Below are 100,901 nucleotides of genomic sequence, written 5' to 3' on the forward strand. Positions count from 1 at the left end.
TCGATCATTCGATCGAAGCCCCTCCAGTTATTTCTTAACAACCTAACTCGTTGAATTTCAAGGAGTTTGTCGTTCCGATGTCGCTGGAAGTGGGGCGCATTATAAGGGGATTCGAAATCCCGTCAACCTTTAATTTCAAGAAACTTTAATATCGCTGAAAAACAAAGCGGGGAGGCCTGCCGGCCTCCCCGCCTGATCTCATTCGTTACAAGCTAGGGAATGCAAACTGCGATGCCTCATGGCTGGCACGCTGCGGCCAACGCTGCGTGATCGCCTTGCGACGGGTATAGAAGCGCACACCATCCGGGCCATAGGCATGCAGGTCACCGAACAGCGAACGCTTCCAGCCACCGAAGCTGTGGTAGGCAACCGGTACCGGCAGCGGCACGTTGACACCCACCATGCCTACTTCGATCTCGTCACAGAACAAGCGCGCCGCTTCACCGTCACGGGTAAAGATGCAGGTACCGTTGCCATACTCATGATCGTTGATCAGCTGCATGGCCTGCTCCAGGCTGTTCACGCGCACCACGCACAGCACCGGGCCGAAGATCTCTTCTTTATAGATGCGCATCTGCGGGGTTACATGGTCGAACAGTGTGCCACCCACGAAGTAGCCATCTTCATTACCTGCCACACGCAAGCCCCGGCCATCCACCACCAGCTTGGCGCCTGCAGCAACACCATCGTCAATGTAGCCAATAACCTTGTCACGGGACGCAGCAGTCACCAGCGGGCCCATGTCCAGGCCGCACGAAGTGCCAGCGCCAATCTTCAGCGCCTTGATCTGCGGCTCCAGCTTGGCGATCAGTGCATCGGCAACCTGATCACCCACGCACACCGCCACCGAGATAGCCATGCAACGCTCGCCGCACGAACCGTAGGCTGCGCCCATTAGCGCGCTGACCGCGTTGTCCAGGTCGGCATCAGGCATCAGCACCGCGTGGTTCTTCGCACCACCCAGCGCCTGCACGCGCTTGCCACGCTTGGTGCCTTCTGCATAGATGTACTCGGCAATCGGGGTCGAACCGACAAAGCTCAGGGCCTTTACTTCCGGCGCTTCGATCAGCGCGTCCACCGCTTCCTTGTCACCGTGCACCACGTTGAGGATGCCCTTCGGCAGGCCAGCCTCCAGCAGAAGCTGGGCGATGAACAGGGTGGAGCTCGGGTCACGCTCGGATGGCTTGAGGATGAAGGCGTTACCGCAAGCGATGGCCAGCGGGTACATCCAAAGCGGCACCATGGCCGGGAAGTTGAACGGCGTGATGCCAGCGACCACGCCCAACGGCTGGAAGTCGGACCAGGCGTCGATGTTCGGGCCGACGTTGCGGCTGTACTCGCCCTTCAGCACTTCCGGCGCTGCGCAGGCGAACTCGACGTTCTCGATGCCGCGCTTCAGCTCACCGGCAGCGTCTTCCAAGGTCTTGCCGTGCTCTTCGCTGATCATTTGCGAGATACGGGCTTCGTTCTGCTCCAGCAGTTGCTTGAAGCGGAACATCACTTGGGCGCGCTTTGCCGGTGGGGTATTGCGCCAGGCCGGGAAGGCGGCCTTGGCCGAATCGATGGCTTCCTGCACGGTCGCGCGGCTGGCCAGTTCGACCTTGCGTACCGCCTGGCCGGTGGACGGGTTGAAGACATCGGCGGTGCGCTCACCCTTGGAAACCAGTTCGCCGTGGATCAGGTGCTGAACAATGCTCATGCAAAACTCCAGATAAAGAAGGCTGATGCAGGCACGTGATAGGTTCACGCGCCCTACGTCAAAAGCGGAAAGATCAGTCGATCTGGTTCAGGGCTTCACCGACCGCGTCGAACAGGCGGTCCAGTTCCTGCGGCTGGGTATTGAAGGTTGGGCCGAACTGCAGGGTGTCGCCACCGAAGCGCACATAGAAGCCGGCCTGCCACAGTTTCATCGCCGCTTCGTAAGGACGTACGATGGCATCACCGTCGCGGGCAGCGATCTGGATCGCGCCGGCCAGGCCATAGTTACGAATGTCGACGATATTCTTGGTGCCCTTGACACCATGCAGCAGCTTCTCGAAGTGCGGCGCCAGTTCGGCAGCCGACTGCACCAGGCTTTCCTTCTGCAACAGGTCGAGCGCGGCGAGACCGGCGGCGCAGGCTACTGGGTGAGCCGAATAGGTGTAGCCGTGGGGGAATTCCACCGCATACTCCGGGGTCGGCTGGTTCATGAAGGTCTGGTAGATCTCGCTGGTGGCGATGACCGCCCCCATCGGGATGGCACCGTTGGTGACCTGCTTGGCGATGCACATCAGGTCAGGGGTAACCCCAAAGGCTTCGGAACCGGTCATGGCCCCCATACGGCCGAAGCCGGTAATCACTTCGTCGAAGATGAGCAGGATGTTGTGCTGGGTGCAGATTTCACGCAGACGCTTCAAGTATCCCTTCGGCGGCGGCAGTACACCGGCGGAGCCGGCCAGCGGCTCGACGATCACCGCGGCAATGTTCGAGGCATCGTGCAACTCGATCAGCTTGAGCATTTCATCTGCCAGGGCGATACCGCCCTCTTCCGGCATGCCTTTGGAGAAAGCGTTCACCGGCAGCACGGTGTGAGGCAGGTGGTCGACGTCCAACAGCTGGCCGAACATCTTGCGGTTGCCGTTGACGCCACCCAGGCTGGTACCGGCAATGTTTACCCCGTGGTAACCACGGGCACGGCCGATGATCTTGGTCTTGGTGGCCTGGCCTTTCAAGCGCCAGTAGGCACGCACCATCTTCAGCGCGGTGTCGCAGCACTCGGAACCGGAGTTGGTATAGAAGACGTGATTCAGATCACCCGGGGTCAGCTCGGCGATTTTCTCCGCCAGCTGGAACGACAGCGGGTGTCCGAACTGGAACGCCGGGGAGTAATCGAGCGTGCCGAGCTGGCGTGCGACCGCTTCAGTGATTTCCTTGCGGGTATGCCCGGCGCCACAGGTCCACAGGCCAGAGAGGGCGTCGAAAATCTTGCGTCCCTTGTCATCGACCAGGTAGTTGCCTTGGGCCGCCACGATCAACCGCGGGTCGCGGTGGAAGTTACGGTTGGCGGTATAGGGCATCCAGTGGGCATCCAGCTTCAGCTGGCTGGCGATACCGGCGGAAGCGGTTTCGGGCATGTTCATCGGCGGTTCCTCGGAAGACGATTAGGCAACGATGGATGTTGTTGCAGCTAAATTCGCACGGGGATAAAGTCTGAAAAAGCCTACATTTCTAATCTTCAGGTAGCGCAAGACTAAACTTATGAGCCGACGCCCCGACCCTCTCGCACAAGTCAGCGATTTCGACATCCGCCTGCTGAAAATCTACCGCAGCGTTGTTGAATGCGGCGGTTTTTCGGCTGCGGAGAATGTGCTGGGCATTGGCCGCTCGGCTATCAGCCAGCAGATGAACGACCTCGAACAACGCCTGGGTTTGCGCCTGTGCCAGCGCGGTCGTGCCGGTTTCTCGTTGACCGAAGAAGGCCGCGAGGTCTATCACTCGGCGCTGCAGTTGCTCAGTGCGCTGGAAACCTTCCGTACCGAGGTCAACGGCCTGCACCAGCACTTGCGCGGCGAGCTCAACATTGGCCTGACCGACAACCTGGTCACCCTGCCGCACATGCGCATCACCCACGCCCTGGCCGAGCTCAAGGACCGCGGTCCGGATGTGCGCATCCAGATCCGCATGATCGCCCCCAGCCAGGTCGAGCAAGGGGTACTGGACGGCAGCCTGCACGTCGGAGTCGTTCCGCAGACCAGCCCGCTATCCGGTCTGGAATACCAACCGCTGTACAGCGAACGCTCTCAGCTCTACTGCGCGGTTGGCCATCCGTTGTTCTACGCCGACAATCAGCAGATCGACGATGATCGTCTCAACAGCCAGGAAGCGATCGCGCCGACGTTCCGACTGCCCGCCGAAATCCAGGCGCATTACCAGGCGCTCAATTGCACCGCCAGTGCCTCAGACCGCGAAGGCATGGCATTCCTGATCCTCACCGGGCGCTACATCGGCTACCTGCCCGACCATTACGCGACCTTCTGGGTCCAGCAAGGTCGCCTGCGTGCACTCAAGCCGGCGCAACGCTTTTACGACCTTAGCCTGAGCTGGGTTACCCGCAAGGGGCGGCGACCGAACCTGGTACTGGAAAGCTTCCTGGAAAGCCTGGCTGCGACACGCTGATGCCTGCTTCTGACGCTAAGGCTTGTCACGCCAGCACAGGCAGGTAATCTTGTCCGACATTCGTTGCCACAGACCTGTCCGGAATCGTCCATGACCCTAGAAGTCCCTGCGCATCGCCTCGCCGCCTCGGGCAAGCCCGCCGGCCGCATCCGCCAGAAGAACGAACAGGCCATCATCCAGGCCGCCGAAGACGAATTCGCCCGCCATGGGTTCAAAGGCACCAGCATGAACACCATCGCGCTGAAGGCAGGCTTGCCCAAGGCCAACCTGCATTACTACTTTACCAACAAGCTCGGCCTGTACATCGCCGTGCTGAGCAACATCATCGAGCTGTGGGACAGCACCTTCAATGCCCTGAGCGTCGAGGACGACCCGGCTGAAGCGCTGAGCCAGTACATCCGGACCAAGATGGAGTTCTCCCGGCGCAACCCGCAGGCCTCGCGCATCTTCGCGATGGAAGTGATCAGCGGTGGCACCTGCCTGACCGAGTACTTCAGCGCCGACTACCGCGAATGGTTCCGCGGCCGGGCCGCCGTATTCCAGGCCTGGATGGAAGCCGGCAAGATGGACCAGGTCGACCCGGTGCACCTGATCTTCCTGCTCTGGGGCAGCACCCAGCACTATGCCGACTTCGCCACCCAGATCTGCCAGGTCACCGGCCGCAGCCGGCTGACCAAGCAAGACATGGAAGATGCCAGCAACAACCTTATCCACATCATTCTCAAGGGGTGCGGCATAAAGCCGAGTGCCTGACGTTCATCTATGCCTTCTACCCTGCTCGACCTCTGCGAATTTCGCGAGGAAATCCGCAAGAGCCGCTTCATCACCCTCGCTGGCCCGATCAACAGTGCCGCCGAGGCGATGAGCTTCATCGAACGCCACAGCGACCTGACCGCCACCCACAACTGCTGGGCGTGGAAAATCGGCGGGCAATACCGCAGCAATGACGACGGCGAGCCGGGCGGTACCGCCGGACGACCCATCCTGGCGGCCATCGAAGCACAGGACTGCGACCAGGTGGTGGTGCTGGTGATCCGCTGGTACGGCGGCATACAGCTGGGCACTGGCGGACTTGCGCGTGCCTATGGCGGTGGCGCCAACAAGTGCCTGCAGCAAGCGCCCAAGCGCCTGCTGGTTCAGCGCAGCGAATACACCTGCAGTTGTACCTTCAGCGAATTGGCCCTGGTGAAGCTGCGCCTGGCCGATGTGGATGGCCTGGTGCTGGACGAGCAATTCACCGCCAATGGCGTCGATCTGCAGATTGCCGTGGGTGAAGCTCACTTTTCCACATTGCAACAGCAACTGGCCGACTTGAGCCGCGGCCGGATCATCCTCGAAGCGTGCTGAGGTTTGCCCACAACTACTGTGGGCTGGCCTGTGGATAAGCTTGGGGCACTCCGTTACAGCCCAATAAAAGCAAGGCCTTCAGAGCATTGATCATATTTTGATCACCATTTGATGACAGCCCTAAGCGCTTGACGCTTGGTGACTTATCCCCAGTGTGTCAGACGTATTACACAGCCCCTGACGTTGCGCTTGCTCACATTTACTGTGGATCATGCTGTGGATAACCCGTTAACCAACGGGCAAAGTCCCCGCTCGCTCACGCCCACAACCCATTGATCATTTTTTGTGCAGAATTCAGAAACGGCAGACGCGGGCCGTCTGCATTATGCTCAAAGCCCTTCACTTCAACCGAACAAGGAGCGCTCACATGGCTAGCTCAAGAACCGCCCTCATCATCGGCGCATCCCGAGGCCTTGGCCTGGGCTTGGTACAACGCCTGCAGGAAGATGGCTGGAACATCACTGCGACCGTGCGCAACCCACAACAGCCGGGCGCCCTTGCCGGTGTGCCCGGCGTGCGCATCGAACAGCTTGAAATGAACGACACCGCCCAACTCGACGGGCTCAAGCAGCGCTTGCAAGGTGAAGTGTTCGACCTGGTGTTCGTCAATGCCGGCGTCATGGGCCCCTTGCCACAAGACCTGGAAACCGTAGATACCCAGGCCATTGGCGACCTGTTCATGACCAACGCCGTGGCCCCGATCCGCGTCGCCCGACGCCTGGCCGGCCAAGTGCGCGAAGGCAGCGGGGTGTTGGCATTCATGAGCTCGATCCTGGGCAGCGTGACCATTCCCGACGGTGGCGAGATCTGCCTGTACAAGGCCAGCAAGGCCGCGCTCAATTCGATGATCAACAGCTTCGTGGTCGAACTGCAGCGCCCCGACCTGTGCGTGCTGGCCATGCACCCGGGCTGGGTAAGGACCGATATGGGTGGCGAAAACGCCGAAATCGACGTGCTCACCAGCACCCGTGGCATGCTCGACCAGATAAATGCACAAAGTGGCCACGGTGGCCTGCGCTTCATCAACTACAAAGGCGAATCACTCACCTGGTGAAGTGAATACCGACCGGCCGGGCGCAATGCCCGGCCAGGCCCTGTAGAATGGCGGCAACCGTACCTGATTCGAGACATCCCTCCTATGTATGACTGGCTCAATGCCCTGCCCAAGGCAGAACTGCACCTGCACCTTGAAGGTTCACTGGAACCTGAACTGCTGTTCGCCCTGGCCGAGCGCAACAAGATCGCCCTGCCGTGGAACGACGTGGAAGCCCTGCGCAGCGCCTACGCCTTCAACAACCTGCAGGAATTCCTCGACCTGTATTACCAAGGCGCGGACGTGCTGCGCACCGAGCAGGACTTCTACGACCTGACCTGGGCCTACCTGCAGCGCTGCAAGGCGCAGAATGTGATCCACACCGAACCGTTCTTTGATCCGCAGACCCACACCGACCGCGGCATCCCGTTCGAAGTCGTGCTCAATGGCATCAACCAGGCCCTGAAGGACGGCCGCGAGCAACTGGGCATCAGCAGCGGCCTGATCCTCAGCTTCCTGCGCCACCTCAGCGAAGACGAAGCGCAGAAGACCCTCGACCAGGCCCTGCCCTTCCGTGACGCCTTCATTGCCGTCGGCCTGGACAGCTCGGAAATGGGCCACCCGCCGAGCAAGTTCCAGCGCGTGTTCGACCGTGCCCGCAGCGAAGGCTTCGTGGCCGTGGCCCACGCTGGCGAGGAAGGCCCACCCGAGTACATCTGGGAAGCCCTCGACCTGCTGCAGATCAAGCGCATCGACCACGGCGTACGCGCCATCGAAGACGAACGCCTGATGCAACGCATCATCGACGAGCAGATTCCGCTCACCGTCTGCCCGCTGTCGAACACCAAGCTTTGCGTGTTCGACCACATGAGCCAGCACAACATCCTCGACATGCTCGAGCGTGGCGTGAAGGTGACGGTGAACTCGGACGACCCGGCCTACTTCGGCGGTTACGTCACCGAGAACTTCCATGCCCTGCACACTCACTTGGGCATGACCGAAGACCAGGCCCGCCGCCTGGCGCAGAACAGCCTGGATGCTCGCCTGGTCTGACGCCGTCAGCCGACCTGCAAGGTGGTCACGCGGGCTATGCGGTTGATCTGCTGCACACCTTCGGCAGAAATCTGCAATACCCGCGTGCCTTCAGGCTCGCGAATCCAGCCGGACTGCAGAAACAGTTTAAGCAATGCCTGACCAAGGCTGCCGCCCAGGTGCGGCCCTTGGTCGCTCCACTCAGTGCAATGGCAGATCACGCAGCCGCGCTGCTGCCGTGTCGCCAGTGCATCTATGTAGACTCCTATGGCAGCCAGCTGGGTGCGCCCCTCCTCGCTGACCATCAGCTGCCGATCACTCCCTTCCAGCCAGCCCGCCACCACCAGCCGGTGATACAACTCGCCCGCAAGCTCCCCACCCAGGTGATCACCACAGCGACGCGCCCTGCGCATTGACATCGGCAACTGCAGCACCTCCGTGCGCGATCTCTTTTCCGACACCAGCTGGACGCTGGCCAGCGCTTCGACAGCAACGCCCACCTGAGGTGTCGCGAGCCTGAAGTAACGCTTGCGCCCACGTGCCTCGAGCCTGAGCAGGCCGGCCGAAGACAGCAACGAAAGGTGGGCACAGGCCGACGACGCAGTCAGCCCGGCCATCATCGCCAGTTCATCGGTCGGCCGCGGTGTGCCATCGATTAGCGCCCACAACATCGCGCTACGCTTGGGGTCGGCCATCAGGCCGGCAATCTGACTGATACTGCTGACTGCATTCATGTCCCTGTATCTCCCCGCATGATCACGTCTGGTTTCCAGAGGCTAGCCCCCATGAAAGCTGCCCAGCCGCCAGTATAAGCCGCACCCGCGCCCCTCCCGGCAGCCCCGCGCATGCTGCGGCAGGCTCAAACGGCACTGGGTACGGCAACCCTCGAAGGCGCCAACACGGTGTTGAAAATCAACTCAACGTGAAGAAGGAAGGAAAATACAGGGCATGAGGAAGAGTCACCCCGAGCGAGCAACGACTCGACTGACAGCGCGCTTCCTCAAATAGCTCAAATGAAAGCGAAGCTTCCACAGCAATTCAGGTATTACCCCGGGAAACGTCAGACAAGCCATTGGGAAAGTACCCTGACCGCCAGTCAGAACACCGGGCACCCAGTGTCCGCAGCGCTACACTTGAGCCGCTCCCCCCTCAATCGGAGGTATGCCGCGATGAAGATTGTCGTCAGTGCGTCGAACCGCAACCCCAACTGCCCTTGGCAGGTGAGGCTCGACCAGCATGTGGTGAGTTTCCGCAGCGAGGCCGAAGCACGGGCCTTCGTCGCGACCTTGGAAACCCGCCTGCAGGCACCTCACCCACTCATGCTGGACGCCTGGCCTGCAAACGCTGGGTCAACAGCGCGACACTGACCACCAGTGCACCGCACAGGCTGATCACCAAGGTCATGGGCACTGCAGTGCCGTCATGCAGCACACCGACCAGCGACGCCGCACCGGCCGCGACGCTGAACTGCACGCAGCCCATCAGCGCAGACGCGCTGCCCGCACGCGCGCCCTGGCCACTCATGGCGCAGGCCGAGGCGTTGGGGATGATGCAACCCAGGCTGGCAATACAGACGAACAGCGGCACCAGCAATGGCCACAACTGCGCTGGGCGCAGGGCGGCGACCGCCAGTAGTGCCAGGCCTGCGGCGAGGTACAGCCAGACTGCGCGCACCAGCAAGAATGCCGGGCCGCGCTTGGCCAGCAGGCGCGCATTGACCTGGGCCACGAGAATGAAACCCGCCGCGTTGGTACCGAACAGCCAGCCATAGTGTTCTGCGGGCACGCCATAGAGCTTGATGAATACGAAAGGCGAACCGGCGATGTAGGCAAACATCCCGGCAATGGCGATACCGCCAGTCAAGGCGTGGCCAATGAACACACGATCGGCCAACAAGCGCAGGTATTGGCGCAATGCACCTGACAGCGGCTGGCGCGGCATATGCGCCGGCAGGCTCTCTGGCAATCCCAGGCTGACCGCCAGCAGGCTGGCAGCGCTGAACAGGCTCAGCGCCAGGAAGATCGACTGCCAACCGGCCACGTTCACCAGGACTCCGCCCAGCATCGGCGCAAGGATCGGTGCCAGGCCCATTACCAGCATCAACTGCGAGAACACCTTGGCCGAAGCCACCGGGTCGCACTTGTCACTGACAATGGCCCGCGACAGCACCATGCCGGCGCAACCGCCCAATGCCTGGACAAAGCGCGCCACAATCAAGGTGTCGAGGTTAGGTGCGTAGGCACAACCCAGCGAGGCCAAGGTGAACAGCGCCACGCCGAACAGCAACGGCTTGCGTCGACCAAAACGGTCCGCCACCGGCCCGTAGGCCAGCTGGCCGATCGACAGGCCGAGGAAATAGGCCGCCAGGGTGGCCTGTATGTGTTTTTCATCGGTGGCGAACGCCTGCGCCATGGCCGGGAAGGCGGGCAGGTAAAAATCGATCGCCAAGGGCCCGAACGCACTCAATGCGCCCAGAATCAGCACCATTCGCAGGTTCATCAGGAATCCATAGCAGGCTAAGCAAGCCGCTAAGTCTACCTGCAGTGGCCACCCTCAGCATGAAAACATTTGAAACAAAAACTGGGCCGCAGTGCGACCCATCGGTTCAGGCCACCTCGGCCTGGTAACCTTCTTCACGAATGGCGGCCACCACCTGCTCGGCAGCCAGCGCGCTTTGCACATGCACTTTCTTGCCCGCCAGATCGACTTCCACCACGGCTTGAGCATCCTGCTCCTGTACCGCGCGAGTCACTGCTTTGACACAGTGGCCACAGGTCATGCCTTGAACGTTGAACACTTGCATGGGTACTGCCTCCTTCAGGGGTTTTGCGCAGTTTCAAGCTTGCCATCGGGGCAAGGTCAAGTTCTGCGCGCAACGGCCGGGCTGGAAATCCGCGCAGTCCTCAGCCAAGCTGCGCCTTTGACGATTTGTGCAAGCAGGAGATTCATCATGTTCAGGACAGCAGTGGGCGTTGTCGGGCTGTTGGCCGCACTGGCCGCCGTGCCGCCGGCCAGCGCCGAGGGCAACTCGGACTACAGCGTACTGATCATTTCCCGGGAACGCCTGGAAGTGGCCACCAGCTGCGAAATCGGCGTGTACCTCAACGATCAGCTCTCCGGCCGCGTGTTCCAGGAACAGTCCACGTCCTTCAACCTGCCGCCCGGCCCGGTCGACGTGCGCCTGCGCCTGCTGCCCGGACAGATGCCTGGCTGTGCCCCCGGCATCGAGGACCAACGCAGCACGCGACTCAACCTGCAAGCGGGCCAGATCAGCAAGTACCGCATCGCCATGGGCCACAATGGCCTTGAGCTGAAGCGAGCCAACCTGGGCTATTGACCTTCCCTGCGTGGCAAGGTTGATGCTGATGCTGAAGCCCTGCCAAGGAGGAGAGCCATGCCCGCATCTACCACATTCGACCTGCCGATCTCCGGCATGACCTGCGCCAGCTGTGCTGGCCGTGTCGAGCGCGCCCTGCGCAAGGTCAGCGGCGCTGATCAGGTCAGCGTCAACCTCGCCACCGAACTCGCCAGGGTCCAGGCCCCCGCCGACAGCCTGCCAGCCCTGGTCGAGGCCGTGCGCGGCGCTGGCTATGGCGTGCCGACCCGGACTGTGGAATTGCAGATCGGCGGCATGACCTGCGCCAGCTGCGTCGGCCGTGTCGAGCGCGCGCTTGGCAAGTTGCCGGGGGTTGAACAGGTCAGCGTCAACCTGGCCAGTGAGCGTGCTCACCTTGAAGTGCTGCAGGCGTTCGATGACGCACTGCTGATCGCCGCTGTCGAAAAAGCCGGCTACAGCGCCAACCTGCCGAACGCCGCCAAGGACGATCAGGAAAATGCCCAACGGCGCCTGCGCAACGAGCGCCTGGCCGTCGCTGCCGCGCTGTTGCTGGCGCTGCCCTTGGTGGTGCCAATGCTGGTGCAGCCATTCGGCCTGCACTGGATGCTCCCCGCCTGGGCGCAGTTCGCGCTGGCCACCCCGGTGCAGTTCATTCTTGGCGCACGCTTCTACAAAGCCGCCTACAAAGCCGTGCGCGCCGGCGCCGGCAACATGGACCTGCTGGTCGCCCTGGGCACCACCGCGGGCTATGGCCTGAGCCTGTATCAATGGGCCAAGGCACCGGCTGGCATGGCACCCCACCTTTATTTCGAGGCTTCGGCAGTGGTCATTGCCCTCGTACTGCTGGGCAAGTACCTCGAAAGCCGGGCCAAGCGCCAGACCGCCAGCGCCATCCGTGCCCTCGAAGCACTACGCCCAGAACGTGCCGTACGCGTGATCGACGGCCGCGAAGAGGACGTGGCGATCGCCCAGTTGCGCCTTGGCGACCTAGTACTGGTCAAACCTGGCGAGCGCTTCCCGGTCGACGGCGCAGTAGAAGAAGGCAGCAGCCACGCTGACGAAGCACTGATCAGCGGCGAGAGCCTGCCAGTACCCAAGCACCCCGGCGACAGCGTCACCGGCGGTGCCATCAACGGCGAAGGTCGGCTGCTGGTGCGTACCCAGGCGCTGGGCACCGAGACCGTGCTGGCCCGCATCATCCGCCTGGTCGAAGACGCACAAGCGGCCAAGGCGCCCATCCAGAAACTGGTCGACCGGGTCAGCCAGGTCTTTGTGCCCGCCGTGCTGGTGCTGGCCTTGCTCACCTTGTTTGGCTGGTGGCTGACCGGTGCGCCGCTGGAGACTGCGCTGATCAATGCCGTCGCCGTGCTGGTGATCGCCTGCCCCTGCGCCTTGGGCCTGGCCACGCCAGCGGCGATCATGGCCGGCACGGGTGTCGCCGCCCGCCACGGTATCCTGATCAAGGACGCCGAAGCGCTGGAGCGCGCCCATGCGGTCAATCGCGTGGTGTTCGACAAGACCGGCACCCTTACCTCCGGTAGCCCGCGCGTGGTCCACAGCCAGGCAGTGGCCGCTGACAGCGCCGACCTGCATCGCCTCGCCGGTGCGCTGCAGCGCGGCAGCGAACACCCATTGGCCAAGGCGGTGCTGGATGCCTGCGCCGAGCAAGGCCTGGAGGTACCCGCCGTCACAGACAGCCAATCACTTACCGGCCGCGGCATTGCCGGGCGCGTGGAAGGCCGCGAGCTGGCATTGGGCAACCGCCGCCTGCTCGACGAAAGCCATCTGCAACCCGGCGAACTGGCCGGCAAGGCTCAAGCCTGGGAAGCTGAAGGCCGCACCCTGTCGTGGCTCATCGAACGTGGCGCGGCGCCTCGCGTGCTCGGTCTGTTCGCCTTCGGTGACAGCCTGAAACCAGGCGCCGAGCAGGCCATCGCCGCCCTGCACGCCCGCCACATCAGCAGCCACCTGCTGACCGGCGACAACCGCGGCAGCGCCAAGGTGGTGGCCGATGCCCTCGGTATCGACGACGTGCACGCCGAAGTGTTGCCGGCTGACAAGGCCGCCACCGTGGCCGCTCTGAAAAAGGAGGGTGTGGTGGCGATGGTCGGCGACGGCATCAACGACGCCCCGGCCCTGGCCGCCGCCGACATCGGCATCGCCATGGGCGGTGGCACCGACGTGGCCATGCAGGCTGCCGGCATTACCCTGATGCGCGGCGACCCGCGGCTGGTGCCCGCCGCGCTGGAAATCAGCCGCAAGACCTACGCGAAAATCCGCCAGAATCTGTTCTGGGCCTTCATCTATAACCTGATCGGCATTCCCCTGGCCGCACTGGGCTATCTCAACCCGGTGCTGGCCGGCGCCGCCATGGCGCTGTCCAGCGTCAGCGTGGTCAGCAATGCCCTGTGGCTGAAGACTTGGAAACCCACCAGCCCCTCGCAGGAGGCCCGATGAACATTGGCCAGGCAGCCCGCCGCAGCGGGCTCAGCACCAAGATGATCCGCTATTACGAATCCATCGGCCTGCTCAAGCCGGCCACGCGCAGTGACAGCGGCTACCGTTTGTACCAGGCCGAAGACCTGCACAGCCTGGCCTTCATCAAACGCTCCCGTGACCTTGGATTTTCGCTGGATGAGGTGGGCAAGCTGTTGACCCTGTGGCAGGACCGCGGACGTGCCAGCGCCGACGTCAAGGCACTGGCCATGCAGCATATTGACGAGCTGAACCGACGCATCGAAGAACTGGTGAGTTTGCGTGACACGCTGGGTGATCTGGTTGCCCACTGCCAAGGGGACGACCGCCCCGATTGCCCGATTCTGAAAGACCTGGCCAATGGCGCAGGGTGCTGCCATTGAAATGCTTGTGGCGTGCTGGCATCAGCACGCCACATCACTTTGGTATGCCATATTAGCCTAAAGCCGACCGAATAGTCGCCAAATGCGACTTCGCCCAATAAACACGGGCGCTTCTGCTAAAAAAAACCCGGACGCTGCCGATGTAGTTACTACCTGCCTCGCGTGCCAAAAAATAAATTCCGGGAGCTTCGATGAACATCAAACAGAAACTGACCTGGGCGTTCGCGATCATCGCGGGCTTGCCTATCGTCCTCGTGGCCACCTTGGTGGTGATCAACCTGCGTGGCGAAGCCCGCGATGGCTTCCTCGACAGCAGCAGCCGGGAAATCCGCCAGGTCAGTAACGCGATGAACATCTTCTTCCAGGGCATCGACCAGAACGTCGCCTACCTGGCCTCGCAACCGATGGTGGCGGCAACCGGTAGCAACCTGAACAAGTTCATGAGCGCCTCCCCGTCCTACGAGCTGGGCGATCAGGACAAGCAACTGCTCGAATTCTTCACCCGCCTGGCCGAATCCCACCCTGGCTATGCCTATGTGTCCTACGGTGTGAGCGATGGCGGCTACGTTGGCTGGCCGGCCGGGCAGAAGTTCGTCAACTATGACCCGCGCCCCCGTCCGTGGTACCAACTGGCCATGGCCAACCCCGGCAAAACCGTGCGCACTGGCGCCTATTACTGGGCTGCCGACGATGCCGTGCTGGTCAGCACCGTGCGCGCGGTGGCCAACCAGCTTGGCAACCCGGGCGGTGTGGTCAACATCGACGTGTCGCTCAAGGGCCTGACCGAGATCATCAAGCAGATCAAGCTGGGCGAAAGCGGCTACCTGATGCTGGTGGAAAACAACGGCAACGTGATGGTCGATCCACGCGATGCCAGCCACAACTTCAAGCAGCTGGCCAGCTTCGGTGATGGCTATGCCGAACTGGCCAAGGCCGGCAAAGGCCTGGTCGAGGTCGAGATCAACGGTGAGCGCTACATGGCCAACGTCTACCCGGACGAGCAGTTGGGCTGGACCTTCATCGGCCTGACCCAGCAAGGCGAAGTGATGCAGACCACTACCCGCCTGACCTGGCTGATCGGCGCCATCGCGCTGGTGCTGGCGGCACTGTTCGCCGTGGTGGGTACAGCCTTCGCCAAACTCATCGTGCGCCCGATCAACAGCGTCACCAGCGGCCTGGAAGACATTGCCCAGGGCGAAGGCGACCTGACCCGGAACCTTGACGTGCGCGGGCGCGACGAAACCGCACAACTGGCCAACTGGTTCAACCAGTTCCTGGGCGCCATCCGCAGCCTGATCCAGCACATCGGCTCGGCCGCCAGCAAGATCCTCAGCACCTCCACCAGCTCCACCCGGGTTTCCGGCGACATGGCCGAGGCGGCCGGGCGCCAGCGTGAGGCCGTGGACATGGTCTCCACCGCCTTCCACGAAATGGTCGCCACGGCCAACGAAGTTGCCCGCTCCTGCAGCCAGGCCGCGCAATCGGCCGACAGCGGCCAGCAACAGGCGCGCGAAGGCCAGCAACAGATCGACGCGGCGGTCAGCAGCGTCGACCGCCTGAGCCAGGAGATCGAGCAGTCGGCCCAGTCAATCCAGCAACTGGAGCGTGACAGCAACGCCATCCAGTCTATCCTCGGCACCATCCGCTCGATTGCCGAGCAGACCAACCTGCTGGCTCTCAACGCAGCCATCGAAGCGGCCCGGGCCGGCGAACAAGGCCGTGGCTTTGCCGTGGTAGCCGACGAGGTACGCGCCCTGGCCAAGCGCACCGCCGACTCCACTGCCGAGATCGATGGTTTGCTGGGCAACCTGGCCAGCCGCACCGCCGAAGTGGCCGAGCAAATGCACGCCAGCCTGGAAGTGTCGCAACAGTCGGTCAGCCGCATCGGCTTGGCCCGTGACAGCTTCGGGCAGATTCGAGAGTCGGTGGACATCATCCGTGACATGAACACGCAGATCGCCACGGCGGCGGAAGAACAGCATCAGGTGGCCGAAGACATCAACCGCCATATCAGTCAGATTCACGGCGATGCGCAGTTGGTGGCCGAGCTGGCCCAGGCGGCGCGTCAGGACTCCGAGAGCCTGGCCGGGCTGTCCAATGAACTGGATTCGCTGGTGCGTCGCTTCCGCACCTGAGTACTCCTGCACTGCCCTCTTCGCGGGCACGCCCGCTCCCACAGGGATCTCACTGCCTTCAGGCTGTGTGCTGTCCCTGTAGGAGCGGGCGTGCCCGCGAAGAGGCCGGCGCAGGTAACATCAAAGCTTCAGTTCTCCGGGTGTCGACCCGAACAACTGCTTGAAGGCCGCAATGTAAGCCGAAGTCGAATCATAGCCACAGCCCAGCGCCGCCTCGGTCACACTCTCCCCCGCCTCCAGCAACGCCAGCGACGACAACAGCCGCATGCGCTGGCGCCAGTTGCGAAAACTCAACCCGGTCTCCCGCTGGAACAAGCGCATCAAGGTCTTTTCCGAACAGCCCAACTGCACCGCCCATTGCTGCAGGGTCTGCACCTGATCTGGCGCAGCGATCAGGCCATTGCACAGTGCCAGCAAGCCGGGATGGCGCGGCAGCGGCAGCGAGAACCCCACCTGGGGCAAGGTACGTAACTGATCGAGCAACACCGCCACCAGTCGCCCTTCGACGCTGTCGCCTTCCGTGTATTCAGCTGGCAACAAGCAGAACTGCTTGATCAGCTCCCGCGCCAACGGCGTCACTTCAAGCACCCGGCATTGCGCCGGCGCCCAAAGGCAGGCATCACGTCGGATATACAAGCTGCGCATTTCAGCTTGCCCGGAGGTCACCACTTCATGTTCAGCATCGGCCGGTATCCATACACCCCACTGCGGTGGGGCGAAGTAGCTGCCATCGTCGGTATACACCCCCAATACACCGCTGATGGCGTAGGAAAACTGCACCCAGTCGTGGCTGTGGCGAGTCGTCCAGGAGCCGGCGCCGAGACTTTCGGCGCGGGCATAGAGCGGCCTGGGCAACTGGTCCAGGGCAGGAATGGCGCGGGGATGTCCGATCGTCTGCATAGTGAATTCTTGTTGTTCTGAGCAGACAAGCCTAACAGAGATCGCTACCGCCCTTCGTTCAGCGCTCGACGATCACCGTGACCCCTTGCCCTCCCGCAGCGCAGATGGATATCAAGCCACGTCCTTTCCCCGCCTTGGCCAGCAACTTCGCCAGGTTGGCCAATATCCGCCCTCCGGTAGCCGCGAACGGGTGGCCTGCCGCCAACGAGCTGCCTTTGACGTTGAGCTTGCTGCGATCGATGGCACCCAGTGGTGCTTCAAGCCCCAGCTTGTCGCGACAATATTCGGCATCCTCCCATGCCTTGAGCGTGCACAACACTTGCGCCGCGAAGGCTTCGTGGACTTCGTAATAATCGAAGTCCTGCAAGGTCAGGCCATTGCGCGCCAGCAGGCGCGGCACGGCGTAGACCGGCGCCATCAGCAACCCTTCGCGCCCGGTGACGAAATCCACCGCAGCGGTTTCGCCATCGACCAGGTAGGCCAGCACCGGCAAGCCCTGCTCCTGTGCCCACTGTTCGCTGCCAAGCAGCACCAGCGAGGCACCATCGGTCAACGGCGTGGAATTACCCGGCGTCAACGTGCCCAGCCCGCTGCGGTCGAATGACGGCTTGAGCCTGGCCAGTTGCTCCAAGGTCAGATCAGTGCGCAGGTTGTTGTCACGGGTCAGGCCCAGGAAGGGTGTCAGCAGGTCATTCTGCCAGCCTTCGCTGTACGAGGCTGCCAGTTGCTGATGGCTGCGCAGCGCCAGCGCGTCTTGCTCGGCGCGGTCGATGCCCCAGGTTTGCGCCATGCGTTCGCAATGCTCGCCCATCGACAACCCGGTGCGGGGCTCGCCATTGCGCGGCAGTTCGGGTTTCAGGTGGCTGGGGCGCAATTGCAGGAACGGCTTGAGCCGCTCTGCCAATGTCTTGCCGCGGTTGGCCTGCAAGAGGATACGCCGCAGCCCCTCGTTGACGCCGATAGGGGCATCGGACGTGGTGTCCACGCCACCGGCGATGCCACAGTCGATCTGCCCGAGGGCAATCTTGTTGGCCACCAGCAGGGCGGCTTCCAGGCCCGTGCCGCAGGCCTGCTGGATGTCGTAGGCCGGCGTCTGTGGCGACAGGCGCGAGCCGAGCACGCATTCGCGGGTCAGGTTCATGTCCCGCGAGTGCTTAAGCACCGCCCCTGCCACCACTTCACCCAGGCACAACCCGTGCAGGCGATAGCGCTCGATCAAGCCTTCCAGGGCTACGGTCAGCATCGCCTGGTTGCTGGCGCTGGCGTAGGCGCCGTTGGAGCGGGCGAAGGGGATACGGTTGCCGCCCAGGATCGCGACCCGGCGAGTTGAACGCATGCGTGTGTTCCTCCTGAAACAAATTGATCCGTACAGCCTAGGTGTTTTTGCCGCATTCGAACGACCTTGCCATAAACTTGGTCCACACTTGCAAGCTTGCCTTCAGGGAGACCCGCACATGAGCGATCGCTATCTCGGCTTTGCCAACTCCAACCTCGGGCGCCGCCTGGTCGATGCCCTTGGCCTGCCGCGCCCGGCGCCGCTGGAGCGCTGGCAGGCCGGCCGCCTGCGCCCGGTAGAGGGCGCGCTGGTGCTGGGGGGCGGGCCACTGGCGAACCAGGTCGAGGCTATTGCCCCGCGCCTGACCGACGCGCTGTACAGCTTCAACGGCGACGGCCTGCAGGCGCCTGCCTGGGTTGCCGGCCTCGGGCCGAAGCTCAAGGCCGTAGTGTTCGACGCCAGCCATCTGTCCGACAGCGACCAGCTGAAGCAGTTGCGCGAATTCTTTCAGCCCCTGCTGCGTAGCCTCGCGCCTTGTGCCCATGTGGTGATCCTTGGGCGTGCGCCGGAATCCCTCGGAGACCCGCTGGCCAGCGTCGCCCAGCGCGCCCTTGAAGGCTTCAGCCGTTCGCTGGCCAAAGAGCTGCGCAATGGCGCAACAGCGCAGCTGCTGTATGTGGCAACGGGCGCGGACACTCAGCTCGAAGGTGCCTTGCGCTTCTTCCTGTCGCCCAAGAGTGCCTTTGTTTCCGGCCAGGTCCTGCGCCTGCAGGCCTGCGCGACCCCAGTCGAAGATTGGACCCGCCCGCTCGGTGGCCGTCGCGCCCTGGTCACCGGCGCCGCACGCGGAATTGGCGCCGCCATTGCCGAAACCCTGGCGCGTGATGGCGCCGAGGTGCTGCTGCTCGACGTACCCCAGGCCCAGCAGGAACTCGATGCCCTCGCCGCACGCCTCGGTGGCAAGGCCTTGGGCCTGGATATCTGCGCCAGCGACGCCCCGGCCAGGCTGTTCGAAGCATTACCCGAAGGCATCGACATCGTCGTGCACAACGCCGGCATCACCCGCGACAAGACCCTGGCCAACATGACCCCCGAATACTGGGACGCGGTGTTGGCAGTCAACCTCAAGGCTCCGCAGGTGCTGACCCAGGCCTTGTATGATGGCGGTGTCCTCGGCGACAACGCACGTATTACCCTGCTGGCGTCGGTCAGCGGCATTGCCGGCAACCGCGGCCAGGCCAACTATGCCGCGAGCAAGGCCGGCCTGATCGGCTTCGCCGAGGCCTGGGCGGCGAAGCTCGCCGAGCGCGGCGCCAGCATCAATGCCGTGGCGCCCGGGTTCATAGAAACGCACATGACCGCCGCCATGCCCATCGGCCTGCGCGAGGCCGGGCGACGCCTGAGTTCGCTGGGCCAGGGCGGGCACCCGCAGGATGTCGCCGAAGCCATCGCCTGGCTCAGCCAACCTGGCTCCGGGGCAGTGAACGGCCAGGTGCTGCGCGTCTGCGGCCAGGCCCTGATGGGGGCTTGAACATGAGCCGCCAATGGCAATACCTGCACAGCCCGGACTCACGCGCCAGCCTCTACCTGCGCGCCGCCAGCAAACGCAAGATCAGCGGCGATTCCCTGCCCGCCCACGGCTTGCGCAGTTTCATTCGCGTGCAGCCCGACACTCTGGCAGCCTACCGCCGGCTCTGCCATTTCACCGACGATGGTCGCCTGCCCGGCACCTACCCACATGTGATGGCCTTCACCCTGCAGCTTCAGCTGCTGACCTCCCACGACTTCCCTTTCCCGTTGCTCGGGCTGGTGCACCTGCACAATCGCATCGACGTGCTGCGCCCGCTAGGCGGCATCGACGGGCTGCGCTTTGCGGTGTACGCCGACAATCTGCAGGCGCATGCCAAGGGCGGCACCTTTGACCTGGTCACCGAAGCCGAGGATGGTCTGGGCCTGCTCTGGCGTGAAACCAGCCGCATGCTGGTACGCGGCCTGAAGCTGGATGGGCAGCTGGACGGTAGCGAAGAGAGCGAGCCTGCAGTCCTGCCGGAAGTCACCCGCTGGTACGCCGACGGTGATATCGGCCGGCGCTACGCCAAGGTCTGTGGCGACTACAACCCGATTCACCTGAGTGCCGTCAGCGCACGCCTGTTCGGCTTCCCCAAGGCCATCGCCCACGGCATGTGGAGCAATGCCATGGCATTGGCGGCCTTGCGTACGCACATACCGAACAGTGGCTATCGCTTCGAAGCGGGCTTTCGCAAACCGGTGCGTTTGCCGTCCGAGGTTGTCCTCAGTGCCAGCGAAGCAGGGCCGGCGGGCGAATTACGGTTGGACGGTCACGGTGGGGTGCTGCACATGGTCGGGCGTTGGGCAGTGCTCTAGCGCCCTGATTGCACTTGCTTTGCATCGGGCCTGCGCAGAAGCTATGCAGCATTAGGAGAGCCCGATGAACCTGCAAGAAATCACCCAACGCCTGCACCAGATCCGCGACAACAACGACTGGCGCGGCTTCCACAGCCCAAAGAACCTGGCCATGGCCGCCAGCGTCGAAATGGCCGAGCTGGTGGAAATCTTCCAGTGGCTGAGCGAAGACCAATCGCGCCAGCTGCCCGCCGATCAGCTGGCCCATGCCGGCCAGGAAGTTGGCGATGTGGTCCTCTACCTGTTGCTGCTGTGCAGCGAACTGGGCTTGGACATGGAGCAGGTGGTGCGTGCCAAGCTGGCCGACAGCGAGAGGCGTTTCGCACGATGAACGACCGTCACTTCGATGAACTGGCCACACGCTTTGCCGAGAAGATCTACGGCGGCGCCAAGGGCGCGATACGCCTGGCCGTGCTCCAGGCCGACCTGGCCGATGTTCTGCCCGATCGGCCGCTGCGGGTGCTCGACATCGGCGCCGGCCTCGGCCACATGGCCTTGTGGCTGGCCCAGCGCGGGCACGAGGTAACCCTGGCCGAGCCCGCCGCACCGATGTTAGAAGGTGCCCAGGCGCGCTTTGCAGAAGCGGGCCAAGCGGCCACTTTCATCCAGGCGCCTTGGCAAGACCTGCTGGGCCAGCTCACCGAGCCGTATGACCTTGTGCTGTGCCACGCCGTGCTGGAATGGCTGGCCGAACCGCAAAGCATTCTGCCAGTCCTGCATCAGCTGACGGCCCCCGGTGGCTGGCTGTCGCTGGCGTTCTACAACCGCGACGCGCTGGTCTACCGCAACCTGCTCAAGGGTCATTTCCGCAAGCTGCGCAGCAACCGCCTGGAAGGCGAAAAACAGAGCCTGACCCCGCAGAAACCGCTTGATCCACGGGAGCTCAAGGCGCAACTTGAAGTCATGTGGCAAGTCGAAAGCGAAAGTGGCGTGCGCGTCTTCCACGACTACATGCCCAAGGAATTCCAGGACAAGGCCGAGCTGCTCGACCTGCTGGAAATGGAATTGGCCCACCGCCGTCATCCAAGCTTCGCCGGGCTCGGCCGCTACCTGCACTGGATGTGCCGCCCCCACTGACTGCGCCCCTCCAGGAGGGATACATGCCGTACCGTCTGTTGTGCCTGGCACTGCTGCCGCTCACCCTGGCCGCCTGCCAGGCCAGCAACCCTTACGTGGCCAGCAGCCGCCCGCTGCCGCCGGCCCCTGCGCAAGCGGCCAATACCTTCGACGCCAGTGCCTACCCGGCACCGCCGCGCGATTATGGGCACTACCGCAGCTGGAGCTGGCGTAACGGCGAACTGCCCAGCGGCAATGTTGACGCCGACCCGGGGCTGATTGCCGACGCTGTCAGCGGCGCCTTGGACCAACATGGCCTGCGCCCGGCCCGGGGCGCGACTGGCGACCTGCTGGTGAGCGCCGACCTGCGCCTGGAGCGGCGCCTGCGCCAGGTGCGTGACTATGACTACGACCCCTACTACGGCCCGTACCCTTACGGCGGTGTCGGCTTTGGCGGCTACCGCAATGGTTATGGCGCCTACGGCAGCGTGCCGATCGTACGCACCTACGAGGTGGAAGTGATGGTGGTGCGCATCGACCTGTTCGATGCCCGCAACGGCCAGCCGGTGTGGAGCGCCAGTGCTGAAAGCGGCAGCGACAAAGGCTTGCCGCGCGATCGCGAAACCGCCTTGCGCGAATCGGTTCACAAGGCGCTCAGCGGCTATCCTCCCAGTTAATGCCTAACGGAGAACCATCATGTTGCGCCGCCTCGTTCTACTGTCATTCGCGTTGTTGCTCACTGCCTGCTCGAGCAACAACGTTCAGCAGGATTTCGACGCCAGTCGCGATTTTGCTGCGTATCGCAGCTGGGCATGGCAGGAACCGGGCCTGCAATATCGCCCGGATGACCCACGCATCAAGAGCGACCTGACCGAGCAGCGCATTCGCGCGGCAGTCGCCGACCAGCTCGACCAGCGCGGCCTGCGCCCTGCCCAAGGCAATGCCAGGCCTGATGTCACCGTCCGCGCCTACCTGATCGTCGAACAGCGCCAGCAACAGATCACCACCAACTATGGCGGCGCCTGGGGCGGCTACTGGAATGGCTACTGGGGCGGGCCGATGTACAACGAAACCCGCAGTGTCGACTACAAGGTGGCAACCATCCAGATCGACATGTTCGATGGCCATGACGGCAAGCTGGTCTGGCGCGGCAGTGCCGAACAGATCATGAACAACTACCCGCCTAGCCCCGACGAGCGTAACAGCGCGATCCAGAAGACCATTGCCCAGGTGCTTGGCAATTACCCTCCGGGCCGGGTGAAGTAAAGTCATCGATGAGGGCCGCTTTGCGGCCCTCTTTGCGACACAAGGCTGCTCCCACAACGACCTTTTTACCGCCCTGCACTGCCCGTTCGTCAGATCGCGTCTACCCTGATTAGGAAACCTGACTGAACGGGTAGAAGTGTTCAACGACTGGGAAAGGCGGCCTGCCGATGCAAAGCATTGTTCTCCTGATGTGGCTTGCCTTGTGCACTGAACAAGATATCCGCGAGCGCCAGATCGCCAACATGCTGACCCTCGGGTTCGCCTCAGGCGCCTTGGCCTGGCTGTTCGCCACGGGTCACACCTGGATCGGCGCCGATGCCAGCGACGCTGGCTGGGCCCTGGCCATCGTCATGCTGCTGACGCTGCCCGGCTATATGCTGGGCCGTTTCGGCGCCGACGACGTCAAGCTGATGGGCGCGCTGGCCCTGGCGACCAGCCCGCAATACGTGCTCGGAACCTTTATTGGTGCTGGCGTCAGTGTGCTGCTCTGGCTGCTTTCCCGAAGGCGCCTGTGGACGTTGCTCAACCCAAAAGTGAAGAAGCGCCTTACCGCCCTGACCGAAGAGATGGGCGACAAGCAGGCCTTCGTCCCCTATGTGTTGGCGGGCTTTCTGCTCACGGCTGTATGGATCCAATGACCAACCCTGCTGTCCGATCCCTTGTACAAACCTTGTACAAAGTCGTAAGCAGCGTCTATTTTTAAGCTGCCAGAGCGTCTGGCCCGGGAGCAGGGCCAACTACGAACAGGGAGTTGATCGTGGATAAGTCATTCAGTGAGGTGAAGGTTCTGGTCGTCGACGACCAGCCTCTGATTGTTGAACAGTTATGCGTTTTCCTGGAAACCCAGGGCTACCACTGCGTGGGGGCCCATGCTACCGACGAAGCCATCGAACGCTTCATAGCTGACGCATCCATTGGCTTGGTGTTGTGCGACCTGCACATGCCCGATCGTGATGGCATAGAACTGATGCGGGCTCTGAAAGACATTGCCGGGAAGCAGCGCATGTTCGAAGCGATCATGCTCACCGGTCGCGCCGACAAGCAGGACGTGATCCGCGCCTTGCGCGAGGGTTTCGCCGATTACTACCAGAAACCCATGGACCTCGACGAGCTGATCGAGGGCGTGCGCCGCCAGGAACAAGTGCTACTTGAGCGCAAGGCCAACCTCCAGGACCTGGGCAATCTCAACCAGCGCCTGCAGGACCTGGCGGGCTCCATCGACGATCTCTATCAAGACCTGGAAAAGGCCCGCGGCCAGGGCGTACACCGCCGCGCCAGCGACGTCGTAGAAGAGACGGAAAGCGAACTGCCGGCGGCGTTCGAAAAACTGTCACCGCGGCAGCTGGAAGTTGCCCGGCTGGTGAGCAAGGGCAAGACCAACTACCAGATTGCCTGTGAACTGGGCATCACCGAAAACACCGTGAAACTGTATGTGTCGCAGGTGTTGCGATTGACCCACATGCACAACCGCACACAGCTGGCGCTGGCGTTGACGCCGAGTTCCTCACCTGTACACCAGCGATTTACAACTCATTAGACATTACCCACCGGTTACTCAGATCAACACCGTGTAGTCACGCAGGGCATTTGCCGTCATGGGCAAGCCCTGTCTGAGTATGCATTCGACGAACTCCACTGCAGTGAACCGTGAACGTTTCAGGCTGCGCCGCATATCCGCTGCGGCCTCAAGGACGCCAGCCCGGTCCTGGCGCCAAAGCTCCATAATGAATTCGTCAGGATGCAGGGCTGTTACTGAGAAACCCTGAAGTACCGATAAAGGGAAGTCTCTCAAGTTGAATGTGACGATGACCTGCGCATTGCAAGCGATCGCAGCTGCAAGCACATGCACATCATCAGGGTCTGGCAGCTCCAGCGATTCTCGAAAGTATTCATAGCCGGATACCAAAGCGTCCGGAATCGCGGCTTCCATCAGCTTAGAGAGTCGATCCAGTTGATCACGTGTCAGGTCCTTTCGATTGCAAAGCAGGTTGCGTTTCCACTCTTCATCAATCTCGCGCGTCCACTTGGCCCGGTACAGGCCCTTTCCTCCCAGCCTCAGCAATAGGTCGCGAAGCGGAGCCGGGTAAAGTACGCAAGCATCACAGATGGCAGTGAACGCGACTTCCCGCATCAGTAGCCCTGCCCCAGTTCCTCCGAGTACGCTGCAAGCTCATCCAGCGCCTTGTGGCTGGCCGCATCACGCCGTTGCTTGTACTCCATCAGGTCGGAAAACAGTACCCGGCGATGTCGCCCTGCCTTGTGAAAGGGCAGAGCCCCCTCCTCCAACAACTTGACTAGGTGTGGTCGAGAAACATTGATGATGTCAGCTGCTTCCTGGGTAGTCAGCTCAGCATGTACAGGCACTACACGCACTGAGTTCCCTTGCGCCAGCTCACCCAGAATATCGACCAGCAAGCGCAATGCACTGGTTGGCAGTTCCACCGTATGCGCCTGGCTGGAGGCGTCATAGATCTGGATTCGCTGCATATCTGCCTGCGTGCACAGATAAGCAGCCAGGTCTCTCTGCCCCTGCAGCGCCGCCGCAACCTCACGGGCTTCTGGAAAATCGGTTTTTGAAGAAATGCTCATGATCACGCTCTCATGTGTCATGCGGGTCACCCTCGATGCTAATCGAAATAAACGAAAACTCAAGCATGTGCATCACGCAGAGAGCTCTTTCACATTTGCCCAGAAGGTTAGGGTGGTAGCCGTTCCAGAGACAATCAGACGCCAGCCGCTGTAGTTCGTAGGACTTTTCCCAAAACTTGCGTCACCAGCGAAAAAGGGCTTTATAACCGTAGGCTCAAATTGATGACCAAGCGCGCTTCACGACTCATGCTATCAAGCGCCAGATCTGCCAGAGGTTTGGCCACTTCCAATGCCACAATGCCGTATCGACCATCGCCAAGCCGCACACCCAATGCGGCCGAACGCATCCTGGCATCTTCGAAAGGCCCAGCGTTGTACCAGGCCTGCGCAGCATCCAGCAGCGCATAAGGCTGCACTAGCCTGATCCAGCCAGCACCGGGCTGGATGCTGTAGTTCAACTCGTACGCCACACCCCAGCCCTTGTCCCCCGCCGCCTGGTCCTGCGGGTAGCCATGGCCGAAGTTCTGCCCGCCGAATACCGCATGTTCACTGTCGGGCAGCCGGTCATCCGTCCAGTACAAGGCGCCTGACAGCACGCCCTGCCAGCGCTGCAACAGCTGGTCGCTCTGCAACCCGGCCACGCGAAAACGCAGGAAGTCCATGTCGTAGTCGGCATCGCTGCGTGCGCCCAGATAATCCAGCCCCTGATACACCCCGGCGCTGACCATGCGCAGCCGCCCGGGCTCGACCTTGCGCCAGTCACCTTCGAACGACAGCGCGCGTACGTAGGTGTCATTACGCCCCAGATCGCCAGAAAGGTCGTCGTTATGCTCGGTGACCGAATAGACATGCCCTGTGACCGCCAGCCATTCATCTGCGGTGACGATCACTGGCTGGCCAAGCCCGATCGCATAGCGCTCGCTTTCGATTCTCTGGAGCAACGGCGAGCCATGCTCCAGGCGCGCCGGTGTGCGCGGCTCGCTACGGTAGCGAGCGGCCGACAGCAGCAGCTGACTGCCCTGCGCATCGAGGTGCTGGCTGTAATCCAGGCGCTGGTACTCGGTGTGGTCATCGCCCGGCGGCAGCAGCACGCTGGCCGTCAGCTGCTCGGCAGAGCGGGTCTGGGCATTGCTGGCAACCTTGAACAGTCCCTGCAGGCCTTCGCGGCTGCCATCGCTGAGCGTCATTGCCGCATCGAAGGGCTTGCGCAAGGCATCGATTGTAAGCCGCGCGGCGCCCTCGCTGCGCTCGACCTGGGTCAGATGCGCCTGCAGCGTCACGCCGGGGATGCGCTGGGCCAGGCCGATGAAGCGGTCGAGCGTCGCCTGGGTCAGCGGGCGTTCAGCCTTCAAGCGTTCCTGCAACTGGTCGAGGTAAGCGCCAGCGGGCCCAATGTTCCCTTCACGCCGAACGTCGTGGACATACCCCTCGACCAGCACGACATGCACGCGACCATCGGCAAAATCCTGGTCTGGCAGATACGCCTGCGATAGCAGGTAGCCGTCGCGCTGGTAGCGCTGGGTCAGGCGTTCGGTGAACTGCAGCAGCTCGCCAACACTCACTTCGCGGCCAATCAATGGCTGGTAATGATCGCGCAACTCGCTCAACGGGTAGACCGTACCGCCCTCGAAGCGCACTTTGTGCAACACCAAGCGAGTCTCCAGGGGCAGCGTGTCAGCCGCGGCCCTGGGCGGCTCCAGGTACAGGCTCGGGGCAAATGGACGGTAGGCTTCGATCGGCAGGTTCGGGCCGGGCAGGCGGCGCTCGTATTCATGGCCATCGAGAAACACTGGCAAGGCCTCGGCAATCACCAGACTGGCCCAGGGCAACAGCAGCAGGAGCATCAGCAGAAGACGCATAGGACGCTCCACAATCCCCTGGGTAGCAGGGCGTCGGCCGGCCTCACCCGTCATTTGCAAGCGTAGGTGTTGCCCCGGTAAACGTCTAACCCCTAATCGTTGACCTGAAACGCTACCCGCGCCGTCTCTCCGCTTTCGTCCAAGGCACTGAGTTCGAACTGCCCGGTCTGTTCGAAACGTACCAGCACACTGTCCTGCCCCTCGCTTTCGCCCAGCGGCTGACCGTTGAGGAACCACCAGCGACGCCCGCCACCGCCGAGGGCAGAGACGTGCAGCTGCAAGGGTTCGCTGCTGGTGGCCGGGCGCCGCAGGTTGTCGCCGGGGCGTACGCCGACGATGGACAGCGGCGGCGCGCTGGCCGGTACTTGGGGCGGGCAGCTCGGGTCCACCGCCGGCAGCCGTGCCGCACGCCGCTCGACACGTGGCAGCCAAGGCTCCAGTGGTGCCGGCCACAAGGCGAGGTCGAGCGCCTTGGCGCCTGGGCAACTGCCGTCCACGCGCAGGCCTTGGGCATTGACCCAGATGCTCTCGCGCAGCCCAAGACCGAGGGGCTGGTCGGCGGCCTGCAACGTGGGAGGTGTGGTGCCATCGAGGGTCCAGGCAAAGCGCTGGCGTCGGCAGTTCGGGTCCTGCCGGTTCATGGGCTGACCCAGCGGCCAGCAGATGGCCGCCACGCCAACGCTCGCGGGCACGCGCTCCACCGGTACGCGGATGCCCCGCTGGCTATCGCGGTTGCTCAGCAAGTCATGCACCTGCAACATCAGCGGGGCCGCCGAGGCCAGGCCGAACTGCCCGGGCACCGGCGTGCCATCGGGGCGGCCAATCCACACCCCGATCAAGTAGCGCGGCCCTACGCCGATCGACCAGGCATCACGAAAGCCATAGCTGGTACCGGTCTTCCAGGCCAGTTGCGGGCGCTGCACCAGCTCGGCATGCGGGTCGCGGTCGGGCCTCGCCTGGCCACTGAGGATGCGCCGGATGATCCAGGCCGCACCCGGTGACATCAGCCGCCGCTCCAGCAGCGGATCTTGCGGTTGCAGGCGAACGTGCGCGCTGTTGCCGCCCCGGGCCAGTGCCGCGTAGCCGCCGACCAAGTCCTCCAGACGGCTACCGGCACCGCCCAGAATCAACGCCAGGTTGGGTTCGGCCAGCGGCGGCAGCGCCAGCGGCATGCCAGCCATGCGCAGTTGCGCGGCGAAGCGCTTGGGCCCATAGGCTTCGAGCAACTGCACTGCTGGCAGGTTGAGCGACAGCGCCAGCGCCGAACTGGCCGACACCGGGCCGCTGAAGCCCATCGAGAAATTACCGGGGCGGTAGTCGCCGTACCGACGCGGCACATCCTGCAGCAGCGACTCGGAGTGGATCAGGCCGTCATCCATGGCCAAGCCGTAAAGAAAGGGCTTGAGCGTCGAGCCTGGCGAACGCAACGAGCGGACCATGTCGACATGGCCAAAACGGCGCTCGTCGCTCAGGTCGATCGAGCCGAGGTAGGCGCGTACCGCCATGGTCTGTGCCTCGACCACCAGGATTGCCGCAGAGGTGCGCTCCGGCAGCCGCGCCCGCCAACCCAGCAGCAGGTCCTCCAGGCGCCGTTGCAGCGAGGCGTCGAGGGTGGTGCGAATCAACGTCGGGCTGTCAGCGGTGTTCAGCCGGCGCGCCAGCAAGGGGGCCAGCGCGGGTTCCTGACGCGGGGCCAGCAGCAGAGGTTCTTCGATAGCTTCCTTGATCTGTTGCGCCGGCCACACCTGATACTCCTGCAGACGCTGCAGCACTTTGTCGCGTGCATGCTGGGCGCGTGCGGGATGGCGGTCCGGACGCAAGCGGCTCGGTGCCTGCGGCAACACCGCCAGCAATGCGGCCTCGGCGGGCGTGAGGTGCTGCGGGGACTTGCCCAGGTAAGCCCAACTGGCCGCTGCCACGCCCTGCAAACTGCCGCCGAACGGGGCACGGTTCAGGTAGATCTGCAGGATCTCGCGCTTGGACAGGTGCCACTCCAGCTGCGCCGTGCGCCAAAGCTGCCGCAGCTTGCCGGCCAGGGTACGGTCGTGCGGGTCGAGCAGGCGCGCTACCTGCATCGACAAGGTACTGCCGCCAGACACCACCCGCCCGCCACGCAGGTTGAGCCAGGCCGCGCGCGCCAAGGCCAGCGGGTTGACCCCAGGGTGGCGATAGAACCAGCGGTCCTCGTAGGTCAGCAGGGCCTGCAGGTACAGCGGCGAAACGTCCTCGGGGCTGACCGGGTAGCGCCACACGCCGTCAGCATCGGCAAAGCGCCACAGCGGCGTGCCGTCCTCGGCCAACACCACCCGCGCCAGGTCATTGCCCGGCATCGGCAACGGCCAGATGCGGTCGGCCAGCCATAACAGGCCGAGCAGCAACAGCACACCGATCACGGTTGCGCGCACAAGCCTTGCCGCTCGGGTACGTGGCCGGGCTAAGCTTGGCATCGGGAACCGACCTGGCCAGGTAATGGCCAAAGGCTTGGGAACGGCAAACGTGCCGATTCGTTCATCAGGAAGCAACTATGCATGTAGAAGGTTTTTTCGAGTGGCTTGGCCAGGCACTGGGCTCGTTGATCCGCTTTATCGTCGACGTGATGAGTGGCCTGTTCAACCTGCTGGCCAACGCGGGGGGTAATTTCATCGATGGCCTGGCACGCACGTTGGGCATGGACACCTCGCTGGTCAGCATCCTCGCCCTGATCATCGGCTTGATGCTGCTGTACTCGGCGATCCGCGCCTTCATGCGTGCCTCGATCATCCTTGGGATCATCTGGCTGGTGCTGGGGCTGTGGGTGATGAGCTGGGTCATTCACTGATTGTAGGAGCGGCCTTGTGTCGCGAATGGGTGCGAAGCGCCCCCTGATCTCCAGCCAGACAGCTGAAATTGCCGGGGCCGCTTCGCGGCCCGTTCGCGACACGAGGCCGCTCCTACAGGATCCGCGAAGCCTTAGCGCGCTTTTACCGTCATCTCTGCTTGCCCATCCCCTACTGCCTGCAGGTTCGGCCGGTACATCGACTCCACCTGCGGCGGTGGCACCCGGTAGGTGCCCGGGGTCACCGCCCGCGCCAGGTACAACAGGTGCGTGGTGCCATAACCGTCGAGCTTGAGCGCTGCCACGTAGCGGTCATCACGGTACTCCTGGTGCACCACGCTGGCGTTCTGCATCGACTCGCGCCACTGCTTCACCGCGCTGCTGGCGTTGTCCAGGCTGGCGGCGCTCTGGGCCAGGTTCTGGTTTTCCAGTTCCAGGCCCGCCGGCAGCAGGTCGACCACCAGGGCATCCGGCACGCGATCGGTGGCCTTGAGTGCCAGGTGCACCAATACCAGATCACCGCTACGCACGTTGTGCAGGTCCAGTGCCTGGCCGTTCATGCCCAGGTACTCACGACGGATCTCCATGCCATTGCCACCGGCGGCAGGCGCCTGACGTGGGTAACCCGACAGGGTCAATTGCTGATAGAGCGTTTCATTGCCTTCGTTCTGCACGCTCAGCGGCGAGGCCAGCAACGCCCCTTCGAGCTTCATGCCCGCTTCGACGTTATTGAACTCACGCACTTCACCGGCACTGTCCAGGCGTGCCTTCCACGCTGCTTCCGGCTTGCCCAGCAGACCACGGCCCGCCAGGTACAGGGCGTTGCGTTCCTGGGTCGACAACCAGCGGTTGGCCGCCAACTCGTCCGACAGGGCAAACAGCCGCTGGTCGACCTGGTTGCTGGCCAGTTTGCTCTCCTGCAACAGCGCCAGGATCAGCGCCTGGTCGCGCAGGCTGCTGCCGTAGTCGGCCATCCAGCCCTTGCTGCGGCTGATACCCAGCCCTGCCTGTAGAGCCTGTTCGGCGCGCGGCTTGTCGCCCATCGTATCCAGCGCCACCGCCAGTTGTACCAGCGGCAGGCCGGAGCGGGCATCGGCGCGGCGCTCGAACAGGCTGCGCAGGGCACCCAGCGGTGCCTGCTGGCTGCGCGACAGCACCAGTGCGGCATAGGCCTGCACGGCAAAGCGGGTGTGCTCGGCGTTCTCGCTGTAGTCGACTTCGATCAGGTTGCGTTCCTGCAGGTAGCGCAGCAGGCGCTCGTTGGCCTTCTTCAAGGCCTCGGCTGGCACACCGTAGCCTTGGTCGCGGGCACGCAGCAGGAAGTCGGTGACATAGGCGGTCAGCCAGTATTCCTCTTCACTGTCCGAGCTCCACAGGCCGAAGCTGCCGTTGTAGCGTTGCATGCCCAGCAAGTGCTCGATGCCCATCTCGATCTTGCGCTTGCGCACCTCGGCCGGTTCACCCTTGATGCCCAAGCGTTTGAGGCTTTCGGCATCGGCGTACAACGACGGATACAGACCGCTGGTGGTCTGCTCCAGGCAGCCATAAGGGTAGGCTTCGAGGGCGCGGATCTGCTCGGCCAGGTTCAGCGGTGGCCGGCTCGACAGCGCCAGGCTGGCTTCCAGGCCGGCTGGCTCGAAGGCGGCCAGGTCACTTTCCGGAAGGGTCCATGGCTGGTCCTTGAGGGCCACGCGGTAATGCTTGAGCATCGCCGGGTAAGCTGGGCGCACGCCCAAGGTCCATTCGCGCTCGAAGGCGTTTGCCGGTTCGCCCGGCAGTTGCAAGCCTGTTACCCGCACATGCACCTTGCCCTGGCCCAGGCCGCCCTGGGCCTGCACCGGAATCAGCAAGGTCTGGCGCTGGCCCTTGGCCAGGGCGACGCTCTGCTGAGCGCTGGCCGTCAGGTTCAGCTGGCCTTCGGTGGTGATTTCGACGTTCAGTTGCTGGGCGCTACCGGACAGGTTGGCCAGGTCCAGTGCCAGGCTGGTACGGTCACCGCCCGCCAGGAAGCGCGGTGCCGACAATTCGGCAATCAGCGGCGCGGCCACAACCGTCTTGCCCTCGGCCATGCCGAAGTGCTCGTCGGTCCAGGCCTGGGCCATCAGCCGCAGCTCGCCATTGAAGTCGGGAATATCGACCGTCGCCTCACCCTCACCCTGGTCATTCAGGGTCACCGGCAGGCTTTGCTGGGCAACGATGGTCACCGTGGTGTTGGGGCGCTTGCCGCCTTTGGCCATCGCCGCGTCACCGCCGAAGGCCAGGCTGGCCAGGCGGCCCTGACCGGCTTCGATCAGCTGGCCGTAGATGTCCAGCTGGTCGGCGCCGTAGGCCTTGCGACCGAACAGGCTAGCGAACGGGTCGGGGGTCTTGAAGTCGGTGATGTTGAGGATGCCCACGTCGACTGCAGACAGCAGCACATGCACCTGCTTCGGCACGCTGCCATCGGCATCGGCAGCCTTGATCTTCACTGTCAGCGGCTGCTTGGGCCGCATTTTCTCCGGCGCCTGCAGGGTAACCGCGAGCTTGCGCTCAGCACGCGCCAACGGCAGGTGCAGCACGCCGACGGCGCGCTTGGGCGTGGCGTTGGCCTTGCGCTCACCCGGGCGGATCACCAGCGCGCTGATGTACAGGTCGTGGCGCGCCCATTTCTGATCCAGCTGCACATCGAAGGTCTTGCCCTCGGCGGGCACCTCGATTTCCTGCCACCACAGCGGGCCATCGCTGGACTCGATCATCAGGTAGCCGCTGCCGGCCGCAGGCGGGGTCACGGTGACCTTGGCGGTGGCGCCATCGGCATAGGCCGGCTTGTCCAGCGCCAGCTTCACCTGGTCCGGGCGCACCGCGCCGCCTTCGGCGTTGTCCTGGGCGCGGTAACCGGCCCAGAAGCGCTCGCTGGAAACCAGACCGGTCTCGGGGTCTTCCACCTCGACCCGGTATGGGCCCCATTCCACCTGGAAGCTCAACTTGGCGGTGGAGCCTGCCTTGACGCTGATGGTTTCCTCGCTCTGGGTGAGGAATTTCTCGTTGTAGTTGTAGCTCCAGCCATCGCTCTGCGAGTAGTTCCAGTAGTAGTCGCGGCGCTCGCGAATCAGGCGCACCTTCAGGTCGTTGGCGGCGAGCTTGTTGCCCGCGCGGTCGGCCACCAGGAATTCGAATTCCACAGGGCCATCACTGTCGGTTTCCTCACCATCGAACAGGCCGCGCAGGCCAGGCAGGCGCTCGGCAGGCCAGATCGGTTGCTCGAGGCGGCGAGTGATCGGCCGGCCGCCGGACTCCTGCAGGCTGGCCTGCACGGTCAGTTGCAGCGGAGAACGTGCTGCGGCCCACTGGCTCTCGATATCGACCACTGCCTTGCCGGCCTGGTCGAGGGTGACTTCGTCAAGCTCCAGGTCCTGAGTCAGTTCGGTTTCGGTAACCGAGCCAAACTGGTAGCCCGGCAGCGCCGGCACCGCTTCGCGCAGTGGGCGCACATAGGCTTGGCCACTCAGGCGATTGCCGGCAGCCGGAGCACCGTAGAGGTAGCGGCCATTGACCTGGATGCGCGCATCTTCCTCGGGTGACAGGGGTGTGTCGCTGCCCTTGAGCTCCAGCGCCAAGCGCTCGGGGAGGAAGTCTTCGACCAGGAATTCGTAAACCTGCTTGCGCCCACCGCCGAGGTCGAGCAGCAGTTGCCAGCGGCCAGTCGGCGCCTCCGTGGCCAGTTGCAGCTGGTATTGATACAGGCCATTGGCGTCGGCTTCCCAGACGAACTTGCGGCTGACCTGCTCATCCGGGCGACGCACTTCCACGCTGACGGGTTGAGCCTTGACCGGCTTGCCGTCCTGGTCGCGCAGCAGGCCGTTGAGCAGCACCGTTTCACCCGGGCGGTAGAGGTCGCGCGGGCCGAAGATGAAGAACTGCAGCGGGTTGGCCTGGGGGCCGGTGATGTCGAACTCGGCCAGGTCCAGGGCTGCGGTGTTCAGGCGCAGCAGGGTGGTGTGCACGCCTTGGGTAGCAATCAGGGTGTCGGCCTTGGCCGTGATCGGCAGCTGGGCATGGCCGGCGCCATCGGTCTTGGCCTGAGCCAGCAGCTTGCCCTTGTCGTCATGCAGTTCGAGGTTGACGTCCTTGAGCGCCTTGCCGCCTTCCAGGGCCTGGGCGAAGACGTCCAGACGGTCGCGGTAGCGGTGGGCAGACACGCCAATGTCACTGAGGGTGAACAGCGTCGCCGGCTGCGAATAGTCGTAGGTACCCGAGGCACGCATCACGGCCAGGTACACACCAGGCTCCTGCAGCGGCTTGATCCCGGCGATCGGCAACAACACGGTCTCACGGGTGTTGCGCGCAGGGTTGAGGTCGAAGCGGCCGCTGTAGACCAGGTCGGCCATGTCCAAGGTTTCCTTGGACTGGTAGTAATACAGGCTGCTGTTGCGCCCCCAGCTGGCCAGGAAGGTCGAGAGCATCTCGGGCTTGACCCGGAAGAACTCGACATCGACCTTGGGTACGTTCAGCGCGATCACCGGCAGGCCTTCGGCCAGGCGCGTGGGCAGCAACGAGCCGCGGCTGGCGAAGCCGACGGTGGCTTGCATGTCGCGGGTTTCCAGGCGGCTCACCGATTCACTTTCAAGCTTGTTGCCGTTGACGGCCAGCAGGCCCTTGTCGACGGTCAACACCAGCTTGCGCTGCGGCTCCAGGTGGCGCAGGCGCAGTTCCATCTGATTGTCGGAGAGTTCCCAGGCGCCATCGACCTTGCCATTGACCGTATCGACCAGGTGCACCTTGTCGGCGAAGTCCTGCTTGGCGTCCAACGGTGCCGAGAAGCTGATCGACAGGGTGCTGGCGCCGTCGAGCTGCACCTCCGAGACGTCCAGCACGCTGAGCTCGCGCCCTTCGTAGCGTTTGGCAAGGACGGCAGGGTCCTCGCGCTTGGGCATCGGGGCCTCGACCGCAGCGCTCGCGGCGGTCTTTTCGGCGGGCGTGGGTTTGTTTGGTGTCGAGGAATCACAGGCACTGAGCAAGGCCAGCGCGCAGGCCAGCAACAATCCTTTGTTGAACATGGAGTGGGAACTCTTTGGTAGCGTGTACGTGAGGGCAGCAACTATAGCGCAACGGCGCGTGCAGCACGTTCATCGATGCGGCAAGTGAGACCGTGTTCGCGCGGATTGGTTGCCGGGTCGTTACACTGACGCCATTCGTTGAAGCGGGGCCGCAGAGCGGCCCCCTGGTTTCCAGGAATTGCAATGTCGCAACTGACCACCGACTGGCAGCACCGTCCCACCCATCGCAAGGTCTGGGCGCTGGCCGCGCCGATGATCCTCTCCAACATTTCGGTGCCACTGGTGGCCCTGGTCGACAGCACTGTGATCGGCCACCTGCCCCACGCCCACCAGCTTGGTGCGGTGGCCGTGGGCGCCACACTGTTCACTTTCATGGTCGGCCTCATGGGCTTCCTGCGCATGGGTTCCACTGGTTTCGCCGCCCAGGCTGCCGGGCGTGCCGATGGCGCTGCGCTGCGCCAGGTGCTGGTGCAAGGCCTGCTGCTCGCTGCGGCCTTCGCCCTGCTCATCGGCTTGCTTGCCCTGCCCTTCAGCCAGCTGGCACTGCACGCCATGCAACCGAGCGAGGCATTGCAGCAATCCACCGAGGACTTCTTCCACACCCGGCTGCTCGGCCTGCCGGCGGCGCTGGCCAGCTATGCGCTGGTCGGCTGGTTCCTCGGTACGCAGAACGCACGGGCGCCGTTGGCGATTCTGCTGACCACCAACCTGCTGAACATTGCCCTCAACCTTTGGTTCGTGCTGGGCCTGAACTGGGGCGTGCTGGGTTCGGCACGGGCCTCGGTGATCGCCGAATGGAGCGCCGCGTTGCTCGGCCTCGCCCTGACCCGCCCGGCCCTGCGCGCCTACCCTGGGCATATCGCCTGGGCCGCGCTCAAGCGCTGGCAGGCCTGGCGGCCATTGCTGGCGGTAAACCGCGACATTTTCCTGCGCAGCCTGGCGCTGCAACTGGTGTTCCTGCTGATCACCGTGCAGGGCGCTCGCCTGGGTGAAGCCACGGTGGCGGCCAACGCCCTGCTGCTCAACGGGCTGTTGCTCACTGCCTATGCCCTCGATGGCCTGGCGCATGCCGTGGAGGCGCTGTGCGGGCATGCCATTGGGGCGCGGGACCGGGATACCTTGCGCCGTTCGCTGGTGGTGGCCTGCGGCTGGTCGCTGATTACCAGCGTGGGGTTTGCCGGTTTGTTCCTGCTGGGCGGGCACCTGTTCATCGACCTGCAGACCGATATTGATAGCGTGCGGGCGGCGGCTTATCCGTACCTGCCGTATCTGGCGCTGCTGCCGTTGATTGCAGTGTGGAGCTACTTGCTCGACGGGCTGTTCATCGGCGCAACCCGGGCGCGGGAGATGCGCAATGCGATGTTGCTGTCGGTGGTGATTGCGCTGCCTTTCGGGGTGGTCATGAGCGGGTTTGGCAACCATGGATTGTGGCTGGCCTTTCTCGGGTTCATGGCGTTGCGGGCAGTGACGTTGGGGTGGGTTGGGTGGAGACTGCATGAACGAGGGCGTTGGATTCAATAGCGCCGGGGCCGCTTTGCGGCCCTTTCGCGACGCAAGGCCGCTCCTACACAAGCAACGCGGACGCTTGTAGGAGCGGCCTTGTGTCGCGAATTGAGGGCGAAGCCCTCACCTGCTGACTCAAAGCCACACACAATCCCAATGCGGGTAATCACCTGCACGTTCTACCAAACCAGCTCGAACAGGATTTGCAATGATGTATCGCGCTGCCGCTTTAACATCCTCGTCCCTGCGCAATGCCCTGTCGTAGAAACCAGGTTGCCAGACGTGTTGTCGCTCAGCCCCTGCACGATACAGAGCACAACTGCTCCGGGACTTGAAGGCGCACATCAGGTTTCCCAGGTTCGCCGAACGGAGCTCGATCAACCAGTGCAAATGATCTGGCATCAAGACCCAAGCCAAAGCTCGACAGCTACCCTCCTCTTCTGCCTGTCGCAATTGCCGGATGACAGCTCGGGCGAACAAAAGCTTATTGAAGAGTGGATTGCGTTTGCGGGTTACGGTGGTGAGCAGGTAGAGCCTGCCTGGCTCTGAGTAGCGCCCTTGGCGCAAGCGGTGATTGCCTTGACCATCCATGTCGTACTTCCTTTGAACATTGCATTCAAAGGTAGATCAGGTGCATCAAAGATCGCGCCGGGATCATTGCGAGGTGTGACTCAGTTGAGGGCTTCGCCCTCATTTCGCGACACAAGGCCGCTCCTACAAGAAACGGGTAAGAGCGGCCTCGGTGATCACGAGGAAAGGTACGAAGAACGCGTCAGACCAAGGCGCAGCGCATCCAGGAACTGGGTCCGCTCACGCGCACTGATCTTGGCGCTGGCCACCTTGTCGCGGTAGTGGGTCATCAACTCCTCCGGCGACAGGTGCACGTAACGCAGCATGTCTTCGATGGTGTCGTGGGTCTCGATACCGGCGTGGTACACGCTGCCATCGGCGTTCTGGTAGATGTTCACCGAGTCGGTGTCACCGAACAGGTTGTGCATGTCACCGAGAATTTCCTGGTAGGCACCGACCAGGAACACGCCCAGCAGGTAGTCCTCGCCTTCGTTGACCGCATGCACTGGCATGCTGGTCTCGATGCTCTGCTCGTCGACGTACTGGTTGATCTTGCCGTCGGAGTCACAGGTCAAGTCCTGCAGCACTGCACGACGCATCGGCTCTTCGTCCAGGCGGTGCAGGGGGATGATCGGCAGTACCTGGCCGATGGCCCAGGTGTCCGGCAGGCTCTGGAACACCGAGAAGTTGCAGATGTACTTGTCGGCCAGCTTGTCGTTGAGCTCGTCCAGCACCTGGCGGTGCGAGCGCTGGCGGGCTTTCAGCGAGTTGTGCAGGCGGCGGCACACGGCGAAGTAGCACTGCTCGGCCAAGGCCTTTTCAGCCAGGCTGAGCTTGCCATCGGCATACTGCGCCGCGACGTCACCCATGTAGTGGGTGGCACGCCAGTAGGTCTCGGTGACCATCTCGATGTCGGTCGGGCCCAGCAGGTCGACCAGCCACTGCACGGTTTCCGGCAGGGCTTCCTTGTTCTCGATGGTCGGCACGTCGTCGTTGTGCTTCTCGACATCGGTGACCTGGATCACCAGCATGGCGTGGTGCGCGGTCAGCGAGCGGCCGCTCTCGGAGAAGATGTGCGGGTGCGGCAGGCCCTGCGCGTCGCAGAACTCCTTGAGCATGCCCACCACCACGCCGGCGTAATCGTCCATGTCGTAGTTGATGGAGCTGGCGTTGCGCGAGTGGGTACCGTCGTAGTCCACGCCCAGGCCACCGCCGACGTCGATATGGTCGACCGGCAGGCCCAGAGCACGCAGTTCGCCGTAGTAGCGGATGGCTTCCTTGAAGCCGTGCTGGTAGTCGGCCAGGTTGGCGATCTGCGAGCCCATGTGGAAGTGCAGCAGGCGGATGCCCTGGTCCAGGCCGGCATCGCGGAAGCGCTGCACCACCGAGATCAGCTGAGCGGCAGACAAGCCGAACTTGGACTTCTCGCCCCCGGTATCGGCCCACTTGCTCGATGCCAGCGACGACAGGCGCACGCGCAGGCCGACCTGTGGCTTGACCTTGAGCTCGGCGGCCTCGTCGATCACCAGGGCCACTTCCGACTCTTTCTCGATGACGATGAACACGTTGTGACCGAGCTTCTGGCCCATCAGCGCCAGGCGGATGAACTCGCGGTCCTTGTAGCCGTTGCAGACAATGGTGCCGCCTTTCGGCGCCAGCGCCAGCACGGCCAGCAGCTCAGGCTTGGAGCCGGCTTCCAGGCCGATCGAGACGTTCTGCGTGGCGATGATGTTTTCCACCACCGCTTCCTGCTGGTTGACCTTGATCGGGTACAGCGCGGTGTACTGGCTCTGGTATTCCAGGCGCGCGATGTTGGCATCGAAGGCGCCGGTCAGCTGGCGTACGCGGTCTTGCAGGATATCGGGGAAGCGCACCAGCAGCGGCAACGACAGGCCGCTCTGACGCAGCTCGTCGACCTGTTCGAACAGGTCGATCGGCGCGCTGCTGGGGCCGTTGGGGCGCACTTCGACGCGCCCGGCTTCATTGATGGCGAAATAACCAGCGCCCCAATGGCGGATGCCGTAAACACTGCGGCTGTCGGCCACGGTCCATTGGCTACCATCGTCTTTGCGTGTGCGTCGTACGGACATTCAAGTCCCCTATAGATAAGTCGAAGACACTGCCCCGCAAGGAGGCGGGCGCAGTGTAAAAGCCAAAAGTGACGATTCGTCCGTGCCCTGGGGTAGACCCTGGTCACGGGAACGAGTTTAGAAAGCGATGGGCAAAAAATCGCGTGGGCGTATCAGCCGCCGGACTTTTTCGCCTTGAAGCCCTGTTTGATCAGCTCGGCGATCAGCAGCTCGACATGGTCGCCTTGGATCTCGATGACCCCATCCTTCAGTGCACCGCCGGTACCGCAGCGACGCTTGAGGGTGGTGGCCAGCTCCTTGAGCTGATCGAGCGGCAGCGGCACGCCGGTGACGGTCGTCACGGTCTTGCCGCCACGGCCTTTGCTTTCACGGCGCACACGGGCGATGCCGTCACCTTCGGGGATGACTGGCTGCTTGCAGGTGCAGGCGTCCACCGGCTGGCCACAGTCGGGGCAGTGCCGACCGGCATCGGTGGAGTAAACGAGACCGCCTAGGGCGGCGAAGGAAGAAGCTTTCTTGGCCACTTTTGTTCCTCTGTGCTGAGGACAAAAACTGGTCGGCCCCTGGGGTTGGGCCCGACCGCGAAGCCCCACTCTGGCAGGGGCGGCGCTACTGCTGCAAGATCCTGCGGCAGCCCGAAAAGGGCGCGCAGTGTAACGATAAATCAGGCCCTTGCTAAGTACTGGAATGCGCCATTTTGCGAATGTTTTGCGACGCCGCTCAACACTGGGGCTGCCAGGCAGCCCCAGCTTCAGGCAAGGGAGGCCTTGTAGCGCTGCAACGCAGCCAGCGAGTCCGGGCAATACGGCTTGGTCAGGCTTTCCTGCTCGGCCTGCTCAAGGCTGATGAATGTTGCCTCGATCACCTCTTCCGGCTGCAGCCGCAACGGCGCATCCGACACCACCGAATACACCGCGCACCAAAGATGGTTGTCCGGCATATCGAAATAGAAGCGCTCGTGGAAGCGCAGATCGACGCCTTCGATGCCCAGCTCCTCGGCCAGCTCGCGGGCAGCCGAGTCGTCATACGCCTCCCCTGCCGTCACCATGCCACCGGCCGCCACATCCCAATACCCCGGGTACAGCGCCTTGCTCAGGGCCCGACGGTGCACGCACAGCTCACCGGCACTGTTGAACAACAGAATGAACGTGCAGCGGCCGATCAGGCCACGCTCGCGCAATTCGGCCCTGGGCAGCGCGCCGAGCACCTGGTCGGCTTCGTCCACCCAGGCGACCAGCTCACGGTCGGAGGCCGCCCGGTGGGCGGCCTCGTTGGCGCTGATGGCCATGCTCAACCCTGCGACAGCAGTTGACGCAGGTCGATGACCGCAGCGTTGGCCCGGGAAATGTAGTTGGCCATGACCAGCGAGTGGTTGGCCCACATGCCGAAGCCGCTGCCGTTGAGCACCATCGGGCTCCACAGCGGTTCCTGCGAGGCTTCCAGCTCACGAATGATCTGGCGCACGCTGACGGTGGCGTTCTTCTTCGCCAGCACGTCGGCGAAGTCGACCTCAATGGCGCGCAGCAGGTGCGACAGCGCCCAGGCCTGGCCACGGGCTTCGTAGAACACGTTGTCGATCTGCAGCCACGGGGTTTCCACCAGCTCTTCATCCACCTGTGGCGCCTGGCCGGCGACCACCGACTCGGTCTTCAGGGTGGTGTTGAGCTTGACCCGGCCAACACTGGCCGACAGGCGCTGGGACAGCGAACCCAGGCGGGTGGCCACGTCACCCAGCCAGTTGTTCAGGTTGTCGGCGCGGGTATAGAAGATCGCACCCTTGTCGCCAGCGGCCAGCCGGGTCTGGTAGCGGCTCAGCGACTTGATGCCATCTTCGAATTCCGACTCGCTCGAAGGCAGGATCCAGCTCTTGTTGTCGAAGTTGAAGCGCGGCTCGGCTTTGGCCAGGTCGGCATCTTCGGTAGATTGCGACTGCGAACGGGCGAAGTCCTTGCGTAGGGCTCGGGACAGGTCACGCACCTGCACCAGCACGCCATACTCCCAGCTCGGCATGTTGTCCATCCACAGGCCAGGCGGGAAGCGGTCGTTGGAAATGTACCCGCCCGGCTTGTTCAGCAAGGTGCCGGCCACGGTCTTGAGGGTCTCGATGGTGGTATAGCCGACGACCATCTGCTGGCCGCCGCGCTCAGCGGCTGCCTGGGCATTCTGCTGTACCGGGAACAGCTTCGGCTCTTCGCTCCAGTACCAGCCCAGGCCAATGCACACCAGCAAGTACAACCCGATCAGGGTTCCAAGGGCTCGGCTCCAAAGCCCGCCAAGGTAGCTACGGGCTGCGGCACCGCGGCCATCCACACGCTCGCGGGGCTCGGCTTTGGCCTCGCGGTTTTTCCAGTCCAGCATGGCATTGTCCTTAATCAGTCACGACGGTTCAGGGGCTTGGACCTCAGGCATGCGCCAGGGTGCCACGGCAAGCCCGCGTCACAGCACTATAAAGCAGACACCGCCTTACGCATAAGCGACCAATGAGTCAGTAACTGAATATTCGTTCGTAAGCCTTTGTTGACGCGGGGCACGTGCGAGTGGAAAAAGAAGTGCTAGCATAGAGCCATCATCGAACCTGCATAGCACATTAATAAGTAGCCAGGACATGACTCAAGCCGCAGAGCCGAGCCCGGAGCGCCTTTCACAGGCGCTCGAACAGCTGTTGCAGCGCCTGTCGCGCACGCGCCTGCGCCACGGCGACCAGCCCGATAAGCTGGAGTTGCCGCCTGCGCGCAAACCGGTCTATCTGCTGCTCAACGACCATGAGCGCGCCGAGCGCCTCGCCCAGCAGCTGGAGTTCTTTGGCCTGAGCGCGCAACCGCAGCCTTGCGCCCGTGCATTTCTGGCATCGCTGGCCGAGCAGCCTCCTGCCGCCATCGTCATGGATGTCGATTTCGCCGGCCCCGGTGCGGGCCTGCCGTTGGCGGCGTTGGCGCAGCGGGGGCAGGCGCAGCCCATACCGCTGCTGTTCTTCAGCCTGCACGAAGCCGAGACGACCACCCGCCTGGCCGCCGTGCGCGCCGGCGGCCAGGCGTTTCTGACCGGTACGCTGGAGGCTTCCAGCTTGCTGGAAAAACTTGAAGTCATCACCAGCAGCGCCCAGCAAGACCCGTTGCGCGTACTGATCGTCGACGACTCACGCGCCCAGGCCCTGCATACCGAGCGGGTACTGGCCAGTGCCGGGATGCTGACCCGCAGCCTGAACGACCCGATCCGCGCCATGGTCGAGCTTGCCGACTTCCAGCCCGACCTGATCATCCTCGACCTGTACATGCCGACGTGTTCGGGCCCGGAACTGGCCAAGGTGATCCGCCACAACGACCGTTACGTCAGCGTGCCGATCATCTATCTGTCCGCCGAGGACGACCTGGACAAGCAGCTCGATGCAATGAGCGAAGGTGGCGACGACTTCCTGACCAAGCCGATCCGCTCGCGGCACCTGATCACCACCGTGCGCAACCGCGCAGCCCGCGCCCGCCACCTAAAGGCGCGCATGGTCCGCGACAGCCTGACCGGGCTGTACAACCACACGCACATCCTGCAACTGCTCGAAGACTGCAGCTACCGCGCCCGCCGCGAACGGCAACCGCTGAGCTTCGCCATGCTCGACATCGACCACTTCAAGAAAATCAACGACCGCCACGGCCACCCTATGGGCGACCGTGTGATCAAGAGCCTGGCGCTGTTCCTCAAGCAACGCCTGCGCAAGACCGACTTCATCGGCCGCTATGGTGGCGAGGAGTTTGCCATCGTCATGCCCAATACCTCGCTGGAGGCCGCGCATAAGGTGCTGGACGACATTCGCCGGCGCTTTGCCGAGATTCTTTACCCGGCGCAGCCGGAAGATCTGCGGTGCACCTTCAGTGCCGGGGTGGTGCAGCTGATTGACGGGCTGGATGCGCTGAGCATGGCCAGCACGGCGGACGAGGCGCTGTACCGGGCCAAGCATGCGGGGCGCAACTGTGTGGTCAGGGTCGATCTGTAACGGCCTCGCGCAATAGCTCAAAGCCATCATCGTCATCACCTGGTAACAAATTCGCCATAAATTCAAGCACCTATCTCTCGACTCCCCCGCAGGAAGTTCGCGGCTATGCGCCTGAAGTGGCTGACCAATCTCAACACCCTGTTGCTGGTGACCGTGTGTATCGCCCTGGGTGCGACCTTGTGGTGGTCGCAACGCGCCCTGGAGCGGCCCTATCAGTTGATGGAGCGCTACCTGGGCCTGTCGCAGCAGTTCCAGAACCAGACAGCGCGCAACATCCAGGCTTACCTGGGCAGTGGCGATGCCTTGCGCCACGCCGCAGCCGTCGAAGCCAACAAGCAGCTCGAAGCCTCACTGACCGATTGGCCACCCGAACTGGCCAACAAGCTGCGCCCAAGCCTGGACACCCTGCAGGCCTTCACCACCAACGAACTGCTCGCCGCGGGCAAGCTGGCCGGCGACCCGCAGGCCCTGCTGCAGCAGGCCGAACGCGAACTGGGGACCAACTTCGAACAACTGACCGCCTATGCCCGCGACAGCGGCAGCAGCGAAGCCAACCGCTACCTCTTGCCACTGCTCGATGCCACGGTGCACCTGGGCCGCTTGTCGCTGGCCCGGGACAAACTGGTCAGCAGCGGTCGCGCGGAGCTGGCCGATGAAGTCGAGCGCGAGCTGCAACTGATCCGCAACCAGGCCCAGGTCATCGACGGCCTGCCGCTATTGGGCGTAACCCGTGCCGCCGAATCCAACGCCGACGACTTCGCCGCCCTGATGGGCCTGGAGTCCCAGGCCAGCGAGCAACAGGAGGACGTAGCAGTCAGCCTCAAGCGCGAGCTGCAAAGCCTGCTCAGCCGCTACCCCGCCGAGCTGCAGCGCACCCGCGAGCAGATCGAACGCCGCACCGCCCTGGCCGCGAGCACCAACCAGCGCCTGGAAGCCGTGCAACAGGCCATCGCCGGCCTCGAGCCGGAAGTGCGCGGGCAGCACGGCAAGATTGCCGGTGAAGTGCGCCTCATGCAGGGGCTGATGATCGGCCTGATCCTGCTGATCGCCCTGCTCATCGACACCTTGCAGCGCCGCCTGGCGCGCACCCTTACCAGCCTGGCGCCGGCCCTGTCGCGCTGGGCCGAGGGTGACTTTGCCGCGCCAATCGCGCTGGGCAAGACCAACCGCGAGCTGCACGACATCCAGGAATCGCTCAACCGCCTGCGCCAGTATCTGGTGGCGCTGGTCGGCACCATCCGCCACAACGCCGAGCAGGTCGCGGGCAGCAGCCACGCCCTGGCTGGCATGAGCGCCGCCCTGCACGAGGGCGCCGAGCGCCAGGCCGGCGACACCGGGCAGATTCGCGATGCGCTCGGCGAGCTGGAAGCGACTATCCAGCAAGTGGCCGGTGATGCCAGCTCCGCCGCCGATGCCAGCCGCAATGCCGGCCGTGCAGTGGAACAGGGCCAGACGGTGATCGGCCAGAGCCTTTCGGGGCTGCGAGCGCTGGTCGACGAGGTGCAGGGCAATGCGCGCATGATCGAACAGCTGGCCGAAGAGTCGGCCACCATCGGCGGGGTGCTGACGGTGATTCGCGCCATCGCCGAACAGACCAACCTGCTGGCACTGAATGCAGCCATCGAGGCCGCCCGTGCCGGCGAGATGGGCCGTGGTTTCGCGGTGGTGGCCGACGAGGTGCGCTCACTGGCGCAGCGCACCACCGGGGCAACCGGTGAAATCCAGGCATTGATCGACCGCCTGCAGCAGGCGGCGCGGGAGTCGGTGGCCGGCATGCGTACCCAGCTCGAACATGCCGAAGCCACCGCAAACCAGGCCCAGGCCGCCGATGGCGCACTGGATGAAATCGTCAGCGCGATTCGCACGATTGCCGATACGGCAGTGCGCATTGCCGATGTCACGGCGCAGCAGACTGGCGCGGTCAGTGAGATTCGCGATCACAGTGAGCGGATTCACGAATTGGGTGAAGACAACCTGCAGCGCATTGGTGAAGGGCGTGAGCAGGGTGAGCAACTGCTCAACCTGGGTGGGGAGCTGAGCAAGGCAGTGCGGGCCTTCAGGGTCTGAGGTCGCCTGTGCCGGCCCTTTCGCGGCTAAAGCCGCGAAAGGGCCGGCACAGGCAATACACAACGGGAGCCATGTGTCGCGGTCGCTTTCAACCAGCGCCAACTCCGTTATCATGCGGGCACGTTCCACCTCGCGAGTCCGCCATGCGCCGCCTGTTTTTCCTGCTGTTCCTGCTGCTGGCCAGCCCTGCCTTCGCCTCGGGCCTGCTCGACAACCGCCCCAGCGCCACCCTCGGCGCCGCTTCGCTGTCCGCCAATGCCGACTTCCTGCCGGTGCACGAAGCCTTCAAACTCAGCCTGGTGCAAGCCGACGCCCAAACCCTCAAGTTGCGGTTCGTTGCCACCGACGGTTACTACCTGTACCGCCACCGCTTCCAATTCCGCACGGAACCGGCAGACATCGCCCTGGGCGCGCCAAACATCCCCAAGGGTGAAGCCAAGCACGACGAATTCTTTGGCGACGTCGAGGTGTACCACGGCGTGCTCGACATCGAGATCCCGCGCACCGACGCCCGTGCCTTCACCCTGCTGGTGGGCTACCAGGGCTGCGCTGACAAAGGCCTTTGCTACCCGCCAGAAACCGAACGCCTGAGCATCGATGGCGTGGCCGGCGCAGCGCAATCGGCGACTGACGAGGGCGGCTGGAACTGGAAGTCGCTGCTGCTGTTCTTCCTCGCCGGGGTCGGCCTGACCTTCACGCCTTGCGTGCTGCCGATGCTGCCGATCCTCTCCGGCGTGGTCCTGCGCGGCCAGGTGGGCGGCCTGCGTGGCCTGGCCCTGTCGCTGGCCTACGTGCTGCCGATGGCCGCCAGCTTCGCCGTGCTCGGCGCGCTGATGGGCCTGTTCGGCGCCGGCCTGAACCTGCAGGCACGCCTGCAATCGGCCTGGGTGCTGGTGCCATTCGCGCTGTTCTTCGTGGTGTTCGCCCTGGCCATGTTCGGCCTGTTCGAGCTCAAGCTGCCGCAAGCCCTCAGCAACCGTCTGAACAACGTCGCCAACCACACCCGGGGTGGCTCGCTGCTCGGTGCAGCGGTGCTCGGCGTGCTCTCCAGCCTGCTGGTCTCGCCCTGCGTCTCGGCGCCGCTGGCCGGCGCCTTGCTGTACATCAGCGCCAGCGGCGATGCCGTGGGCGGCGCACTAAAGCTGTTCGCACTGGGCCTTGGCATGGGCGCACCCTTGCTGCTGATTGCCACCGGTGGGGCAACCTGGCTGCCGAAGAGCGGCCCTTGGCTGAACACCGTGAAAAACGCCATCGGCGTGCTGCTGCTGGGCCTGGCCATCGGGCTGCTCAGCCGCGTGCTGCCGGGGCCAGCGACCTTGCTGCTGGTCGGCTTCCTGGCGGCTGGCGTGGCGCTGTTCCTCGGCGCCCTGGAGTTCGTGGTCAAAACGCCACGCCAGCGTTTGGCACAACTGTTGGGGCTGGCGCTGCTGGTGTATGCGCTGGCCTGCTGGTACGGCGCGCTCAGTGGCCAGGGTGACCCGCTGCGTCCACTGCCGCCCCCCGCCGCTGCCACCGCCAGCGGTGTCGTGGCCAAGGCAGATGCCTGGCAAACCGTCACCACCCCGGCCGCACTGGACGCTGCCCTGGCCGAAGCCAAAGCCGCTGGCCAACCCGTGCTGCTGGACTGGTACGCCGACTGGTGCATCAGCTGCAAGGTGATCGAGCACGAAGTGCTCAATGCACCGCAGGTCCAAGGGCAATTGACCGGCTTCAAGCTGCTGCGCTTCGACATCACCGAGAGCAGCGCCGAACAGCGCACGTTGCTCGACCGCTATCAGCTGTTCGGGCCGCCGGCGCTGTTGTTCTTTGCCGCGAACGGCAGCGAAATGACTCCCGATCGGGTCGTTGGCGAGATAAACGCCGGGGATTTTGCGCAAATTCTGACGCGCGTACGCGGCAAACTCGGTCTATAACTTCCCGCGTGCCGGGAAATTTATCCCAATGAGTGACCAGATTTAATTATCCGGTCACATACTTCGCGCGAACCTCGGGCAACGTGCTGGCTATTGCCGGGAACTGGACACTTGCCGTCGCTTTGCGGCACACTCGCCGCGCTGTGTCGAATTGCCCTACAAATCCAAGGAAACCGCAGATGGCAACCCTACTGGTGCTTCACGGCCCCAACCTGAACCTGCTCGGGACTCGCGAACCGGGCCACTACGGCGCCGTGACCCTGGCCCAGATCAACCAGGACCTGGAGCAGCGCGCCCGTGCCGCTGGCCACCATTTGCAGTACCTGCAGAGCAATGCCGAGTACGAACTCATCGAACGTATTCACGCTGCACGCAACGAGGGTGTGGACTTCATCCTGATCAATCCGGCTGCTTTCACCCACACAAGCGTCGCATTACGTGACGCATTGCTCGCGGTGAGCATCCCATTCATCGAAGTGCATCTGTCCAACGTGCACAAACGCGAACCGTTCCGTCACCACTCCTACTTTTCCGATGTTGCAGTAGGCGTGATCTGCGGCCTGGGCGCCAGCGGTTACCGCCTGGCCCTGGAATCCGCACTGGAACAACTGGCTGCCAACGCACAGCCCTGATAACGAAAACCCTGGCCTCAGTGGGCCGGGGTTACAGAGAAACGTTCAGATACGTTTTTAAATTTCGCCCCCTGACCGAACCTTTGGGAGTTGATGATTAATGGATATCCGTAAAGTCAAGAAACTGATCGAGCTGCTGGAAGAGTCTGGCATCGACGAGCTGGAGATCAAGGAAGGCGAAGAGTCGGTCCGTATCAGCCGCCACAGCAAGACCCCGGCCGCCCAGCAGTTCTACGCACCTGCACCCATGGCTGCCGCCCCTGCCGCCGCGCCTGCGCCTGCCGCTGCTGCTGCCCCAGCCGCCGAAGCTGCCGCCCCTGCCCTGAAAGGCAACGTGGTTCGCTCGCCAATGGTCGGCACCTTCTACCGCAAGCCGTCGCCGACCTCGCCTAACTTCGCTGAAGTTGGCCAGAGCGTGAAGAAGGGCGACACCCTGTGCATCGTTGAAGCGATGAAGATGATGAACCACATCGAAGCCGAGTTTGGCGGTGTCATCGACGCCATCCTGGTAGAAGACGGCCAGCCGGTTGAGTTCGACCAGCCGCTGTTCACCATCGTTTGAATCGCGGAGAGCCAACGATGTCTGCGAAGCTCGAAAAAGTCCTGATCGCCAACCGCGGGGAAATTGCCCTGCGGATCCTGCGTGCCTGCAAAGAGCTGGGCATCAAGACCGTCGCCGTGCACTCCACTGCCGACCGTGAACTGATGCACCTGGGCCTGGCAGACGAATCGGTCTGCATCGGTCCCGCGCCATCCAAGGATTCGTACCTGAAGATCCCGGCGATCATCGCCGCTGCCGAAGTGACTGGCGCCACCGCGATCCACCCTGGCTATGGCTTCCTGGCAGAAAACGCCGATTTCGCCGAGCAGGTGGAAAAATCCGGTTTCGCCTTCATCGGCCCGAAAGCCGACACCATTCGCCTGATGGGCGACAAGGTTTCGGCCAAGGACGCGATGATCAAGTCGGGCGTTCCGACCGTACCGGGCTCCGATGGCCCGCTGCCGGAAGACGAAGAGGTCGCCCTGGCGATCGCCCGTGAGGTCGGCTACCCGGTGATCATCAAGGCCGCCGGCGGCGGTGGTGGTCGCGGCATGCGCGTGGTGCACAAGGAAGAGGACCTGATTGCCTCGGCCAAGCTCACCCGTACCGAAGCCGGTGCTGCCTTCGGCAACCCGATGGTCTACCTGGAGAAGTTCCTGACCAACCCACGTCACGTGGAAGTTCAGGTGCTGTCCGACGGCCAGGGCAACGCCATCCACCTGGGTGACCGTGACTGCTCGCTGCAGCGCCGCCACCAGAAGGTGCTGGAAGAAGCTCCGGCCCCGGGCATCGACGAGAAGGCCCGTCAGGAAGTCTACAAGCGTTGCGTCGATGCGTGCATCGAGATCGGCTACCGCGGTGCCGGTACCTTCGAGTTCCTGTACGAGAACGGCCGTTTCTACTTCATCGAGATGAACACCCGTGTGCAGGTTGAGCACCCGGTGTCTGAGATGGTCACCGGTATCGACATCGTCAAGGAGATGCTGAGCATCGCCGCTGGCAACAAGCTGTCGTTCCGCCAGGAAGACGTGGTTATCCGTGGCCACTCGCTGGAGTGCCGGATCAACGCCGAAGACCCGAAGAAGTTCATTCCGAGCCCAGGCAAGGTCAAACACTTCCACGCCCCGGGCGGCAACGGCGTCCGCGTCGATTCGCACCTGTACAGCGGTTACTCGGTTCCGCCGAACTACGACTCGCTGATCGGCAAGCTGATCACCTACGGCAAGGACCGCGACGAAGCCATGGCGCGCATGCGCAATGCCCTGGACGAGATCGTCGTCGACGGCATCAAGACCAACATCCCACTGCACCGCGACCTGGTGCGTGATGAAGGTTTCTGCAAAGGCGGCGTGAACATCCACTACCTCGAGCACAAACTGGCCAGCCAGGAGTGATCGCGTTAGCGTGATGCACCAAAACCCCGGCCCAGTGCCGGGGTTTTTTTTGCCTGCCAGGCCCTACCCCTTCATCCGCGGCATTTCGATCCGGTGCTCATGCACCCGCCGATACAAGGTCGCCCGTGATATCCCTAACGCCCGCGCCGCTTCCGCCGGTTTCCAGCGATGCCGGATCAAGGCATCGAGCAGCAACTGCCGAGCCGGGCTCGATACCTCGGCATCAACAGCTGGCACGGCATCACCCCGCACCTCCAGCGGCAGACTTTCGAGGCTCACCTGCCCGCCCTCGCTGACCGCACAGGCATAGCGCAGCACCTGCCGCAGCTGGCGCAAATTCCCTGGCCAGCGGTACACCAGCAGCGCCTGTAGCGCATCGTCGGCCAGCATCACCTCAACCCCGCAAGCCTCGGCCTCCTCAGCCAGCAACTGATGAATCAGGCCCAATCGGTCCTCCCGATCCCTTAGCGGCGGCAACTCGAAGCGGGCATTGGCCAAGCGAAAATACAGGTCTTCACGAAATCGCCCTTCACTCACCATCGCCGCCAGGTCGCGGTGCGTCGCGCAGATCACTTGAATATCCACCCGCTCCCGTCGCGCAGCCCCCAGCGGCGCCACCTCGCCTTCGGCCAGCACCCGCAGCAGCCGGGTCTGCAGGCTGAGCGGCATGTCGCCGATCTCGTCGAGGAACAAGGTGCCGCCATCGGCCTGCTGCAGCAGCCCCTGCATGCCTTTGCTCGAGGCACCGGTAAACGCCCCGGCGACGTAACCGAACAGCTCGCTCTCGATCAGGCTCTCGGGGATGGCAGCACAGTTCAGCGTGACGAACGGCCCATCGCGGCGCTGACTCTGCTGGTGCAACTGACGCGCGAAGACCTCCTTGCCGGCACCGGTCTCGCCCTGCACCAGCACCGCCAGGTTGCAATCCTTGACCCGCGTGGCCAACCGCAAGTGCTGTTCGATACGCGCATCCTGCGCTTGCTGCAAGGGTTGCGTCCGACCACGCCGCTGGGGGGCGCTGACCCGTCCGTACAGCCCGCCCCAACCTGGAAGGCGCTGGGCCGAGGCCTCGTTGGCGCGGCGCAACTGGTCCATGTCGAACAGCTCGCCGATGTGCTCAGGCAAGCGCCCATGCCGCGCCAGCAAACGCTCGCGTGCCAGGCTGTTGATCGCCTGCAGGCGGCCGTCGGCATCCCAGGCCAGCAAGTAGTCCGGCTGGCTTTCCACATAACCCGGCGTGCCGTGGGCGCGCATCACCCAGTGGCCCTGAGCGCTGTGCATGAAAAAGGCGTTCTCGATCTCCCGTGCAGTCTGTTCCACCAGTTGCAGGATCAGGTGCTGGCTGCGCCGGTCGTCCGGGGATTGCAGGGCCGACACATCCACCACGCCAAGCAGCTCGCCCTGCGGGTCGAATACCGGTGCAGCGGTGCAGGTCAGGCCGATGAAGGCGGCGCGAAAGTGATCGCGCTTGTGCACCGTGACCGGCGCCTTGCTGGTCAGCACCGCCGCCACGCCACACGTGCCCTCCTCGCCCTCCGACCAGCACGTGCCCAGGGACAGGCCGGCCTTGCGGCAGTCGTTGCGGATGGCCGACTCGACCCGGTAGTCGATGGTGCGCCCCAACGCATCGGTCAGCAGCACGCAATAGTCGGCGCCACGTACTCGTGCATGCAGACGCGCCACGGCATCGCTGGCAATGCGCAGGAACAGTTCGGCGCGTTCGCGGCATTCGTTGAGCAGGCTTTGGGAAAGGATGCGCGGCCCCTGCTGGGACCCGGGGTCGAGGCGGTAGAGCTCCATGGAACGGCGCCATGAGTCGAGAATCAGCGGCGGTACCGGCGCCTGGGGCAGGCGGTCGGCATTCTTCAGCACCCGGCTGACGCAATCGACATGGGCTCGGGAGTTCGCGGCAAGCATGAGGCCTCCGGTTCCTGTTTGTTCTTGTCGTTGTGCGGCCATTAAGCGCCTGCCGGCATGTCCCGACAAGCGCTGAGTGATTACCGGCGGGCTTGAGACGCAGCGTCTCAGCAGCCAGGCCCCGGGCCTGCAATGCTGGCACGCAGCGTCTCAGGCAAGGGCCACTGCTGCCGGGCCGAGTAGCGCCCAAAGCGCTCTGCGACAGCCCTTGCAGGGCAAGTGAAGAAAGCTGGCACCCGCCTTGCTCAAGCTTAGGCAAACAAGAACACGAGGTGTGCCATGCCGCAGCCCGCCCCGACCCTCGGGATCATTGCCAACCCTGCCTCAGGCCGCGACCTGCGTCGCCTGACCAGCAATGCCGGGCTCTATTCCAGTACCGACAAGGCCTCGGTTATCCAGCGCCTGCTCGCCGCCTTCGGTGCTACCGGCGTCGCCGATGTGCTGCTGCCCACTGACATGACCGGTATCGCCGCCGCCGTGCTCAAGGCCAGCCTTGGCCCCGTGGCGCGGGACCAGCACTGGCCGCGCCTGGAACTGCTCGACCTGCCCTTGACCCAGACCGTCAGCGACACCCGCCTGGCCACCCGACAGATGGTCGAGCGCGGCGTGGCGATGATCGCCGTGCTGGGCGGCGACGGCACGCACAAGGCGGTGGCAGCTGAGGCCGGGAATACTCCCCTGCTTACCCTGTCCACCGGCACCAACAACGCCTTCCCGGAGCTGCGCGAAGCCACCAGCGCCGGGCTGGCCGGTGGTTTGCTGGCGTGCGGCCGGGTACCCGCCAGCATCGGCCTGCGCCGCAACAAGCGGCTGCTGGTGAAGGTGCCAGAGCAACAGCTGTGCGAATGGGCGCTGGTCGAAGTGGCGGTGTCGCCGCAACGCTTCATCGGCGCCCGCGCGCTGAGCCGCAGCGAAGACCTCAGCGAAATCTTCGCCTGCTTCGCCGAGCCCCACGCCATCGGCCTGTCCGCGCTCTGCGGGCTGTGGCAACCGGTGGCCCGCCATGAACCCCACGGTGCCTGGGTAAGGCTCAACCCCGGGGCCGAGCAGGCCCTGCTTGCCCCGCTGGCCCCCGGTTTGCTGCAAGGCTGCGGCATCACCGCCAGCGGCACGCTCAGCCCCGGCGTAGCGCATCGCCTGAGCCTGGCTGCCGGCACCCTGGCCCTGGATGGGGAACGCGAGATCGAATTTGCCGAACACGACACCCCAACCATCACCCTCGACTTGCAAGGCCCGTTGACCATTGACGTCGAGGCCGTGCTGGCACATGCCGCCCGTCACCACCTGCTGGCCGTCCCGCGCGGCCATCGGCTGCACCCTGCAACCCCGTGTTGAGACAACCCTGGAGAACAACAAGATGTCCACTCACCTCAGTACAGAGCAATTGCTGCATGCCTATGAAGTGATGCGCACCATCCGCGCCTTCGAAGAACGCCTGCACGTGGAGTTCGCCACCGGCGAGATCCCCGGTTTCGTCCACCTGTATGCCGGCGAAGAAGCCTCCGCTGCCGGCGTCATGGCACACCTGCGCGACAGCGACTGCATTGCCTCGACCCACCGCGGCCATGGCCACTGCATCGCCAAGGGCGTCGATGTGTACGGCATGATGGCCGAGATCTACGGCAAGAAAACCGGCGTGTGCGGCGGCAAGGGCGGCTCGATGCATATCGCCGACCTGGAAAAAGGCATGCTCGGTGCCAACGGCATCGTCGGTGCCGGTGCGCCACTGGTGGCCGGTGCCGCCCTGGCGGCCAAGATCAAGGGCAATGACAACGTGGCCGTGGCCTTTTTCGGTGACGGGGCCTCCAACGAAGGCGCGGTGTTCGAAGCGATGAACCTGGCCTCGATCATGAACCTGCCGTGCATCTTCGTTGCCGAGAACAACGGCTACGCCGAAGCCACCGCCTCGACCTGGTCGGTGGCTTGCGACCACATCGCCGACCGCGCCGCCGGCTTCGGCATGCCAGGGGTGACCATCGACGGCTTCGACTTCTTTGCCGTTCACGAGGCTGCCGGCGCCGCCATCGAGCGCGCCCGCGCCGGGCAGGGGCCATCGCTGATCGAGGTCAAGCTCAGCCGCTACTACGGCCACTTCGAAGGCGACGCACAGACCTACCGCGCCCCTGACGAGGTGAAAAACCTGCGCGAGTCCCGCGACTGCCTGCTGCAATTGCGCAACAAGACCCTCCGCGCAGGCCTGCTGCAGGCCGCGCAACTGGACGCTATCGACGCCCGGGTCGACGACCTGATCGAAGACGCGGTGCGCCGCGCCAAGGCCGACCCCAAGCCACAGCCCGCCGACCTGCTCACCGACGTCTACGTCAGCTACCCCTGAGCCCGGACAACAAGAACAACAGGAGAATCACCATGGCTAGAAAAATCAGCTACCAACAGGCCATCAACGAAGCCCTGGCGCAGGAAATGCGCCGCGACAGCAGTGTGTTTATCATCGGCGAAGACGTTGCCGGTGGTGCCGGTGCCCCAGGTGAGGATGACGCCTGGGGTGGCGTGCTTGGCGTCACCAAGGGCCTGTACCACCAGTTCCCAGGCCGCGTGCTCGATGCACCGCTCTCGGAAATCGGCTACGTCGGCGCCGCCGTGGGGGCCGCCACCCAAGGCCTGCGCCCGGTGTGCGAGCTGATGTTCGTCGACTTCGCCGGCTGCTGCCTGGACCAGATCCTCAACCAGGCGGCCAAGTTCCGCTACATGTTCGGCGGCAAGGCGGTCACCCCGCTGGTGATGCGCACCATGTACGGCGCCGGCCTGCGCGCCGCCGCCCAGCACTCGCAGATGCTCACCTCGCTATGGACCCACATCCCCGGCCTGAAGGTGGTCTGCCCGTCCTCGCCCTACGACGCCAAGGGCCTGCTGATCCAGGCGATCCGCGACAATGACCCGGTGATCTTCTGCGAGCACAAGTTGCTCTACAGCCTGCAGGGCGAGGTGCCGGAAGAGGTCTACACCGTACCGTTCGGCGAGGCCAACTTCCTGCGCGACGGCGACGACGTGACCTTGGTGACCTACGGGCGCATGGTCCACGTGGCCATGGAAGCCGCCAACAATCTGGCCCGCCAGGGCATCGACTGCGAAGTGCTGGACCTGCGCACCACCAGCCCGCTGGACGAGGACAGCATTCTCGAAAGCGTGGAAAAGACCGGCCGCCTGGTGGTGATCGACGAAGCCAACCCGCGCTGCTCGATGGCCACCGACATCAGCGCACTGGTCGCGCAAAAAGCTTTCGCCGCGCTCAAGGGCCCGATCGAGATGGTCACCGCGCCGCACACCCCGGTGCCGTTCTCTGACGCCCTGGAAGACCTGTACATCCCTGACGCGGCGAAGATCGAAGCGGCCGTGCGCAAAGTGATCGAAGCTGCGAGGAGTGCCGCATGAGCCAGATCCATACCCTGACCATGCCCAAGTGGGGCCTGTCGATGACCGAGGGCCGGGTCGACGCCTGGCTCAAGCAGGAGGGGGACGAAATCAGCAAGGGCGACGAAGTGCTGGATGTCGAAACCGACAAGATCAGCAGCAGCGTCGAGGCGCCATTCAGCGGCGTGCTGCGCCGCCAGGTGGCCCGGCCCGACGAAACCCTGCCGGTCGGTGCGCTGCTGGCGGTGGTGGTGGAAGGTGAAGCCGAAGAATCGGAAATTGATGCCGTTGTGCAACGCTTCCAGGCCGAGTTCGTCGCCGAGGGCGGCACCGACCAGGCCCAGGGGCCGGCACCGCAGAAGGCCGAGGTGGCCGGGCGCCTGCTGCGCTGGTTCGAGCTGGGCGAAGGTGGCACGCCGCTGGTACTGGTGCACGGCTTTGGCGGCGACCTCAACAACTGGCTGTTCAACCACCCGGCACTGGCGGCCGAACGGCGGGTCATCGCCCTGGACCTGCCGGGGCATGGTGAATCGGCCAAGGCCTTGCAAAAAGGTGACCTGGATGAACTGAGCGAAACCGTGCTGGCCCTGCTCGATCATCTGGACATTGCCAAGGTCCACTTGGCCGGGCATTCCATGGGCGGCGCGGTCAGCCTGAATGTGGCGCGGCTGGCGCCGCAGCGGGTGGCGAGCCTGAGCCTGGTGGCCAGTGCCGGGCTGGGTGAGACGATCAATGGCCAGTACCTGCAAGGTTTCGTCGCCGCCGCCAACCGCAACGCACTGAAGCCGCAGATGGTGCAGCTGTTCGCCGACCCGGGGCTGGTGACCCGCCAGATGCTCGAAGACATGCTCAAGTTCAAGCGGCTAGAAGGCGTGGACGAGGCGTTACGGCAACTGGCGGCGGCGCTGGCTGACGGCGATCGTCAGCGGCATGACCTGCGAAGCGTGCTCGGGCAGCACCCGGCGCTGGTGATCTGGGGGGCCGAGGACGCGATCATTCCGGCGGCGCATGCCGACGGGGTCGAGGCCGAGGTGCTGGTGGTGCCTGGGGTTGGGCACATGGTGCAGATGGAGGCGGCGGAGCAGGTCAATCAAAAGATGGCCGAATTCCTCGCCAGGCATTGAGATTGCCGGGGCCGCTTCGCGGCCCATCGCCAGCAAGCGCGGCTCCCACAAGTTACAGCGCGACGCGGTCTGCCGCCCTGCTCTACAAACCCCCCGCACTCGCGTAAACTGCCAGCCTTCGCGCAGCCTCGGGCTGCCCCTGTCAGATTTACCAAAGGTGCCCGCCATGCCTTGGCTGCAAGTACGCCTGGCCATCAGCCCGGAACAAGCCGAAACCTACGAAGACGCCCTGCTCGAAGTCGGCGCCGTATCGGTCACGTTCATGGACGCTGAAGACCAGCCGATCTTCGAACCCGACCTCAACACCACTCCGCTGTGGTCGCACACTCACTTGCTGGCCCTGTTCGAAGCCGACGCCGAGCCTGAAGCGGTGTTCGCCCACCTGCAACTGCTGACCGGCGCCGAGCTGCCCGAGCACCAGGCCGAGGTGATCGAGGACCAGGACTGGGAGCGCAGCTGGATGGACGGTTTCCAGCCGATGCGCTTCGGCCAGCGCCTGTGGATCGTGCCGAGCTGGCACGAGGCCCCGGAAAAGGACGCGGTCAACCTGCTGCTCGACCCGGGCCTGGCCTTCGGTACCGGCACCCACCCGACCACCGCGCTGTGCCTGGAATGGCTCGACGGCCAGCAGCTGCAAGATACCCAGGTGCTGGACTTCGGTTGCGGCTCGGGCATCCTCGCCATCGCCGCCCTGCTGCTCGGCGCGCGTGAAGCGGTCGGTACCGACATCGACGTGCAGGCCATCGAAGCCTCGCGCGATAATGCCCAGCGCAACGGCATCGCCGACGAGAAGCTGGCGCTGTACCTGCCCGAGCACATGCCGGCCATGCAGGCCGACGTGCTGGTCGCCAACATCCTCGCTGGCCCGCTGGTCTCGCTGGCGCCGCAGCTGTCCGGCCTGGTCCGCCCAGGTGGCCTGCTGGCGCTGTCGGGCATCCTTGCCGAACAGGGTGAAGAAGTGGCCGCCGCGTACGCCGCCGATTTCGATCTGGACCCGATCGTCGTGCGCGACGGCTGGGTGCGCATCAGTGGTCGGCGCCGCTAAGCGGGCCTAGAATAGTTCTCTGCATAGCTCCCGGATTGCCGCATGACCGACAGTTTCGTCACCCAGTGCCCGCATTGCCAGACCAGCTTTCGCGTCACCCATCACCAGTTGAGCGTGGCTCGCGGCGTCGTGCGCTGCGGTCACTGCCTGCAGGTGTTCAATGCGGCCAAGCAGTTGCTGGAGCAAAACCGCGCCGCAGCCAGCCCTGCGCCCGTTGTTGCACCGCCTGCGGTGGTCGAGCCAGTCGCTGCGCCTGAACCGGCAGTCAGCGAGCCGCCGCCGGTAAGTAAAGAAGACTGGGCCATGACCGCCCAGGCCCTGGATGAACTGGACCTTGACCAGGAGCTGGCGCGCCTTGAACGCCGTGGCGAGCCGACCGAACCGCATGCGGACATCAAGGCCAATGCCTTGCAAGCCCGCCGCGACGAGCCGGCGGCCGACGAGCATGGCGACGAACTGTTCGGCACCGCTACCGACGAACCGTATGAGCCTCATGAGCCTCCTGAAGACCATGCCTCGACCCCGGTGCTGCTGGATGAACAGCCGCTGGAGCCTGAACCCGGTGATCGCCACGAGCCGACCCTTGGCGGCAACCTGGACCTCGACCTCGACGAGGAACCGTCAACGCAGCGCGTAGCTGAACCTGAACCGGTTGAGCACTTCGAAGAACATGACGATATCGTTCACGAAAAAGGCCTCAGCGCCCGTGATGACGACGACACCGACCTCCACCTGTCGGCCCGTGACGACGACCCGCTCGAGCCATTGCCCGGCGAACGCCTGGAACCTGGCTTCGCCGCCAGGCCTGAGCGCCCGTCGCGCAAGGAACCGCTGGTCGACGTGGTCGACGACCCGCTGCAATTGGGCTGGGAAAAACCCCGGCCCAACTGGGGCAAGCGCCTGCTGTGGGGTTTCCTGACCCTGTTGGCTGCTGGCCTGTTGGCCTTCCAGTACGTGTGGTTCCACTTCGACGAACTGGCCCGCCAGGACCAGTACCGGCCAATCTTCCAGCAACTGTGCCCGGTGCTCGGCTGCCAGGTGCCGACCCGCGTCGATATCGGCCGGATCAAGAGCAGCAACCTGGTGGTGCGCAGCCACCCGGACTTCAAGGGCGCGCTGATCGTCGATGCGATCATCTACAACCGCGCACCGTTCGCCCAGCCGTTCCCGCTGCTGGAGCTGCGGTTCGCCGACCTCAACGGCCAGCTGATCGCTAGCCGTCGCTTCAAGCCCAGCGAATACCTGTCGGGTGAACTGGCCGGGCGTGGCGAAATGCCCAGCCAGACCCCGATTCATATCGCCCTGGATATTCTCGACCCAGGCCCGAAGGCCGTGAACTACAGCCTCAGCTTCCGTTCGCCGGAGTGACGGCGCGCTGCTGGCTGCCGAAATATAGGCGCCAGCCTGCTGTCGCGAACCCTTGGGCATAAGGCCGCAACTGTTCAGAATTTATCCAAATCCTTCTTTATCCGGTCACCGAGAGCGGGTATCATGCCAACCCTTTTTCGACTCCAATGATTCGGCCCCACAACAGGGAACACCTATGTCGGCGGTACGCATCGGCCCATACACACTACGCAACAACCTGATCCTCGCGCCCATGGCCGGGGTCACGGACCAGCCTTTCCGTACACTTTGCAAGCGCCTGGGCGCCGGCATGGTGGTATCGGAGATGGTCAGCAGCGACATGAGCCTGTGGAACAGCCGCAAGTCCAGCCTGCGCCGCATCCATGAAGGTGATCCCGAGCCGCGCTCGGTACAGATCGCCGGTGGTGATGCGCAGATGATGGCGGCGGCGGCCCGGGCCAACGTCGAGGCAGGCGCCCAGATCATCGACATCAACATGGGCTGCCCGGCAAAAAAAGTCTGCAACAAAGCTGCAGGCTCTGCTTTATTGAGAGATGAAGCGCTGGTCACGGAAATCCTCCACGCCGTTGTCGGCGCGGTGGACGTGCCAGTGACGCTGAAAATCCGCACCGGCTGGGACCGGGCGAACAAGAACGGCCTGAACGTGGCGAAGATCGCCGAACAGGCTGGCATCCAGGCGCTGGCGGTGCATGGCCGCACACGCGCCGACCTGTACACCGGCGAAGCCGAATACGACACCATCGCTGTCATCAAGCAAGCGGTGTCGATCCCGGTTTTCGCCAATGGCGATATCACTTCGCCAGAAAAGGCCCGGGCGGTGCTGGATGCCACCGGGGTCGACGGCTTGCTGATTGGCCGGGCTGCCCAGGGGCGGCCGTGGATCTTTCGCGAGATCGAACATTTTTTGGGGACTGGCCAGCATTTGCCGCCCCCGCAGTTGGACGAAGTGGAACGCATCCTGCTGGAGCACCTGGCCGCGCTGCATGCCTTCTATGGCGATGTGATGGGCGTACGTATCGCCCGCAAGCACGTGGGCTGGTACCTGGCAACACGACCCGGCGGCAAGGAGTTTCGCTCCCGGTTCAACGCTTTGGAAGACACACAAGCGCAGTGCGCCAACGTTCGCGAGTATTTCAGCGAACGTCGACAGAGCCTTGAGACAGAGGACGGACAAGGGGTGGCCGCATGACGATGATGACCGAGACATTAGTGAGTGGAACAACGCCCGTGAGCGACAACGCCAACCTCAAACAGCACCTCAACACGCCGAGCGAAGAGGGCCAGACCCTTCGCGACAGCGTCGAGAAGGCGCTGCACAACTACTTCGCACACCTGGAAGGCGCGACCGTCACTGACGTGTACAACCTGGTGCTGTCCGAAGTCGAGGCGCCCCTGCTCGAAAGCGTGATGAACTACGTGAAGGGTAACCAGACCAAGGCCAGCGAGATGCTCGGGCTCAACCGTGGCACCCTGCGCAAGAAGCTCAAGCAGTACGACTTGTTGTAAGCCAGAATCCCAATCAGAAAAGGCGGCCTCTGCGAAGAGACGCCTTTTTTGCTGACTCCACCGCGTTATTGGAACCCGAAATGACCGACCAGACTACCCGCCTGCCAGTCCGCCGCGCCCTGATCAGCGTCTCCGACAAGACCGGTATCCTCGAATTCGCCCGTGAGCTGCAACAGCTCGGTGTCGAGATCCTGTCCACCGGCGGCACCTACAAGCTGCTCAAGGACAACGGTGTGAACGCGGTGGAAGTGGCCGACTACACTGGCTTCGCCGAAATGATGGATGGCCGGGTCAAGACCCTGCACCCGAAGATCCACGGTGGCATCCTCGGCCGTCGCGGCACCGACGACGCTATCATGAACGAGCACGGCATCAAGCCGATCGACCTGGTTGCGGTCAACCTCTACCCGTTCGAAGCCACCATTTCCAAGCCGGGCTGTGACCTGCCGACCGCCATCGAGAACATCGACATCGGCGGCCCGACCATGGTCCGTTCGGCTGCCAAGAACCACAAAGACGTCGCCATCGTGGTCAACGCCAGCGACTACGCCAGCGTGCTGGAAGGCCTGAAGGCCGGTGGCCTGACCTACGCCCAGCGCTTCGACCTGATGCTCAAGGCGTTCGAGCACACTGCCGCCTACGACGGCATGATCGCCAACTACATGGGCACCATCGACCAGGCCAAAGAAACCCTGAGCACCGAAGCGCGCAGCGAGTTCCCGCGCACCTTCAACAGCCAGTTCGTCAAGGCCCAGGAAATGCGCTACGGCGAGAACCCGCACCAGAGCGCGGCGTTCTACGTTGAAGCGAAAAAAGGCGAAGCCAGCATTTCCACCGCCGTGCAGCTGCAGGGCAAGGAACTGTCGTTCAACAACGTGGCCGACACCGACGCCGCACTGGAGTGCGTGAAGAGCTTCGTCAAGCCGGCCTGCGTCATCGTAAAGCACGCCAACCCGTGCGGCGTGGCTGTTGTGCCTGAAGAAGAAGGCGGCATCCGCAAGGCCTACGACCTGGCCTACGCCACCGACACCGAGTCGGCATTCGGCGGCATCATCGCCTTCAACCGCGAACTGGACGGCGAAACCGCCCAGGCTATCGTCGACCGTCAGTTCGTCGAAGTGATCATCGCGCCGAAAATCTCCCAGGCTGCCCGCGACGTGGTGGCGGCCAAGCAGAACGTGCGTCTGCTGGAATGCGGCGAGTGGCCAGCCGAGCGCGCTGCCGGTTGGGACTTCAAGCGCGTCAACGGTGGCCTGCTGGTGCAGAGCCGCGACATTGGCATGATCACCGCCGATGACCTGAAGATCGTCACCAAGCGTGCCCCGACCGAACAAGAGATCCACGACCTGGTGTTTGCCTGGAAAGTGGCCAAGTTCGTCAAGTCCAATGCCATCGTCTACGCCAAGCAGCGCCAGACCATTGGCGTCGGCGCCGGCCAGATGAGCCGCGTCAACTCCGCCCGCATCGCCGCCATCAAGGCCGAGCATGCCGGCCTGCAGGTGCAGGGTGCGGTCATGGCCTCGGATGCGTTCTTCCCGTTCCGTGACGGCATCGACAATGCGGCTAAAGTGGGTATCAGCGCCGTAATCCAGCCGGGTGGTTCGATGCGTGATGCCGAGGTGATTGCTGCCGCTGATGAAGCCGGCATCGCCATGGTATTCACTGGCATGCGCCACTTCCGCCACTAATTCACCTGGTCGGCCGAACCTCGGCCCCTGTGGGAGCGGGTTTACCCGCGAATACGATGGTGGGCTCACCGCCGCATTCGCGGGTAAACCCGCTCCCACAGGGGCCGAGGTTCGCCGCCAAACAGAGGTTTTGACATGAAAGTTTTGATCATCGGCAGCGGCGGCCGTGAGCACGCCCTGGCCTGGAAAGTCGCCCAGGACCCACGCGTCGAGAAAGTCTTCGTTGCCCCGGGCAACGCTGGCACTGCCATCGAGCCAAAATGCGAGAACGTCGCCATCGACGTCTGCGCGCTGGAGCAACTGGCCGACTTCGCCGAGAAGCACGTTGACCTGACCATCGTTGGCCCAGAAGCCCCACTGGTGATCGGCGTGGTCGACCTGTTCCGCAGCCGTGGCCTGGACTGCTTCGGCCCAACCAAGGGCGCAGCCCAGCTGGAAGGTTCCAAGGCCTTCACCAAGGACTTCCTGGCGCGCCACAAGATCCCGACTGCCGACTACCAGAACTTCACCGAGATCGAGCCGGCCCTGGCCTACCTGCAGGAAAAAGGCGCACCGATCGTGATCAAGGCCGATGGCCTGGCTGCGGGCAAGGGCGTAATCGTTGCCATGACCCTGGAAGAAGCCGAAGCCGCCGTGCGTGACATGCTCGCCGGCAACGCCTTCGGCGAGGCGGGTTCGCGCGTGGTCATCGAAGAGTTCCTCGATGGCGAGGAAGCCAGCTTCATCGTCATGGTCGATGGCCACAACGTGCTGCCAATGGCTACCAGCCAGGACCACAAGCGCGTCGGCGACCAGGACACCGGCCCGAACACTGGCGGCATGGGCGCCTACTCGCCTGCCCCGGTAGTGACCCCGGACGTGCACCAGCGCGTGATGGACCAGGTGATCTGGCCAACGGTGCGTGGCATGGCTGAAGAAGGCAACGTCTACACCGGCTTCCTGTACGCCGGCCTGATGATCGACAAGGCGGGCAACCCCAAGGTCATCGAGTTCAACTGCCGCTTCGGCGACCCTGAGACCCAGCCGGTCATGCTGCGCCTGGAGTCGAGCCTGGTGCTGCTGATCGAAGCCGCCTTCGCCAAGGCCCTGGACAAGGTCGAAGCACAGTGGGACCCGCGCCCGAGCCTGGGCGTGGTGCTGGCAGCCGGCGGTTACCCGGGCGACTACGCCAAGGGCGACGTGATCAAAGGCCTGGAGGCTGCGGCCAAGATCGAGGGCAAGGTGTTCCATGCCGGTACTTCGCTCAAAGACGGCCAGGTTGTCACCAACGGCGGCCGCGTGCTCTGCGCCACCGCCATGGGTGCCAGCGTTGCCGATGCTCAGCAACAGGCCTACCGCCTGGCCAAGGAAGTGAGCTGGAACGGCAGCTTCTACCGCACCGACATCGGCTACCGGGCCATCGCCCGCGAACGCGGTGAGCACCAGCAGTAAGTTTTACCGGATTGCCGCAGCAGCTTGTGCATGCGGCATCCGGCTCGTCGACAGGGCCCCACGGGGGCCTTGCCTTCGACTTGGCGCGCCGCGCATAGTAAGTGTCTGGCACATCGGCTAGGAAGGGATCTCGTAGTGCGTCGGCTCCGGATTGCCACAGCTCTGATCGTCAGCTTGCTGACTTTGCTCTGCCTGCTCCCGGCTTCGGCCGAACAGGGCGGTGGTTGGTCCGTTCTGCTCGATGAACAGGCCAACCTGCAATTGAGCGACGTGCGCTCTGATCGCTATCGCAGCCAGTTCAGCCCGACCACCCTTGGCGAGCTCGATGCCGCACCGGCCGAACAGGCCCTGTGGTTGCACTATCGTCTGGAACCAGGCGACCAGGAGCAGTTGCTGCGCATCTTTGCCCCTGATCTGTCCCGCCTCGATCTGTACGCCCTGGATGGCGACAAGCTGCTGCGCCAACTGCACCATGGCCGCCAGGCCGGCAATGGCAGCCCGACCCTGCGCGGCAGTGACCACGTATTACCTTTGCCCAATAGCCAGCACGCGCTGGACATCTACCTGCGCCTGGTCTCGGAGCACCAACTGCGCCCGGCCATCAGCCTGGAGCCTGCGGCGGTCGCCGCCTCCGACCATAGCCAGCCATTGCTGTTCGGCATGTTGTTCGGCGGCCTGGTGATGCTCATCCTGCACAACCTGATCCGCTTCCTCTACACCCGCTCCAGCACCACCCTGTATCTGGCCCTGTACCACGGCCTGATGATGCTCAGCGGCCTGATCCTGCTCAACCTCAGCGGCCCGTGGTGGCACCTGTGGCACAGCGCGCAAACCCCGGCCGCGTACCTGACCTTGGTGCTGGCCGGGTTGTCGGGGCTGTATTTCACCCAGCATTTCTTTTCACCCTGCAACTCGCCGCGGCTCAACCGCTTGCTACAGGGCGAAATGCTGGTCGCTGCGGTCAGCGGGCTGATCCTGCTGTTCGTCGACACCCTGCCACTCAACCTGATGACCTATGCCCTGCTGGCCATCGGCAGCGTGACCATGCTGCTGGCCAGCAGCTACCACTGGTACAAGGGCTATGCCCCCGCACGGCTGTTCACCCTCGCCATGCTGGTGTTCAACCTTGGTGGCCTGGTGCTGCTGCCCGCCCTGCTCGGCCTGACCCGCACCTCGACGCCCTGGCTGCTGTGCATCCTCCTGGGCATGACCGTGGCCAGCGGCCTGCTGCTTAACCTGTCCGTCAGTGAGCGCCTGCGGCGCATGAGCGAGGAACGCTTCAGCGCCAGCCGTGCCCTGGCTGCCAGCGATGCCGAGATCAACGCCAAGGCGGAGTTTCTGGCAAAGATCAGCCACGAAATTCGCACCCCCATGAACGGTGTGCTGGGCATGACCGAACTGCTGCTCGGCACACCGCTGTCGGTCAAGCAGCGCGACTATGTGCAGACCATCCACAGCGCCGGCAACGAGTTGCTGACGCTGATCAACGAGATTCTCGACATTTCCAAGCTCGAATCCCGGCAGATCGAGCTGGATGACGTACAGTTCGACCTCAACGCCCTGATCGAAGACTGCCTCAACATTTTCCGCGCCAAGGCCGAGCAGCAGAACATCGAACTGATCAGTTTCACCCAGCCGCAGGTGCCGCGGGTCATCAGCGGCGACCCGACGCGCCTGCGTCAGGCGCTGTCGAGCTTGCTGGAAAATGCTCTGAAGAACACCGCCCAGGGCGAGATCCTGCTGGTGGTGGCGCTGGACCAGCGCGGCGAAATCCCGCGTCTGCGCATTGCCGTGCAGGACAGTGGCGAGCCGCTGCCGGCCGCCGAGCGCGAAGCCCTGCTGCAGGCCGAATTGCATAGCCACCACTTCCTCTCCAGCAACAAGCTCGGCGGCCACCTCGGCCTGGTCATCGCCAAGCAGCTGATCGGCCTGATGCAAGGTGAATTCGGCATCAAGAGCAGTACCAGCATGGGCAATACCCTGTGGCTGACCTTGCCGCTCGACCCGTCACGCCTGGAGCAGCCACCGGCAGACCTCGACGGCCCGTTGCGCGACGCCCGGGTGCTGGTGGTGGATGACAACGACACCTGTCGCAAGGTGCTGGTGCAACAGTGCAGCGCCTGGGGCATGAATGTCAGTGCGGTGCCGTCCGGCAAGGAGGCCTTGGCCCTGCTGCGGACCAAGGCCCACCTGCGCGACTACTTCGACGCGGTGTTGCTGGACCAGAACATGCCGGGCATGACCGGTATGCAGTTGGCGGCCAAGATCAAGGAAGACCCGAGCCTGAACCACGACATTCTGGTGGTGATGCTAACCGGCATCAGCAACGCACCCAGTAAAGTCATCGCCCGCAATGCCGGGGTCAAGCGTATCCTGGCCAAGCCGGTTGCCGGCTATACGCTGAAGACCACACTGGCCGAAGAACTGGCCCAGCGCGGCCGCGAACAGGCCGTGCCGGCGCCGCTGCCCGGCGCGCCGAGCACGCTTGAGCTACCGAACGACTTCCGGGTGCTGGTGGCCGAAGACAACAGCATTTCGACCAAGGTCATCCGCGGCATGCTCGGCAAGCTCAACCTGGAGCCTGATACCGCCAGTAACGGCGAGGAGGCCTTGCAGGCCATGAAGGCACAGCGTTACGACCTGGTGCTGATGGACTGCGAAATGCCAGTAATGGACGGTTTTTCCGCGACCCAGCAGCTGCGTGCCTGGGAAACCACCCAGCAACGCCAGCGCACCCCGGTGGTGGCGCTCACCGCGCATATATTGGCAGAGCACAAGGAACGCGCGCGGCTGGCCGGCATGGACGGGCACATGGCCAAGCCGGTGGAGCTGTCGCAGTTGCGCGAATTGATCCAGTACTGGGCCAATCAGCGCGAAACCAAGGCTGATCCGGCCCATACTTCCTGACCAGGCTGGCCGCACCTGCAGACTGCCCTCATCCCTCAAGGACCATCCCATGCTCCATGAGTTGTTCAGTGTCTACCTGAAGATGCTGGTGCTCTATAGCCCGTTCTTCGTGCTGTCGTGCTTCATCAGCCTGACCCGCGGCCACTCCAGCAAGGAGCGCAAGCAACTGGCGTGGAAGGTCGCCTTCGCCGCGCTGGTGGCCAGCGTGCTGCTCTATCTGTTCGGGCGGGTAATCTTCGGTATCTTCGGCATCACTGCCGACGCCTTCCGCATCGGTGCTGGCAGCGTGCTGTTCATTTCCGCGTTGGGCATGGCCCAGGGCAAACCGGCGGTGCAAGCCGACAACGTGCAGCAGGACGTAACCATCGTGCCGCTGACCATCCCACTGACCGTCGGCCCCGGCACCATCGGAGCACTGCTGGTGATGGGCGTGAGCCAACCGCACTGGGATGACAAGCTGCTGGCCATCGTCAGCATCGCGCTGGCCAGCTTCACCGTGGGGCTGGTGCTGTACCTTTCGCACGGCATCGAAAAACTGCTCGGTGACCAGGGCCTGCAGATCGTCAGCCGCTTGATGGGGCTGTTCGTCTGCGCCCTGGCGGCGCAGATCATCTTCACCGGGATCAAAGGATACCTGGTACCTTAAATGGCGTAGTCCAGGATGCGCTGCAGGCTGACCTTCACAACCTGCTCCTTCACCTTGGGCAAATAGCTGTTCTCGAACGCCAGGATGTTGAAACGTACCAACTCCGCACGCACGTTCCGATGGCTGCGCTTGTGGCTGATAAAGCCCGCGCTGAAGGCCGAACGGGTGTCGCGCTCATGGTAAAGCACCATGTCCACCCGGTTGGCACCGGCCGGCGCGCAGGGCAGCAACTGGAAGTGCTGCCGCTCGGATGCGCGCCGCTCGAGCTCGCGAAGTACTGACGGGTTGGCCAGCAACCTTTCCATGGAGAGGCTGACCGCCGAGGCAAAATGCTCGCCTGCAGTTGCCGCTATGGTCTCCAGCACCTGGTCTGCTTGCCTGGCACGGCGCTCGTCAGGCCAGTGAACCTCTTCGGCGGAAACAGCGTCCCAGCCCATGTATCTGAGTTGATTGCGGTAGTAGGCCAGCCAGTCTTCAACCAACCCTTCCCGGTATGCCGTCTCAGTCGCTCGCTCGGCCATCGCCAACGCCAGTTTCACCTTGTCTTTGCGTGCAGCGGAAATACCCGGTAGGAACGAAACAATCCCTGCGCCGATCACGGCAGAAGTGGCCTCACTCATGCTGTGCTCCTGCTGGCAGGGCATGAGGGTCAAATCGATAGTGCCCCTCTGCGTTCTTGGTGTGCATCAAAGCCTGCAGTTCATCACGCCTGTTCTGGAAGAACGCGTTGTTCAGCGCCAGGGAGACCGCAGTGAATTCAGCTTCACCTCCAAGCACCGCTTCATCCAGCAAGACGTCCGGCGAAATAGCCGAGATCGGCTTGTCGAGTTGCATCGTGACGCTGCACAGGTCCAACGTCGGCCCCGGCTTGAGCAGGCCTAGCTCGAGCACAAGCGTCGAATGCTGGGACTGGGCCTGGATGCCGAACTTCAGCAAGTGACTCAGGCCTTCTGCCGAATGGCCCAACCCCGCCCTTATCGCAGCCAGCACCCCCTCCTGGCAAATGGAGCGCATCCGCAGCCAGCCCTCAAGCGGCTGTGTCTGCGCGTGGGCCAATGGTTGGCCCAACTGTTTGACATCATGCGTGCCGGCCAGCTTGATCCAGCCCAATTTGCTGTATGCATCCAGATAGGCGGCGTACCAGCGTTCGTATTCAGCAAAGCGTGACCCTACGTTCTTGTTGGCCACCAACTGCGCATAGAGTATTGAATCAAATGCGGCCTGACGTTGTTCCTCAAGCGCGCCCGGCGAATACAGCAATGCCGTTGCGCCAATCAATATCAGCCGTTCAACTGCGCTGTCCATCGTGTTGCTCCTATTCAAAGAGCCGAACAAGGCGGCGTTGCAGCAACACCGCCCGGCAATCAGATGTCGTATTGGAGAACGTTCTCGACACTGCGCACGCCGAGTTTGTTTTCTACGGTCTCCCGAACTTTGCCGTACACAAAGGTATTGAGCGTGAGCACGGCCGTTCCGGCGTAGTATCGAGTCTTGTCCAGCGTCCACTGGACACCCAGCACGTCGTCATCCAGGCTCGGTGCAGACGCCTGGATGCAACTCACCACCATGACAACATCCTGCTTTTCGGTTTCGATACAAGCGCCCATGCCCACCATGCCCCTGGCCTTGTTCTTGCGCTTGTGGTCAAGAATCTTGGCATCGCTTTCCACGGTGGTCAGTTTTTCGAAGGCGCTCTTCGCCAGGTCTGCCAGTACCGTTCCACCCAGCAAGGCACTGCCAGCAGCACCTATCGCACGCACCGCCACAGCACCTACGGTCACAGAGAGCTCTGCCGAGGTTTCCAGCTCGAAGTTGCGCCGAGCAATGGTGAAGCCGAGGTCGCGCATGGCATCGACAAACTTGTCATACCATTCGCGGCTCTGCTTCTGGGCATCGAACGTCTTGTCGGCCACCAGCGTGGCAAAGTGAAATGCATTCTTCACATCGTGACGGCTTTGCGCAGACATGCCTGCGCCGCAGGCCAGCAGGTTGCCTTCGACCAGGATGGCGGCGTCACTGCGGGTGACAACTTGTGTTTCATCGGACATGTGGAAACTCCTTGATGGTTGCCCCTCGGTACGGGGGCAACCACCTTAGTCGGCGCGTTCGCGATGCAACGCGCTGAAGAGTTTCCGCGGCAATCAGTTGGCTGTGGGATACCAACGCGGCGTGTAGGCCCATACCCCACCGCAAAGGCGAGGAAACACGCAGGTTGTAGAGGAGCCGACCAAAACCATAGTGCGCATGTCGACCATTTCCGGCAGCAGTTCGGCCAATGTGACTACCTTCAGCGTCTGCCCGGGCCTACCGATGTCACGCCCAAGAACGACCGGCGTGCCACCCTCGCGGTGCCGGCGCACCACCTCCAGCGCCACGCCCAGCTGGTGCGGCCTGGACTTTGAAATCGGGTTGTAGAACGCCAACACCAGGTCGGCCTGCGCCGCCAGGTCCAGGCGTTTCTCGATGATTGACCACGGCTTGAGGTTGTCCGACAGCGACATCACGCAGAAATCGTGCCCCAGCGGCGCACCGGCCTGCGCAGCGGTCGCCAGCGAAGCCGAGACACCCGGCAGGATCTCAAGATCGACTCGGTGCCAAGCGGGGTCGCTGGACTCATGCAGCGCCTCGAGCACGGCAGATGCCATGGCGAACACCCCAGGGTCGCCCGAAGACACCACCACAACCGAACGACCTTGGGCCGCCAGCTCGAAAGCATGCCGGGCACGCTGCATCTCTTCACGGTTGTCGGTGCAGTGCTGTACCTGGTCGTCACGGAACGGCCCGGCCATGCGCACATAGGTCTCGTAGCCGAGGATGTCCTCGGCACGCGCCAGCTCCGCTTTCACCGCCGGGACCATCAGCTCGGCGGCACCAGGGCCCAGGCCGATCACTGCCAGGCGTCCACGCTTGCGCCCCAGGTGTGCCGTGTCGACCGGTTGTGCGGCCGATGCAATGACCAGGCCCGACTGTTCGATCAGGCGAGCCTCGGGCAAGGCTTCGGCCGCCATGCTGGCCAGCGTGCCGTTCATTGCCGCGAAGCGCAGCACAACGCCCAGTTCTGCGGCAGCCTCGTGCAAGGAAGGCTCGGCCATCGCCTGCTCGGCGACCAACAGGCACGCCAGCGAAGGTTCGGCAATGCCGGCCTCATGCAAGGCGCCACGCACTTGCTCGGCCAGACCGGGCCCGCCTGCGGCGAGCGCCACCACCACAGAGCGAGGGTGGATCAGCAACTCGTCACGGCTGGCCACGCGCGCGTCACAGCCGACATGGATGGTGCGCCGGGCGGTGTCACTGGCCGGCAGTTGCGCCTGGGCAAGCCAGGGCGCGTCACCCTCGACGCGCACGCTTTCGCCGGCTAGCAGGTCGGAGACAAACCGCTTGCCCTGTTCGAGGTCCGCCAGGGCATAGCCCTCGGGCGGGTTGAGCAGACAGGTGCCGAAGCGCAGTTCACCACTGGTGGTGATCGCCGCCGCCACACCCAGCGCCTCGCCGAGTTCGCGCGCCATGACATTGACACCGCTCAGGCCACCCAACAGCGGCACCACCGCGCTACCGTCCTCGGCCACGGCCAGTACCGGCGGCTCGGCGCCTTTCTCATCGAGCAGGCTGGCCAGGCTGCGGATGACGATGCCGGCAGCGCATAGCGCGATAATCGGCGTGGCCTGCTGGTACAGCACGCGCAGGGTGTCGCCAAACCCGTCGTAATACTGATCGGCGCCCTCGACCCGGCCACGCAGGCCATGGATGGTCGCCTGTGGATAACGCTGCTGGATACGCTGCGCCGTAGCCAGGCTGCCGCCGCCGAGGATGACGATGGCCGGCGCCTGTAGCTTGTTCAGCCCTGCCATTTTTCCCCCGGCACGATAATCAGCGAGAAGTACGGCGAGGACTGCGGGTCCACCTCATCCAGCGGCACGATCTTCTGGTTGGCCATGGTCGCCCGCTCGACATACAGCGCGCGCCCGTCCAGGCCCAGCTCGCCCAGCACCTGACGCACCTTGGGGAAGTTGCGGCCCAGCTTCATGATCACCGCCGCATCGGCGTCAGCCAGGCGGCGCTTGAGTTCTTCGCCAGGCAGCACGCCCGACAGCACCGACAGGCTCTGGTTGCGATACACCAGCGGCGCGCCCAGTACCGAGGCGCCACCGAGCATCGAGCAGACGCCCGGGACCACTTCGGCTTCATGCTGCTGGGCGAGGCGGTCGTGCAGGTACATGTAGGAGCCGTAGAAGAACGGGTCACCTTCGCAGATCACCGCCACATCGCGGCCGGCGTCCAGGTGCTCGGCTACCTGCACGGCCGCTTCATCGTAGAAATCACTGATCACCTGCTCGTAGGACAGCGGTGCAGGCAGCACCTCGGTGGTCACCGGGTACACCAACGGCAGCAGGGTCTGCTCGGCTTGCAGGTGCGCCTCGATGATGCCAAAGGCGTTGCCGCGCTTGCCCTTGGCCACGAAGTACGCCACCACTGGCGACTCGCGCAGCAGGCGCAGCGCCTTGACGGTGATCAGTTCAGGGTCGCCAGGGCCTACGCCCAGGCCCAGCAGTCGTCCACGCGCCATCATTCCACCTCCGTGGCCAGGGCGTTGACTGCGGCAGCAGCCATCGCGCTGCCGCCGAGGCGGCCCTGCATGATCACGAACGGCACGCCGCGGCTGTCGGCGGCGAGCATCGCCTTGGACTCGGCAGCACCGACGAAACCAACCGGGAAGCCGAGGATCAGTGCAGGTTTGGGGGCACCGGCATCAATCATCTCCAGCAGATAGAACAGCGCGGTCGGGGCATTGCCGATCACCACAACGCTACCTTCCAGGTACGGACGCCACAGTTCCAGCGCCACGGCAGAGCGGGTGTTGCCGGCGTCCTTGGCCAAGCCAGGCACGCTTGGGTCGCGCAGGGTGCAGATCACCTGATTGTTGGCGGGCAGGCGCGCGCGGGTGATGCCCTCGGCCACCATGTGCGCGTCGCAGAGGATCGGCGCACCCTTGGCCAGTGCCTCACGACCGGCACGGCCGGCACCTTCGGAGAACTGCAGGCCGTCGATCGCGTCGACCATGCCACAGGCATGAATCACGCGCACGGCGAGCTTTTCCAGGTCGGCGGGAATCCGCTCGAGCCGGGCTTCCTCACGGATGATCCGGAAGGAATTGCGATAGATCTCCTGACCATCGCGGATGTAGTCAATCATCAAGGTGCTCCGTCGGCAGGGCGAGCATGGCGCCTGCTTCATTCAAGGTAAGGTCGGTGGCGCGCAGGGCACCCAGGCCCGGCAGGTGCGCGTCACGCAGATAGAGGTCATAGCGGCCCGGTGAACGGGCCAGCAAGGTGGCCGGGGCGACATGGGCCACGGCACAGGAACGCGGGCAGCCGGACAGGTGCACGCTGCCGGGCGCGCCACTGCCCAGCAGGGCCGCCAGCTCCACGGCATCGGCCTTGGTATCGGCCTGGGCCTTGGCACAGCCACTGCTGCCGGTGCAGGCGACCACGCGCGCCAAAGGCTCATCGGCCTGGCAGAGCAGGCCCAGCGACGAAAGCTCGACACGGGCCTGTTCGAAGTTGGCAGCGGCGATATTGGGCAACATCAGGCTTTGCCACGGGCTCAGGCGCAGGCTGCCGTCACCCCATTGGCGAGCCACCCGGGCAACCCCACGCAACATGGCTGGCGTCAGACGGCCCAAGGGCGGCGCAACGCCCAGCGCCATGCCCTGCTGCTGAACAACGCGCCCCAGCCATGGGCGCTCAGTGGCTTCGCGCTTCCATTCGAGCACGACCGCATCGCGGCGGACATCCACACCAAGGCCAGCAATGAAAACGTCGGCAGGGCAACATTGCAGCAGCTGACGCATGCGCGACTGCTCCGCAGTTGCCAGATCAAGAAAGCGTTCAAGCACCGCGCTCACCAGCGCCAGCCCCTGCTCCAACGGCACCGCGCCCAGTACCTGGCCGTCGGCCGGGCAGCTGGCCAGGCCGAATGCCAGCCAGTCACGCTGCTCCAGGCGCAATGCCGAGAGCCACAGGTCGTGGGGGTGTTCGAGCATTGCCACGCCCTCGCCACCGTCCAGCTGAACGGCGAACTTGGCAGACAACTCATGAAAACGCGGGGTAGCTTGCAACAAGTCGAGGATCTGCTCGGCCAAGGGGCGCACGTCCAGCACACTCTGCGGATCATGCCCGGCCAGGGGGCTGAGCATCAGGTTGCGCACGTCGTCGCTGGCGGCATCGCGCGGGCCGAGGCCGGCGGCCAGCAGGCTTTCGACCAGCCCGGCATGATCGCCGCCGATGCCACGGATCTGCAGGTTGCCGCGGTTGGTAGCCTCGATCACCCCGCCCGCGAAACGCTCGGCTGCCACCGCCACTGCGTCTGCCTGGTCGGCCAGCAGCAGGCCGCCGGGCAACTTGATGCGGCAGATGCCGCCGTCACGGGCGCTGACGATGCGCCACAACCCCGGGCAGGCCGAGGGACGGGGTGATGCTGCGGGTGGGTTGGCTGGCGTCAAAGGGGCGTCCGGCAATCGCTGAAAATGCGCTTGAGTGTAGAAGGCGCGGTATTATGCCTGCTTTGTCCGGCGGCATGAAAAGCCGGTGGTCGAGCATCAACAGCGATTGAGCAGAAATTTGGGGGCGCTGCGCGCCCCATCGCGACACAAGGCCGCTCCTACAGGAATCACCGTCCCCTGTAGGAGCGGCCTTGTGTCGCGATGGGCTGCACAGCAGCCCCAGACCCCAAAGAGGTATGAATGACCCCCTGGCTGACAGTAGTAGGCATCGGCGAAGACGGCTTCAGCGGCCTGGGCAAGCAGGCCCGGCGCGCGCTGCTGGGCGCCTCACGGATCATCGGCAGCCCACGCCAGCTGGCGTTGCTGCCGCGCTGCATCAGCGCGCAGCGGCAAGAATGGCCGACCCCGTTTTCCCTCGCCCCGGTGCTGGCCCTGCGCGGTGAGCCCGTCTGCGTGCTGGCCAGCGGTGACCCGATGTTCTATGGCGTCGGGGCCAGCTTGGCGCGCCAGGTGCCGGCCGCAGAAATGCACGTGCTGTCGATGCCCTCTTCCTGTGCCCTGGCCGCCGCCCGCCTGGGTTGGCCGCTGCAAGACGTGCACGTGGTCTCGGTGGTCGCACGCCCCCTCGCGGCGCTCAATGCCCACCTGTACAGCGGTCAGCGCCTGCTGGTGCTGAGCAACGATGGCGATAGCCCAGCCGCCATCGCCGCGCTGCTGCGCGAGCGCGGCTTCGGGCCAAGCCGCCTGCAGGTGCTGGAACACCTCGGCGGCACCGCTGAACGCCAGCTGACAGGCACCGCCGATGACTGGCCCCACAGCGAAATCGCCCACCTCAACCTGGTCGCCATCGAATGCCTGGCCAGCCCTGATGCACCGCGCCTTGCGCGTGTTCCCGGGCTGGCGGACAGCGCCTTCCGCCATGACGGCCAGCTGACCAAGCGCGACGTGCGTGCCATCACCCTGGCGCGCCTGGCGCCACAGCCTGGGGAATTGCTGTGGGACGTCGGCGCGGGTTGCGGCTCGATCGGCATCGAATGGATGCGCGCCCACCCGGCCTGCCGCACCCTGGCCATCGAAGCCGACGAAGGCCGCCAGGGCTTTATCGAATACAACCGCGATGCCCTGGGTGTCCCCGGCTTGCAGCTGGTTCGTGGCAAGGCACCCGAAGCCCTCGCCGAGCTGGAGCGCCCGGATGCTATTTTCATTGGCGGCGGCGTCACCCGCGAAGGCGTACTGCCCCTGTGTTGGGAGCGCCTGCGCCCTGGCGGTCGGCTGGTGGCCAATGCGGTGACCCTGCAAAGCGAACTGGCCCTGGCGCACTTCCGTGAACAGCACGGCGGCGAGCTGACCCGTATCCACGTCGCCCAGGCCCAGCCCTTGGGCGCCTTCGACACCTGGCGCCAGGCGTTGCCGATCACCTTGCTCGACGTGGTGAAACCCCTCGATGCGTGAAGAAACCCGCGAGCAGCCCGCGCCCCTGCGCAGCGGCCTGACCACCGGCAGCTGCGCCACCGCCACCAGCCTGGCCGCCGCCAAGTTGCTGCTGACCGGCCAGTGCGACGACGCGGTAAGCATCACCCTGCCCAAGGGCAAGGTGGTGCAGATGCGCCTGGAATTCTGCCGTCTGATAGACGAACGCGCCGAAGCCGGCACGCTCAAGGATGCCGGCGACGACCCCGACGTCACCCACGGCGCCCTGCTCTACAGCCAGATCCGCTTGCAGGCGCAACCCGGCATACGCTTCGTCGCAGGCAAGGGCGTCGGCACCGTCACCCGCCCCGGCCTGGTGCTGGCAGTCGGTGAGCCAGCCATCAACCCCGTGCCACGGCGGATGATCAGCGAGCACCTGCAGCAACTGGCCGACGACTGCGGCTATTCAGGCGGCTTCGAGGTCACGGTCAATGTGCAAGGAGGGGAGGAACTGGCGCTGAAGACCATGAACCCGCGCCTGGGCATCCTCGGCGGGCTGTCGATCCTCGGCACCAGTGGCATCGTCCGGCCGTTTTCCTGCGCGGCCTATATCGCCTCGATTCACCAGGGCATCGATGTCGCGCATACCAACGGTTATACGCACATCGCCGCCTGTACCGGCAACGCCAGCGAAGACACCATGCGCCGGGTCTACAACCTGCCCGAGATCGCCCTGATCGAGATGGGCGATTTCGTTGGTGCCGTGCTCAAGCACCTGCGCAAGGTGCCGGTGCCACGCCTGACCCTGTGCGGCGGTTTCGGCAAGATCAGCAAGCTGGCCGCCGGCCACATGGACCTGCACAGCCGTCACTCGAGCATCGACCTGCCACAGCTGGCTGGCTGGGCCGCGGATATCGGTGCCGACGCCGAGCTGCAAGCGGCGATCATTGCCGCCAACACCAGCCAGCAGGCGCTGGCCCTGGCGCACGCCGCCGGCATCGCCTTGGGCGATGCGGTGTGCGCCCATGCGCTGGCCTTCGCCCGCAGCGTGGTGCCGGCTCAAGTTGAGGTCGAAGTGTTTGCCATCGACCGCCAGGGCGGCATCGTCGGCAAGGCCAGTGTGCAATGAGCCGCCGCATCCTTTTGCTCGGCGGTGTCAGCGAAGCCTTGGCCATCGCCCGCCAGCTCGGCCCCGAGCACGTCTACAGCCTGGCCGGCATCGGCCGTGTGCCACAGGACCTCACGTGCCAGGTAAGGGTCGGTGGCTACGGTGGCGCTGACGGGCTGGCCGGCTACCTGCGTGAAGCTGGCATCAGTCTGCTGATCGACGCCACCCACCCTTATGCCGCACAGATCAGCCGCAACGCTGCCAGCGCCGCACTGGCCGCCGGCATTCCCTGCTGGGCACTGCGCCGCCCGGCCTGGCAGGCGCAGCCGGGGGACGACTGGCGCGAGGTGGAAGACTGGGCTGGGCTGATCGAAGCGCTCAAACCGTTCCGGCGTCCGCTGTTCACCCTTGGCCGCGAGCCGCTGCAACATCTTGAGGAGATTCCGCCGGAGCAGTTCTGGACCTTGCGGGCGCTGGAGGCATGCCCCGGCAATGACCGTTGCGAAGTGATCGGCGCCCGCGGCCCCTTCCAGATCGATGATGAGCGGGCCTTGTTCGAGCGGCGCCACATTGATGTACTGGTCAGCAAGAACAGCGGCAGCGTAGCCACCGAGCCAAAGCTGGACGTGGCCAGAGAGCGAGGGGTGCCGGTGCTGATCCTGAAACGTCCGAGCTTGCCAGCACTGGATCGTGAATTCACATCTACCGCTCAACTGGCTACCGCCATTTCGGAATATTCCTGCAGCCCATGATGTGGCCCTGTTCCGCCTAGCTGCCGTAAACTCCGGCCCTCCCCTTCGGAAGGCGACACCCATATGGAAATGCAATGGTGGATCTGGCTGGTCTTCGGCATCGGCCTGATTCTGCTCGAACTGGTCCTGCCCACGTTCTTCATCATCTGGTTCGGCATCGGTGCCGTGCTGGTTTCGCTCATCGCCCTGGCCGCGCCCGCCCTGCAACTGGATATGCAGGTGCTGCTGTGGGTGCTGTTCTCCTCGGTGACCACCTTCCTCTGGTTCAAGCTGTTCAAACGCAAGCAACCGGACGTGCGCTGGACCGCCGACAGCGTGATCGGTGAAGTCGGGCTGCTGACCAGCAGCGTCTCGCAATTCCAGAAAGGCCGCGTGCGCTTCCAGAAGCCGCTGCTCGGCAACGAGGAATGGACCTGCGTCGCCGACGGCGACATCCCCGCTGGCGAGCGCGTGCGGCTCGTCGCCATCGAAGGCAACACCGCCCGGGTCATCCGGGCCTGAATCGGCATTTAAAAGGAAGTTAGCATCATGACCAGTCTTATCGTCGTTGGCGCCATTGCCCTGTTCGTTCTGATCACCGTGTTCAAGGGGGTGCGTATCGTGCCCCAGGGCGAAGAGTGGATTGTCGAGCGCCTTGGCCGCTACCACAGCACCCTCAAACCCGGCCTGAACATCGTCATCCCCTACATGGACGTGGTCGCCTATCGCCTGCCGACCAAAGACATCATCCTCGACGTGCAGGAGCAGGAAATCATCACCAAGGACAACGCGGTGATCGTTGCCAACGCCCTGTGTTTCGCCAAGGTGGTAGACCCGCAGAAAGCCTCCTACGGCGTGCAGAACTTCTCGTTCGCCGTCACCAGCCTGACCATGACCTCGCTGCGCGCCATTGTCGGTGCGATGGACCTGGACGAAGCGCTGTCGAGCCGCGAGCAGATCAAGGCGCGGCTGCGTGAAGCGATGTCCGAGCAGACCGAAGACTGGGGCGTGACCGTGCGCTCGGTGGAGATCCAGGACATCAAACCGTCACAGAACATGCAGCTGGCCATGGAGCGCCAGGCGGCTGCCGAGCGTGAGCGTAAAGCCGACGTAACCCGCGCCGAAGGCGCCAAGCAGGCGGCGATCCTCGAAGCCGAGGCGCGCCTGCAGTCGGCCAAGCTGGATGCCGAGGCGCAGATCAACCTGGCCGAGGCTTCGGCGCGGGCAATCTCGCTGGTCAAGGATGCGGTGGGCAACGAAACCGTGCCGGCCATGTACCTGTTGGGTGAGCGCTATGTCGGGGCCATGGAGAACCTGGCCAGCAGCAGCAATGCCAAGGTCGTGGTACTGCCAGCGGACCTGCAGGAGACCGTGCGCGGCCTGATGGGCCGCAACAAGGCTTGAGCATTCCGGGGCTGCCTGGCAGCCCCAGACCACCTCACCTGCGTCACTTCACCGCACCCCACCATTTTTACCTATACTCCGCCTTACAATACCGCCCACGATTCCTGACCGGATCTCTCCATGCCCCCACGTCGGCACATTGCCTGGATAGCCTGCCTTGCAGTGCTGTTCAACCTGCTGGCCATGCCGCTGTCTTCTGCCGCGCCCAAGGGCCCGGCCGAGCAGCTGCTGTGGGGGGCTTTCTGTTCCAGCGTCGCCGGCAAGGCCAAGCCCGATGTCCAGGCCCTGGCCAAAATCGACCTTGGCACGCAAAGCGACCAGCACGCCAACATGCAGCATTGCTGGTGCTGTTCGGGCGCCGCACCGCTGCTGGCCCTGCCGGGTTATCCGCCGCAATTGCACAACCCGCCGACGCTGTTGGCCGGGCGCGAGCCGTCACCCGCCAGTTACCAACCCACGCCGCGCCAACTCTGGCCTGCGCTCAATCCCCGTGCCTCTCCGCTGGTCTGAGTTTTTCATGCTGCTCGCCTGAACCTCACTGATCGGAGACACACCATGCTCAAGCAAGCTCTTGCACTGGCTGCCCTGCTGCTGCCCGGCGCTTACGCCAACGCCCATGAATACAGCGTGGGCGACCTGCACATCGCTCACCCGTGGTCGCTGCAACTACCGCCCAACTCACCTAACGTCGCTGCGTATTTCGTCGTGCACAACAACGGCAAGGCCGATGACCGCCTGCTCAGCGTCGACAGCCCGATCAGCGATGACGCGCAGTTGCATGAACACACCCTGAGCGCCAGCGGCGCGATGAAGATGCAGCAGGTGCAGAGCGTGGTGGTGCCCGCCGGCAAGAACCTGACCTTCGCCCCCAGCGCCTACCACGTGATGCTGATGCAGCCCAAGGACCGCAGCCTGCTCACTGACGGCAAGCGCTTCCCGATGACCCTGCACTTCGAGAAGGCCGGCAACATCACCGTCGACGTGGCCGTGCAGAAACAGGCGCCATCGGACCAGGCTCACGAACACGCGCACTGACACCCGCTGACAGGCGCTCGCCACCATGAGCCTGCCGCGCGACAGCCTCAGCCGTACCACCCGCCCTGAACGCAGGCGCGTCGGTGGCGGCTGGCTGAGCCTGTTCGCCATGTGGATGATCTTCATCGGCCCGCTGATTTCCCAGTCGATGCCGATGGATCACCACGCCGGCATGAGCATGCCGATGGACATGTCGATGTCCATGCCGGCCGGGCACGCCCACGCAAGCGACAACCATCACAGCCACGGCAACGACGGCCAGCTGCATGTGATGTGGGAAAAGTGCGGTTACTGCAGCCTGCTGTTCAACTGCCCGGCCTTGCCGCAAAGCCTCAGCCCGCTCAGCGTCGCCAGCGCAATTCCCCCCATCCTCCTCCCCGCACCTACGCGCCAGGGTCATGCCCGGCAGGCCGTGTTCCCCGGTGCGCGCAGCCGCGCGCCGCCCGTTTCGATCAGCGTCTGACACCCCGTTATCGCACGGAGCCAGGAGGCTTCGCGCAGACTCATGACTGATCGACTGGAATCACTATGTCCGGCTGCACCCCTGTTTTTGCCCCCTCCCTGCGAGGGACATTCGCCGCGCTGTGCGGCTCGCTGCTCGCACCCGTGGCCCTGGCCGCTGATCTTGGCCATGAAGGCCCCGAGGCCGAGCTGAGCCCGACGGTAATCACCGCGCTCGCGCCGAGCTCGCCGCTGACCGTGGTCACCAACCCCAAGGACCCGCGCCAGCCCGTGCCGGCCAGCGACGGTGCCGACTACCTGAAGACCATCCCCGGGTTCTCGGCCATCCGCGCCGGTGGCACCAACGGTGACCCGGTACTGCGCGGCATGTTCGGCTCGCGCCTGAACATCCTCACCAACGGCAGCGTGATGCTCGGCGCCTGCCCCAACCGCATGGATGCCCCCACCTCCTACATCGCTCCGGAAACCTACGACCGCCTGACCGTGATCAAAGGCCCGCAAAGCGTGATCTGGGGGCCAGGCGGCTCGGCGGGGACCATCCTCTTCGAACGTGAACCGGAGAAATTCGGCAGCCTCGGCAGCCGGGTCGACGCCAGCCTGCTGGCCGGCTCCAATGGCCGCTTCGACAAGGTGCTCGATGCTGCCGCAGGCAACAGCCAGGGTTATGCGCGCTTTGTCGGTAACCAGTCGCACTCGGACGATTACCACGATGGCAGCGGCGACACCGTGCCTTCACGCTGGGAGAAATGGAACGGCGACGTGGCACTGGGCTGGACGCCCGATCAGGACACGCTGCTCGAACTCACCGCCGGCAAGGGCGACGGCGAGGCCCGCTATGCCGGGCGTGGCATGGACGGCGCGCAGTTCAAGCGCGAAAGCTTGGGCCTGCGCTTTGAAAAGTCCAACCTCGGCGAGGTGCTCGACAAGGTCGAGGCTCAGGTCTACTACAACTACGCCGACCACGTGATGGACAACTACAGCCTGCGTACCCCCTCGGGCACCGGCATGATGGCCGGCCCCATGGCCGCCGCGGTCGACCGCCGCACCTTGGGGGCACGGATCAAGGCCACCTGGCGCTGGGCCGACGTGCAACTGGTCAGCGGCATCGATGCGCAGACCAACGAGCACCGCGCACGCAGCGCCATGGGCATCGACACCTACAAGGACAAACCCTGGGAAAAGGATGCCGACTTCCACAACTACGGCGCATTCGGCGAACTGAGCTGGTACGCCACCGCCGAAGATCGCCTGATCACCGGTGCCCGTCTGGACCGTGCCTCGGCCCGGGACTTCCGTAGCAACAGCGCCACCAACGGCGACACCCGCGCCGATACGTTGCCCAGCGGTTTCATCCGCTACGAGCACGACCTGGCAGCACTGCCGGCTACCACCTACATCGGCTTGGGCCACGCCCAGCGTTTCCCGGACTACTGGGAGCTGTTCTCCCCGAACCAGGGCCCTGCCGGCTCGGTGAATGCCTTCGACAGCATCAAGCCTGAGAAAACCACCCAGCTCGACTTCGGCATCCAGTACCGCGACGAGCGCCTGGAAGCCTGGGCTTCGGGCTACGTCGGGCAGATCCGTGACTACATCCTGTTCGACTACCGCACTGGGATGATGGGCATGAGCACCACCCAGGCGCAGAACATCGACGCCCGCATCATGGGCGGCGAACTGGGCGCTGCGTACAAGCTCAGCGAGCGCTGGAAGGCCGATGCCACCCTGGCCTACGCCTGGGGCAAGAACAGCAGCGACGGCAAGGAACTGCCACAGATGCCGCCGCTGGAAAGCCGCCTGGGCCTGACCTACAGCCGCGACAGCTGGAGTGCAGGGGCCCTGTGGCGGCTGGTGGCGGCGCAGAACCGCATTGCCGAAAACCAGGGCAACGTGGTCGGCAAGGACTTCGACGAGAGCGCCGGCTTTGGCGTGTTCTCGCTCAATGGCGCCTACAAGGTGAACCACAACCTCAAGCTCAGCGCGGGGGTCGACAACCTGTTCGACAAGACCTACGCCGAGCACCTGAACCTGGCCGGGAATGCCGGGTTCGGCTACCCGGCCAATGATCCACAGCCGGTGAACGAGCCAGGCAGGACCTTCTGGACCAAGGTCGATTTCAGCTTCTGACAACAACAACAACGGGCGCGGCTTCGGGCGCGCCCATCAGCTGGTCAAACAGGAGGTTCCCATGAGCGGAACACGCGTTTCCTTCTACAACCTGGCCTGGCGCTGGCACTTCTACGCCGGGCTGTTCGTCGCCCCTTTCATGATCCTGCTGGCGATTACCGGGATCATCTACCTGTTCAAGCCGCAGCTCGACCCGCTGCTGTACCGTGACCTGATGGTGGTCGAAGCCGGCCACCATCGACAGGGCGCCGACACGCTGCTGGCCGAAGTGCGCCAGGCCTATCCGAAAGGCCATGTCGGCCAGTACCTGCCACCGATCAATGCCGAGCGCAGCGCGCAGTTCGTGGTGCATGACGCTGGCCGCGAGCTGAATGTGTTCGTCGACCCGTACAGCGGTAAGATCCTTGGCGAGCAGGACGGCAAGCAAAACCTGCAGGCCATCGCCCGTGCCCTGCACGGCGAGCTGATGGTCGGCACGGTCGGTGACCGCCTGGTAGAGCTGGCTGCTGGCTGGGGCATCGTGCTGGTGGTGTCCGGCCTTTACCTGTGGTGGCCACGCGGGCGCAATGGTGCCGGCGTGCTGTGGCCACGCTTCGCAGCGAAAGGCCGGTTGTTCTGGCGCGACCTGCATGCGGTGACCGGGTTCTGGGGTTCTGCCCTGCTGTTGCTGATGCTGGTCAGCGGCATGACCTGGACCGGCATGTGGGGCAAGCAGTACGCCGATCTTTGGAACCGCTTCCCCGCGGCCATGTGGAATGACGTGCCCAAGTCGGACCAGGAGGCCCGCGAACTGAACAGCGCGCACCGCCAGACCGTACCGTGGGCGATGGAGAACACGCCGATGCCGCAATCCGGCGCACATGCCGAGCATGCCGGGCATCACATGATGGACAGTGCACCGGCGGCGCCGCAGGTGAGCCTGCAACAGGTGCAAGACATCGCCACGGCACGTCAGGTAGAGCCGGGCTACAGCATCACCGCGCCGACCGCTGCCGAAGGCGTTTATACCATCGCCGTATTCGCCGACGACCCGCGCAACGATGCGACCCTGCATATCGACCAGTACACCGGCAAGGTACTGGCCGATGTGCGCTGGCAGGACTACAGCCCCGTGGCCCGCGCTACCGAGTTGGGCGTGATGCTGCACGAGGGCAAGATGTTCGGGGCGCTGAACCAGATCATCATCCTGCTGGTGTGCCTGATGATCCTGCTGGGGTCGGTGAGCGGCCTGGTGATGTGGTGGAAACGCCGGCCCGAGGGCGGGCTGGGCGTGCCGCCGCTGCGTCATGACCTGCCGCGCTGGAAGGCTGCGGTGGGGGTGATGCTGGTGCTGGGCGTTATGTTCCCTCTGGTAGGGGTGTCGATGGTGGTGATGTGGGTGGTGGATAGCCTGGTCGTCAGACGCCGCCGGGTGCTAGTCAATGCCTGATTGTTGACCTGCACCGGCCTCTTCGCGGGTTTACCCGCGAAGAGGCCGCCACAGGACAAATGCTGCCCCGCAATAGTCGAGTCGATCTGTCGCGCCCCGATCTGGCACGCGCGTGTTAGCCTAACCGGCTACCTCTGACAAGAAGACTGACCTTTCAAGGGAATGCAGCTTGATGACGCACACTTCTCCCAACGCGCCAGATGAACAACATCTGCAGCGCAACCTGACCAACCGCCATATCCAGCTGATCGCCATCGGTGGCGCCATCGGCACCGGCCTGTTCATGGGCTCGGGCAAGACCATCAGCCTGGCGGGGCCGTCGATCATCTTCGTCTACATGATCATCGGTTTCATGCTGTTTTTCGTCATGCGTGCCATGGGCGAACTGCTGCTGTCGAACCTCAACTACAAGTCGTTCATCGATTTTTCCGCCGACCTGCTCGGCCCCTGGGCCGGCTACTTCACCGGCTGGACCTACTGGTTCTGCTGGGTGGTCACCGGCATCGCCGACGTGGTCGCCATCGCCGCCTATACGCAGTTCTGGTTCCCCGACCTGCCGCAGTGGATACCGGCGCTGACCTGCGTCGGGCTGCTGCTGTCGCTGAACCTGGTGACGGTGAAGATGTTCGGCGAGCTGGAGTTCTGGTTCGCCTTGGTCAAGATCGTCGCCATCCTCGGCCTGGTCGCCACCGGCCTGTACATGGTCATCACCGGCTTCACCTCGCCAAGCGGGCGCACGGCACAGCTGGCCAACCTGTGGAATGATGGCGGCATGTTCCCCAATGGCCTGATGGGCTTCTTCGCCGGTTTCCAGATTGCAGTATTCGCCTTCGTCGGCATCGAACTGGTCGGCACCACCGCCGCCGAAGCGAAAAACCCCGAGCGCACCCTGCCGCGGGCAATCAACTCCATCCCGATCCGCATCATCGTGTTCTATGTACTGGCATTGATCGCCATCATGGCGGTGACGCCATGGCGCGACGTGGTGCCAGGCAAGAGCCCGTTCGTGGAACTGTTCGTGCTGGCCGGCCTGCCGGCGGCGGCGAGCATCATCAACTTCGTGGTGCTGACCTCGGCAGCCTCGTCGGCCAACAGCGGCGTGTTCTCCACCAGCCGCATGCTCTACGGCCTGTCACAAGAAGGCGATGCACCCAAGGCGTTCGAGAAACTGTCGAGCCGCTCGGTGCCGGCCAACGGCCTGTTCTTCTCCTGTACCTGCCTGCTGCTGGGTGCAGTGCTGATCTACCTGGTGCCGAACGTGGTCGAAGCGTTCACCCTGGTCACCACCGTTTCGGCGGTGCTGTTCATGTTCGTCTGGACGCTGATCCTGCTGTCGTACCTGAAGTACCGCAAGCACCGCGCCGCGCTGCACCAGGCGTCGAACTACAAGATGCCGGGCGGGCGCTTCATGTGCTACGTGTGCCTGGTGTTCTTTGCCTTCATCCTGGTGCTGCTGAGCCTGGAAGCGGATACCCGCTCGGCGCTGGTGGTGACGCCGATCTGGTTCCTGCTGCTGGCGGTCACCTATCAGTTCGTGCGTAGCCGTCGTCATCCGCGCTCGGCTGTGCGTAACGGCTGATGTTGCTGGGGCTGCTGTGCAGCCCCAATCCTGTGCACACCCCTATCCCAGGCACCAACCTGGATCGGCAAAACGCCCCAACACCTCGCACAACCCCTCTATTGCGCACCTTCCGCCACTAGGCACACCCCTTGCAACGCCCCTCCCCGCTTTGGCCAACACCATAAAAACTCAGCGGAGAGAGCACATGAAGCGTCGCAGTCTGATCAAGGCCTTTACCCTCAGCGCATCGCTTGCGGCGATGGGCCTGAGCTGGAGCATCCAGGCCGCCGAAACCATCAAGGTCGGCATCCTGCATTCGCTGTCGGGGACCATGGCGATTTCCGAGACGTCGCTCAAGGACATGGCGCTGATGACCATCGACGAGATCAACGCCAAGGGCGGCGTGAACGGCAAGATGCTCGAACCGGTTGTCGTCGACCCGGCCTCCAACTGGCCGCTGTTCGCTGAAAAGAGCCGCCAGCTGCTGACCCAGGACAAGGTCGCGGTGGTGTTCGGCTGCTGGACCTCGGTGTCGCGCAAGTCGGTGCTGCCGGTGTTCGAGGAACTCAACGGCCTGCTGTTCTACCCGGTGCAGTACGAGGGTGAAGAGATGTCGCCGAACGTGTTCTACACCGGCGCCGCGCCCAACCAGCAGGCCATCCCGGCCGTGGAATACCTGATGAGCGAAGACGGCGGCAGCGCCAAGCGCTTCTTCTTGCTGGGCACCGACTACGTCTACCCGCGCACCACCAACAAGATCCTGCGCGCGTTCCTGCACAGCAAGGGCGTGGCCGACAAGGACATCGAAGAGGTGTACACCCCGTTCGGCCACGCCGACTACCAGACCATCGTCGCCAACATCAAGAAGTTTTCCGCTGGCGGCAAGACGGCGGTCATCTCCACCGTCAACGGCGACTCCAACGTGCCGTTCTACAAGGAGCTGGCCAACCAGGGCCTGAAAGCCACCGACGTGCCGGTGGTGGCCTTCTCGGTGGGCGAAGAAGAGCTGCGCGGTATCGACACCAAACCGCTGGTGGGCCATCTGGCGGCGTGGAACTACTTCGAGTCGGTGGATAACCCGGCCAACCAGAAGTTCGTCGCCGACTGGAAGGCCTACGCCAAGGCCAAGGGCCTGCCAGGCGCCGACAAGGCGGTGACCAACGACCCGATGGAAGCCACCTACGTGGGCATTCACATGTGGGCCCAGGCTGCCGAGAAGGCCAAGTCCACTGATGTCGACAAGGTGCGTGAGGCACTGGCCGGGCAGAGTTTCAAGGCGCCTTCAGGCTTTACCCTGACCATGGACAAGACCAACCACCACCTGCACAAGCCGGTGATGATCGGCGAAATCCAGGATGACGGGCAGTTCAGTGTGGTGTGGGAAACCGAGCAGCCGCTGCGGGCACAGCCGTGGAGCCCGTTCATTCCGGGTAACGACAAACGGCCGGACTATGCAGTGAAAGGTAACTGAGTGCACTGGGGCTGCTCTGCAGCCCATTCGCGGGCTCGCCCGCTCCCACATCCAGACCTGCAAAGTAACTGTGGGAGCGGGCATGCCCGCGAAGAATCCACCGCCGATTTCCAGGATTGCCCGCATGCTCAGACTCCTGTTCACCCTCCTGCTGCTCCTGCCCCTGGCCACCCAGGCCAGCGAGGGCGAATTCTTCCTCACCGCCAAGCCCGCCGAGCAAGCCCAACTGCTCGAAGGCTGGGCGGCGCAACCCGATGCCGCGCGCCTGCCGCTGCTGGACAACCTGCGCCAGGGCCGCATCGCCGCCGATGACACGCGCAAAGTGCGCCTGAACAACCGCCTGCGCGGCCTGATCGACAACGCCCTGGCCAGCCACCAGTTACTCAGCAACGAGAGCGCCACCCGCCTGGCCGCCGCCCAGCAACTGCAGAAGAGCGCGCAGCCCGCGCAGATGGCCTTCCTCGACCGGCGCTTCGCCCTCGAAGTGGACCCCGCAGTGCACGCCGCCCTCGGCCTGGCCCTGGCCAACCTTCAACTGGGCGCCAGCGAACCTGCGGTACGCCTGGCCGCCGTGCGTCTGCTCGGTGAAACCGGTGACCCGCTGGCTCGCACCCGCCTCGAAGCCTTGCTGCAACCCGACGCCGAGAGCGACGCGGCCGTGCGCACCGCAGCCGAAACCAGCCTGGCCCAGGTCAAGCGCAAGCTGCTGGTCGGCGAACTGCTCGGCCAGGCCTTCAGCGGCCTGTCGCTGGGCTCGATCCTGTTGCTGGCGGCGCTCGGTCTGGCGATCACCTTCGGCCTGCTTGGAGTGATCAACATGGCCCACGGCGAGATGCTCATGCTCGGCGCCTACAGCACCTACATGGTCCAGGTGCTGCTGCAGCGCTACGCCCCTGGCGCCATCGAGTTCTACCCACTGATCGCCCTGCCTGTGGCCTTCATGGTCAGCGCCGGGGTCGGCATGGCGTTGGAGCGAACCGTCATCCGCCACCTGTACGGCCGCCCGTTGGAAACCCTGCTGGCCACCTGGGGCATCAGCCTGATCCTGATCCAGGCCATCCGCCTGCTGTTCGGCGCGCAGAACGTCGAGGTCAGCAACCCGGCCTGGCTGTCTGGCGGCATCCAGCTGCTGCCCAACCTGGTGCTGCCGTACAACCGCCTGGTGATCATCGGCTTCGCCCTCGCCGTAGTCCTGCTCACCTGGCTGCTGCTCAACCGTACTCGGCTGGGGCTGAACGTGCGCGCCGTCACCCAGAACCGCAACATGGCTGCTTGCTGCGGCGTCTCCACCGGGCGTGTCGACATGCTCGCCTTCGGCCTCGGCTCGGGCATCGCCGGGCTCGGGGGCGTGGCCCTGAGCCAGGTCGGCAACGTCGGCCCGGACCTGGGCCAGAGCTACATCATCGACTCGTTCCTGGTGGTGGTGCTCGGCGGCGTCGGGCAGCTGGCCGGCAGCCTGTGGGCAGCGTTCGGCCTCGGTATCGCCAACAAACTGCTGGAGCCGCAGATCGGTGCGGTGCTCGGCAAGATCCTCATCCTTGCGTTGATCATTCTGTTCATCCAGAAGCGCCCGCAAGGCCTGTTCGCCCTCAAGGGACGGGTAATCGACTGATGAACCAGCCACTGCTTGTCACCGCTACGCAAAAGGCCGGGCCACGGCTGTCGCTGGCCATTGGCGCGGTCGTCGTCCTGCTGCTGGTGGCGCTGCCGCTGCTGTCGCTGCTGCCGGCTGACCACGCGCTGCACGTGTCGGCCTACACCCTGACCCTGGTCGGCAAGATCCTCTGCTACGCCATCGTCGCCCTGGCGCTGGACCTGGTCTGGGGCTATGCCGGGTTGCTGTCGCTGGGCCACGGCCTGTTCTTCGCCCTCGGCGGTTATGCCATGGGCATGTACCTGATGCGCCAGGCAGCCGGTGACGGCCTGCCGGGGTTCATGACCTTCCTCTCCTGGACCGAACTGCCCTGGTACTGGGCCGGTACCCAGCACTTCGCCTGGGCCCTGTGCCTGGTGGTGCTGGCGCCGGGGTTGCTGGCACTGGTGTTCGGCTGGTTTGCCTTCCGCTCGCGGATCAAGGGCGTGTACTTCTCGATCATGACCCAGGCGCTGACCTTCGCCGGCATGCTGCTGTTCTTCCGTAACGAAACGGGCTTTGGCGGCAACAACGGCTTCACCAGCTTCCGCACCATCGTCGGTTTCGACATCGCCGCCCAAGGCACCCGCGCGGTGCTGTTCCTGCTTACCGTCGGCCTGCTGCTGGCCAGCCTGTACCTGTGCTGGCGCCTGACCCAGAGCAAGTTCGGCCGCCTGCTCACCGCGGTGCGCGACGCTGAAAACCGGCTGATGTTCTGCGGCTACGACCCGCGCGGCTTCAAGCTGCTGGTGTGGGTGCTAAGCGCCGTGCTGTGCGGCCTGGCCGGTGCGCTGTATGTACCCCAGGTGGGCATCATCAACCCCAGCGAGATGTCGCCGACCAATTCCATCGAAGCGGCCGTGTGGGTCGCCCTGGGCGGGCGCGGCACGCTGATCGGCCCGCTGCTCGGTGCCGGCCTGGTCAATGGCATGAAGAGCTGGTTCACCGTGGCGTTCCCGGAGTTCTGGCTGTTTTTCCTCGGTGCGCTGTTCATCCTCGTGACCCTGTACCTGCCCAAGGGCGTAGTGGGCCTGTTGAAGAAAAGGAGCCAGCCATGAGAGGCGTGCCCCCCGTACACCCGGAATTCATGCTCGAACCGGTGTTCGACAACCTCGGCGCCGGCCGCGACGCCATTGGCCTGGGCCAACGCCGCAAGGCTGGCCTGGACACCCGCCACGGCACGGTGCTGACCCTTGAAGACATCAGCGTCAGCTTCGACGGCTTCAAGGCCCTCAACGCGCTGAACCTGTACATCGGCGTTGGTGAACTGCGCTGCATCATCGGCCCCAACGGCGCCGGCAAGACCACGATGATGGACGTGATCACCGGCAAGACCCGCCCCGACACCGGCAGCGCCTTCTTCGGCGACACCCTCGACCTGACCCGCATGAGCGAGTACCAGATCGCCCAGGCCGGCATCGGCCGCAAGTTCCAGAAGCCCACCGTATTTGAGGCGCTGACGGTGTTCGAGAACCTTGAGCTGGCCCTGAAGGCCGACAAGTCGGTGTGGGCCAGCCTGGCCGCGCGCCTGAACGGTGAACAGCGCCAGCGCATCGAGGAAGTGCTGACCACCTTGCGCCTGCTGCCGCTGGCCCAGCGCCAGGCAGGCCTGCTTTCGCACGGGCAGAAGCAGTTCCTGGAGATCGGCATGCTGCTGGTGCAGGAGCCGCAACTGCTGTTGCTGGATGAGCCGGTGGCGGGCATGACCGACGCCGAGACCGAGTTCACCGCCGAACTGTTCAAGGGCCTGGCCGGCAAGCACTCGCTGATGGTGGTGGAGCATGACATGGGCTTCGTCGGCAGCATTGCCGACCATGTCACCGTGCTGCACCAGGGCAGCGTGCTGGCGGAAGGTTCGCTGGAGCAGGTGCAGGCGGATGAGCGGGTGGTCGAGGTTTATCTGGGCCGCTAGACACAGGAAGCCTGTGTCGGCCCATTCGCGGGGCAAGCCCGCTCCTACAGGGGAAACGCGATCCTTGTAGGAGCGGGCTTGCCCCGCGAAGAGGCCGGCACAGGCACAGCAACACTTTCAGGAACACGCACATGCTCAAGATCGACACCCTGCACCAGTACTACGGCGGCAGCCACATCCTGCGCGGCCTGTCCTTCGAAGCCAAGGTCGGTGAAGTCACCTGCCTGCTCGGGCGCAACGGGGTGGGCAAGACCACCCTGCTGCGCTGCCTGATGGGCCTGGTGCCAGCCCGCGAAGGCAGCGTCGAGTGGGAAGGCAAGCCGATCACCACGCTCAAGCCCCAGCAGCGGGTGCACGCCGGGATCGCCTACGTGCCCCAGGGCCGGGAGATCTTCCCGCGCCTGACCGTCGAAGAAAACCTGCTGATGGGCCTGTCGCGCTTTCCCGCCCGCGAGGCACGCGAAGTACCTGCATTCATCTACGAACTGTTCCCGGTGCTGGAGCAGATGAAACAGCGCCGTGGCGGCGACCTGAGCGGTGGCCAGCAGCAACAGCTGGCCATCGGCCGTGCCCTGGCCAGCCGCCCGCGGTTGCTGATCCTCGACGAGCCCACCGAAGGTATCCAGCCGTCGGTGATCAAGGAAATCGGCGCGGTGATCCGGCGCCTGGCCGAGCGCGGCGACATGGCCATCCTGTTGGTCGAGCAATTCTACGATTTCGCCGAAGAACTGGCCGACCAGTACCTGGTCATGGCCCGTGGCGAGATCATCCAACGTGGCCGCGGTGAAAACATGCAGGCCGAAGGTGTGCGCGGGCTGGTAACCATTTAACCTGCAATCAACGACCCTGCGAGACGCTGTCATGAGTTACGAAATCCGCGACGCCCTGGCCACCGACGTGCCAGGCATCCTCGACATCTACAACGACGCCGTGCGCAACACCACGGCGATCTGGAACGAAACCCCGGTGGACCTGGGCAACCGCCAGGCCTGGTTCGACGCACGGGCGCAGCAGGGTTACCCGATCCTGGTGGCCGTGGATCACACCGGCGTTCTGGGGTACGCGTCGTTTGGCGACTGGCGGCCGTTCGAGGGCTTCCGCCTGACCGTGGAACACTCGGTGTATGTGCGCGGTGACCAGCGTGGCAAGGGCCTGGGGCCGGTGCTGATGGCAGCGTTGATCGAGCGTGCGCGTGGGTGCGGCAAGCATGTGATGGTTGCGGCCATCGAGAGCGGCAATGCCGCGTCGGTGCGCATTCATGAGCGGCTGGGCTTCGTGGTGACCGGGCAGATGCCGCAGGTGGGGGTGAAGTTCGGCCGCTGGCTGGATCTGACCTTCATGCAGCTGGTGCTGAACCCGGGGGCTGAACCAACCTGAGTCATGCAGGCCCGGCCTCTTCGCGGGACAAGCCCGCTCCTACAGGTATCGAGTGACCCTGCAGGCGCGGGCTTGTCCCGCGAAGAGGCCGGGCCTGCACACCTTACATCTGGGTAAATCGGCCCAACCGCTGCCTCAGCATGCTGTTTTCACTGCGCAACTGCTGCACTTCCTGCAGCAGCTCCAGCGCCAGCGCCACCCCTTCCCACTCCAGTTCAAGCTCCTGATGCAGCTTCGCCGCGCGCTTGGCCAACAGCGGCGCCTGATCGTCGAACACCCAATCCTCCGGCGTTCGCCCCGAAGGTTCGACAATGCCGTGTTCGACAATCTCGATCACGCAGTCAGCCGTGATATCGGCCTCCTGACACAGGGTACGCATGTCCAGTTGAACGATCAGGGTGCTGCTCATGATCACTTACTCCATTGTGTCCTCGGGTCGAACGCCGCTTTCTCGGAAAGCTGGGTCCACAGTTCACGGGTAGCCGCATCGGAGGCTGGCGGCATCACCACTTTCAGCTGCGCGTAAAGGTTACCGCGCTCGCCGTTCTTGTTCGCCAGGCCCATGCCCGGCACGCGCAGGCGCTGGCCGCTCTGGCTGTCGGGGCGGATGGTCAGGTTGATCTTGCCGGTCAGGGTCGGCACCGCCACCTTGGTGCCCAGGGCTGCTTCCCACGGTGCCAGCGGCACGGTGATGATCAGGTCATGGCCTTCGACATCGAACAGCGGGTGCGGTGCCATGCGCACGGTCAGGAACAGGTCGCCGTTGGCGCCGCCGCCAACACCTGGCGCGCCCTGGCCCTTGAGGCGGATGCGCTCGCCGTCGGTGACCCCGGCGGGGATCTTCACGTTCAGGGTCTTGGTGGTGAACCCGGTGCGCTGGCCGGCTGCGTTGGTCTGCGGCACCTGGAAGCTGATCTGCTTGGATTCCTTGCTCAGGGTTTCTTCCAGGAAGATTGCCAGTTCCAGTTCCACGTCCTGCCCTCGCCTGCCGGCGCTGCGTTGTTGTTGCCGGCCGCCACCACCACCGAACGGGTTACCGCCGCGGGCACCGAAGATCGAGCTGAAGAAGTCGGAGAAGTCGCCGCCCTCGAAGCCGCCGCCAGCGCCACCCGCACCGCCACGGCTCTGCCAGCCTGGTGGCGCCTGGAACGGCCGGCCGTGCTGGCCGCCGTACTTGCGGATCTCGTCGAACTCGGCACGCTTTTGCGCGTCACCCAGCACCTCGTAGGCCTCGTTGGCCTCCTTGAATTTGTCCTCGGCGTCGCGCTCCTTGCTGACGTCAGGGTGATACTTGCGCGCCAGCTTGCGGTACGCGGCCTTGATCGCCTTCTCGTCCGCCGTGGGCTCTACGCCGAGTATCTTGTAATAGTCTTTGAAGTCCATCGTTGGATCACCAATGTGAATTTTCGTGTTGCATCTGAAGATAGGGGTCAAGCATAGCCTTTCAAGGTTCGCTTGGGGTTGCTTCAAGGCAGACGATCGGTCTTGATTCTGTAGCTAACTGGCATACACTGCGCGGCCGTTTTGCCTCCGGAAGCTTTTTCCCATGTCTGACGTATCGCCGGCCCGCGCGCTGGGTATCGACTTCGGCACCTCCAACTCCACGGTCGGCTGGCACCGCGAGGGCGCCTCGTCGCTGATCCCCCTTGAAGACGGTAAGATCACCCTGCCGTCGGTGGTGTTCTTCAACATCGAGGAGCGCCGCCCGGTGTATGGCCGCCTGGCACTGCACGAATATCTGGAAGGCTACGAAGGCCGCCTGATGCGCTCGCTGAAGAGCCTGCTGGGTTCCAAGCTGATCAAGCATGACACCAGCGTGCTGGGCAGCGCCCTGCCGTTCAAGGACTTGCTGGGCATGTTCATCGGCGAGCTGAAAAAGCGCGCCGAGGTTGCCGCTGGTCGTGAATTCGACCAGGTGGTGCTGGGCCGCCCGGTGTTCTTCGTCGACGAAGACCCGGCCGCCGACCAGGAGGCCGAAGACACCCTGGCCGACGTGGCGCGCAAGATCGGCTTCAAGGACGTGTCGTTCCAGTACGAGCCGATTGCCGCTGCGTTCGACTACGAGTCGGGCATCAGCCGTGAAGAACTGGTGCTTATCGTGGATATCGGCGGTGGTACGTCGGACTTTACCCTGATCCGCCTGTCGCCCGAACGCCACCTGGTGGCCGAGCGCCAGAGTGACATCCTCGCCACCGGTGGCGTGCACATTGGCGGTACCGACTTCGACAAGCAGCTGAGCCTGCAGGGCGTGATGCCGCTGTTTGGCTATGGCAGCCGGATGAAGAGCGGTGCACTGATGCCGACCAGTTACCACCTGAACCTGGCCACCTGGCACACCATCAACGCCCTGTACTCGCAGAAGTCGCAGCTGGCCTTGGGCAATATGCGCTACGACATCGAGGACACCCTGGGTATCGATCGCCTGTTCAAGCTGATCGAAGAGCGCGCCGGGCACTGGCTGGCGATGGAAGTGGAAGCCAGCAAGATCGAGCTGACCGAGCAGGTCAGCCGTCGCGTGGACCTTAGCCGCGTGGAACGCGAGTTGGGTGTGGACTTGACCCGAGCGCTGTTCGAAGAAGCCATCGAAGGCCTGCTGGAGCGGGTACGCGGCAGTGTGAGCGAGTTGCTGGCCAAGGCCGGCGTGAGCGCGGGCCAGGTCGATACGGTGTTCTTCACCGGCGGTTCGAGCGGCATTCCGGCACTGCGCAACAGCGTGGCGGCGATGCTGCCGAATGCGCGGCATGTGGAAGGCAACATCTTTGGCAGCATCGGTAGCGGCCTGGCCATCGAGGCCCGCAAGCGCTACGGCGCTGCCTGATACCTCTCTGTAACCTGTGCCGGCCTCTTCGCGGGCTTGCCCGCTCCCACAGGGATCGCACAGTACCCGAAAGCTGTGCAGTCCCTGTGGGAGCGGGCGAGCCCGCGAAGAGGCCGGTACAGGTCAACAAATAATCAGACCAGCTCGGCCCGCCGCAGCTCACTCTTCAGGTAGGCGTAATACACGGGCCCCGCCACCACCCCCGGCAAGCCGAACGCCGCCTCGAATACCAGCATCGCCAGCAACAGCTCCCATGCCTTGGCCCTGATCTGCCCACCGACGATCTTCGCGTTGAGGAAGTACTCGACCTTGTGGATCACGATCAAATAGCCCAGCGCCGCCGCCGCCACCCAGATCGACAGCGACATGCCGACGATGGTGATCAGGGTATTGGACATCAAGTTGCCGATCACAGGCAGCAGCCCGAGCAGGAAAGTCAGCACGATCAGCGTCTTGGTCAGCGGCAGGTGCACGCCAAACAACGGCATCACCACGGCGAGGAAAATGCCGGTGAACGCGGTGTTGAGCATCGAGATCTTGATCTGCGCGAAGACGATGTTGCGAAACGCCTGCACCAGCAGGTTCAGCCGCTCGAACAGCGCCGCGGCCAGGGGCTTGCGCCGTGACACGTCAGGAATGCGCTGCAGGGCGATGATAGCGCCGAGGATCATACCGATCAGCAGCGTCACGAACATATGCGCCATGCCCTTACCGACCAGTTGCAGGTCGCTCAGGTGACTCTTGATCCAGTCACCGATGGCCACCTTGAACTCCGCCGCACTGGCCGGCAGGTAAGCTTCAATGAACGGTGGCAGCTGGCTGCGGGCGCGTTCGACCAAGGTCATGAACTTGTCCAGCGAGGCGCCGGGGTTCTCGGCTTCGTGCAGCAGGAAGCTGAAGGCACCGGCAATCAGCAGGGTCAGCATACTGACCACCAGCACCCCCAGCAGCGCCACGGCCAGCCAGCGCGCACGCTCCCCGGCGATCAGCGGTTGCAGGCGTGGGGTGAGCATGTTCACCAGCTCGAACACCAGCAGCCCGGCGAGCAGGCTGGGGAGCAGTTTCAAGGGGAGGGCCAGCAACAGCCCAGCCATGACGATGATCAGGCTGGCCAGGGTGATCTGACGGGGGGTGAAAGTCATACAGCCTCGACGGCAGACGGCGGGAATGCCCGCAGTCTGCCAGCCTTGAGGGCGCAGGTCACTTCTTCTTCAGACAGTCGCTCATGAACGTCTTGCGCTCGTCACCTTTCAAGGCTTTGGTGGTGGCGTCAGCGTTGCAGGTCTTCATCTTCTCCTGCTGCGACTGTGGTACGTCTTTCTTCAGGCAGGTGCTCATGAACGCCTTGCGCTCATCGCCCTTGAGGGCCTTGGTGGTGGCGTCGGCGTTGCAGGTTTTCATCTTTTCCTGTTGCGCCGTGTTGGCGGCAAATCCTTGCGCACTGAACAACACGGCCAACACCAGCAGAGGCATGTGCAGCATTTTCATGGAGTGGTCTCCTTGACTCCGTGCCCGATGCACGGACATGCGCCTGAGTGTAGACAAGATTTTTTACATTTTGCCCGGGCATGGGCCTTCATAATGGCCAGCCAGGCGTCACTGCCAAAACGAAAGAGTCTGTTGCTGCATGAATTACGCGTTCCCCCTTTTCGCCATCCTCATCTGGGCCGGCAATACCGTGGTCACCAAGATGTCGGCCGGCGCCATCCACCCTGCCGAAATCGGCTTCTACCGCTGGCTGCTGGCCGGCGCGCTGTTCACCCCTTTCCTGCTGCCCGCCGTGTGGCGCAACCGTGCGGCCATCCGCCCGCACCTGGGCAAGGTCGCCATCCTCGGCGTACTGGGCATGGCCGTGTATCAGAGCCTGGCGTACTTTGCCGCCGGCATCACCAGCGCCACCAACATGGGGATCATCCTCTCGCTGATGCCATTGATGTCACTGGCGCTTTCCATCGCCTGGCTGGGCCAGCGCCTGAGCTACGGCGCCTTGGCGGGTGCCGTGGTGTCGTTCGTCGGCGTGCTGGAAGTGGTCTCCGCCGGCCAACCGGGCATTCTGCTGGAACAAGGCTTGAACAGCGGCGACCTGCTGATGCTGGTGGCGACCTTGGCCTACGCGCTGTACAGCTTCCTGTTGAAGAAATGGCAGCTGCGCCTGCCACCGCTGCAGCTGCTGTACCTGCAAGTCTTGGTGGCGATCCTGGTGTTGCTGCCGCTGTTCCTGCTCTCGGACAAGACTGGCCTGAACGGCCACAATATCGGCCTGGTGCTGTACGCCTGCGTGCTCGCCTCGATGATCGCCCCGCTGGTGTGGATGCAGGCCGTGCACCGACTGGGGCCAAGCCGTACCACGCTGTTCTTCAATCTGCTACCGGTGGTGACCGCACTGATCGCCGCGGTGGTCCTCGACGAACGGCTGGCCAGCTATCACCTGATCGGTGGTTTGCTGACCTTGGTCGGGGTGATTCTGGCCGAGCGCTGGACCACGCCGGTACGTCGCTAGAGCCCCGCCGCCTTGAGCCGGGCCGCATGCTCGGTGAACAGCCGCAGCGGCTCGGCACCCTTACCCACGGCGCCCAGCGACTGGTTAACGATATCCAGATGATCGAGCGGAAAGTCATCGCCGATCACCTGCCCCAAGTGCGAGCTGAATCGCCCGACCATGCCGTCGCAATGGCCCCTTTCCTTGACGAAACTGCGCGCGAACAGCCGGCAGAAGTAACTGCTGCCGTCGAAACGGTTGCGCCCCTGATCGGTCAGCCCGGGCTGCACGGTGCCGGACCAGGAGTAGTAGCGCACGCCATTCACTTCATACGCCCCCTCCCCACCCCAGGTTTCCGGCAACCCCTGTGGATAAGCCTGGTTGAACAGGGCCACGCCGGCGCAGGTCAAGGCCTGGTGCGAGGCATGCACGTCGACCGGCAGCGGGTCGCGCCGCCAGCCGGTTTCCAGCCATACCAGCATCACCGCCAGGCCATGCAGGATGGCCTTGAGGATGCGCCCCTGGGGTGAATCACCTGGCGCCGTACGCTCAAGGTGGTCGGCCAGCTCCGAACCCTGATTGGGCCCCGCCACGGATGTGACCGAGGCCACCCTATCCGGGCGTTTGGCCGCCGCATAGCGCGCGTTCAGTGCTCCCTGGCTGTGGCCGATGAGGTTGACCTTTGCCGCGCCGGTGCGCTGGCAGATGTCTTCGATGATCGCCAGCAACTGCTCACCACGCACCTCGTTGGAATTAAGCGGCGAGACCTGCACCGGGAACACCTGCGCGCCGCCCTTGCGCAGGGCCGGGACAATGCCGAACCAGTACGGGTAGAGCAGCACCCGAACAAAACCGAGCATGCCCGGCACCAGCACCAACGGGTATCGCGTGGCCAATTCCTGCTGCATGGCTTGAGCCCCCTTTCCGTGGACGTTCGGCCAACACTAGCGCCGCTTCGATGACCATAGCAATCGAACTCCTGACGCACCGTGCGGTTCCAAACCAGAACAGACCCTTTGCAAGGAGCGGGACCATGTACAAGCAGACCCTGGCAATCCTTCTGGCTGGCGCAGCGCTGGCCGCCTGCAGCAACCGCCCGGAAAACCCGGTGGACTACGTCACCTACCGCGACGAGCCGCTGGTCAAGCAGGTGGAGAACGGCATGACCATGCAGAAGGTCATTGCTATCGGCGGCAGCCCGTCGAACGTGATCGACCTGCCTCACGGGGGTACCTGCAACGACTACATCCTTAACCGCGACGGTCAACAACAGCCGTACTACGTGCGCTTTGACGCCACTGGCCATGTCGATGCCAAGGGTTTCAAGACTTGCAAGCAACGAGAAGAGGACAGCAAAGCCGCCCTCGGCGCTTGAGCGTCCCGTCCCACTTTGACCTACCGTCCTGATCTGTTTGGAGACAATCATGAGCAATGTTGAACTGACCGATGTGCAAACCTTGCGCGAGCGTGCCCGCCAGCATGTAGAGCAAGGCGCGGTGACCGAGGGTTACCACGCCGACCGCCAGGAGATCCTGCGCCTGCTCAACGAGTCGCTGGCCACCGAACTGGTCTGCGTGCTGCGCTACAAGCGCCACTACTTCATGGCCAGCGGGATCAAGGCCAGCGTGGCCGCCAGCGAGTTCCTCGAGCACGCGAACCAGGAAGCCGAGCACGCCGACAAGCTGGCCGAGCGCATCGTACAGTTGGGCGGTGAGCCGGATTTCAACCCGGACAATCTGAGCAAGAATTCCCATGCGCAGTATGTTGCGGGCAATTCCCTTAAGGAGATGGTACTGGAAGACCTGGTGGCGGAGCGGATTGCCATCGACAGCTATCGCGAGATCATTCAGTACATCGGCGACAAAGACCCTACGACCCGGCGGATCTTCGAAGACATCCTGGCCCAGGAAGAAGAGCACGCGGACGACATGTCCGATCTGCTTCAGGGGCTGTAATGGCTGAGGGGCGCTTTGCGCCCCTTTCTATTTCTGTTTTTTCACCGCAGCCGGCGCATTGCCGGCTTTCATCTGCTGCAGCAAAGGTGCGCACTGGTTGGGCTCATCACCGCTGCTGGGCGCCACCAGCGCCAGCAACCCGGCTGCCGGCCCGGCAACCACGCCCAACGCCACCATCCCCGCCCCGCGCAAGGCCAGCGGCACCGCCTGAACCCCTGCGCTCGGTTTGACGAAAGGCCCACGCACATACAGTGGCGACCGCAGCGAGAACAACCGCAACCCCTTGGATTCCGGGGTGACCTTCAAGTCCAGCTGCTCACTGGCAAAGTTGGCCGTGCCGTTGATGTAGATGATCGCGTTCTCGGTATCGAAGATGAACAACCGCGTAGTCGCCAGCCCGTCCTTGATCCCGACATCCGCCGCCGCGCAGTTGATCTTGACGTCCTCGTCACCGAACAGTTTGCCCACCACATAGTTGCCCACATTGAGCCCGGCGATCTCCATCAGGCTGCGGCTGATGGCGCCATCATTGATCAGCAGGCGCAGGTTGCCATTAGCCGTGCCCAGCAACGCCGCCACCGAGTTGCCACGGCCACTGATGTCGGCATCGCCGTTCAGCTCGCCGAAACTGGTCTGCATCGGCGCAAAAGTGGGGAACAGCTGCTTGAGCTTGAAGCCACGCGCCGTCAGCTGTGCGCGGCCTTGCAGCGGCACGTTGCGGCCATCGAGGCGGATGTTCGACGCCAGGTTGCCACCGGCCACGCCAAAGCGCAGCGGCTCCAGCCGCAGCAGGCCGTCTTCGAGGATCACGTGGGCGGACAGGTCGTTGAAGGGCAGTTTTTCACTGTGCACGATGCGCTTGCCGGCAAATGTGACGTCGGCGTCCATGGCGCGCCAGCGTTCAGTGCGGAACTCCTCCACCGGCAGCACCTTGTCAGCCGGCTGTTTGCTGGCACCGCCGCGGGCTTTCTGTTCGGCATTGGAGTCGGCGCCAATCAGCGGGGCCAGGTCCTTGAACAGCAGCTGGTTGGATACCAGGTTACCGGAGAGCTTGGGCCGCGGCTGGCTGGCAACGAAGGCCAGGTCGCCGTGGATGTCGCTGTCGCCGATCTTGCCGTTGAAACCCTGGTAGTTGAAGGCCGCGCCCGCAGCAGCGTGCAGGTTTGCGCTGAGCCGACCATCGGTGGAATAGGCCGGCGTGTCGGGCAACGTCACGCCGGTCAGCGGGTAGAGGTTGCCCAGGCTCGCGCCGGACAAGCGCAGGCGCAGGTCCAGCGCGCCGAGGTTGCGCGGGTCGGTCAGGGTGCCGGCGAGCACCACATGGGTATCGGCGATGTGCACGTCAGCCTGCAACGGGAACGGCTGGCTGGCATCCTGCAGCGCCAGCAGGCCACCGATCTTGCCGGTGCCGGACACTGGCTGGCCCTTGTAGCGGCCTTGGGCCTTGAGCCCGAACGCGTAATCCTGGGCGCCTCCAGCCTTCTCGGCATTTGCCTTGCCGACGATTTCACTGAAGGGGATCGGTTTGCCGAGCGGGTCGATCTGTACCTTCATGCTGGTTTTCAAAGTCTGGTCGTCGAAGCTGACATTACCTTGGTCAAAACCAATGGCACCGATGTCCAGCTGCCACTTGGACGGCTCTTCGTTCTCGGCCTTGGGCCCGAAGTCGAAGTTCCAGTTGGCGCGGCCATCGGCCAGGCGTGTCAGGCTGGCGGTGGGCTTGGTCAGGTCGATGCGTGGGATGCTGATCTGCTGGAACAGCAGCGGCAGCGGCGCCAGGCGGAACTCCACACGCTCCAGGCCGACCATCTGCGGCTCCTTGAGCCAGTCGGGGTTGCCCAGGGTCAGGTCTTCGGCAATCAGGTGCGGCCACGGCACCCAGGCGCGCCAGCCGCCTTCTTCCGGCTCGGTGCGCCAGTGCACGGCCAGGTTGCCATTGATAGCGAACGGCCGGTGCAAGGCCTCGGACACCTTCTCATTGAGCAGCGGCTTGACGCGGTTCCAGTCAAAGGTGGCGATGATCACCACCAGGATCGCCAGCAGGGTGAACAGGGTGGTCAAGGTCCAGATGAGGATTCTGGCGGGACGCGTCATTGCGGAATTCTCCTGGCGGCATGGCGAAAAGCAGGCGTAACGATGGCATTCATATCTCCGACTGATGAAAACCCGCTGGGTTTTATCGAAGACGGCCATGATAGCCAGTTTTTTCCGGTTTTTTGCTTGGCTTTTGGTCTCGGCCAATGGCTCGTGTGACTTCAAGTCATTGCCGGCAAATAGCCACACAACACCTCAAAAGTACCGAGATAGAGCCTTTGTAAAACGCTATCAATACGGTCGATTGTTACCATTACCCGTATGAACTTCTCTCTGGCGTCACCGCGCGTAGCATTGGTTTCGTACCCACTTTCCAGCCCCCGAGAGGAGCACCGAACCATGAAACGCACCCTGCTGACCCTGACCCTGTCCATCCTTGCTGCCAACGCCTTCGCCCTGCCAGCTGCCGACCAGCACCTGACCGCCGAATCGCGCTCCAGCGCCGCAGAAATCGCCCAACCGCTGAACACCGTTGCCGAAGGTGGTTCGGACCGTCTGATCGAACAATCTGGCCGTGTAGCCGAAGGTGGCTCGGATCGCCTGATCGAACAGTCTGGCCGTGTAGCCGAAGGTGGCTCGGATCGC

General features: G+C 64.0%; 90 protein-coding genes and 2 pseudogenes. 61 read left to right on the top strand and 31 right to left on the bottom strand.

The window, feature by feature from the left end; genetic code table 11:
• Nucleotides 1-205: 205 nt before the first annotated feature.
• Nucleotides 206-1,699, bottom strand: coding sequence for a CoA-acylating methylmalonate-semialdehyde dehydrogenase (locus APH28_RS14690; RefSeq protein ID WP_060510448.1), 1,494 nt, complete (start codon nucleotides 1,697-1,699; stop codon nucleotides 206-208).
• A 73-nt stretch (nucleotides 1,700-1,772) separates the two neighbouring features.
• Complete coding sequence (locus APH28_RS14695; protein ID WP_060510451.1) at nucleotides 1,773-3,119, bottom strand: aspartate aminotransferase family protein; 1,347 nt, start codon at nucleotides 3,117-3,119, stop codon at nucleotides 1,773-1,775.
• Between the two features lie 118 nt (nucleotides 3,120-3,237).
• Here APH28_RS14695 and APH28_RS14700 point away from each other — a divergent pair, with 118 nt between their 5' ends.
• The 5 genes from APH28_RS14700 to APH28_RS14720 all read left to right on the top strand — a co-directional run bounded on the left by APH28_RS14700 (nucleotide 3,238) and on the right by APH28_RS14720 (nucleotide 7,588).
• Nucleotides 3,238-4,155, top strand: coding sequence for a LysR family transcriptional regulator (locus tag APH28_RS14700; RefSeq protein ID WP_054886800.1), 918 nt, complete (start codon nucleotides 3,238-3,240; stop codon nucleotides 4,153-4,155).
• 90 nt (nucleotides 4,156-4,245) lie between these two features.
• On the top strand, nucleotides 4,246-4,908 hold the full coding sequence (locus APH28_RS14705) for a TetR/AcrR family transcriptional regulator (protein ID WP_060510453.1): 663 nt from the start codon (nucleotides 4,246-4,248) through the stop codon (nucleotides 4,906-4,908).
• Nucleotides 4,909-4,917: 9 nt separating this feature from the next.
• Nucleotides 4,918-5,502 carry a YigZ family protein gene (locus APH28_RS14710; protein WP_060510455.1) on the top strand — a complete coding sequence of 195 codons (585 nt, stop codon included), beginning with the start codon at nucleotides 4,918-4,920 and terminating at the stop codon, nucleotides 5,500-5,502.
• Between the two features lie 367 nt (nucleotides 5,503-5,869).
• Nucleotides 5,870-6,556 (top strand): SDR family oxidoreductase, encoded by a 687-nt coding sequence (locus tag APH28_RS14715; RefSeq protein WP_060510457.1) that lies wholly within the window; start codon nucleotides 5,870-5,872, stop codon nucleotides 6,554-6,556.
• An 84-nt stretch (nucleotides 6,557-6,640) separates the two neighbouring features.
• Nucleotides 6,641-7,588: an adenosine deaminase gene (locus tag APH28_RS14720; protein WP_060510459.1), complete on the top strand. Its 948-nt coding sequence runs from the start codon at nucleotides 6,641-6,643 to the stop codon at nucleotides 7,586-7,588.
• 5 nt (nucleotides 7,589-7,593) lie between these two features.
• Here APH28_RS14720 and APH28_RS14725 read toward each other — a convergent pair whose 3' ends face one another.
• The gene (locus tag APH28_RS14725) at nucleotides 7,594-8,301 is read right to left on the bottom strand and encodes a helix-turn-helix transcriptional regulator (RefSeq protein ID WP_060510461.1); all 708 of its coding nucleotides are present in this window, start codon (nucleotides 8,299-8,301) and stop codon (nucleotides 7,594-7,596) included.
• A 435-nt stretch (nucleotides 8,302-8,736) separates the two neighbouring features.
• Between APH28_RS14725 and APH28_RS29180 the strand changes: the two genes are divergently transcribed.
• Complete coding sequence (locus APH28_RS29180) at nucleotides 8,737-8,934, top strand: hypothetical protein (RefSeq protein WP_082432304.1); 198 nt, start codon at nucleotides 8,737-8,739, stop codon at nucleotides 8,932-8,934.
• On the opposite strand, the gene APH28_RS14730 is transcribed toward APH28_RS29180, so the two are convergent.
• Together APH28_RS14730 and APH28_RS14735 are read right to left on the bottom strand one after the other, a co-directional pair.
• Nucleotides 8,885-10,066: a multidrug effflux MFS transporter gene (locus APH28_RS14730; RefSeq protein WP_060510463.1), complete on the bottom strand. Its 1,182-nt coding sequence runs from the start codon at nucleotides 10,064-10,066 to the stop codon at nucleotides 8,885-8,887. The two genes, APH28_RS29180 and APH28_RS14730, sit on opposite strands and share 50 nt — an antisense overlap.
• Nucleotides 10,067-10,172: 106 nt before the next feature.
• Nucleotides 10,173-10,370: a heavy-metal-associated domain-containing protein gene (locus APH28_RS14735; protein ID WP_060510465.1), complete on the bottom strand. Its 198-nt coding sequence runs from the start codon at nucleotides 10,368-10,370 to the stop codon at nucleotides 10,173-10,175.
• Nucleotides 10,371-10,517: 147 nt separating this feature from the next.
• Here APH28_RS14735 and APH28_RS14740 point away from each other — a divergent pair, with 147 nt between their 5' ends.
• From APH28_RS14740 to APH28_RS29515, 5 genes and pseudogenes are all read left to right on the top strand, one after another.
• Nucleotides 10,518-10,904 carry a hypothetical protein gene (locus APH28_RS14740; RefSeq protein ID WP_060510467.1) on the top strand — a complete coding sequence of 129 codons (387 nt, stop codon included), beginning with the start codon at nucleotides 10,518-10,520 and terminating at the stop codon, nucleotides 10,902-10,904.
• Nucleotides 10,905-10,961: 57 nt separating this feature from the next.
• Complete coding sequence (locus tag APH28_RS14745; protein WP_060510469.1) at nucleotides 10,962-13,361, top strand: heavy metal translocating P-type ATPase; 2,400 nt, start codon at nucleotides 10,962-10,964, stop codon at nucleotides 13,359-13,361.
• Nucleotides 13,358-13,762 carry a Cu(I)-responsive transcriptional regulator gene (gene cueR / locus APH28_RS14750; RefSeq protein WP_060510470.1) on the top strand — a complete coding sequence of 135 codons (405 nt, stop codon included), beginning with the start codon at nucleotides 13,358-13,360 and terminating at the stop codon, nucleotides 13,760-13,762. Before APH28_RS14745 ends, cueR begins: the two co-directional genes overlap by 4 nt.
• A gap of 347 nt (nucleotides 13,763-14,109) precedes the next feature.
• Nucleotides 14,110-15,039 (top strand): annotated as a pseudogene (locus tag APH28_RS29510) (sensor histidine kinase); the annotation flags it as partial.
• 129 nt (nucleotides 15,040-15,168) lie between these two features.
• The gene (locus tag APH28_RS29515; RefSeq protein WP_371263088.1) at nucleotides 15,169-15,897 is read left to right on the top strand and encodes a methyl-accepting chemotaxis protein; all 729 of its coding nucleotides are present in this window, start codon (nucleotides 15,169-15,171) and stop codon (nucleotides 15,895-15,897) included.
• A gap of 120 nt (nucleotides 15,898-16,017) precedes the next feature.
• Here the strand turns inward: APH28_RS29515 and APH28_RS14760 are convergent, their stop codons facing one another.
• Both APH28_RS14760 and APH28_RS14765 read right to left on the bottom strand, forming a co-directional pair.
• Nucleotides 16,018-16,797 carry a helix-turn-helix transcriptional regulator gene (locus APH28_RS14760; RefSeq protein ID WP_060510474.1) on the bottom strand — a complete coding sequence of 260 codons (780 nt, stop codon included), beginning with the start codon at nucleotides 16,795-16,797 and terminating at the stop codon, nucleotides 16,018-16,020.
• 58 nt (nucleotides 16,798-16,855) lie between these two features.
• Nucleotides 16,856-18,133, bottom strand: a complete 1,278-nt coding sequence (locus APH28_RS14765) for an acetyl-CoA C-acetyltransferase (RefSeq protein ID WP_060510476.1) — start codon at nucleotides 18,131-18,133, stop codon at nucleotides 16,856-16,858.
• Nucleotides 18,134-18,251: 118 nt separating this feature from the next.
• Here APH28_RS14765 and APH28_RS14770 point away from each other — a divergent pair, with 118 nt between their 5' ends.
• From APH28_RS14770 to APH28_RS14805, 8 genes are all read left to right on the top strand, one after another.
• Nucleotides 18,252-19,604: a 3-oxoacyl-ACP reductase gene (locus APH28_RS14770; RefSeq protein WP_060510478.1), complete on the top strand. Its 1,353-nt coding sequence runs from the start codon at nucleotides 18,252-18,254 to the stop codon at nucleotides 19,602-19,604.
• A gap of 2 nt (nucleotides 19,605-19,606) precedes the next feature.
• Nucleotides 19,607-20,458, top strand: coding sequence for a MaoC/PaaZ C-terminal domain-containing protein (locus APH28_RS14775; protein WP_060510480.1), 852 nt, complete (start codon nucleotides 19,607-19,609; stop codon nucleotides 20,456-20,458).
• A 64-nt stretch (nucleotides 20,459-20,522) separates the two neighbouring features.
• Nucleotides 20,523-20,828, top strand: coding sequence for a MazG-like family protein (locus APH28_RS14780; protein WP_060510482.1), 306 nt, complete (start codon nucleotides 20,523-20,525; stop codon nucleotides 20,826-20,828).
• A complete protein-coding gene (locus APH28_RS14785) occupies nucleotides 20,825-21,574 on the top strand; it encodes a methyltransferase (protein ID WP_060510484.1) in 750 nt (249 codons plus the stop codon). The genes APH28_RS14780 and APH28_RS14785 overlap by 4 nt, the downstream gene beginning before the upstream one ends.
• Before the next feature lie 23 nt (nucleotides 21,575-21,597).
• Nucleotides 21,598-22,230: a DUF4136 domain-containing protein gene (locus APH28_RS14790; RefSeq protein WP_060510485.1), complete on the top strand. Its 633-nt coding sequence runs from the start codon at nucleotides 21,598-21,600 to the stop codon at nucleotides 22,228-22,230.
• Nucleotides 22,231-22,249: 19 nt separating this feature from the next.
• The gene (locus APH28_RS14795; RefSeq protein ID WP_060510488.1) at nucleotides 22,250-22,819 is read left to right on the top strand and encodes a DUF4136 domain-containing protein; all 570 of its coding nucleotides are present in this window, start codon (nucleotides 22,250-22,252) and stop codon (nucleotides 22,817-22,819) included.
• A gap of 167 nt (nucleotides 22,820-22,986) precedes the next feature.
• Nucleotides 22,987-23,457, top strand: coding sequence for an A24 family peptidase (locus APH28_RS14800; protein WP_060510490.1), 471 nt, complete (start codon nucleotides 22,987-22,989; stop codon nucleotides 23,455-23,457).
• Between the two features lie 113 nt (nucleotides 23,458-23,570).
• The gene (locus tag APH28_RS14805; protein ID WP_371263086.1) at nucleotides 23,571-24,356 is read left to right on the top strand and encodes a response regulator transcription factor; all 786 of its coding nucleotides are present in this window, start codon (nucleotides 23,571-23,573) and stop codon (nucleotides 24,354-24,356) included.
• A gap of 18 nt (nucleotides 24,357-24,374) precedes the next feature.
• Here the strand turns inward: APH28_RS14805 and APH28_RS14810 are convergent, their stop codons facing one another.
• From APH28_RS14810 to pbpC, 4 genes are all read right to left on the bottom strand, one after another.
• Complete coding sequence (locus APH28_RS14810; protein WP_060510492.1) at nucleotides 24,375-24,950, bottom strand: PIN domain-containing protein; 576 nt, start codon at nucleotides 24,948-24,950, stop codon at nucleotides 24,375-24,377.
• A complete protein-coding gene (locus APH28_RS14815; protein ID WP_060510494.1) occupies nucleotides 24,950-25,408 on the bottom strand; it encodes a helix-turn-helix domain-containing protein in 459 nt (152 codons plus the stop codon). The genes APH28_RS14810 and APH28_RS14815 overlap by 1 nt, the downstream gene beginning before the upstream one ends.
• A 200-nt stretch (nucleotides 25,409-25,608) precedes the next feature.
• On the bottom strand, nucleotides 25,609-27,267 hold the full coding sequence (locus APH28_RS14820) for a ShlB/FhaC/HecB family hemolysin secretion/activation protein (protein WP_060510495.1): 1,659 nt from the start codon (nucleotides 27,265-27,267) through the stop codon (nucleotides 25,609-25,611).
• A 92-nt stretch (nucleotides 27,268-27,359) separates the two neighbouring features.
• On the bottom strand, nucleotides 27,360-29,714 hold the full coding sequence (gene pbpC, locus APH28_RS14825; RefSeq protein ID WP_060510497.1) for a peptidoglycan glycosyltransferase PbpC: 2,355 nt from the start codon (nucleotides 29,712-29,714) through the stop codon (nucleotides 27,360-27,362).
• Between the two features lie 77 nt (nucleotides 29,715-29,791).
• Between pbpC and APH28_RS14830 the strand changes: the two genes are divergently transcribed.
• Entirely contained in the window at nucleotides 29,792-30,085 is a 294-nt protein-coding gene (locus APH28_RS14830; RefSeq protein ID WP_060510499.1) for a hypothetical protein, read from the top strand.
• 131 nt (nucleotides 30,086-30,216) lie between these two features.
• Here APH28_RS14830 and APH28_RS14835 read toward each other — a convergent pair whose 3' ends face one another.
• Complete coding sequence (locus APH28_RS14835; protein WP_060510501.1) at nucleotides 30,217-35,118, bottom strand: alpha-2-macroglobulin; 4,902 nt, start codon at nucleotides 35,116-35,118, stop codon at nucleotides 30,217-30,219.
• Between the two features lie 183 nt (nucleotides 35,119-35,301).
• On the opposite strand from APH28_RS14835, the gene APH28_RS14840 reads away from it, so the two are divergent.
• On the top strand, nucleotides 35,302-36,639 hold the full coding sequence (locus tag APH28_RS14840) for an MATE family efflux transporter (RefSeq protein ID WP_060510503.1): 1,338 nt from the start codon (nucleotides 35,302-35,304) through the stop codon (nucleotides 36,637-36,639).
• A 117-nt stretch (nucleotides 36,640-36,756) separates the two neighbouring features.
• On the opposite strand, the gene APH28_RS28125 is transcribed toward APH28_RS14840, so the two are convergent.
• The 5 genes from APH28_RS28125 to APH28_RS14860 all read right to left on the bottom strand — a co-directional run bounded on the left by APH28_RS28125 (nucleotide 36,757) and on the right by APH28_RS14860 (nucleotide 41,639).
• Nucleotides 36,757-37,212 carry a transposase gene (locus tag APH28_RS28125; protein ID WP_082432305.1) on the bottom strand — a complete coding sequence of 152 codons (456 nt, stop codon included), beginning with the start codon at nucleotides 37,210-37,212 and terminating at the stop codon, nucleotides 36,757-36,759.
• A gap of 155 nt (nucleotides 37,213-37,367) precedes the next feature.
• Nucleotides 37,368-39,281, bottom strand: coding sequence for an arginine decarboxylase (speA, locus tag APH28_RS14845; protein WP_060510505.1), 1,914 nt, complete (start codon nucleotides 39,279-39,281; stop codon nucleotides 37,368-37,370).
• Nucleotides 39,282-39,433: 152 nt separating this feature from the next.
• Entirely contained in the window at nucleotides 39,434-39,805 is a 372-nt protein-coding gene (locus APH28_RS14850) for a translation initiation factor Sui1 (RefSeq protein WP_060510506.1), read from the bottom strand.
• A 227-nt stretch (nucleotides 39,806-40,032) separates the two neighbouring features.
• Nucleotides 40,033-40,569: an NUDIX hydrolase gene (locus APH28_RS14855; protein ID WP_060510509.1), complete on the bottom strand. Its 537-nt coding sequence runs from the start codon at nucleotides 40,567-40,569 to the stop codon at nucleotides 40,033-40,035.
• 2 nt (nucleotides 40,570-40,571) lie between these two features.
• A complete protein-coding gene (locus tag APH28_RS14860; RefSeq protein WP_060510511.1) occupies nucleotides 40,572-41,639 on the bottom strand; it encodes a DUF2333 family protein in 1,068 nt (355 codons plus the stop codon).
• A 247-nt stretch (nucleotides 41,640-41,886) separates the two neighbouring features.
• Between APH28_RS14860 and APH28_RS14865 the strand changes: the two genes are divergently transcribed.
• From APH28_RS14865 to accC, 6 genes are all read left to right on the top strand, one after another.
• A complete protein-coding gene (locus APH28_RS14865; protein WP_060510513.1) occupies nucleotides 41,887-43,266 on the top strand; it encodes a diguanylate cyclase in 1,380 nt (459 codons plus the stop codon).
• Between the two features lie 219 nt (nucleotides 43,267-43,485).
• Nucleotides 43,486-45,333: a methyl-accepting chemotaxis protein gene (locus APH28_RS14870; RefSeq protein ID WP_371263089.1), complete on the top strand. Its 1,848-nt coding sequence runs from the start codon at nucleotides 43,486-43,488 to the stop codon at nucleotides 45,331-45,333.
• A gap of 143 nt (nucleotides 45,334-45,476) precedes the next feature.
• Nucleotides 45,477-47,246 (top strand): protein-disulfide reductase DsbD, encoded by a 1,770-nt coding sequence (locus tag APH28_RS14875; protein WP_060510517.1) that lies wholly within the window; start codon nucleotides 45,477-45,479, stop codon nucleotides 47,244-47,246.
• Between the two features lie 179 nt (nucleotides 47,247-47,425).
• A complete protein-coding gene (gene aroQ, locus APH28_RS14880; protein WP_027920816.1) occupies nucleotides 47,426-47,878 on the top strand; it encodes a type II 3-dehydroquinate dehydratase in 453 nt (150 codons plus the stop codon).
• Between the two features lie 100 nt (nucleotides 47,879-47,978).
• Nucleotides 47,979-48,440 (top strand): acetyl-CoA carboxylase biotin carboxyl carrier protein, encoded by a 462-nt coding sequence (accB, locus tag APH28_RS14885; RefSeq protein ID WP_060510519.1) that lies wholly within the window; start codon nucleotides 47,979-47,981, stop codon nucleotides 48,438-48,440.
• Nucleotides 48,441-48,457: 17 nt separating this feature from the next.
• Nucleotides 48,458-49,813, top strand: coding sequence for an acetyl-CoA carboxylase biotin carboxylase subunit (gene accC, locus APH28_RS14890; RefSeq protein ID WP_060510521.1), 1,356 nt, complete (start codon nucleotides 48,458-48,460; stop codon nucleotides 49,811-49,813).
• A gap of 63 nt (nucleotides 49,814-49,876) precedes the next feature.
• Here accC and APH28_RS14895 read toward each other — a convergent pair whose 3' ends face one another.
• Complete coding sequence (locus APH28_RS14895; protein WP_060510523.1) at nucleotides 49,877-51,730, bottom strand: sigma-54-dependent Fis family transcriptional regulator; 1,854 nt, start codon at nucleotides 51,728-51,730, stop codon at nucleotides 49,877-49,879.
• Nucleotides 51,731-52,009: 279 nt separating this feature from the next.
• On the opposite strand from APH28_RS14895, the gene APH28_RS14900 reads away from it, so the two are divergent.
• The 12 genes from APH28_RS14900 (at nucleotide 52,010) to APH28_RS14955 (ending at nucleotide 66,814) form a co-directional block, all read left to right on the top strand.
• Complete coding sequence (locus tag APH28_RS14900) at nucleotides 52,010-53,065, top strand: ATP-NAD kinase family protein (RefSeq protein WP_060510525.1); 1,056 nt, start codon at nucleotides 52,010-52,012, stop codon at nucleotides 53,063-53,065.
• 22 nt (nucleotides 53,066-53,087) lie between these two features.
• Nucleotides 53,088-54,065 carry a thiamine pyrophosphate-dependent dehydrogenase E1 component subunit alpha gene (locus APH28_RS14905; protein ID WP_060510606.1) on the top strand — a complete coding sequence of 326 codons (978 nt, stop codon included), beginning with the start codon at nucleotides 53,088-53,090 and terminating at the stop codon, nucleotides 54,063-54,065.
• 32 nt (nucleotides 54,066-54,097) lie between these two features.
• A complete protein-coding gene (locus APH28_RS14910; RefSeq protein WP_060510527.1) occupies nucleotides 54,098-55,120 on the top strand; it encodes an alpha-ketoacid dehydrogenase subunit beta in 1,023 nt (340 codons plus the stop codon).
• Nucleotides 55,117-56,223 carry an acetoin dehydrogenase dihydrolipoyllysine-residue acetyltransferase subunit gene (locus APH28_RS14915; RefSeq protein WP_060510530.1) on the top strand — a complete coding sequence of 369 codons (1,107 nt, stop codon included), beginning with the start codon at nucleotides 55,117-55,119 and terminating at the stop codon, nucleotides 56,221-56,223. Before APH28_RS14910 ends, APH28_RS14915 begins: the two co-directional genes overlap by 4 nt.
• A 166-nt stretch (nucleotides 56,224-56,389) precedes the next feature.
• Nucleotides 56,390-57,268: a 50S ribosomal protein L11 methyltransferase gene (prmA, locus tag APH28_RS14920; protein WP_060510532.1), complete on the top strand. Its 879-nt coding sequence runs from the start codon at nucleotides 56,390-56,392 to the stop codon at nucleotides 57,266-57,268.
• Between the two features lie 42 nt (nucleotides 57,269-57,310).
• Nucleotides 57,311-58,636 (top strand): DUF3426 domain-containing protein, encoded by a 1,326-nt coding sequence (locus APH28_RS14925; protein ID WP_060510534.1) that lies wholly within the window; start codon nucleotides 57,311-57,313, stop codon nucleotides 58,634-58,636.
• Between the two features lie 175 nt (nucleotides 58,637-58,811).
• Nucleotides 58,812-59,825, top strand: a complete 1,014-nt coding sequence (gene dusB, locus APH28_RS14930) for a tRNA dihydrouridine synthase DusB (protein ID WP_060510536.1) — start codon at nucleotides 58,812-58,814, stop codon at nucleotides 59,823-59,825.
• Nucleotides 59,822-60,142, top strand: a complete 321-nt coding sequence (gene fis / locus APH28_RS14935; RefSeq protein ID WP_008093076.1) for a DNA-binding transcriptional regulator Fis — start codon at nucleotides 59,822-59,824, stop codon at nucleotides 60,140-60,142. The genes dusB and fis overlap by 4 nt, the downstream gene beginning before the upstream one ends.
• A gap of 80 nt (nucleotides 60,143-60,222) precedes the next feature.
• Complete coding sequence (purH, locus tag APH28_RS14940; protein WP_060510537.1) at nucleotides 60,223-61,830, top strand: bifunctional phosphoribosylaminoimidazolecarboxamide formyltransferase/IMP cyclohydrolase; 1,608 nt, start codon at nucleotides 60,223-60,225, stop codon at nucleotides 61,828-61,830.
• Nucleotides 61,831-61,965: 135 nt separating this feature from the next.
• Complete coding sequence (gene purD, locus APH28_RS14945; protein WP_060510539.1) at nucleotides 61,966-63,261, top strand: phosphoribosylamine--glycine ligase; 1,296 nt, start codon at nucleotides 61,966-61,968, stop codon at nucleotides 63,259-63,261.
• A gap of 135 nt (nucleotides 63,262-63,396) precedes the next feature.
• Nucleotides 63,397-66,168 (top strand): hybrid sensor histidine kinase/response regulator, encoded by a 2,772-nt coding sequence (locus APH28_RS14950; RefSeq protein ID WP_060510541.1) that lies wholly within the window; start codon nucleotides 63,397-63,399, stop codon nucleotides 66,166-66,168.
• A gap of 49 nt (nucleotides 66,169-66,217) precedes the next feature.
• Nucleotides 66,218-66,814: a MarC family protein gene (locus tag APH28_RS14955; RefSeq protein ID WP_060510543.1), complete on the top strand. Its 597-nt coding sequence runs from the start codon at nucleotides 66,218-66,220 to the stop codon at nucleotides 66,812-66,814.
• On the opposite strand, the gene APH28_RS14960 is transcribed toward APH28_RS14955, so the two are convergent.
• The 7 genes from APH28_RS14960 to cobG form a co-directional block, all read right to left on the bottom strand.
• Nucleotides 66,811-67,434, bottom strand: coding sequence for a hypothetical protein (locus tag APH28_RS14960; protein ID WP_060510546.1), 624 nt, complete (start codon nucleotides 67,432-67,434; stop codon nucleotides 66,811-66,813). The two genes, APH28_RS14955 and APH28_RS14960, sit on opposite strands and share 4 nt — an antisense overlap.
• Nucleotides 67,427-68,119, bottom strand: coding sequence for a hypothetical protein (locus APH28_RS14965; RefSeq protein ID WP_060510548.1), 693 nt, complete (start codon nucleotides 68,117-68,119; stop codon nucleotides 67,427-67,429). The genes APH28_RS14960 and APH28_RS14965 overlap by 8 nt, the downstream gene beginning before the upstream one ends.
• Before the next feature lie 59 nt (nucleotides 68,120-68,178).
• A complete protein-coding gene (locus APH28_RS14970) occupies nucleotides 68,179-68,862 on the bottom strand; it encodes a hypothetical protein (RefSeq protein ID WP_060510550.1) in 684 nt (227 codons plus the stop codon).
• Nucleotides 68,863-68,955: 93 nt separating this feature from the next.
• Nucleotides 68,956-70,662: a precorrin-3B C(17)-methyltransferase gene (cobJ, locus tag APH28_RS14975; protein WP_060510552.1), complete on the bottom strand. Its 1,707-nt coding sequence runs from the start codon at nucleotides 70,660-70,662 to the stop codon at nucleotides 68,956-68,958.
• Nucleotides 70,650-71,381: a precorrin-2 C(20)-methyltransferase gene (locus APH28_RS14980; protein WP_060510554.1), complete on the bottom strand. Its 732-nt coding sequence runs from the start codon at nucleotides 71,379-71,381 to the stop codon at nucleotides 70,650-70,652. Before APH28_RS14980 ends, cobJ begins: the two co-directional genes overlap by 13 nt.
• A complete protein-coding gene (locus APH28_RS14985) occupies nucleotides 71,378-72,004 on the bottom strand; it encodes a precorrin-8X methylmutase (RefSeq protein WP_060510556.1) in 627 nt (208 codons plus the stop codon). The genes APH28_RS14980 and APH28_RS14985 overlap by 4 nt, the downstream gene beginning before the upstream one ends.
• Nucleotides 71,997-73,328 (bottom strand): precorrin-3B synthase, encoded by a 1,332-nt coding sequence (gene cobG, locus APH28_RS14990; RefSeq protein WP_060510557.1) that lies wholly within the window; start codon nucleotides 73,326-73,328, stop codon nucleotides 71,997-71,999. The genes APH28_RS14985 and cobG overlap by 8 nt, the downstream gene beginning before the upstream one ends.
• A gap of 225 nt (nucleotides 73,329-73,553) precedes the next feature.
• On the opposite strand from cobG, the gene APH28_RS14995 reads away from it, so the two are divergent.
• The 17 genes from APH28_RS14995 to APH28_RS15075 all read left to right on the top strand — a co-directional run bounded on the left by APH28_RS14995 (nucleotide 73,554) and on the right by APH28_RS15075 (nucleotide 90,970).
• Nucleotides 73,554-74,765 (top strand): bifunctional cobalt-precorrin-7 (C(5))-methyltransferase/cobalt-precorrin-6B (C(15))-methyltransferase, encoded by a 1,212-nt coding sequence (locus tag APH28_RS14995; RefSeq protein WP_060510559.1) that lies wholly within the window; start codon nucleotides 73,554-73,556, stop codon nucleotides 74,763-74,765.
• Nucleotides 74,758-75,852 carry a cobalt-precorrin-5B (C(1))-methyltransferase gene (locus APH28_RS15000; protein WP_060510561.1) on the top strand — a complete coding sequence of 365 codons (1,095 nt, stop codon included), beginning with the start codon at nucleotides 74,758-74,760 and terminating at the stop codon, nucleotides 75,850-75,852. The genes APH28_RS14995 and APH28_RS15000 overlap by 8 nt, the downstream gene beginning before the upstream one ends.
• Nucleotides 75,849-76,583, top strand: a complete 735-nt coding sequence (locus tag APH28_RS15005) for a cobalt-precorrin-6A reductase (RefSeq protein WP_060510564.1) — start codon at nucleotides 75,849-75,851, stop codon at nucleotides 76,581-76,583. The genes APH28_RS15000 and APH28_RS15005 overlap by 4 nt, the downstream gene beginning before the upstream one ends.
• Nucleotides 76,584-76,646: 63 nt before the next feature.
• Nucleotides 76,647-77,084 carry an NfeD family protein gene (locus tag APH28_RS15010; protein WP_060510567.1) on the top strand — a complete coding sequence of 146 codons (438 nt, stop codon included), beginning with the start codon at nucleotides 76,647-76,649 and terminating at the stop codon, nucleotides 77,082-77,084.
• A gap of 27 nt (nucleotides 77,085-77,111) precedes the next feature.
• Nucleotides 77,112-77,966 carry an SPFH domain-containing protein gene (locus APH28_RS15015; RefSeq protein ID WP_060510569.1) on the top strand — a complete coding sequence of 285 codons (855 nt, stop codon included), beginning with the start codon at nucleotides 77,112-77,114 and terminating at the stop codon, nucleotides 77,964-77,966.
• 120 nt (nucleotides 77,967-78,086) lie between these two features.
• The gene (locus APH28_RS15020; RefSeq protein ID WP_060510572.1) at nucleotides 78,087-78,476 is read left to right on the top strand and encodes a DUF2946 domain-containing protein; all 390 of its coding nucleotides are present in this window, start codon (nucleotides 78,087-78,089) and stop codon (nucleotides 78,474-78,476) included.
• Between the two features lie 45 nt (nucleotides 78,477-78,521).
• Nucleotides 78,522-79,001 carry a copper chaperone PCu(A)C gene (locus APH28_RS15025; protein WP_060510574.1) on the top strand — a complete coding sequence of 160 codons (480 nt, stop codon included), beginning with the start codon at nucleotides 78,522-78,524 and terminating at the stop codon, nucleotides 78,999-79,001.
• A gap of 25 nt (nucleotides 79,002-79,026) precedes the next feature.
• Nucleotides 79,027-79,464: a DUF2946 domain-containing protein gene (locus tag APH28_RS15030; protein WP_060510576.1), complete on the top strand. Its 438-nt coding sequence runs from the start codon at nucleotides 79,027-79,029 to the stop codon at nucleotides 79,462-79,464.
• Between the two features lie 65 nt (nucleotides 79,465-79,529).
• Nucleotides 79,530-81,587: a TonB-dependent copper receptor gene (locus tag APH28_RS15035; protein ID WP_060510577.1), complete on the top strand. Its 2,058-nt coding sequence runs from the start codon at nucleotides 79,530-79,532 to the stop codon at nucleotides 81,585-81,587.
• Nucleotides 81,588-81,648: 61 nt separating this feature from the next.
• Nucleotides 81,649-83,016: a PepSY domain-containing protein gene (locus APH28_RS15040; RefSeq protein WP_060510578.1), complete on the top strand. Its 1,368-nt coding sequence runs from the start codon at nucleotides 81,649-81,651 to the stop codon at nucleotides 83,014-83,016.
• Nucleotides 83,017-83,188: 172 nt separating this feature from the next.
• On the top strand, nucleotides 83,189-84,595 hold the full coding sequence (gene cycA / locus APH28_RS15045) for a D-serine/D-alanine/glycine transporter (protein ID WP_060510579.1): 1,407 nt from the start codon (nucleotides 83,189-83,191) through the stop codon (nucleotides 84,593-84,595).
• Between the two features lie 187 nt (nucleotides 84,596-84,782).
• Complete coding sequence (gene urtA, locus APH28_RS15050; protein WP_060510580.1) at nucleotides 84,783-86,048, top strand: urea ABC transporter substrate-binding protein; 1,266 nt, start codon at nucleotides 84,783-84,785, stop codon at nucleotides 86,046-86,048.
• Between the two features lie 82 nt (nucleotides 86,049-86,130).
• Nucleotides 86,131-87,660 carry an urea ABC transporter permease subunit UrtB gene (gene urtB, locus APH28_RS15055; protein ID WP_371263087.1) on the top strand — a complete coding sequence of 510 codons (1,530 nt, stop codon included), beginning with the start codon at nucleotides 86,131-86,133 and terminating at the stop codon, nucleotides 87,658-87,660.
• On the top strand, nucleotides 87,660-88,739 hold the full coding sequence (urtC, locus tag APH28_RS15060; RefSeq protein ID WP_060510582.1) for an urea ABC transporter permease subunit UrtC: 1,080 nt from the start codon (nucleotides 87,660-87,662) through the stop codon (nucleotides 88,737-88,739). Before urtB ends, urtC begins: the two co-directional genes overlap by 1 nt.
• On the top strand, nucleotides 88,736-89,593 hold the full coding sequence (gene urtD, locus APH28_RS15065; protein ID WP_082432306.1) for an urea ABC transporter ATP-binding protein UrtD: 858 nt from the start codon (nucleotides 88,736-88,738) through the stop codon (nucleotides 89,591-89,593). Before urtC ends, urtD begins: the two co-directional genes overlap by 4 nt.
• Before the next feature lie 131 nt (nucleotides 89,594-89,724).
• Nucleotides 89,725-90,423, top strand: coding sequence for an urea ABC transporter ATP-binding subunit UrtE (gene urtE / locus APH28_RS15070; protein WP_054887828.1), 699 nt, complete (start codon nucleotides 89,725-89,727; stop codon nucleotides 90,421-90,423).
• A 31-nt stretch (nucleotides 90,424-90,454) separates the two neighbouring features.
• Nucleotides 90,455-90,970 carry a GNAT family N-acetyltransferase gene (locus tag APH28_RS15075; protein ID WP_060510583.1) on the top strand — a complete coding sequence of 172 codons (516 nt, stop codon included), beginning with the start codon at nucleotides 90,455-90,457 and terminating at the stop codon, nucleotides 90,968-90,970.
• A gap of 103 nt (nucleotides 90,971-91,073) precedes the next feature.
• Here APH28_RS15075 and APH28_RS15080 read toward each other — a convergent pair whose 3' ends face one another.
• Both APH28_RS15080 and cbpA read right to left on the bottom strand, forming a co-directional pair.
• On the bottom strand, nucleotides 91,074-91,379 hold the full coding sequence (locus APH28_RS15080; RefSeq protein ID WP_060510584.1) for a chaperone modulator CbpM: 306 nt from the start codon (nucleotides 91,377-91,379) through the stop codon (nucleotides 91,074-91,076).
• Between the two features lie 2 nt (nucleotides 91,380-91,381).
• Nucleotides 91,382-92,353, bottom strand: coding sequence for a curved DNA-binding protein (gene cbpA, locus APH28_RS15085; RefSeq protein ID WP_060510585.1), 972 nt, complete (start codon nucleotides 92,351-92,353; stop codon nucleotides 91,382-91,384).
• Between the two features lie 163 nt (nucleotides 92,354-92,516).
• Between cbpA and APH28_RS15090 the strand changes: the two genes are divergently transcribed.
• Nucleotides 92,517-93,788, top strand: a complete 1,272-nt coding sequence (locus APH28_RS15090) for an Hsp70 family protein (RefSeq protein ID WP_060510587.1) — start codon at nucleotides 92,517-92,519, stop codon at nucleotides 93,786-93,788.
• Between the two features lie 134 nt (nucleotides 93,789-93,922).
• Here APH28_RS15090 and APH28_RS15095 read toward each other — a convergent pair whose 3' ends face one another.
• Nucleotides 93,923-94,930, bottom strand: coding sequence for an AI-2E family transporter (locus APH28_RS15095; protein WP_060510589.1), 1,008 nt, complete (start codon nucleotides 94,928-94,930; stop codon nucleotides 93,923-93,925).
• Between the two features lie 58 nt (nucleotides 94,931-94,988).
• Nucleotides 94,989-95,276 (bottom strand): PsiF family protein, encoded by a 288-nt coding sequence (locus tag APH28_RS15100; RefSeq protein WP_060510591.1) that lies wholly within the window; start codon nucleotides 95,274-95,276, stop codon nucleotides 94,989-94,991.
• Between the two features lie 139 nt (nucleotides 95,277-95,415).
• On the opposite strand from APH28_RS15100, the gene APH28_RS15105 reads away from it, so the two are divergent.
• Nucleotides 95,416-96,288 carry a DMT family transporter gene (locus APH28_RS15105; RefSeq protein ID WP_060510594.1) on the top strand — a complete coding sequence of 291 codons (873 nt, stop codon included), beginning with the start codon at nucleotides 95,416-95,418 and terminating at the stop codon, nucleotides 96,286-96,288.
• On the opposite strand, the gene APH28_RS15110 is transcribed toward APH28_RS15105, so the two are convergent.
• On the bottom strand, nucleotides 96,285-97,175 hold the full coding sequence (locus APH28_RS15110; RefSeq protein ID WP_060510596.1) for a triacylglycerol lipase: 891 nt from the start codon (nucleotides 97,173-97,175) through the stop codon (nucleotides 96,285-96,287). The genes APH28_RS15105 and APH28_RS15110 overlap by 4 nt on opposite strands.
• A 125-nt stretch (nucleotides 97,176-97,300) precedes the next feature.
• Here APH28_RS15110 and osmE point away from each other — a divergent pair, with 125 nt between their 5' ends.
• Both osmE and APH28_RS15120 read left to right on the top strand, forming a co-directional pair.
• The gene (gene osmE / locus APH28_RS15115; protein ID WP_060510598.1) at nucleotides 97,301-97,642 is read left to right on the top strand and encodes an osmotically-inducible lipoprotein OsmE; all 342 of its coding nucleotides are present in this window, start codon (nucleotides 97,301-97,303) and stop codon (nucleotides 97,640-97,642) included.
• A 49-nt stretch (nucleotides 97,643-97,691) separates the two neighbouring features.
• Entirely contained in the window at nucleotides 97,692-98,222 is a 531-nt protein-coding gene (locus tag APH28_RS15120) for a bacterioferritin (protein ID WP_060510601.1), read from the top strand.
• A 27-nt stretch (nucleotides 98,223-98,249) separates the two neighbouring features.
• Here APH28_RS15120 and APH28_RS15125 read toward each other — a convergent pair whose 3' ends face one another.
• The gene (locus APH28_RS15125) at nucleotides 98,250-100,316 is read right to left on the bottom strand and encodes an AsmA family protein (protein ID WP_060510603.1); all 2,067 of its coding nucleotides are present in this window, start codon (nucleotides 100,314-100,316) and stop codon (nucleotides 98,250-98,252) included.
• Between the two features lie 339 nt (nucleotides 100,317-100,655).
• Here APH28_RS15125 and APH28_RS15130 point away from each other — a divergent pair.
• Nucleotides 100,656-100,901, top strand: a pseudogene (locus tag APH28_RS15130) (phage infection protein); the annotation flags it as partial.

Source organism: Pseudomonas sp. NBRC 111124, from assembly GCF_001320245.1.
In the GTDB taxonomy this organism is placed as follows: Bacteria; Pseudomonadota; Gammaproteobacteria; order Pseudomonadales; family Pseudomonadaceae; genus Aquipseudomonas.

Bases quoted from the DNA above. Each gene is read 5' to 3' on its own strand.
- APH28_RS15100 (WP_060510591.1), bottom strand. From the start codon at position 95,276: ATGAAAATGCTGCACATGCCTCTGCTGGTGTTGGCCGTGTTGTTCAGT.
- APH28_RS14985 (WP_060510556.1), bottom strand. From the start codon at position 72,004: ATGATTGACTACATCCGCGATGGTCAGGAGATCTATCGCAATTCCTTC.
- purH (WP_060510537.1), top strand. From the start codon at position 60,223: ATGACCGACCAGACTACCCGCCTGCCAGTCCGCCGCGCCCTGATCAGC.
- APH28_RS14830 (WP_060510499.1), top strand. From the start codon at position 29,792: ATGCATGTAGAAGGTTTTTTCGAGTGGCTTGGCCAGGCACTGGGCTCG.
- APH28_RS15090 (WP_060510587.1), top strand. From the start codon at position 92,517: ATGTCTGACGTATCGCCGGCCCGCGCGCTGGGTATCGACTTCGGCACC.
- APH28_RS14745 (WP_060510469.1), top strand. From the start codon at position 10,962: ATGCCCGCATCTACCACATTCGACCTGCCGATCTCCGGCATGACCTGC.
- APH28_RS29180 (WP_082432304.1), top strand. From the start codon at position 8,737: ATGAAGATTGTCGTCAGTGCGTCGAACCGCAACCCCAACTGCCCTTGG.
- cobJ (WP_060510552.1), bottom strand. From the start codon at position 70,662: ATGGCAGGGCTGAACAAGCTACAGGCGCCGGCCATCGTCATCCTCGGC.
- APH28_RS15080 (WP_060510584.1), bottom strand. From the start codon at position 91,379: ATGAGCAGCACCCTGATCGTTCAACTGGACATGCGTACCCTGTGTCAG.
- cueR (WP_060510470.1), top strand. From the start codon at position 13,358: ATGAACATTGGCCAGGCAGCCCGCCGCAGCGGGCTCAGCACCAAGATG.
- APH28_RS14875 (WP_060510517.1), top strand. From the start codon at position 45,477: ATGCGCCGCCTGTTTTTCCTGCTGTTCCTGCTGCTGGCCAGCCCTGCC.
- osmE (WP_060510598.1), top strand. From the start codon at position 97,301: ATGTACAAGCAGACCCTGGCAATCCTTCTGGCTGGCGCAGCGCTGGCC.
- APH28_RS28125 (WP_082432305.1), bottom strand. From the start codon at position 37,212: ATGGATGGTCAAGGCAATCACCGCTTGCGCCAAGGGCGCTACTCAGAG.
- APH28_RS14715 (WP_060510457.1), top strand. From the start codon at position 5,870: ATGGCTAGCTCAAGAACCGCCCTCATCATCGGCGCATCCCGAGGCCTT.
- APH28_RS14905 (WP_060510606.1), top strand. From the start codon at position 53,088: ATGTCCACTCACCTCAGTACAGAGCAATTGCTGCATGCCTATGAAGTG.
- fis (WP_008093076.1), top strand. From the start codon at position 59,822: ATGACGATGATGACCGAGACATTAGTGAGTGGAACAACGCCCGTGAGC.
- APH28_RS15010 (WP_060510567.1), top strand. From the start codon at position 76,647: ATGGAAATGCAATGGTGGATCTGGCTGGTCTTCGGCATCGGCCTGATT.
- APH28_RS15040 (WP_060510578.1), top strand. From the start codon at position 81,649: ATGAGCGGAACACGCGTTTCCTTCTACAACCTGGCCTGGCGCTGGCAC.
- urtA (WP_060510580.1), top strand. From the start codon at position 84,783: ATGAAGCGTCGCAGTCTGATCAAGGCCTTTACCCTCAGCGCATCGCTT.
- purD (WP_060510539.1), top strand. From the start codon at position 61,966: ATGAAAGTTTTGATCATCGGCAGCGGCGGCCGTGAGCACGCCCTGGCC.
- APH28_RS14910 (WP_060510527.1), top strand. From the start codon at position 54,098: ATGGCTAGAAAAATCAGCTACCAACAGGCCATCAACGAAGCCCTGGCG.
- APH28_RS29515 (WP_371263088.1), top strand. From the start codon at position 15,169: ATGGTCTCCACCGCCTTCCACGAAATGGTCGCCACGGCCAACGAAGTT.
- APH28_RS15020 (WP_060510572.1), top strand. From the start codon at position 78,087: ATGCCCCCACGTCGGCACATTGCCTGGATAGCCTGCCTTGCAGTGCTG.
- APH28_RS14740 (WP_060510467.1), top strand. From the start codon at position 10,518: ATGTTCAGGACAGCAGTGGGCGTTGTCGGGCTGTTGGCCGCACTGGCC.
- APH28_RS14790 (WP_060510485.1), top strand. From the start codon at position 21,598: ATGCCGTACCGTCTGTTGTGCCTGGCACTGCTGCCGCTCACCCTGGCC.
- pbpC (WP_060510497.1), bottom strand. From the start codon at position 29,714: ATGCCAAGCTTAGCCCGGCCACGTACCCGAGCGGCAAGGCTTGTGCGC.
- APH28_RS14770 (WP_060510478.1), top strand. From the start codon at position 18,252: ATGAGCGATCGCTATCTCGGCTTTGCCAACTCCAACCTCGGGCGCCGC.
- APH28_RS14895 (WP_060510523.1), bottom strand. From the start codon at position 51,730: ATGCTTGCCGCGAACTCCCGAGCCCATGTCGATTGCGTCAGCCGGGTG.
- APH28_RS14925 (WP_060510534.1), top strand. From the start codon at position 57,311: ATGACCGACAGTTTCGTCACCCAGTGCCCGCATTGCCAGACCAGCTTT.
- APH28_RS15075 (WP_060510583.1), top strand. From the start codon at position 90,455: ATGAGTTACGAAATCCGCGACGCCCTGGCCACCGACGTGCCAGGCATC.
- cbpA (WP_060510585.1), bottom strand. From the start codon at position 92,353: ATGGACTTCAAAGACTATTACAAGATACTCGGCGTAGAGCCCACGGCG.
- aroQ (WP_027920816.1), top strand. From the start codon at position 47,426: ATGGCAACCCTACTGGTGCTTCACGGCCCCAACCTGAACCTGCTCGGG.
- APH28_RS15030 (WP_060510576.1), top strand. From the start codon at position 79,027: ATGAGCCTGCCGCGCGACAGCCTCAGCCGTACCACCCGCCCTGAACGC.
- prmA (WP_060510532.1), top strand. From the start codon at position 56,390: ATGCCTTGGCTGCAAGTACGCCTGGCCATCAGCCCGGAACAAGCCGAA.
- APH28_RS14955 (WP_060510543.1), top strand. From the start codon at position 66,218: ATGCTCCATGAGTTGTTCAGTGTCTACCTGAAGATGCTGGTGCTCTAT.
- APH28_RS14980 (WP_060510554.1), bottom strand. From the start codon at position 71,381: ATGATGGCGCGTGGACGACTGCTGGGCCTGGGCGTAGGCCCTGGCGAC.
- APH28_RS14785 (WP_060510484.1), top strand. From the start codon at position 20,825: ATGAACGACCGTCACTTCGATGAACTGGCCACACGCTTTGCCGAGAAG.
- urtB (WP_371263087.1), top strand. From the start codon at position 86,131: ATGCCCGCGAAGAATCCACCGCCGATTTCCAGGATTGCCCGCATGCTC.
- APH28_RS14815 (WP_060510494.1), bottom strand. From the start codon at position 25,408: ATGAGCATTTCTTCAAAAACCGATTTTCCAGAAGCCCGTGAGGTTGCG.
- APH28_RS14810 (WP_060510492.1), bottom strand. From the start codon at position 24,950: ATGCGGGAAGTCGCGTTCACTGCCATCTGTGATGCTTGCGTACTTTAC.
- APH28_RS14915 (WP_060510530.1), top strand. From the start codon at position 55,117: ATGAGCCAGATCCATACCCTGACCATGCCCAAGTGGGGCCTGTCGATG.
- APH28_RS15000 (WP_060510561.1), top strand. From the start codon at position 74,758: ATGCGTGAAGAAACCCGCGAGCAGCCCGCGCCCCTGCGCAGCGGCCTG.
- APH28_RS14865 (WP_060510513.1), top strand. From the start codon at position 41,887: ATGACTCAAGCCGCAGAGCCGAGCCCGGAGCGCCTTTCACAGGCGCTC.
- urtD (WP_082432306.1), top strand. From the start codon at position 88,736: ATGAGAGGCGTGCCCCCCGTACACCCGGAATTCATGCTCGAACCGGTG.
- APH28_RS15005 (WP_060510564.1), top strand. From the start codon at position 75,849: ATGAGCCGCCGCATCCTTTTGCTCGGCGGTGTCAGCGAAGCCTTGGCC.
- APH28_RS14840 (WP_060510503.1), top strand. From the start codon at position 35,302: ATGTCGCAACTGACCACCGACTGGCAGCACCGTCCCACCCATCGCAAG.
- APH28_RS14800 (WP_060510490.1), top strand. From the start codon at position 22,987: ATGCAAAGCATTGTTCTCCTGATGTGGCTTGCCTTGTGCACTGAACAA.
- accC (WP_060510521.1), top strand. From the start codon at position 48,458: ATGTCTGCGAAGCTCGAAAAAGTCCTGATCGCCAACCGCGGGGAAATT.
- APH28_RS15095 (WP_060510589.1), bottom strand. From the start codon at position 94,930: ATGACTTTCACCCCCCGTCAGATCACCCTGGCCAGCCTGATCATCGTC.
- urtE (WP_054887828.1), top strand. From the start codon at position 89,725: ATGCTCAAGATCGACACCCTGCACCAGTACTACGGCGGCAGCCACATC.
- APH28_RS14795 (WP_060510488.1), top strand. From the start codon at position 22,250: ATGTTGCGCCGCCTCGTTCTACTGTCATTCGCGTTGTTGCTCACTGCC.
- APH28_RS14775 (WP_060510480.1), top strand. From the start codon at position 19,607: ATGAGCCGCCAATGGCAATACCTGCACAGCCCGGACTCACGCGCCAGC.
- dusB (WP_060510536.1), top strand. From the start codon at position 58,812: ATGTCGGCGGTACGCATCGGCCCATACACACTACGCAACAACCTGATC.
- APH28_RS14965 (WP_060510548.1), bottom strand. From the start codon at position 68,119: ATGGACAGCGCAGTTGAACGGCTGATATTGATTGGCGCAACGGCATTG.
- APH28_RS14725 (WP_060510461.1), bottom strand. From the start codon at position 8,301: ATGAATGCAGTCAGCAGTATCAGTCAGATTGCCGGCCTGATGGCCGAC.
- APH28_RS14860 (WP_060510511.1), bottom strand. From the start codon at position 41,639: ATGCTGGACTGGAAAAACCGCGAGGCCAAAGCCGAGCCCCGCGAGCGT.
- APH28_RS14700 (WP_054886800.1), top strand. From the start codon at position 3,238: ATGAGCCGACGCCCCGACCCTCTCGCACAAGTCAGCGATTTCGACATC.
- APH28_RS15035 (WP_060510577.1), top strand. From the start codon at position 79,530: ATGTCCGGCTGCACCCCTGTTTTTGCCCCCTCCCTGCGAGGGACATTC.
- APH28_RS15015 (WP_060510569.1), top strand. From the start codon at position 77,112: ATGACCAGTCTTATCGTCGTTGGCGCCATTGCCCTGTTCGTTCTGATC.
- APH28_RS14760 (WP_060510474.1), bottom strand. From the start codon at position 16,797: ATGCAGACGATCGGACATCCCCGCGCCATTCCTGCCCTGGACCAGTTG.
- accB (WP_060510519.1), top strand. From the start codon at position 47,979: ATGGATATCCGTAAAGTCAAGAAACTGATCGAGCTGCTGGAAGAGTCT.
- APH28_RS14970 (WP_060510550.1), bottom strand. From the start codon at position 68,862: ATGTCCGATGAAACACAAGTTGTCACCCGCAGTGACGCCGCCATCCTG.
- cycA (WP_060510579.1), top strand. From the start codon at position 83,189: ATGACGCACACTTCTCCCAACGCGCCAGATGAACAACATCTGCAGCGC.
- APH28_RS15120 (WP_060510601.1), top strand. From the start codon at position 97,692: ATGAGCAATGTTGAACTGACCGATGTGCAAACCTTGCGCGAGCGTGCC.
- APH28_RS14690 (WP_060510448.1), bottom strand. From the start codon at position 1,699: ATGAGCATTGTTCAGCACCTGATCCACGGCGAACTGGTTTCCAAGGGT.
- APH28_RS15110 (WP_060510596.1), bottom strand. From the start codon at position 97,175: ATGCAGCAGGAATTGGCCACGCGATACCCGTTGGTGCTGGTGCCGGGC.
- APH28_RS15125 (WP_060510603.1), bottom strand. From the start codon at position 100,316: ATGACGCGTCCCGCCAGAATCCTCATCTGGACCTTGACCACCCTGTTC.
- APH28_RS14960 (WP_060510546.1), bottom strand. From the start codon at position 67,434: ATGAGTGAGGCCACTTCTGCCGTGATCGGCGCAGGGATTGTTTCGTTC.
- APH28_RS14735 (WP_060510465.1), bottom strand. From the start codon at position 10,370: ATGCAAGTGTTCAACGTTCAAGGCATGACCTGTGGCCACTGTGTCAAA.
- APH28_RS14900 (WP_060510525.1), top strand. From the start codon at position 52,010: ATGCCGCAGCCCGCCCCGACCCTCGGGATCATTGCCAACCCTGCCTCA.
- APH28_RS14710 (WP_060510455.1), top strand. From the start codon at position 4,918: ATGCCTTCTACCCTGCTCGACCTCTGCGAATTTCGCGAGGAAATCCGC.
- APH28_RS14870 (WP_371263089.1), top strand. From the start codon at position 43,486: ATGGAGCGCTACCTGGGCCTGTCGCAGCAGTTCCAGAACCAGACAGCG.
- APH28_RS14995 (WP_060510559.1), top strand. From the start codon at position 73,554: ATGACCCCCTGGCTGACAGTAGTAGGCATCGGCGAAGACGGCTTCAGC.
- APH28_RS14695 (WP_060510451.1), bottom strand. From the start codon at position 3,119: ATGAACATGCCCGAAACCGCTTCCGCCGGTATCGCCAGCCAGCTGAAG.
- speA (WP_060510505.1), bottom strand. From the start codon at position 39,281: ATGTCCGTACGACGCACACGCAAAGACGATGGTAGCCAATGGACCGTG.
- APH28_RS14705 (WP_060510453.1), top strand. From the start codon at position 4,246: ATGACCCTAGAAGTCCCTGCGCATCGCCTCGCCGCCTCGGGCAAGCCC.
- APH28_RS15025 (WP_060510574.1), top strand. From the start codon at position 78,522: ATGCTCAAGCAAGCTCTTGCACTGGCTGCCCTGCTGCTGCCCGGCGCT.
- urtC (WP_060510582.1), top strand. From the start codon at position 87,660: ATGAACCAGCCACTGCTTGTCACCGCTACGCAAAAGGCCGGGCCACGG.
- APH28_RS14720 (WP_060510459.1), top strand. From the start codon at position 6,641: ATGTATGACTGGCTCAATGCCCTGCCCAAGGCAGAACTGCACCTGCAC.
- APH28_RS14855 (WP_060510509.1), bottom strand. From the start codon at position 40,569: ATGGCCATCAGCGCCAACGAGGCCGCCCACCGGGCGGCCTCCGACCGT.
- APH28_RS14730 (WP_060510463.1), bottom strand. From the start codon at position 10,066: ATGAACCTGCGAATGGTGCTGATTCTGGGCGCATTGAGTGCGTTCGGG.
- APH28_RS14765 (WP_060510476.1), bottom strand. From the start codon at position 18,133: ATGCGTTCAACTCGCCGGGTCGCGATCCTGGGCGGCAACCGTATCCCC.
- APH28_RS15105 (WP_060510594.1), top strand. From the start codon at position 95,416: ATGAATTACGCGTTCCCCCTTTTCGCCATCCTCATCTGGGCCGGCAAT.
- APH28_RS14820 (WP_060510495.1), bottom strand. From the start codon at position 27,267: ATGCGTCTTCTGCTGATGCTCCTGCTGCTGTTGCCCTGGGCCAGTCTG.
- APH28_RS14835 (WP_060510501.1), bottom strand. From the start codon at position 35,118: ATGTTCAACAAAGGATTGTTGCTGGCCTGCGCGCTGGCCTTGCTCAGT.
- APH28_RS14780 (WP_060510482.1), top strand. From the start codon at position 20,523: ATGAACCTGCAAGAAATCACCCAACGCCTGCACCAGATCCGCGACAAC.